The following is a 113,852-nucleotide window of genomic DNA, read 5'->3' on the forward strand; positions in this document are numbered from 1 at the left end:
GGCCAGGTTGGGGCGGTAGCCGAGGGTGCGGGCTGCGGCGCGTACGGCCTCGGCGGTGCGGGGCGAGACTCTGCCCTCCCATTTGCCGCCGAGGACGAGCGAGACGGTGGCCTGGGAGACCCCGGCCGCGTCCGCCACGTCGTGTCCTGTGGGGCGCGCGGAGCGGGCCGCCTGGTGGCGGCGCGGGGTTCCGCCGTCTTCGGTGTGCTGTGCCGGCACGGAAAACTCCTTCACCGCGGCTCGCTCGCATGGTACGTATGGCGAGCGCGTTATACGTAAAACTATGACCGAGGGGTGGGGTGGAATGGCGACGGGCTACGCCGAACTGCTGCGGGCCAGGCACGCGGTGCGCCTGCTGGCGGGAACACTGGTGGGCAGGCTGCCGAACGCCACGGGGCCGATCGCGATCGCGCTCTTCGTCCGCGCGGAGGGCGGCAGCATGACGCTCGCCGGTGCGCTCTCCGCGTTCTACGGGCTCGCCACGGCGTTCGGCCAGCCGATGCTGGGCCGCCTGGTGGACCTGTTCGGGCAGCCCAGGGTGATGCTGCCCGCCGCGGTGCTCTCCGCGCTCGGCGCCGGCACGCTCGCCCTCACGGGGGTCGGCCTGCTGCCGCTCGCCTGCGCCTGCGTACTGGTGTTCGGAGTGTGCACACCGCCGCTCGAGGGCGGTCTGCGGGCGCTGTGGCCCAGCGTGCTGCGCCGCCAGGAGCAGGTCCACACGGCCTACGCGCTCGACGCCGTCGCTCAGGAGGTGATGTTCGCGGCGGGACCACTGCTGGTGACGCTGCTGGTCGCGGGGTGGAGCGAGGCGGCCGCGCTGCTGGTGGTCAACGCGCTGGGAGTGCTGGGCGCCCTCTCGGTCGTGCTCTCGCCCCCGTCCCGCCGCTGGCGGTCGGCGCCCCGTACCCCGCACTGGCTGGGCGCGCTGCGCTCGCCCGGGCTGAAGGTGATGCTGGCGTCGTTCTTCTTCGTCGGCCTGGCGCTGGGCACGTTCGCGCTGGCCGCCGTCTCCTACGCGGACGACCACGGCGACACGCTCATCTCGACGTACCTGCTGGCGGCCCAGGGCGCCGGCGCGCTGGTGGGCGGCGTCGTCTACGGGGGGCGCGGCTGGCCGGGCAGCCACGAGGGCAGGCTGCTGGCGCTGGTGGGCCTGTTCGCGGCGGGAAATCTGCCGCTCGCCCTGGTGCCCGGTGTACCGCCGATGGTGGCGCTGGGCGCCCTGTCGGGATGCTTCCTGGCACCGTCGCTGGCGTGTGCGTTCGTGGTCGTGGACCGGCACGCGCCGTCCGGCACGGTGACCGAGGCCTTCTCGTGGCTGGTGACGACGTTCGGCGTGGGCGCCGCAGCGGGCACCGCCGTGGTGGGCACGGTCCTCGAGACGGCCGGTACGGGGGCCGGATTCGCGCTGGCGGGGGCCGGGGGACTGGCGGCGCTCGGCGTCATGCTGGCGGGGCGGAGGGTGCTGCGCCCGCCGGAGGGTGACGCCCGCGGTGCGGTGACCGGCTCCCCGGCCCGGCCGCCGGGCGGGGAAACCCCGCAGCCGGAGGCGGAAACCCGAGCCCCAGGTGCGCAAACAGATCGGAACGGTGAGCCGGAACCCGGTTTCAGATCGTCTCTGTAGGCGTAATGTTCAGTCATGGACCGCCGAATCTTCGGGCTGGAGAACGAGTACGGCGTCACATGTACGTTCCGGGGGCAGCGGCGGCTGTCCCCCGACGAGGTGGCGCGGTACCTCTTCCGCCGTGTGGTGTCATGGGGCCGCAGCAGCAACGTGTTTCTGCGGAACGGCGCGCGCCTCTATCTGGACGTGGGCTCGCACCCGGAGTACGCGACACCCGAGTGCGACAGCGTGACCGAGCTGGTCACCCACGACAAGTCGGGGGAACGCATCCTCGAAGGCCTGCTGGTCGACGCCGAACGCCGCCTGCACGAGGAGGGCATCGCGGGCGACGTCTACCTCTTCAAGAACAACACCGACTCGGCGGGCAACTCCTACGGCTGCCATGAGAACTATCTGGTGGCCAGGCACGGGGAGTTCTCCCGGCTCGCGGACGTCCTCATCCCGTTCCTGGTGACGCGGCAGCTGGTGTGCGGCGCGGGCAAGGTGCTGCAGACCCCGCGGGGCGCCGTCTACTGCGTCAGCCAGCGTGCCGAGCACATCTGGGAGGGCGTCAGCTCGGCGACGACGCGCTCGAGGCCCATCATCAACACCCGCGACGAGCCGCACGCCGACGCCGAGCGCTACCGCAGGCTGCACGTCATCGTGGGCGACTCGAACATGTCCGAGACGACGATGCTGCTCAAGGTCGGCGCCACTGACCTGGTGCTGCGCATGATCGAGGCGGGCACCGTGATGCGGGACCTGACGCTGGAGAACCCGATCCGGGCGATCCGCGAGGTCAGCCACGACATCACGGGCCAGCGGAAGGTCCGGCTGGCCAGCGGCCGTGAGGCCTCGGCGCTTGAGGTGCAGCAGGAGTACTTCGACAAGGCGCTGGACTTCTGCGACCGGCGCGGTATCCGCACGGGCCGGGTCGAGCAGGTGCTGGAGCTGTGGGGCCGGGCTCTGGAGGCGGTCCGCACCCAGGAGCTCGACAAGATCAACACCGAGATCGACTGGGTGATGAAGTACCAGCTCATCGAGCGGTACCGGAACAAGAACAACATCACGATGTCGCACCCGAGGATCGCGCAGATAGACCTCGCCTACCACGACATCCACCGCCGCAGAGGGCTGTACTACCTGCTGGAGCGCGGCGGCAAGGCGGCCAGGATCTGCAACGACGTGAAGATCTTCGAGGGCAAGTCGGTGCCGCCGCAGACGACGCGCGCCCGGCTGCGCGGCGACTTCATCCGGCGGGCCCAGGAGCAGCGTCGCGACTTCACGGTGGACTGGGTGCATCTGAAGCTGAACGACCAGGCGCAGCGCACGGTGCTGTGCAAGGACCCGTTCAGGTCGGTGGACGAGCGGGTCGAGAAGCTCATCGCGGGCATGTGACGTGAGCATGCGCGACGCGGGCACCCGCGTCGCGCATGCCACGGGAATGTGACGGACGTCTCCTCGCATGCGGTCCGTGGGCCGCACGGCCGGGCGCGGCCGCGTGCTCGCGAGCAGGTGGCGGGCGGATCGGGTCTCTTCCGGACGCCCTCCGGCGCTCCGGGTCAGCCTGGCATTGACAGGTGCCGGGAGTGTGCCGTGTCGTCGGCGGTGGCGGCCTCGTTGCCGGGTCGTAGGCTGAGGCACCGTACGCACACCCCTGAACCCGCGAGTGGAATACATGTTGCATTTTCCCGGGGGCTCGAACCCCCGTACCCCCCGAGCCTCCCGGGCCCTTTCGAGGAAGGGCACGCGCGGCATCGCCGCGCTCGTGGCCGTGCCGCTGCTGGCCGTCTCGGCGGCGGCCTGCTCGGACGACGGCGGGTCCGACTCCAAGCCCCCGGCCGTCAGCGGGTCGTGGGGCAAGAAGCCCAAGATCGACAAGGGGGCCGGAGACCCGCCGTCCGACCTGAAGACGAAGGTGCTCAAGAACGGCGACGGGCAGAAGGTCCACAAGGGCGACGCGGTCAGCGCGCACTACGTGGGCCAGCTGTGGAACGGCAAGGAGTTCGACAGCAGTTGGAAGCGTAAGGCCCCCGCCACCTTCCAGATCGGCACGGGGAAGGTCATCAAGGGCTGGGACGAGGCGCTGGTCGGCAAGAAGATCGGCAGCCGGGTCGAGATCGTCGCCCCGCCGAACAAGGGCTACGGCAAGAAGGGCCAGCCGCCCACGATTCCCGGCAACTCCACGCTGGTCTTCGTCGTGGACCTGGAGAAGATCGCGCCGAACAAGATCGACGGCAAGCCCGTGGCCAAGCCGCAGAACCCGCAGCTGCCCAAGGTCAGCACGAAGATCGACAAGGACAAGGCGCCGTCGGTCGAGATGCCCAAGGGCAAGGACGAGGCCCCGGACGAGCTGATCAGCGAGACCGTCGTCAAGGGCGACGGCAAGAAGTCCGTCGACGAGAAGAGCACCATCCTGACCCACTTCACGGCCAAGGCGTGGAAGGGCGGCAAGCAGCTCGACGACACCTGGGCACAGGGCGGCGCGCCCCAGGAGATCCCCGTCGCGCAGATCCCCGGCTGGGGCAAGGGCCTCAAGGGCGCCAAGGCGGGCAGCCGCGTGGTGGTCTCGGTGCCGCAGAGCGAGTTCCCCAAGGAGCAGCGCAAGCAGTTCAAGGACGGCGTCGTCTTCTCGGTCGACATCCTCGAGGTGAAGTGACCGCCTCGAGGTGAGGCGCTCGCCTCGGGGCGGGGCGGCTGCCTCGCCGTGAGGGGTGAACGCCCGCACCGGTCCGGCCGGTCTGCGCGCCGCGGCCGCGTCCGTGGCAGACTGGCGCGGTTGTCCCGCAGATTCGTTCGTAGGAGCAATTTCGTGAGCATCGACAAGCCCGAGGTCGACTTCCCCGAGGGCGCCCCGCCCGCCGACCTGGAGATCCAGGACCTGTGGGAGGGCGAAGGAGCCGAGGCCAAGGCTGGCGACAACGTCTCCGTGCACTACGTGGGCGTCTCCTTCTCCTCGGGTGAGGAGTTCGACGCCAGCTGGAACCGCGGCAAGCCGCTCCAGTTCCAGCTCGGCGCAGGCCAGGTCATCGACGGGTGGGACAAGGGCGTCCAGGGCATGAAGGTCGGCGGCCGCCGCCGGCTGACCATCCCCGCCCACCTCGCCTACGGTGACAGCGGCGCGGGCGGCGGGCGGATCAAGCCGGGCGAGACGCTGATCTTCGTCTGCGATCTCATCGCCGTCTGACAGCAGGGAAACAGCAGGAAGCGGCGGCCGGAAACGGGCGCCGTTACCACACGGGCCGGGAGTTCCGCACCTCGCGGGGCTCCCGGCTTTTGTCGACGGCCGCGCCAACGGTACGGTCGAGGGTCCAGAACAGCATCACAGAGGGCACGAGGGAACCCATGGCGATTGCCAAGGCCGAGCGGCTGATGAATCTGGCGCTGTGCCTGCTGGGGGCCCGCCGCCCGCTCACCAAACGGGAGCTGCGCGCCTCCATCGAGGCCTACGTCGAGGCCTTCGGCTCGGGAGGGGCCGGTGTGGTCCCGGGCGGGGAGGGCGCCACCGGCTCCACCGAGTCCTTCAGCCGCATGTTCGAACGGGACAAGGACGACCTGCGGGAGCTGGGCCTGGTCATCGACACCGTCGAGAACGTCGACGGGGAGACCGCCTACGTCGCCCGCCGCGACAGCAACCGCCTCCCGCCACTGGCTTTGGACGCCGCCGAGGCCACCGCGCTGGGGCTCGCCGCCCGGGTCTGGCAGCAGGCCCGCCTGGCGTCCGCGGCCAGCGGAGCCCTGCAGAAGCTGCACGCCGCGGGCGGTATGCCGCCCGGGGCCGTCCCCGAACAGGGCGGGGAGCGCCAGCTCGGCACGCTGGAACCGCACATCCCCGCGCGGGAGGCCGCGTTCGAGCCGCTCATGCTGGCCTGCCGCGACCGCCGCCCCGTCGTGTTCGACTACCGCAAGTCCAACGCCGCCCGCTCCGAACGGCGCCAGGTCGAACCCTGGACGCTGGAGTGCTGGCGCGGGCACTGGTATCTCGCGGGCTGGGACAGGGGCAGGCAGGACGAGCGGGTCTTCCGCCTCTCCCGGATCACCGGGACCGTCCGCTCGCGGACCGGTGCCTTCTTGGCTGCCGTACCCGATCAGGTGACGGTGCGGGAGACGGTGGAGCGCTGGGCGGGCGAGGGCGCAACCAGCACCGCCCGCATCAAACTCCGCGAGGGCGCGGGCTACCCGCTGCGCGCCCGGGCGCTCGCCACCCGGGAACTCGATGACGGGTGGGACGAGTTGGAGATTCCGTACGGGCACGGCCTGGACGCCTGGCTGGTCGAGTTCGGCCCCGATGTCGTCGTGCTGGAACCGGCCGAGCTGCGTGCCGACGTCATCGACCGGCTGCGCGCCGTCGCCAAGGGCTGAGGGGAGGAGAACCGCATGGCCGTGAACGCGATCGACCAGACCCGCAGGATGCTCTCGCTGGTCACCTACCTCAAGGACCGCCCGGGGGCCCGGGTCGAAGAGGTCGCGCGCGCGTTCGGCATCAGTGCCGACGAGCTGATCTCCGACCTGAACGTGCTGCCCATGTGCGGTACGAGCTTCCGTGGTGGGGACCTGCTGGAGATCGACACCGACGGCGAGCGCATCTGGTGGCGCAACGCCGACGCGCTGGGTGCCGACACGGCGCAGCCGCTGCGGCTGGCCGCTGACGAGGCCACCGCGCTGCTGGTCGCGGCCCGCGCCGTGGCCACCCTCCCGGGGCTGCGCGAGAGCGACCGGGACGCGCTCCAGCGTGCCACCGCCAAACTGGAGTCGGCCGCGGGGGAGACCGCGGGGGCCAGCGCCCGGCTGTCGGTCACCTTCGAGTCGGAGGGCGGCGTGTTCGCCGACGTCGACCGGGCCATCGCCGAGCGCCGCAGGCTGTGGATCAAGTACTACTCGCCGGCCAGGGACGAGCTGACCGAGCGCGAGGTCGACCCGATCCGCCTCTTCGCCGTCGGGCACACCTACGTCGAGGCCTGGTGCCGGCTCTCCGAGGCGCGGCGTACCTTCCGGCTCGACCGGGTCGCCGAGATCGAACTGCTGGACGAGCGGGCCGACCCGCCGCCGATAGAGCCCCGCGATCTGAGCGCCGGGCTCGTGCAGCCCGCGGCCACCGATCCGGAGGTCGTCGTCGAGGTGGGGCCCGGCGGGCGCTGGGTCGCCGAGTACTACCCGTACGACAGCGCCGAGGAACTGCCCGACGGCGGTCTGCGCATCACCCTGCGCACCCCGGACCCCGCCTCCCTGCGCCGCTTGGCCCTGAGACTGGGGCGCGACGGGCGCATCACGGCCCCGGCGGACCTGGCGGCCAGCGCCCGGGAGGCCGCCGGAAAGGCACTGGCCGCGTACGACGCGTAGGCCGTGGTGGCTCCGCCTCTGTCGGGCGTCGGCCGCGGAGGAGGGGGCCGCGGAGGAGGGGGCCGCCGAGAGGCGGAACCGGTGGTTCGGCAGGCCCGCGGTGACGGCCTAAGCTGGCGGGCATGCTCTGGCCGATGTTCTTCCTGGCGCTCGCGTTCTGCGGGATCGCCGTTCTCGGGGTCCTCGCCGTCCGTGTGGGACTGGAGGTGCGGCGCTTCTCGCGCGCCGTCGGTGACAGCTCGGAGCGGATCACACGGGCGGCGGAGAACCTGGAGCGCGCGGCGCAGCCGCTGGCGGCACGCGGTGGCCGCGTGCACGGCACGGGTGGCGCCGAGGACCCGGAGGCAAGGTAGCCGCAGGGGTACGGGAGGCGCCGCCGGTATCGCCGCCGTACAAGGCGGTCTCCAGGTGAGCGCGGAGGAGCGGTAGGCTGCCTGATGTCGCGTCGATGCGGCCTGGAGCGCGCAATCGGGTCGATGCACGGGGATTGCCCGGTGTTCACTCCGCAGGGTTACGATCGATTCGGCACGTCAGCACGATGCAGCCAGTCCGATTCATCCGGCAGGTACAGCAACCCGCCGCCCGGCGAGAAGGTAGTGGCACATGATCGCAGGTTTGAAGCCCATGGAGATCGTACTGATTCTCCTTGTCATCCTGCTGCTGTTCGGCGCCAAGAAGCTCCCGGACATGGCCCGTTCGCTCGGCAAGTCGGCCCGCATCCTCAAGAGCGAAGCCAAGCAGATGAAGAAGGAAGGCTCCTCCTCCGACAGCGACGCGGACAAGCGTGGCGACGCGAGCCAGTCGACGGCGAAGACCATCCAGGCGGCGCCGGGCGACGTGGCGACCTCGCGCCCCGTCTCCGAGCCGGCCGACCAGGCCAAGCAGGGCTGAGCGGCCGGCCAGGCGCGCCGACCCTCTTCCCGCCCGTCGCCCGGTGCCGGCCGAGCGGCGGCGGAGAACGCTGTATCCGACACTTCGAGACCGAGGATGAGGGTTGCTCAAGTCTGCCCGTAAGCAGGGTCAACAGCAGAAGGACCCCGAGGGGCGCATGCCGCTCGCGGACCACCTGCGGGAGTTGCGCAACCGTCTCATGAAGTCGGTGCTGGCCATCCTCGTCGTCACGATCGTGGCGATGGTCTACTACAAGCAGATCGCCGACTTCCTGATGAACCCCGTGCGGGAGTCGGTCGGCTGCAGCAAGGGTTTCGGAGAGGCCGCCAAGGAGGGCGAGACCTGCGCCGAAATCACCATCAACGGCCTGATCGCACCCTTCACGATCATGCTGAAGGTGGCGCTGACCGCGGGCGTCGTCATCGCCTCGCCGGTCTGGCTCCACCAGCTGTGGGGCTTTCTCGCGCCCGGGCTGCACAAGCACGAGAAGCGGTACGCGCGCTCCTTCGTCGGCGCCGGTGTGCCGCTGTTCGTGGCCGGGGCCTACCTCGCCTACCTGATCCTGCCGAAGGCCGCCGAGACGCTGCTGGACTTCAGCCCCGAGGGTGCGGGCAACCTCATCCCGCTCGACGACTTCCTCAACATCGTCACCCGTCTGGTGATCGTTTTCGGCCTGGCCTTCGAGCTGCCGCTGCTGCTCGTCCTGCTGAACTTCGGCGGCGTGCTGACCGGCAAGCGGCTCCTGGGCTGGTGGCGCGGCATGGTCATCGGGATCACCGTCTTCTCCGCCGTCGCCACCCCCACGGGTGACCCGCTGACGATGGTCGCGCTCGCCGCGCCGATCGTGGCGCTGTACTTCAGCGCGGTCGGCATCTGCCTGTTCAACGACCGCAGGCGCAAGCGCGACGACCCCTACGCCGGTCTCGACGACGACGAGGCCGCCCCGCTCGACCACGCCCCGGAGACCGTCGGCGCCTCCGACGGCCTGCCCGCGCCCCGCCCGGCCGCCGAACCCGACACCGGCGGGGACACGGGCAACGGCGAAGGACCCCGGCGCGGCGGTTACGACGACATCACCTGAGCGACTGCCGACTGCCGACCGCCTGTGACGGGTGCGGCACGGTTGCCCGCCCGCTGCGGCCCCGGGTGCCGGGGGAGGCCGCTCCCCTGACCGGTCGCGCGGCCCGGGCCGCTGCCACGTGCCATCAGCCGGTAAAGATCGTGAGTTGTGTCGGTGGTGGCCGGTAGGCTCGTACATACGATGACCGAGGATCTGTCCCCAGCAGAGCGGTACGCGGCGGCGCGCGAGCGAGCCGCGGAGCAGGCCACCGCTCTCGCCCCCTTCCGTGACATGTACGACTTCGATCTGGACCCCTTCCAGATAGAGGCGTGCCAAGCCCTCGAAGCAGGAAAGGGAGTGCTGGTCGCCGCGCCGACCGGTTCAGGCAAGACCATCGTGGGCGAGTTCGCCGTCCACCTGGCCCTCACCCAGGGCCGCAAGTGCTTCTACACGACGCCCATCAAGGCGCTGTCGAACCAGAAGTACAACGACCTGGCCAAGCGGTACGGCTCCGACAAGGTCGGCCTGCTGACCGGTGACAACAGTGTCAACTCCGAGGCGCCGGTCGTCGTGATGACGACCGAGGTGCTGCGGAACATGCTGTACGCGGGCTCCAAGTCGCTCCTGGGCCTCGGCCACGTCGTCATGGACGAGGTCCACTACCTCTCCGACCGCTTCCGCGGCGCCGTGTGGGAAGAGGTGATCATCCACCTCCCGGCGTCGGTGACCCTGGTGTCGCTGTCGGCGACCGTCTCCAACGCGGAGGAGTTCGGTGACTGGCTGGACACCGTGCGCGGCGACACCCAGGTGATCGTCTCCGAGGAGCGTCCCGTGCCGCTGTGGCAGCACGTGCTGGCCGGACGGCGGATGTACGACCTGTTCGAGGAGTCGCGGGACAAGCGCGAGGTCAACCCCGACCTGGTGCGCATGGCCCGGATGGAGAACAGCCGGCTGCCCCGCGACCGCCGCAGAGGACGGCCCCAGCGGGAGGCCGACCGGGAGCGGGAGCGCCGCCAGCGCGCCCGGATCTGGACGCCGAGCCGCCCCGAGGTCATCGACCGGCTGGACGCGGAGGGGCTGCTCCCGGCGATCACCTTCATCTTCAGCCGTGCGGGCTGTGAGGCCGCCGTCCAGCAGTGCCTGTACTCCGGGCTGCGGCTGAACGACAACGCGGCCCGGGCGAAGGTCCGCGAGCTCGTCGAGGAGCGCACCAAGGACATTCCCGACAAGGACCTGCACGTCCTGGGCTACTTCGAGTGGCTGGAGGGCCTGGAGAGGGGCATCGCCGCGCACCACGCGGGCATGCTGCCCACCTTCAAGGAGGTCGTCGAGGAGCTGTTCGTCCGCGGGCTGGTCAAGGCGGTCTTCGCGACCGAGACGCTGGCGCTGGGCATCAACATGCCGGCCCGCTCGGTGGTGCTGGAGAAGCTGGTCAAGTGGAACGGCGAGCAGCACGCCGACATCACCCCGGGCGAGTACACCCAGCTGACCGGGCGCGCGGGCCGGCGCGGCATCGACATCGAGGGCCACGCCGTGGTGCTGTGGCAGCGCAGCATGGACCCGGGCGCGCTCGCGGGCCTGGCGGGCGCGCGGACGTATCCGCTGCGGTCCTCCTTCAAGCCGTCGTACAACATGGCGGTCAACCTCGTCTCGCAGTTCGGCAGGCACCGCTCGCGTGAGCTGCTGGAGACGTCGTTCGCGCAGTTCCAGGCCGACCGCTCCGTCGTCGGCATCTCCCGGCAGGTGCAGAAGAACGAGGAGGGCCTGGCGGGCTACCGCGCCTCCATGACCTGCCACCTGGGGGACTTCGAGGAGTACGCGGGGCTGCGCAGGCAGCTCAAGGACCGTGAGACGGAGCTGGCCAAGCAGGGCGCCAACCAGCGCCGGGCGCAGGCCGCCGCCGCGCTGGAGCGGCTCAAGCCGGGTGACGTCATCCACGTGCCGACCGGCAAGTTCGCGGGGCTCGCCCTCGTGCTGGACCCGGGGGCGGGCGGCGGCCGCGGCTCGGGGCACCGCAGAGGGTACGACGGCGGTGCGGGCAGCGAGGGGCCGCGGCCGCTGGTGCTGACCGCGCAGCGGCAGGTCAAGCGGCTGGGGCCGATCGACTTCCCGGTCCCCGTCGAGCCGCTGGAGCGGATGCGCATCCCCAAGTCGTTCAACGCGCGCAGCCCCCAGTCGCGGCGCGATCTGGCCTCGGCGCTGCGCACGAAGGCGGGCCACCACGTGCCCGAGCGGCACCGCAAGCAGCGTTCGGCCGCCGCTGACGACCCCGAGATCGAGCGGCTGCGCAAGGCCATCCGCCAGCACCCCTGCCACGGCTGCGACGAGCGCGAGGACCACGCCCGATGGGCCGAGCGCTACCAGCGGCTGCGGCGCGACACCCGCCAGCTGGAGCGGCGCATCGAGGGGCGGACGAACACCATCGCGCGCACCTTCGACCGGGTCTACTCGCTGCTCTCCGACCTCGGTTACCTGACGGGCGACCACGTCACCGACGACGGGCGGGTGCTGGCCCGGCTCTACGGCGAGCTGGACCTGCTGGCCTCCGAGTGCCTGCGCGAGGGCGTGTGGGAGGGGCTTCCGCCCGCGGAGCTGGCCGCCTGCGTGTCCGCTCTGGTCTTCGAGGCGCGCAACGGGGACGACGCGCTGCCGCCCAAGATGCCCGGCGGCCGGGCTCGCGCCGCGCTGGGCGAGATGGTGCGTATCTGGGGGCGGCTGGACGCGCTGGAGGAGGACCACCGCCTCAGCGCCGCCGAGGGCGTCGGCCAGCGCGAACCGGATCTCGGCTTCGCCTGGGCCGCCTACCGCTGGGCGGAGGGCCAGGGGCTGGACGAGGTGCTGCGCGAGGCCGACATGCCCGCGGGTGACTTCGTGCGCTGGTGCAAGCAGGTCATCGATGTGCTGGGGCAACTGGCCGCCGCGGCGCCCGCGTCGGGCACGGTGGCCAGGAACGCCCGCAAGGCGATCGACGGCATGCTGCGGGGCGTGGTGGCCTACTCCAGCGTCGGCTGAGGCCCGCCCGCCCGCGCTCGCTCGGGCGGGCCGCGCCCCCGCAGGCCCGCGCCCCCGCAGGCCCGCGCCCCCGCAGGCCCGCGCCCCCGCAGGGGCGCGGGGAACGGCGCGCCAAGCCCCAACCCACCCGCGCACCGCAGACGACGAGCAGGGGCACCCCCTTACCGGCGGAAGCCGGGAAAGCCGACGGCAATGCCGGCTGACGCGTAGCTCGCCGCGGCCGGCAACCCACGGTCGCCAACCGGGCCGGGCCCGGCGTCGCTCCGGAATACCGGGGGTCCGGGTCCGGGCCCGCCCGCGGCCCGGAGCACCGCTCCGTCAAAGCGCACCCGCTCCGGCGGTCACGCGGCGGAGGGCCGGCCCTCCTGTTCGGCCTCGACCTGGGCGTTCCACTCGCGCTTGGAGGCCTGCCAGTTGTCCTCGTCCGCGCCGAGGCGCCAGTATCCGGAGATGGACAGCTGCTCCCTGGCGATGCCGCGCTCGAGGCGCAGGTGGCCGCGGAGTTCCTTGACGAACCCCGCCTCGCCGTGGACGAAGGCGAGCACGCGTCCCTCGGGGAAGTCCAGTTCCCGCACGGCGGCGACGAGGCGTGCGCCGACCGGCGCCGTGCCCCGGTGCAGCCAGACGACCTCGGCGCCGGGCGGCGCGGCCAGCGGCTGTTCCTCCTCCACCCCGGCGACCTCGATGAACGCCCGGACGGGTGCCCCCTCGGGCACTCGGGCCAGCGAGGCGGCGATGGCGGGCAGCGCGCTCTCGTCGCCGACGAGCAGGTGCCAGTCCGCTTCGGGGCTGGGGGAGTAGGCGCCGCCGGGGCCGAGGAAGTACACCTCGTCGCCGGCGGCCGCCGACCGTGCCCAGGGGCCTGCCAGGCCTTCGTCTCCGTGGACGACGAAGTCGATCGTCAGCTCGCCGGTGGCCGGGTCCCAGGCGCGCACGGTGTAGGTGCGCATGGCGGGCCACTGGTCGCGCGGCAGCTCGGCGCGGATGCGCTCGATGTCGAACGGCTGCGGGTAGGTGACTCCGGGGGCCGGGAAGAGCAGTTTGACGTAGTGGTCGGTGTGCTCACCCGCGGGGAAGCCCGTCAGGCCCTCGCCTGAGAGGACGACCCGCACCATGTGCGGGGTCAGCTGTTCGGTGCGGACCACGCGGGCGTGGTGGAGCTGTGGCTTCCGGCGGGCCGGGCGGGCTGGAGCGGCCTGGCGGTCTGGCACGGGGCCTCCATGGACGGATGCGGGCACGGGCAGAGGGCGCAACGGAGAGACCGTAACTTAGGTATGCCTAACTTAACAGACGCGTGTCCGCATGATCATCGAAGGCCCGGCCCGGCAGGTCAGCCCGCCAATGTGGTCAGCAGCCGTTGCAGCGATCCGCCGAGCCCCCACCGCTCGGCCAGCTCCGCCAGCCGGTCCTTCTCGCGTGCGGTCCGCGGCAGGGCGAGGTCGGCGTCGGGGAGCGCCACGTCCCGGGCGACGCGCACCACGGTGGGCGCGACGTCCAGGTAGGCGGCGGCCTCCGTGAGCTTGGTGCGCTGCGCCGGGGTGAGCCGGGAGACCGGGTCGGCGGCAGCGGCGCGGATGCCGTCGAGGTCGCCGTACTGGTCCAGCAGCTTCGACGCGGTCTTCTCGCCGATGCCGCGCACGCCGGGCAGGCCGTCGCTCGGGTCGCCGCGCAGCACCGCCAGATCCGCGTAGCCGGCGCCGTCGACCCCGTACTTCGCGGCCAGCGCGGCGCCGTCGTAGACGTCGAGGCTGCCGACGCCCTTGACGGGGTAGAGCACGCGGACGGCGCGCGCGTCGTCGACGAGCTGGAAGAGGTCGCGGTCGCCGGTGACGATGTCGACGGGGCCCGCGGCACGGGTCGCCAGGGTGCCGATCACGTCGTCGGCCTCGTACCCAGCGGCGCCGAGGCGGGCGATCCCCACGGCGTCCAGCACCTGCTCGATCACGGGGACCTGGGGCCCCAGGGTGTCGGGCGTCTCTTCCGCGTCGGGGCCGCCCTCGACCTCTTCGGCGACGCGGTGGGCCTTGTAGGAGGGGATCAGATCCACCCGCCACTGGGGGCGCCAGTCCGCGTCCATGCAGGCCACCAGCGCGTCGGGCCGGTGGTCGTGGACGAGCCTGGCGATGAAGTCGAGCAGTCCGCGCACGGCGTTGACGGGGGTGCCGTCGGGGGCGCGGACGCTGTCGGGGACGCCGAAGTAGGCGCGGAAGTAGAGCGAGGCGGTGTCCAGGAGCATCAGCCGGGGGCCGCCGGGCCTCTCGGGGGCCCCCGCTGTGCTTGCCGTGTTTGTTGCGCTTGTTGCTTTTGCCGTGTTCGATGTGTTTGCTGCGTTCGCCGGAGTGATGGTCACGGCCCGATGATGCCGCATGGCGCCGACAGTGCGTGCGTGGCGCGGATGGGCCTCCGCGGGGGACGTGGGGCGCGTGGGGCGTGAGCGGAGGCGGTGCGTCCATTTTTGCCGGTATGAACCGCGTCACTACCGGTTTGGAAGTTGAAGTTTCGAGCAGGAGCACCCTGGCAAGGCCTTCGTGTAGAGTGCATCTTTCCGGTATGCACCGTTTGCAGCGATTTACACCGCTCGAACCGAAGCGTGGGGGTGTGCCGGTACCTGTTGTCAAGACAAGAAGGTGAATGTGTCCAGGCTGAGAGCCGAACACCTGTACAAAGTGTTCGGGAGGAGAGCGGACCAGGCAGTAGCCAGGCTGGAAGCCGGCACCGACCGCGAGGAACTGCGTGCCCAGGGCACGACCGCCGCCGTGATCGACTCCTCCTTCGAGGTTGAGGAGGGGCAGATATTCGTGGTCATGGGGCTGTCCGGCTCCGGTAAGTCCACGCTGCTGCGGATGCTCAACGGCCTCCTCGAGCCCACCGCGGGACGGGTCCTGTTCGACGGCGAGGACCTGACAGCGCTCCCCGACCGCGAGCTGCGCGAGGTACGAGCCCACAAGATCAGCATGGTGTTCCAGCACTTCGCGCTCTTCCCCCACCGCAGCGTGCTGGAGAATGCCGCCTACGGCCTCGAAGTGCAGGGCGTCCCGCGCGAGGAGCGCGACAAGCGCGCCACCGAGGCACTGGAACTGGCCGGGCTCAAGGGCTGGGAAACGTCCTGGCCCGACGAACTGTCCGGCGGTATGCAGCAGCGGGTCGGCCTTGCCCGCGCGCTGGCCACCGACGCGGACCTGCTCTTGATGGACGAGTCGTTCAGCGCCCTGGACCCGCTGATCCGCCGTGACATGCAAGACCAGCTCCTCCAGCTGCAGAAGACGCTGAAGAAGACCATCGTCTTCATCACCCACGACCTCAACGAGGCCATGCGCCTGGGCGACCGCATCGCCGTCATGCGCGACGGGCGCATCGTCCAGATCGGCACCGCCGAGGACATCCTGGTCCGCCCGGCCACCGACTACGTCGCCTCCTTCATCCAGGACGTGGACCGTTCGCGGGTGCTGACCGCGGGTTCGATCATGGACGAGGCGAAGGCCGACGCGGCCGCCGCACAGGGCCGCGGGCTCGGCAAGGCGCCGACGGTCCCCGCGGAGACCCCGCTCGCCGAGCTGTTCACCCCGTTCTCCACCAGCGAGGACGCGATGATCGTCACCGACGAGGCGGGCACTCCCGTCGGCGTCGTCGACCGGGAGCGGCTGCTGGCCGCTCTCGCCGAGGAACCCCGCGTTGACGCGGCCGCCGCGGTGCCCGCCGCCGGCCCCGCGGTCCAGGAGACGAGCAAGGACGCCGGGGTGAGAGCACGTGCCTGAGTTCCACCCCGGAAACTGGGTCGAGGACGCCGTCGACTGGCTGCAGACGCACCTCGGCTGGCTCTTCGACTTCATCAACACGGTTCTGACCGGGCTGTACGACGGGATCAACGCCGTCCTGGGCGGCGGCGAGCCGCTGCTGCTGGCCGGCATCTTCGCCGTCATCGCGTTCTGGCTGCGCGGGCTGGCCGCCGGTGTCATCGCCTTCGTCGGCTTCGTGCTCATCGACACGTTCCAGTTGTGGGACGAGGCGATGCAGACGCTCTCGCTCGTCCTGGCCGCCGCCGTCATCACCATCGTGATCGCGGTGCCCACCGGCATCTGGGCGGCGCGCAAGAAGTCGGTCAGCGCCGCGGTGCGCCCGGTGCTCGACGTCATGCAGACGATGCCGGCCTTCGTCTACCTGATCCCCGGCGTGATGTTCTTCTCCGTCGGCACGACCCCGGGTCTGCTGGCGACGATCATCTTCTCCATGCCGCCCGGCGTCCGGATGACCGAACTGGGCATCCGGCAGGTCGACGGAGAGCTGGTGGAGGCCGCCGAGGCGTTCGGTACCACGCCCAAGCACACGCTCACGCGCGTGCAGTTCCCGCTGGCGCTGCCGACGATCATGGCCGGTGTCAACCAGGTCATCATGCTCGCGCTCTCCATGGTCGTCATCGCCGGTATGGCCGGTGCTCCCGGCCTCGGTGAGCGGGTCTACGCCGCCGTCACCCAGGTCCAGATCGGTCTGGGCGTCGAGTCGGGTGTCGCCGTCGTCATCCTCGCCATGTACCTGGACCGGATGACCGGCGCCCTCAACCTGCGGGTTTCGCCGCTCGGCCGCCGCGCCGCGGCGAAGGCGACCGCGATGATGGGCCGGATGCGCTTCGTGCGCTACAAGCCCGGTTCGGCCGTCGCGCTGTGCGGCGTCGTCGTCCTCGCACTGGTCGCCGGCGGCATGAACTTCGCCGACTCCGGCTCCGAGGAGCAGGCCTCCGGCAGCACGAACGTCGGCAAGGGCAAGCAGCTCAACATGGGCTACATCCCCTGGGACGAGGGCATCGCCACCTCCTACCTGTGGAAGGAGGTGCTGGAGCAGCGCGGCTTCAAGCCCAACCTCAAGCAGCTGGACGCGGGCCCGCTCTACACCTCCCTCGCCCAGGGCGAGACGGACTTCCAGACGGACGCCTGGCTGCCCACCACGCACCAGCAGTACTGGGACAAGTACGGCTCCAAGATGGAGAAGCTCGGCGACTGGTACGGCCCCACCTCGCTGGAGCTGTCCGTCCCCTCCTACGTCAAGGGCGTGAAGTCCCTGGCGGACCTCAAGGGACAGGGCAAGAAGTTCAACGGCAAGATCATCGGCATCGAGTCCAGCGCCGGTGAGATGAAGATCCTCAAGGAGAAGGTCCTCAAGGACTACGGCCTGGAGGGCGAATACAAGGTCGTCTCCTCCAGCACCTCCTCGATGCTCTCCGAGCTCAAGCGCTCCATCCAGAAGAAGGAGCCGGTCGTCGTCACGCTGTGGTCCCCGCACTGGGCCTACAACGCCTACGACCTGACCAAGCTGAAGGACCCCAAGGGTGCGTTCGGCAAGGGTGAGAAGCTCTACAACGTCGGCCGCAAGGGCTTCGCGAAGGACAACCCGATCGTCGCCAGCTGGCTGAAGAACTTCCACCTCACGGAGAAGCAGCTCACCTCCCTGGAGGACAAGATCCAGGGCGCGGGCAAGGGCCAGGAGCAGAAGGCCGTCAAGGACTGGCTGAAGGGCCACCCGGGCTTCGTCGACAAGATGGCGCCGACCCCCGGCGGCGAGAAGAAGCAGGGCAAGGGCGCAGGCAAGGCCGTCCAGATGGGCTACTTCCCCTGGGACGAGGCCATCGCGACGACCTACCTGTGGCAGAACATCCTCGAGGACCGCGGCTACAAGCCGAACGTCAAGCAGCTCGACCCGGGCCCGCTCTACACGGCGCTGGCGCAGGGTGAGATGGACTTCCAGACGGACGCGTGGCTGCCCACCACCCACGAGCAGTACTGGCGCAAGTACAAGGACAGACTGACCGACGTGGGCTCCTGGTACGGGCCGACCTCGCTGGAGCTGTCCGTGCCCGAGTACGTCAAGGGCGTCGACTCGCTGGAAGACCTCAAGGGCAAGAGCGACATGTTCGGCGGGAAGATCACCGGCATCGAGTCCAGCGCGGGCGAGATGAAGATCCTCAAGAAGGTGCTCAAGGACTACGGCCTGGACAAGGAGTACAAGGTCGTCTCCTCCAGCACCTCCTCGATGATCTCCGAGGTCGACCGTTCGGTGAAGCAGAAGAAGCCGGTCGTGGCGACCACCTGGTCCCCGCACTGGGTCTACAGCAAGTACCCGTTGAAGAAGCTCAAGGACCCCAAGGGCTCCTGGGGCAAGGGCGACCACATCCACGTCACCGCCAAGAAGGACTTCAAGAAGGACTTCCCCGAGCTGTACGGCTGGCTGAAGGACTTCCACATGTCCGAGGACGACCTCGGCTCCCTCGAGGCCTCGATCCAGAGCGGCGGCAAGGGCAAGGAGAAGGAGTCCGCGCGCAAGTGGCTGGACTCCCACCCGGGCATGGAGGACAAGCTGGCCCCGGTCAAGTGACCGGCGCCGCGGTCTGATCCCACCGCCTTCGGGACGGCCCCGCGCCGCGTGCGAGAGCACGCGGCGCGGGGCCGTCCGGCGTTTCGGGGGGCGCGGTAATGCGCATGACGGACCGCGAGGGGGCGCCTACCGTCGTACGCGTGCACGAACGCACCTCCCGGTGCGAGGACGACGGTTACTCCTTCGGCGGATTCCACAGGTTCGATTCCTGGCGCCTGGACGGCGCGCTTCGTGGCCTGGCTGCGGGACGACGCGCAGCTGCGCTCCGCCGCGCTGGTCGCCGCCGCGCACGCCGTCTGGGCGCGGCTGGCCGAGGGCCGGCACGGGGACGACCGGGCCATCGTGGCCGCCGCCTGCCGGCGCGCGGACGCGCCGGGCGAGTTCCTCGCCTACTGGACCGCCACGTTCGGCCGCGCCGTGCCCAAGCCCGTCAAGCGCGGACTGGCCGACGCGGTGCGGTGCCTCTACACCGAGAAGGCGCTGCTGAAGTACGACACCGACGCCCACGCCTTCCGCTTCGCCGACGTGCTCGAGTTGACGCACGCCGCGCCGGACCCCGACAAGCCCTGGCAGGGCGAACTGTTCCGCCACGCGCTCGACCGCCGGCACGGCCGCGGCGAGCACGTCCCCGAGGCGCTGCCGACCGTCAGGGCCCGCGCCGCCCTCATGGCGTTGCCCGAGGCCGAGCGCGCGTCCGTGGTAACCGGCGCGTGCGGTCCCGGGACCCTCGCCCGCGCCGGCATGACCCGGGAGGCCCTGGCCGGCTGGCTCCAGGGCCCGATGGACGCCGCCTCCTGGGAGGCCGTGCTGCCGTCGATGGGCCTCATGGCGCAACTTCGCAACCTGCGCAACCTCGACCGCGCGGGGATCAGCGACCGGGCGGCGGCGCAGGTGATCGACCGGCTCACCGACCCGGAGCAGATCGCCCGCTCGCGGCAGTTCCCTTACCGCTTCCTGTCCGCCTACCGTGCCGCGCCGTCGCTGCGCTGGGCGCGGGCGCTGGAGAAGGCGCTCGCCGCCTCCACCGCCAACGTCCCCGCGCTGCCGGGCCGTACGCTGCTGCTCGTCGGCACCTCGGCCTCGATGCGGGGCACCGTCTCGGCGCGCTCGAAGGTCACGCACGCGGACATCGGCGCGCTGATCGGGGCGACGCTCGCCCAGCGCGGTGAGCGGGTGGAGATGTTCGGGTTCGCGGGCGGCCACTCCCGGCACGAGCTGCCGGCGGGCGGCGCGGTCCTGAAGGCGATCGAGGCCTTCTGCGCGCGGCTGGGGGAGGTCGGCCACGGGACCGAGACGGTGGCAGCGCTGCGGGCCGCTACGAAGGCCACGACCGGGTCGTGCTCGTCTCGGACATGCAGGCGTTCCGACACCCGGGCGGGGAGGCGCGAGGCGGGCGTCTCGGTCTCCGAGGCGGTGCCCGCCTCCGTGCCGCTCTTCGGCGTCAACACCACCGGGTACGCGCCCTCGGCGCTGGACCCGTCGCGGCCCAACCGTTTCGAGATCGGCGGCTTCTCGGACAAGCTGTTCACGATGATGGAGCTGCTGGTGGACGGGGAGTCGGCGCGCCGGCCGTGGGAGGGGTAGCGACCGCCCGAGGGGTTCAGGCGCCGTGGAAGGCGGGCAGCACCTCGTCCGCGTAGACGCGGAAGAACTCCTCATGGCGGGAGCCGATCTGCTGGACGTACACCTCGTCGAACCCGGCGTCGACGTAGCTGCGCACCCGGGCCCTGTGCTGCTCGGTGTCGGGCCCGCACACCATCTGGTCGGCCACGGCGTCCCGCGAGACCAGCGACGCGGCGGCCGCGAAGTCCTTCTGGCGGGTCAGGGTGGAGGGCACCTGGCCCGGCAGCAGTTCGTTGGCCCACAGCCGGTGGGCCTGGTCCAGCCCGTCTCGTTCGGTCGGCGCCCAGCACACCTTCATGCCGCCCTGCACGGTCCGCTGTCCGCCGCCCGCGTCGCGGTAGCGGTCGACCAGGTCGCGGCTGGGGGAGGGGGTGCAGAAGGCGTCGCCGATGCGTGCGGCCAGCTCGACGGCCTTGGGGCCGAACGCGGAGACGGAGATCGGCACGGGCTGTTCGGGCACCGTGTAGAGGCGGGCGTCGTCGACGCGGTAGTAGGTGCCGTGGTGGGTGGTGCGCTTGCCGGTGTGCAGTCTGCGGATGATCCCGACGGCCTCCTCCAGGCGGGCCAGCCGTTCGCCCGGCGGCGGCCAGTGCTGGCCGAGGATGTGTTCGTTGAGCGCCTCGCCGGATCCGACGCCCAGGGTGAAGCGGCCCTCCAACTGCACGGCGGCGGTCGCCGCCGCGTGGGCGACGATGGCCGGGTGCATCCGGAAGGTGGGGCAGGTGACCGCGGTGCCCACCGGCAGCGAGGTGGCCTGGGAGAGCGCTCCGATGACGGACCAGACGAAGGGGCTCTGGCCCTGCGCGTCCATCCAGGGGTGGAAGTGATCGGAGATCCACAGCCGCTGGAAGCCGGCTTCCTCGGCCATCTGTGCCTGGCGGACCAGTTCGCGGGGTCCGAATTCCTCGCAGGAGAGAAAGTATCCGATGCTGACCATGCACCCATGAGTACCTTTTCCGCCCATAACGAAACAGAACGGTCAGGCCGTCACCTTCCCTGCGTATGAGCTGCCTTATGCCCTGCGTGCTCCCGTGCTCCCGTGCTCCCGTGCTCCCGTGCTCCCGCGCTCCCCGCCTAGAGTGGGGCCTCATGACGTGCCGGTCGGTCGTGTCGCTCGTTCCCTCCCTCACCGAGGCGGTGGCCGCCACCGCGCCCGGTCTCCTCGTCGGCGCGACGGACTGGTGCACGCACCCGTCCGGCCTCGACGTCACCCGGGTGCGGGGCACCAAGAACCCGGACGTGGCGGCCGTCGTCGGACTGGCCCCGGGCCTGGTGCTCGCGAACGAGGAGGAGAACCGCCCCGAGGACCTGCGCGCCCTGCGGGAGGCGGGGCTGCGCGTGATGGTGACCGAGGTGCGCTCGCTGGAACAGGGCTTCGCCGAGCTGCACCGGGTGCTGACCGAGGGCTGCGGCCTGTCGCGCCCTGAGTGGCTGGACACCGCCGAGCACGCGTGGGCGCGGGCCCGCGCCCGCCTGGACGTACGCGCCGTCGTCCCCGTCTGGCGGCGGCCGTGGATGGTGCTGGGCAGGGACACCTTCGCCGGTGCCCTGCTCGCGTACCTGGGCGTGCACAACGTCTACGCCGCACACGCCGAGCGCTACCCGCGGGTACCGCTCCCCGAGCTCGCCGAACCCGGCCGCGCCGACGTGGTCGTCCTGCCCGACGAGCCCTACAGGTTCACGGCCGACGACGGCCCCGAGGCCTTCCCCGCCACGCCCGCCGCGCTCGTCAGCGGCCGGCACCTCACCTGGTACGGGCCCTCGTTGGCCGAGGCACCGGACGTCCTCGGCGCCGCGCTGTCGGCCGCGCTTGTCTGAGCCGCCGTTCCGCGTGCTCGGCGAACCGGCCGCGCAGGGTCCGCGCGCCAGCGCCCCCGCCGGCCGCGCGCCAGCGCCCACGCGGGCCGCGCGTCAGCACTCCTGGCTGACCCGCTGCGCTCGTGCCGCCGTCACCAGGGCGGCCATCACCCGCAGATCCTCGCCGGCCTCGGGGTGCCACTGGAGGCCGAGCACGAAGCCGTCGGCGTCCGGCAGCTCGACGGCCTCGACGGTGTGGTCGCCGGTGGCGTGGGCACTGGGGACGAGCCCTTCGCCGAGCGTGTCCACCGCCTGGTGGTGGTAGGTCGGCACGGACACGGTCTCCTCCTCGTCCAGCACCTTGGCCAGCAGCGTGCCCGGGACCGGCCTGACCTGGTGTGCGCCGAAGACCCCCGGGGCGCCGCGGTGGGCTTCGGTGGTCGGCATGTGCTGGACGAGGGTGCCGCCCAGGGAGACGTTGAGCAGCTGCATGCCCCGGCAGACCGCGAGCAGCGGCACGTCGCGGGCCAACGCCTCGCGGGTGAGGGCCAGCTCCCAGGCGTCCCGTTCGGGGTAGGGCGGCCCCGTGCGCGGGTCCCGGTCGGCGCGGTAGCGGGCCGGGTCCACGTCGGGGCCGCCGGCGGTGACGAGCCCGTCGAGGCGGGAGAGCAGATCGGCCGCCGCGGCGGGGTCCTCGTCGGGCGGGAGCAGCAGCGCGCGGGCGCCCGCGCGCTGCGCCATGCGGTGGTACGCCGCCGGCAGGAGGGCCGCGGGCAGGTGCCAGTCGCCCCAGCGGGCCGAGGGCTCCAGGTAGGTGGTGATGCCGATGAGGGGCGGTGTCACGGTTGCTCCAGGTGCGGGTCGCGGAACACGGGGGAGGGTACGCGGCCGGGCGCTCTCAGTCCCGCAGTTCTTCCTCCGCCTTCGCCAGCGCGGCGAACTCCTCCTCCGGGGCGGCCGCCACCAGCCGGTGGCGGGAGTAGAAGGCGAAGTAGGCGAGGGCCACCGCGTAGACCAGCAGCGCGATGAGTGCGGCCTGTTTGTCGACCAGGAAGGTGGCGACCAGGGCGGCGAGCGCCAGGACGAAGGCGACCGAGGAGGTGAGGACGCCGCCGGGGGTGCGGTAGGGGCGCGCCAGGTGGGGTTCGCGCTTGCGCAGCACGAGGTGGGAGAGGGACATCAGGGCGTAGGAGATGGTGGCGCCGAAGACGGCGATGTTCAGCATGGTGGCCCCGTCACCGCTGCCCGCGGCCAGGGCGAAGCCGAGGGCGCCGGGGAGCAGCAGCCCGAGGTAGGGGGCCTTGCGGCGGCTGGTGAGGGAGAGGAAGCGGGGCAGGTAGCCGGCGCGGGAGAGGGCGAACAGCTGGCGGGATCCGGCGAAGATGAGGGAGAAGAAGGACGCCACCAGTCCTGCCAGGCCCGCGTAGTTGACGACGCGGGAGAGCGCGGTGGCCTCGCCGCCCGGCTCCAGGGCCTCGACCAGCGGATTGCCGACGTCCTGGAGGGCGGCGGAGCCGCGGGCTCCGGTGGCGGCGATGAAGGTGAGCAGGGCGAGCAGCAGCAGGACACCCATGGAGGCGGCCATCGCCTTGGGCAGGGTACGCGCCGGGTCGCGGGTCTCCTCTGCGGCCAGCGGCACGCCCTCGACCCCGAGGAAGAACCACATGCCGAACGGGAACGCCGCCCAGATGCCCAGCAGCCCGAAGGGCAGCCAGGAATTCGCGCCCGCCGCGCCGTGGTCCACGGGGATGTCGTCGAGGCCGCTCGTGTGGAAGTCGGTGAGGGCGCCGAAGACGAACACCAGCAGCGCGGCGACGGCGATCGCGGTGACGACGAGGGAGAAGCGCAGCGCCTCGCCGACGCCCCACAGGTGGACGCCGATGAACAGCACGAAGCAGGCCAGGTAGACGGGCCAGCCGGACTCCAGTCCGAACAGGCCGAGCGAGGCGACGTAGTCGCCGATGAAGCAGACGATGGCGGCCGGTGCGAGCACGTACTCGATGAGGATGGCGGTGCCGGTCAGGAAGCCGCCCCAGGGGCCGAGGGCGCGGCGGGCGAAGCCGTAACCGCCGCCCGCGGTCGGCAGGATGGCGGACAGCTCGGCCAGCGCGAAGACCATGCAGGTGTACATGAGGCCCATCAGGACGGCCGCGATGGCCAGCCCGCCGAAGCCGCCCTCGGCCAGGCCCGCGTTCCACCCCGAGTAGTCCCCCGAGACGACGTAGGCGACGCCGAGTCCGGTCAGCAGCAGCGGGCCCGCGCTGCCGCGCCGCAGGGTGCGGCGCTCCAGGTAGGCGGCGTCCGGGTCGGGGCGCGGCGGCACGTGCGGGTCGGGGTGCGAGGGTGCGGCGGGCGGGGTCGGGTCGCCGTCCCGCACGGGATCGGACCAGGACGCGGACTGTTCGGTCATGTGCCACACTCCCGCCGTCAGCCAATGGTGTGCTGGCACACCTTTGTGTGCGCGGGTCGTCGAGCGCAACCCTTGTGCGGGAACGGGCTGCGACCGCGGGCGGCGTTCCGGGGCGTACGGGACACGGCGCGCGCCCTGCCTCACGCCAGGAAGCCCCGCAGCAGGGACGCCGTTCCCGCGCAGTGCTCGCGTGCGATCGCCCGCGCCCCCTCGCCGTCCCCCTCCAACACGGCGGCCACCAGTCCGTCGTGCTGCTGCTGGGCGTGCTCCAGGTTCCGCACGAGCAGCGGGATGCGGCCCAGCAGGTCGTTGAGGGAGGCCCTGACGGCGGCGTACTGCGCCGTCAAGGACGGCGACCCCGCCAGCTCCACCAGCGTCAGGTGCAGCAGCGTGTCGTGCCTGCGGTAGTCGGTGAGCGCCGCCTCCCGGGTGGCGTCCAGTGCCTCGCGCAGCCGTGCGGCCCCGGCGGCGGACAGGCCGCGCGCGGCGCACAGTTCGGCCGCGCCCGCTTCCAGTACCTCGCGGAAGGCGAGCGTGTCCTCCAGGTCGGGGGCCTGTGCGCCGCGCACCCGCTCCCGCGCAGCCCCGCCGCCGGCGGGCGCCGGGCGGGGGAGGACGAAGGTGCCCCCGTACCGGCCGCGCCTGCTGGCCACGACGCCCTGTTCGGCCAGCACCCTCAGCACCTCGCGCAGGGTGACCCGGCTGATGCCCAGGCGCTCGGCCAGCTCCCGCTCGGCGGGCAGCCGTTCGCCCTCCGCGACCAGCCCGAGCCGGACGATCTGGAGTATCTGCTCCAGCGCTTCCTCGAACCCGTTTCCCGCGCGCACCGTGCGCAGCACCGTGGCCAGCCTGTCGTCCTGCGGCGTGGAAGGCATGGCAACCTCTTCCGTTCCAATGGTATCCGTGACTACCTTATGGCTTCCGCTGACCCGACAGGAGGCCCGCCCGTGGCAGACCGCCCACCACCCCTCGCCGTCGACGAGCTGAGGAAACGCGTCGACGCGGGCGAGATCGACACCGTCGTCCTGGCCTTCACCGACATGCAGGGCCGCCTGACGGGCAAGCGGTTCGCCGCCCCCCACTTCCTCCAGCACGTGCTCGACGGCGGCAGCGAGGGCTGCAACTATCTGCTCGCCGTCGACGTGGACCTCAACACCGTGGACGGCTACGCCATGGCCTCATGGGAGCGGGGCTACGGCGACTTCGCCATGCACGGTGACACCGCCACCCTCCGCCGCGTCCCCTGGAACCCCGGCACGGCGCTGCTGACCGCCGACCTGGCCTGGCACGACGGCTCGCCCGTCGCCGCCTCGCCCCGGCAGATCCTCAAGCGCCAGCTCGACCGGCTCGCCGAGCGCGGCTGGAGCGCGTACGCCGGCACCGAGCTGGAGTTCATGGTCTTCCGCGACACCTACGAGCAGGCCTGGGACAGCGGCTACCGCGGCCTGACCCCCGCCAACCAGTACAACGTCGACTACTCCGTCCTCGGCACCGGACGCGTCGAGCCCCTGCTGCGCAGGATCAGGAACGAGATGGCCGCGGCCGGCATGGTCGTCGAGTCGGCCAAGGGCGAGTGCAACCTGGGCCAGCACGAGATCGCCTTCCGCTACGCCGACGCGCTGACCACCTGCGACCAGCACGTCGTCTACAAGACGGGCGCCAAGGAGATCGCGGCGCAGGAGGGCCAGGCCCTCACCTTCATGGCCAAGTACGACGCACGCGAGGGCAACTCCTGCCACATCCACCTCTCGCTGCGCGACGAGACCAGCGCGGCCGTCCTCGCCGACGACGCGGGCGAGGCGGGCATGTCGCCCCTGATGCGGCACTTCCTCGCGGGGCAGCTGGCCGCCCTGCGGGAGTTCACCCTCCTGTACGCGCCCAACATCAACTCCTACAAGCGCTTCCAGCCCGGCTCCTTCGCCCCCACCGCCGTCGCCTGGGGTCCCGACAACCGCACCTGCGCCCTCCGCGTCGTCGGCCACGGGCACGGACACAGGCTGGAGAACCGGGTACCGGGCGGCGACGTCAACCCCTACCTCGCCGTCGCCGGAATGATCGCGGCCGGACTGCACGGCATCGACCACGCGCTGGAGCTCCCCGACGCCTGCACGGGCAACGCCTACGCGGGCGACGCGGCGCACGTCCCCGCCACCCTGCGCGAGGCCGCCCTGCTGTGGCAGGACAGCGACCTGGCCAGGGAAGCCTTCGGTGACGAGGTGGTCGACCACTACACCAACATGGCCCGCGTCGAACAGCGGGCCTACGACACGGCCGTGACGGACTGGGAGCGCTACCGCTCCTTCGAACGGATGTGAGGACCACCGCAGTGCAGCACGAAACCGCCCCAGGCCGCACCGGGCCCCCGGTCGAGCAGCTGGAGATCATCAACCCGGCGACCGAAGAGCTGATCACGACCGTCCCCGTCACCACCCCGCACCAGGTGGACGCCGCCGTCACCCGCGCGGCGGCGGCACAGCGCAGCTGGGCGGCGCTGCCGCCGGCCGACCGGGCCAGAGCGCTGCGCCGGTTCGCCTCCGCCGTCGACGGGCACATCGAGGAACTGGCCGTCCTGGAGACCCGCGAGGCCGGGCACCCGCTGGGCAACGCCTGCTGGGAGGCGGGCAACGTGCGCGACCTGCTCGACTACTCCGCAGGCGGCGTCGAGAGGCTGACCGGTGCGCAGATCCCCGTCGCCGGGGGCGTCAACCTGACCTTCGCCGAACCGCTGGGCGTGGTCGCCGTCATCGCCCCCTGGAACTTTCCCATGCCGATCGCCGCCTGGGGGACCGCGCCCGCGCTCGCCGCCGGGAACGCCGTCCTCCTCAAACCGGCCGAGACCACCCCGCTGACCGCGCTGCGGCTGGCCGAGCTGGCGCTGGAGGCCGGGCTACCCGAGGGGCTCTTCCAGGTGCTGCCGGGCGAAGGGCCCGTCACCGGTACCGCGCTGGTCGAACACCCGCGCGTCGCCAAGGTCGTCTTCACCGGCTCCACCGTCGTCGGCACCCGCATCATGGCCCAATGCGCCGCCACCGTGAAACGCGTGACCCTCGAACTCGGCGGCAAGAGTCCCAACATCGTCTTCGCCGACGCCGACCTGGAACGCGCCGCCGCCGGCGCGCCAGGATCCTTCCTCGACAACACCGGACAGGACTGCTGCGCCCGCAGCCGCATCCTCGTCCAGCGCAGCGTGTACGACCGCTTCCTGGAACTGCTGGAGCCGGCCGTGCTCGCCTTCCGCGCCGGCAACCCGGCCGACGCCGCCACCGACATGGGCCCGCTCGTCTCCGCCCGCCAGCGTGAGCGCGTCCGCTCCTACGTCCCCGAGGACGCGCCCGCGCTGATCCGCGGCACCGTGCCCGAGGGCCCCGGCTTCTGGTACCCGGCCACCGTCCTGGCGGGGGCGCCGGGGGATCGCGCCGCGGTCGAGGAGATCTTCGGCCCCGTCGCCGTCGTCCTCCCCTTCGACGACGAGGACGAGGCCGTACGGCTCGCCAACGACACCGACTACGGGCTCTCCGGCTCCCTGTGGACCCGCGACGGCGCACGCGCCCTGCGCGTCTCGCAGGCCGTCGCCGCCGGAAACCTGTCCGTCAACTCGCACGCCGGCGTCCGCTACTCCACCCCCTTCGGCGGCTACAAACAGTCCGGGCTCGGCCGTGAACTCGGCCCCGACGCGCTCGCCGCCTTCACCGAGACCAAGAACGTCTTCCTCAGCACCGAGCCGAGCACCCAGGAGAGCCCGTGACCGACCAGACCGCCGCATGCCGCCGCCTCGTAGGACGTACGGCCGTCGTCACCGGCGCCGGCAGCGGCATCGGACTCGCCACGGCGCGCCGCCTGGCATCCGAGGGCGCCCACGTGGTCTGCGCCGACGTGGACGCGGAACGGGGCAGGGCCGCGGCCGAGGAGACCGCCGGACTGTACGTGCAGGTGGACGTCACCGAGCCCGAGCAGGTCGAGGCGCTGTTCCGCACCGCGCACGAGACCTACGGATCGGTGGACGTCGCCGTCAACAACGCGGGCATCTCGCCACCCGACGACGACTCCATCCTGGAGACCGGTCTGGAGGCCTGGCAGCGCGTCCAGCACGTCAACCTGACCTCCGTCTACCTGTGCTGCAAGGCGGCCCTGCCCTACATGCGCGCCCAGCAGCGCGGCTCCATCATCAACACCGCCTCCTTCGTGGCGGTCATGGGCGCCGCCACCTCGCAGATCAGCTACACCGCCTCCAAGGGCGGAGTCCTGGCCATGTCCCGCGAACTGGGCGTCCAGTTCGCCCGCGAGGGCATCCGGGTGAACGCCCTGTGCCCGGGCCCGGTGAACACCCCGCTGCTCAAGGAGCTGTTCGCCAAGGATCCCGAGCGGGCACAGCGCCGCCTGGTCCACGTCCCGGTGGGGCGCTTCGCCGAGCCCGAGGAGATCGCCTCGGCGGTGGCGTTCCTCGCCAGCGACGACGCCTCGTTCGTGAACGCGGCCGAGTTCCTCGTGGACGGCGGGATCGCGGGCGCCTACGTCACCCCGCTGTAGTCCCGCCGGACACTGCCCGGGCGCCGCCGGGGCGCCCGCCCACCGTGCGGAGCGCCGTGGATGTAGCGTGCACACGGTCAACGTCGACAACCCAGGAGGGGCGCCACATGCGCAGCAGACCCGTGCTGACCGGCCTCACCATGGCTGCGGCTCTCGCAGCCACTCTCGCACCGGGAACCGCCCAGGCCCAGGGCCACCACGGCGGTTCCCGCCACTGCCCCCAGCTGTCCACCGAGTTGCCGTGGCACGGCGACAACCGCGCCAAGCTCCAGCGCACCATCGACGAGCGCGGCACCTGCTCACCGCACTGGCGGGGCGGCAAGCACCGGCCCGTGGCCGCGTTCGACTGGGACAACACGATCGTCAAGAACGACTCGACGGACGCCACCATCTCCTGGGCGCTGCGGCACGACAAGATCCTGCGGCCCGAGGACTGGGCGGCCACCAGCAAGTGGCTCACCCCGGCGGCCGACCGCGCGCTGACCGAGGCGTGCGGCACCGACGTCCCCGTCGGGCGCCCCCTCCCCACCTCGACGAACGACGCCTGCGCCGACGAGATCCTGCAGGTGCGCGGCGAGGCGGAGACGATGGGCGGCCAGGAGGCCTTCGCCGGGAAGTGGAACCACCGGCGCACCGTCCCCGAGTACGCCTGGGTGCCGCAGCTGTTCGCCGGCCACACGGTCGCCGAACTGCGCTCCTACGCCCGCGCGGCCCGTGACGAGGCGCTGGCCGCCCCCGTCGGCAGCGAGCGGAAGGTCGGCACGCACACGGTGCCCGGGTACAGCCGCTACTACGCGCAGCAGAAGGACCTCGTCCGCACTCTCCAGAAGGCCGGTTTCGACGTCTACATCGTCTCGGCGGGCTCCGAGCCGGTGACCGAGGAGTGGTCGAGCGGCGTCGGGATCGACCGGAAGCACACCCTCGCCATCCGCAGTGTCGTCAGGCACGGCCGCATCACCCCCTACACCGAGGGCTGCGGAGGTACCGGCGTCAGCAAGGGCGAGGAGATCCCCTACATCGAGGGCAAGCGCTGCGTCATCAACCAGGAGATCTTCGGCATCGAGGGGAAGAAGGCCTGGAAGAAGCAGGACTGGCGGCACCGGGTCGCCGTCGGCGGGGGCGACGCGGACACCGACGTGACGTTCGTCGGCGACGCCACGGGGACGCACCTCGTGCTCAACCGCAACAAGCCGGAGATCATGTGTCGCGGGTACGACGACGCGGACGGGCGCTGGGCGGTGAACCCGATGTTCATCGAGCCGCTGCCGCGCCAGGAGGACACCTACCCGTGCTCCAGCGAGGCCTTCACCAACCCGGACGGCTCCCTCGGCCCCGTGCGCAGGGGTGACGGTTCGGTCATCCCGGACCAGCAGGACACGGCGTACGGCGAGGACGCCTAGAAGTCCTCGTTCGGCCCGTGCCGGGCCCGCGGGCCCAACGAGCGTCGCGGGGGCGCCTCTTGCCGGGGCGCCCCTGTGCGTCGCACGGATGTGCCATAGGGTTCGAGTGTGAGCATGACGACCCCGCCCGGCTGGTACCCAGAACCCGGGCTAACGCCCCCGTATCCGCCGCGGGAGCGCTGGTGGGACGGCCACGGCTGGACCGCCCAGACCCGGCAGGCCACGGGCACGCCCCCCGCGCCGGGCGGCGGCCGGTCGGGGCGCGGGCCGCTCATCGGACTCGTCGCGGGCATCGCGGGCGCGGTGGTGCTCGCCGCCGCGCTCGCCCTGGGCAGCGTCCTCCTGCTGGGCGGTGACCCCGACAAGGGCGGCACGAGCGAGGCCGGACCCGGTGCCCCCTCCGAGGCGCCCGAGGGCGAAGGACCCGGTGAGGGGGACGAGTCGACCCCGCCGCGGGACGACGAGCCGCCCTCGAAGGTCCCGGAGGTCGCCCGCGACCCCCTTCTCGGCGTCGGTCTCACGGCGCCCGCGGGGTGGGAGCGGGCCAGCGACAGCCACGCGGCCGTCAGCAGCGAGAAGGCGTACGAGTGCCCCGCCTCCCACAAGGAGGAGTGCGTCAGGGGCGGCGGCGTCCTCCAGGCGACGAACGGCGCCTGGAGCGACCGGGAGACGCTCAAGAAGCTGACCGAAGCACAGGTGGCCGAGAACGCCGAGACGTCGTACCCGAAGAAGTCGTACGGCGGCATCACCGGGCACGAGGTCGTCGAGTCCGGTGCCGTCACCGTCGCGGGCGAGCAGGGCTACCGCGTCAGGTGGCGCGTGGCCAACAAACTCAAGCCGGACGCCTACGTCGAAGCCGTCGTCTTCCGCTCACCCGAGAGCTCCGAGCGGACCCTTGCGCTGTTGAGCAGCGTCGACATCGCCGAGGACGCGCCCGGTGTCTCCGTCCTGGACGAGCTGCGCAAGGGCGTCGTGGGCACCGGCGACGGCGAGGACGAGGGCCCGCGCGAATCCGTGTGAGCGGGGCCGTGCGGGCCGGACGCCAGGGGGCGAGGCTCCGCATGGCCGACAGCCCCGTTCACAGGAACGTCATGCCCTCGCCCCGGTACGTCGGCACCGACTCCACCACCCTCTCGCCCGCCACCAGGTGCAGCCTCTCGAACCGTTCGCACAGCTCGCCCGCCTTGGCGTGCCTGAACCACACCTTGTCCCCGATCAGCAGGTCGTCGGCGGGCTGCCCCAGCAGCGGAGTCTGCACCTCGCCGGGGCCCTCCTGCGCGTCGTAGCGCAGCCCGCCGGGCAGGTACGGCTGCGGCAGCCGGTCGCGCCCCGCCACGCCGGAGGCCGGATAGCCCCCGCCCAGCACGGTCACCACCCCCACGCCCGGCCTGCGCACCACGGGCATGGCGAACAGCGCCGCGGGACGGCCGGTGAACGACGTGTAGTTGTCGAACAGGCGCGGCACGTACAGGCCCGAGCCCGCGGCGATCTCCGTGACCGCCTCCTCGGCCGCCGTGTGCTGCACGCTGCCGGTGCCGCCCCCGTTGACGAACTCCACGTCAGGGGCCACCGCCCGCACGGCCGCCACCGCCGCCGCCCGGCGGGCGGCCAGCTCGCGCCGCGCCGCCGCCTGCATCAGCCGCACCGCGCGGGAGCGCAGCGCAGCCCCGGGAACGGCGTCGCCGACCCCCGCCACGTGCCCCTCGTAGGCCATCACCCCTACCAGCCGGAAGCCGGGCCGCCGCTGGACGAGACGCGCGACGGAGGCCAGGTCGGCGGGGGAGTGCAGCGGCGAGCGGCGGGCGCCGACGCGCACCCGCCCACCCAGCATCCGCAGGGACGTGTCGAGTTCGAGGCAGACCCGGATCTCCTCGCGGCCGCCCTCCCGTGCGGCGTCGATCAGCGCGAGCTGTGCGGGATCGTCGACCATCACGGTCACCGAAGCCGCCAGTTTCGGGTCACCCGCCAGCTCCGCGTACCCCGCCCTGTCTGCCGAGGGGTAGGCGAGCAGCACGTCCGTGATGCCCGAACGGGCCAGCCACAGCGACTCGGCGAGGGTGTAGCTCATCACCCCGCGGAAGCCGTCTTGTGCCAGCACCCGCTCCAGGAGCGCACGGCAGCGCACCGACTTGGTGGCGACGCGCACCGGTTTTCCCGCGGCCCGCCGGACCAGGTCGTCGGCGTTGGCGTCGAACGCCTCCAGGTCGACCAGGGCGAGCGGCGCGTCCAGGTGAGCGGTCGCACGGTCGTACCGTGCGCGGTCGGCGGCGAGATCGACAGTCGAATCGAACACCCTCGCAGCTTGCCAGAGCCGCGCGCCACGGCACAGCCCCGGCACCCGCCCATCCCGCGCCGCAACCGGCGCGTTCACCCACCTCGGCACGGTCCCCACCGCTGCCTCGGGCGGGTTGCCCACCTGCCAGGTCCGCACCGTAGAGTGACGCCGCACGCCGTGACGGGACGGCACACGGCAACAGTTCACTCTGGCTCCGGCGAACCGCCCTGCACCGCACGGCGTTCGTGCGGGCCGCATCGCGCGAAGGGGGGCGCACATGGGAGCCGACGCCGAGCGCGCCCCGGTCCCCGAGCGTCCCTCCACCCCGCCCAGGCCCGCCGCGCCGCCGCGCCCGTCCCGCGCGCCGGCCGACGTGTCCCACGCGACGCCCCCACCGTCCGTGCCGACGCGACCAGCCGCCCCACCCCGCCCCGCCGTCCCTCCGCGCCCGAGCGTCCCCCCGCGTCCCGCCTTCTCGCTGTTCAGCGCTCCCCGACCCACGGGTGGGCAGGACAGCACCTCCGCCGAGCCGAACAGCGCCACCGTCCGCAGCGGCGGCGACCCGGACGAGCCCGGAGAGGAAGCCGTCCTCTCGGGCGGTGTCCAGGAGGAGGCCGTCCTCTCGGGCGGTGTCCGGGAGGAGACGGGTGGCGAGCCGGAAGCGGAGCCGACCCCGGAAGACGAGTCCAGCGAACAGATGCCACATCCCCGGGAGAACACCGAGGAGACGGAGGCGGAGCGGTCCGGGCGCACGCCGGTGACCGCACCCGGCGACCGCTCGCCCGCTCTCCGCCCCCCGGTTCCCGCCTCACCGCCCCAGCCCGCTCCCCCCACCGGAGAACCCCTCACGGCCCCGCGTCTTCCCGCGCTTCCCCCGCAGCGCCCGCACACGGGCCGCCGCGACGCCGCCCGGCGGCCGCCCGGGAATCCGGAACCGAACGCCGTCCGTACCTCTCGACCGGGAGACACCAGGTCCGGGCCCGCCACCGCGAAGGCGGCCACCGCCCCGCCCCGCCCCGGCACCGAGGCCGCACGGACCCCGGCACCGCCCACCGGGCCGCCCCGTGCCACGCCGCCCGCCCCGCCGGCCGGCCCCACGCTGTTCGACGGCGCGTCCCGTGCCGTTCCGCCCGAAACCGTCCCGCAGGCGCCGGCCGCCTCACCGGTGCACGAGGACGCCTCGGGCGCCGGGGGCGGGCGGAGCGCGGGACGCTCCCCGCTGGCCGTGCGGACCGTCGTGGCGGCCGTCTGCCTCGTGCTCGGCGTCGGTCTGCTCGGCGGCTCGGGCGCCGGCCTGCTGCTGAGCGGGGACACCGAACAACGCCCCGCTCTCGCACAGGGATTCGATGGCGCGCGGGCCGCCTGGCACGAGATCCCCGTCGACGACCTGTTCCCGCGCACGCTCCAGGGGAAGGGCGCGGGGCCCGGCGGCGCGGACCGGCGCTGGACACGCGTCGCCGTCGCCCCGGACAGCACCTGCGCCCACGCGTTCGACCCGCTGCTGAGCGAGGCGCTCGCTCCGGTGGGCTGCGCCCGGCTGATCCGGGCCACCTACACCGACGAGACCACCAGCCGCGTCACCACGGTCGGGCTGATGTTCACCAAGGCGGACCCGGCCGCCATGCGCGACCTGCGCAAGCGGTTCGCCACCCAGAACCTGACCGAACGCACCGATCTGATGCCCCGCCCGTACGCGGCGCGCGGCACCGTCGCCGCGGACTTCGGCGACGCGCAGCGCGCCAGTTGGTCCCTCCACGTGCTGCAGGACGTGCCCGTGGTGGTCTACTCCGTCTCCGGCTTCGCCGACGGCCGGGTCGTCACCGACCCCCAGCCCGCCGGGGCCGCCACCCGCAAGGGTGAGACCTCCGCCGCCGCGCAGGCCGGGCTCGGGCACGACGCGCAGGGCATCGCCGACCGCGTCGAACAGCGGCTCCGCAAGGCGACGATCGAGGGCCACGAGGACAAGGACGAGTTCCCCGGCGGGCCATCGAACGACCGGGGGAAGAACGAGCCACGGAGCGACCGGGGCAACGACGGGTCCCGCGGCGACCAGGACAAGGAAGAAGCCCGATGAAGCGGCTGCTGCGTACCGTGCTTCCCGTGCTGAGCGCCCTCCTGGCTGTGGCCCCGGCCACCGTCGGCACCGCGCACGCGCGAGGGGAGGGGCTCCAGCGCCAGGAGTGGGCGCTCAGTGCGCTCAACGCCAAGGCCGCGTGGAAGACCACCAAGGGCCAGGGCGTCACCGTGGCCGTGCTCGATACCGGGGTCGACGCCGACCACCCCGACCTGCGCAAGAACGTGCTGGAGGGCAAGGACCTGGTCGGCATGGGCGCCAGCAGGGGCGACCGGGCCTGGGCGCGGCACGGCACGGCCATGGCCGGCATCATCGCGGGACACGGGCACGGCAAGGGCGGCCAGGACGGGATCCTGGGCATCGCGCCCGAGGCCCGCGTGCTGCCCGTGCGCGTCCTGTTGGAGGACCAGGACCCGCAGCGCGCCAAGGCCCGCGACGAGCGCGGCACGGCGCTGGCCAAGGGCATCCGCTGGGCCACCGACCACGGCGCCGACGTCATCAACCTCTCGCTGGGGGACGACAGCGACTCGGCGCACCCCGACGCGCACGAGGACGCCGCCGTCCGCTACGCGCTGCGCAAGGGCGTGGTCGTCGTCGCGTCGGCGGGCAACGGCGGCGAGGACGGTGACCACGTCTCCTACCCCGCCGCCTACCCTGGCGTCATCGCCGTGGCCGCCGTCGACCGCAAGGGGGCGCGGGCCTCCTTCTCCACCCGCCGCTGGTACGCCACCGTCGCGGCGCCGGGCAAGGACATCCTCATCGCCGACCCGGACCGGACCTACTACCAGGGGTGGGGCACCAGCGCCGCGGCGGCGTTCACCTCGGGTGCCGTCGCGCTGGTCCGCGCCGCGCACCCGGACCTGAGTCCCGTGCAGATCAAGGAGCTGATCGCGGACACCGCCCGCAACACGCCCGAGGGCGGCCGCAGCGACGCCGTCGGCACCGGCGTGGTGGACCCGGCGGCCGCCATCGAGATGGGCTCGCACGTCAAGCCGCAGAAGCAGCGGCCGCGCGTCGGCGCGTACGACAAGGAGTACTTCGGTGCGGCCCGCCCGGCGGACGGCGCGGGCCCCGGCTGGTTCGCGCTGGTCGCCGCCGTGATGGGCGCGCTGCTGATCGGCGTGGCCTTCGCGGTCCACCGAGGCGTCACCTTCCGCGTACCGCCCCGCCTGCGGCGCGGGCCTCCCCGCCCGCTGTGAGGCGTCCGCGCTCGCTGTGAGCTGCCCGAACCCGCTACGGCTCGCCACGAAGCCCCGCCGGGGCCCCGGCGGGCGGGCCGGGCCCACGCAGGGCGCCCGCCGGGCACCGGATACGCTCGGCGGGTGGCGCTCAAGAACATCCCCGACTCGGCCTTCTCCCGCGACGACGGCACCGCGGACGACGCGCTCGCCGAGGCCCTGGCCGCGTGGCGGGCCGATCCCCGCGCGCCCGACGCCGAGTCGCGCGTCCTTCAGGCGCTGAGCGGGGCGCGGCTGCTGGTGCCGGTCGTCGCCGTCCTGACGGAGGCGGAGACCGGTCAGGACGGACTGCGCCGCGACAAGACCAGCGAGATGGCCGTGCCCACCCTCAACGCGCCTGGCGGGCGCCGCGCGCTGCCCGCCTTCACCTCCACCGAGGCGCTGGCCCGCTGGCGTCCCGACGCGCGGCCCGTCGCCGTACCGCTCCACCAGGCGCTCCAGGCGGCGGCCCACGAGCAGGCCGACACCGTGGTGCTGGACCTGGCGGGCCCCGTGACCTACGAGCTGACCGGGCCCGCGCTCAACGCACTGGCGGCGGGCCGCACGCACACCCGTCCGCTGGACGACCCCGCGGTGGGCGAAGCGGTGCGCGCCGTGCTCGCGGCGGAGCCGCGGATCGCCGGTGCCCATCTGGCGCCCGGCGACTCCACGGGCGACGGCACGCTGGCCCTCTCGCTGACACCGGGCGCCGACGTGCAGGACGTGGCCCGCCACGTCGCGGAGGCGCTCGCCGCCGACGAGACGGTACGCGCCCGGCTGGTCCGGGGGCTCGACCTGGCGCTGCTGCCACCGGGCAGCGCACTGCCCGAAAACGCCTTCTACCGGGTCTGACCTGGGCGAGAAGGCGCGCGCCCTGGAGCGGGGGGCCCGCCCGAGGTGCGAGCCGCCCTGACGCGTCGGACACTCGGGAGGAAGCGCCGGGACGGACCGTCCCGGCCTGCTCCTACGACCCCCACGGGAGGTCGACATGCAGGTCAAGTCGCTCCAGGCGAGTCCGGAACAGCTCAAGGACCTGGAAGACAAGCCCCAGCCGGTCGCCGCGGAGTTCCTGGGCACCTTGCTCCTGGTGTTCTTCGGAGTGGGTGCGGCCGTGCTGGCCGCCGAGTACGTCGGTTCGCTCGGCATCGCGCTCACGTTCGGCTTCGTGATGCTGGCGCTCGCGTACGCGATCGGCCCGATCTCCGGCTCGCACCTGAACCCCGCGGTGACGCTGGGCATGTTCCTGGCGGGCCGCCTCGACCTGGAGCTGGCGGTCAAGTACTGGGTCGCGCAGCTGGTCGGCGGCATCGCGGGAGCCGCGCTGCTCTTCCTGGTCGCCAAGCAGGTCCCGGGTCTGCAGACGAGCGAGACGTTCGGCAGCAACGGCTTCGGCGACCGCTCCGCCGTGCACGTCAACATCGGGGGCGCGTTCGTCGCCGAGCTGGTGCTGACGTTCCTGTTCGTCTACACGGTGCTGGCGGTCACCCACAAGGTGGCGGTCGTCGGCTTCGACGGGCTGCCCATCGGCATCGCGCTGGCCGTCGTCCACCTGGTCGGCATCCCGCTGACCGGTACCTCGGTGAACCCGGCCAGGAGCCTGGGCCCCGCGATCTTCGCGGGCGGGGCCGCGCTGACCCAGCTGTGGCTGTTCATCGTCGCGCCGCTGGTGGGCGGGGCGATCGCGGCGTACGTGCACGTGCTCACGCACCCCCAGCCCAACCGCAGGCCGCGGCGCGAGATGCGGGTGAGCTGAGCCGAGTGGGGCGGCCGGGTGCGGACGGACCGCTGCGCCGCGGGAAGGACCGGGCGCCGGGCGGCCCAGCCGTGGGCTGGGTGGCTCAGCCGTGAACGGGTCCCGTGTACTTCTCTCCGGGGCCCTGGCCGGGCTCGTCTGGCACGGTCGAGGCCTCGCGGAACGCGAGCTGGAGCGACTTGAGACCGTCCCGCAGCGGCGCGGCGTGGTACGAGCCGATCTCGGTGGCGCTCGCCGTGACCAGCCCGGCCAGCGCGTGGATCAGCTTCCGCGCCTCGTCCAGGTCCTTGTGCTGCTCGCCGTCCTCGGCCAGTCCGAGGTTGACGGCGGCGGAGCTCATCAGGTGCACCGCCACCGTGGTGATGACCTCGACGGCCGGGACGTCCGCGATGTCGCGGGTCAGGCTGTCGAAGTCGGGACTGTTCTGGCCGGAGAGGTCGAAGGGCTGCCCGGCGGCTGCGGCGTCGCTCATGCGGCTCACCCTAAGCCCCGCCCGTCGACCGCCGTCGTACGGGCCGCTCGTACCGCCGGCGGGCCCCTCCGGCCGTCGTGGCAGAGGTGTCCGCGGGCGCCGGCGGGTGCGGGCAGGCGGGGCGGGCAGGCGGGGCGGCGACAGGTGGCGGGCGGTGCCGGGCGGTGCTCCGCCGGGCCTGCTGGTATGCTGGTTGGACGACCGGCTGGAGACCGCCCGCACGAAGGCGGACCCCAGCCCGCAAGTGGAGGCTCCGATCTCCCACCTGGTGGCCCTGCGGGCCGCGGGTCAAAGGTCAGGCTGCGCCCCGCGGAGTTCCGCGGCGGTGCTCCCGGTCTGTGAGGAGCCCCGCCTGTGACCCGTCCGGGGCGCTTTGCGCTTTCTGCGGCGGTGGTCACCACTCATTACAGACTCGTGCGCGGTCGTCCGCCAGACGGTCGCGCGGTGTACCCGAGGAGGCCCCATCAGCGCCGAGCCCCGCATCAACGACCGGATTCGCGTCCCCGAGGTGCGACTCGTCGGTCCCAGCGGCGAGCAGGTCGGCATCGTGCCGCTTGCCAAGGCCCTTGAACTCGCACAGGAATACGACCTCGACCTGGTCGAGGTGGCGGCGAACGCCCGCCCGCCGGTGTGCAAGCTCATGGACTACGGCAAGTTCAAGTACGAGTCGGCCATGAAGGCCCGTGAAGCGCGCAAGAACCAGGCGCACACGGTCATCAAGGAAATGAAGCTCCGGCCGAAGATCGATCCGCACGACTACGACACCAAGAAGGGTCACGTCGTCCGGTTCCTCAAGCAGGGTGACAAGGTCAAGATCACGATCATGTTCCGCGGTCGTGAGCAGTCCCGCCCCGAGCTGGGCTTCCGACTGCTCCAGCGGCTCGCTGACGACGTGGCCGACCTGGGCTTCGTGGAGTCCAACCCGAAGCAGGACGGCCGCAACATGATCATGGTTCTCGGTCCGCACAAGAAGAAGACCGAGGCCATGGCCGAGGCCCGCGAGGCCCAGGCGGCCCGCAAGGCGGAGCGCCAGCAGGGGTCTGCTCCAGCCGAGGCGCCCACCGAGGAGACCGCCGAGGCGTGAGCCCTCCCGGGGCACCGCCCCGGAACCGACACGGAACAACTGACGCTTCCGCCTGCCCGCACGGCGATCCGGAAGCGTCACTGACGAGGAGTGAAACGGCGACATGCCGAAGAACAAGACGCACAGTGGTGCCCGCAAGCGCTTCAAGGTCACCGGCTCCGGCAAGGTGATGCGCCAGCGCGCCGGCCGCCGCCACCTTCTCGAGCACAAGCCGTCCACGCTGACGCGTCGCCTTGCCGGTAAGACCGAAGCGGCCCCGGCGGACGCCAAGAAGATCAAGAAGCTTCTCGGCAAGTAAGAACCCCGCTCGACCGGGACCCCATCGATCCGGGTCGGAGCGGACGGCGTCGAGCGGTGAACGGCGACGTCGGGCAGACCGCCTTCCGGCCCCCCAACAAGGAGTAATCACGTGGCACGCGTCAAGCGGGCAGTAAACGCTCAGAAGAAGCGCCGGGCGATCCTGGAGCAGGCCAGCGGCTACCGCGGTCAGCGTTCCCGCCTGTACCGCAAGGCGAAGGAGCAGGTCACCCACTCCTACGTCTACAACTACAACGACCGCAAGAAGCGCAAGGGCGACTTCCGTCAGCTGTGGATCCAGCGGATCAACGCCGCTGCCCGCGCCAACGGCATCACCTACAACCGCTTCATCCAGGGTCTGAAGGCCGCCTCCATCGAGGTCGACCGCAAGATGCTGGCCGACCTCGCGGTCAACGACGCGGCTGCCTTCACCGCGCTGGTCGAGGTCGCGCAGAAGGCGCTGCCGAGCGATGTGAACGCCCCGAAGGCCGCCTGAACACCTGCGGCCGCGCCGGTGAGCGCGCTCGCCGGCTGAACCGCCCGGCCTTCCTCCCCCGGCCCTCGGGGCAGGGGGCTTCGGCCTCTCGCCGTCGTGGTTTCCGCCCCCCTGCTGCGCACGGGGGCGCGCTTCCACGGCGGCGAGAAGTGTGTGTGGCGGCCGGGTCATGCGGCCCTCTGAGTCGCACTCGTCGAAAGTGAGCGAACCCCCTGATGCCGCCCGAGTTGACCTCCCTGCGCTCGCCTCGTGTCACCGCCGCGCGCAGGCTCGGCAAGCGCAGCTTCCGTACCAAGGAGCGGCGGTTCCTGGCCGAGGGGCCGCAGGCCGTGCGGGAGGCACTGGAACACCTGGTCGAGGTGTATGTGACGCCCGAGGCCGCCGAGCGGCACGCGGACGTCCTGCGGGCGGCCCGCGCGGCTCGCCTGCCGGTGCTCACGGCCTCCGACGAGGTGATCGGCGAGATGGCCGACACCGTCACCCCGCAGGGCATCGTCGGGCTCTGCCACTTCCTCGACCGGCCCCTGGAGGAGATCGCGGCGGCCCGGCCGCGCCTTGTGGCCGTCCTCGCCCACGTGCGCGATCCGGGCAACGCGGGGACCGTCCTGCGCTGCGCCGACGCGGCGGGGGCCGACGCGGTGGTGCTGACCGACGCGTCCGTCGACGTCTACAACCCGAAGGCCGTGCGCTCGTCGGCCGGTTCGCTCTTCCACCTGCCGGTCGTCGTCGGCGTGCCCGTCGAGGAGGCGCTGCGTCAACTCGCCGGCGCGGGGGTGCGGGTGCTGGCCGCCGACGGCGCGGGGGAGCGGGATCTGGACGAGGAACTGGACGCGGGGTCGATGGCCGGGCCGACGGCCTGGGTCTTCGGCAACGAGGCCTGGGGGCTGCCGGAGGAGACCCGCGCGCTGGCCGACACCGTGGTGCGGGTGCCCCTGCACGGCCGTGCGGAGAGCCTCAACCTCGCCACGGCGGCGGCCGTCTGCCTCTACGCCTCGGCGCGCGCCCAGCGCACCCGGTGACCGCGCGCGGTGACAGCCCGCACGGTGAGGGTGCCGCGCGGTCACCCTGAGCTAGTAGGGTGTCGGCCCCGGGTGGCGGGACGAGGTGTCGGAAAGGGGCGGTACGGGATGGATGTGAACCCCGACGACCTGCCCGACGGGCTCGTGGTCGCCGACGCCGACGGCGCCGTCGTCTGCTTCAACGCGGCGGCGGCCCGCCTCACAGGCCGGGAGCCCGGCGAGGCGCTGGGCAGTCCGCTGCCCGCCGTGCTGCCGCTCGAGGACCTCGACGGACGCCGCTGGTGGCAGCTGACCGATCCCTACGGCGGCCTGGCGATCAGCAACGGGCACCCCGAGCGGAACCTGCTGCTGCCGGGCGGGCACGAGGTACTCGTCTCGGCGCGGTACGTCCGCGCGCGGGCGCGGGGCCCCGTCCGGCGCGTCGTCGTCACCCTGCGCGGCACCGAGGCGCGGCGCCGCACCGAGCGCAGCCACGCCGAGCTGATCGCCACCGTCGCCCACGAGCTGCGCTCGCCCCTCACCTCCGTCAAGGGTTTCACCGCCACCCTGCTGGCCAAGTGGGAGCGGTTCACCGACGACCAGAAGCGGCTGATGCTCCAGACCGTCGACGCGGACGCGGGCCGCGTCACCCGCCTGATCGCCGAGCTGCTGGACATCTCCCGCATCGACTCGGGGCGGCTGGAGGTGCGCCGCCAGCGGCTGGACATCGCCAGGGCCGTGCGGCGGCACGTGGGCGCCCACCTGGCCGCGGGCGAGCCGGACTCCCGCTTCGCGGTCGACATCGCGGCCGACCTGCCCGACCTGTGGGCGGACCCGGACAAGATCGACCAGGTGCTCGGCAACCTGCTGGAAAACGCGGTGCGGCACGGCGAGGGAACTGTCACCATCGAGGTACGATCCGCCTCGTCCCCGCGCGATCCGGGGACGCCGGGAACCCCAGGAGGGGCCGGCGAGCCCGGGGGGCCTGGTGAGCCTGGAGAGAAGGCCACGACCGTCACGGTCAGCGACGAGGGGCCCGGCATTCCGGAGGAGTCCATGAGCCGTGTGTTCACCCGCTTCTGGCGGGGCAGCAGGCGCGGCGGCACGGGGTTGGGCCTCTACATCGTCAAGGGCATCGTCGAGGCACACGGTGGCGTGATCACCGTCGAGCGGGCGCCCGTGGGCGGCGCCCGGTTCCGATTTACCCTGCCCGTGGGCGCCCCGGCCTTCCTGGCCTGACGGATCCGATCCGCGGATCCACGAGCACACGGCGCGCACGGGCCCACCCCGGAACCTGACCCGAGGCCGCAGCTCCGGCCTCCGCTTACCCGCCCTCGGGCACGCCCCCGTAGACTCGGGCCCCGGCACGCATGTCCGGGACGGGGCGCAGCCAGGGGGTACCTCCCAGCGACAGCTGGGAGACAAATCGGAAACCACGGGAAGAGATGTCGGCACCCAACAAGTCGTACGACCCTGTCGAGGTCGAGGCACTGAAACCGGAAGAGATCGACCGGGCCACCGAAGAGGCGCTCGCCGCCGTCGCGGCGGCCGGTGATCTGGAGGCACTGCGCGAGGTGAAGGTGGCCCATGCGGGCGACCGCTCCCCGCTGGCGCTGGCCAACCGCGAGATCGGCGCTCTGCCCCCGCACGCGAAGGCCGAGGCGGGCAAGCGTGTCGGGCAGGCGAGGGGCGCGGTCGGCAAGGCGCTCAAGGCCCGCCAGGAAGAGTTGGAGCGCGAGCGCGACGAGCGGGTGCTGGTCGAGGAGGCCGTGGATGTCACGCTGCCCTACGACCGCCGCCCGGCCGGCGCCCGCCACCCGCTGACGACCCTCTCGGAGCGCATCGAGGACGTCTTCGTCGCGATGGGCTACGAGGTGGCCGAGGGCCCCGAGGTCGAGGCCGAGTGGCTGAACTTCGACGCCCTCAACCTCGGGCCCGACCACCCGGCCCGCACCATGCAGGACACCTTCTTCGTGCGCGGCCAGGCCGGCTCGCCGCGCGAGGAGGACTCCGGCGTCGTGCTGCGCACCCACACCTCGCCGGTGCAGATCCGGTCGCTGCTGGCGCGCGAGCTGCCGGTCTACGTCATCTGCCCCGGCCGCGTGTACCGCACCGACGAGCTGGACGCCACGCACACCCCCGTCTTCGGCCAGGTCGAGCTGCTGGCCATCGACGAGGGCCTGACCATGGCCGACCTGCGGGGCACGCTCGACCACATGGTGCGGGCGCTGTTCGGCGAGGGTCTGGGTACGCGGCTGCGGCCCTCCTACTTCCCCTTCACCGAGCCGTCCGCCGAGATGGACATGGTGTGCTTCGTGTGCCGGGGCGCGTCCGTGGGAGACCCGGACAACCCGTGCCGCACCTGCTCCAGCGAGGGCTGGATCGAGCTGGGCGGCTGCGGCATGGTCAACCCGCGGGTGCTGACGGCCTGCGGCGTCGACCCGGAGCGCTACAGCGGGTTCGCCTTCGGGTTCGGCATCGAGCGGATGCTGATGTTCCGCCACAACGTCGAGGACATGCGAGACATGGTCGAGGGTGACGTGCGCTTCACCAGGCCGTTCGGGATGGAGATCTGATGCGGGCGCCGCTGTCGTGGCTCCGGGAGTACGTCGAGGTGCCGGCCTCCGAGTCCGGCCGGGACGTCGCGGCCAGGCTGATCGCGGCCGGTCTCGAGGTCGAGACGGTCGAGCAGACCGGAGCCGGCCTCACCGGTCCGCTGGTGGTGGGCCGGGTGCTGGCCATCGAGGAGCTGACCGGCTTCAAGAAACCGATCCGCTACTGCCAGGTGGACGTCGGCCGGGGCCCTGAGGACCCGCAGAACATCGTCTGCGGAGCCACCAACTTCGCCGTCGGCGACAACGTCGTCGTCGTGCTGCCGGGCGCCGTGCTGCCCGGCGGGTTCGAGATCAGCGCCCGCAAGACCTACGGCCACGTCTCCGAGGGCATGATCTGCTCCGAGCGCGAGCTGGGCATGGGCGAGGACCACGACGGGATCATGGTGCTGCCGCCCGAGGCCGAGGTGGGCGCCGACGCCATCGAGCTGCTGGAACTCGTCGACGAGGTCCTCGACATCGCCGTCACCCCCGACCGCGGCTACTGCCTGTCGATGCGCGGTCTGGCGCGCGAGACGGCCACCGCCTACGGGGTGCCGCTGCGCGACCCGGCCCTGCTGGACGTGGCCGCGCCCAACGCGCACGGGTACACCGTCGAGGTCGCAGACCCGCTGGGCTGCGACCGGTTCACCGCCCGCACGGTGTCCGGGCTGCGCCCCGGCGCGGTCTCGCCGATCTGGCTCAAGCGCAGGCTCCAGAAGGCCGGGATGCGCCCGGTCTCGCTGCCGGTCGACATCACCAACTACGTGATGCTGGAGCTGGGCCAGCCGCTGCACGCCTACGACCGCCACCGCGTCGAGGGGCCGATCGGGGTGCGCGGGGCCCGCAGCGGGGAGAAGCTGACCACCCTCGACGGCGTGGCACGCGTCCTGGACCCGGAGGACCTGGTCATCACCGACGACCGCGGCCCCATCGGCCTCGCGGGCGTCATGGGCGGCGCCCACACCGAGATCGCCGACGGCGACGGCGGTGCGGCGCAGCGCACCACGGACGTGGTGATCGAGGCGGCCCACTTCGACCAGGTACGGGTGGCCCGCACCGCGCGCCGCCACAAGCTCTCCTCCGAGGCGTCCCGCCGCTTCGAGCGGGGAGTCGATCCGGAGGCGGCGGCCGCCGCGGCGCAGCGCACCGTCGACCTGCTGGTGCTGCTGGCCGGCGGCACCGTGGAGCCCGGCGTCACCGAGGTCCGCACCCCCTCGGGCCCGCGCACCATCCGGATGGCCGCCGACCACCCCGACAGGGTCGCGGGCGTCGGCTACGGGCGCGAGACCGTCGTGCGCCGCCTCCAGCAGGTCGGCTGCGACGTCTACGGGGATGTCGGCCCGAGCGCGCTGGAAGGCGGCGAGCGGTCCACCGAGGGTCCCGAGGAGCTCACGGTCACCGTGCCGTCCTGGCGGCCCGATTTGACCGACCCCAACGACCTGGCCGAAGAGGTCATCCGCCTGGAGGGCTACGAGAACCTGCCCGCCACCCTGCCCAGGCCGCTGCCGGGCCGCGGGCTGACCGAGCGGCAGCGGCTGCACCGCCGCGTGGGCCGGGCCCTGGCGGGCGCGGGCTACGTCGAGGCGCCGTCGTACCCGTTCGTGGGCGAGGCCGTCTTCGACCAGCTCGGGCTGGAGCCGGGCGACGCGCGCCGCCGCACCGTCCAGCTGGTCAACCCGCTCTCCGATGAGGAGCCCGGGCTGCGCACCACGCTGCTGCCCGGGCTGCTGGGCGCCCTGCGCCGCAACGACGGGCGCGGCAGCCACGACCTGGCGCTGTTCGAGACCGGGCTGGTGTTCCTGCCGACCGGCGCCGAAACGGCCGCCGAGCGGCTGCCCGTCACCCAGCGGCCCACCGACGAGCAGGTGGCCTCCTTGGACAGTGCGCTGCCCGAGCAGCCCCGGCACGTGGCGGTCGTCCTGGCGGGCGCCCGCGAGCGGGCCGGCTGGTGGGGCGGGGGCCGCCCCGCCGACTGGGCCGACGCCATCGAGGCGGCCCGCACCGTGGCCGCAGAGGCGGGCGTCGAGCTGACGCTGGTCAGCGGCCGGTACGTGCCCTGGCACCCGGGCCGGTGCGCCGCGCTCCACGTCGAGATCGACGGCAGCCGCACCCTGGCGGGCCACGCCGGTGAGCTGCACCCGCGCGCGCTCAAGGCGCTCGGGCTGCCGCCGCGCACCTGTGTGATGGAGCTCGACCTCGACCTGGTGGAGCGCGCGGGCGCGGGCGCGATGCGCGCCCCGCACGTGTCCACGTTCCCGGTCGCCACCCAGGACGTGGCCCTGGTGGTGGACGCCTCGGTGCCGGCCGCCGAGGTGGAGAGCGCGCTGCGCGCCGGCGCGGGTGAGCTGCTGGAGTCGCTGCGGCTGTTCGACGTCTTCACCGGCGAACAGCTCGGTGCGGGCCGCAAGTCGCTCGCCTACGCGCTGCGCTTCCGTGCCTTCGACCGGACGCTGAAGGCGGAGGAGGCCTCAGGCGCGCGGGACGCGGCCGTGGCCGAGGCTGTCGAGCGCACCGGCGCGGTGCTGCGCGGCGCCTGAGAACGGGCAGCCCCCGGCGCGCGCCGGGGGCACGAAGGGGACATCCGCCACCGGCGGGTGTCCCCTTCGCCGTGCCGCCGCGCCGCCTCATCTTTTCGGGTGAGATGACCGGTCGAGTCCCTGGTGCGGGGTCAAGGCTGGTTACGGGTGACGAGGTGGCAGCAGCGAACTCATCATCCCGTCCGGCGGACGCTCCGCTCCGCAGCCTGATCCCTGCACGTATCGACCGGATGCCCTGGTCCGGCTTCCACACGAAGATGATCGCGGCGCTGGGCTGTGCGTGGATCCTCGACGGGCTGGAGATCACGGTCGCCAGCTCGGTCACCTCGATCCTCACCCAGGAGGACACCCTCGGGCTGTCCTCCAGCGAAGCGGGTCTGATCGCGACCGTCTACCTGGTCGGACAGGTGACGGGGGCGCTCTTCTTCGGGCGGATGGCCGACAGGTTCGGGCGCCGGAAGCTCTTCCTGCTCACGTTCGGCGTCTACCTGTTCGGCAGCGGCATGACCGCGCTGACCTACGGACAGGGCCCCAGCTGGGACGCCTACCTGTACCTGACCCGGTTCGTCGCCGGCACCGGCATCGGCGGGGAGTACGCCGCCATCAACTCGGCCATCCAGGAGATGATGCCCGCCCGCTTCCGCGGCCGGGTCGACCTGCTGGTCAACGGCACCTACTGGGCGGGCGCCATCGTCGGCACCCTCGCCGAGCTGATGATCCTCGCCTACTTCGACGACACCGTCGCCTGGCGCATCGGCTTCCTGCTCGGACCCGTGCTCGGCTTCTCCGTGCTGTTCGTACGCCGCCATCTGCCGGAGAGTCCACGCTGGCTGATCATGAACGGGAGGGAGGCCGAGGCGGAGGCGGCGATCGGCCGCATCGAGGAGGCGGTGCGCCGGCACGGCAAGAAGCTGCCGCCGGTCGACGAGAAGGACGCCATCGAGATCAGCGAGTCGGCGCACAGCACGTACGTGACGCTGCTGCGGGTGCTCTTCAGGGAGTACCCCAAGCGCGCCGTGCTGGCCTCGACCCTGATGATCACCCAGTCGTTCCTCTACAACGCGATCTTCTTCACCTACACGCTGGTGCTCACCACGTTCTACGGCGTCTCCGCCGCGAGCGCCCCGATGTACCTGCTGGCCTTCGCCGCCGGCAACCTGCTCGGGCCCATCGTGCTGGGCCCCCTCTTCGACATCGTCGGCCGCCGCTGGCTGATCGCCGGCACCTATCTCTTCTCCGGGTGCGCGCTGGCGGTGACCGCCTCCCTGTTCGCGGCGAACGTCCTGACGGCGACCACGCAGACCGTCGCCTGGTGTGTGATCTTCTTCTTCGCCTCGGCCGGCGCGTCCTCGGGCTACCTGACGGCGGGTGAGATCTTCCCGCTGGAGGTCCGCGGCAAGGCGATCGCGCTCTTCTTCGCCATCGGGCAGGCCGCGGGGGCGACGGGGCCCTACCTGTACGGCTGGCTGATCGGCGACGGCAGCAACCGCGGCAGGCTCTACGTCGGTTTTCTCGTCGGCGCGATCATCATGGTCATCGGCGGCCTGGCGGAGACCTTCCTCGGGGTGGACGCCGAACGCAAACCGCTGGAGTCGGTCGCCAAGCCCCTCTCCGTCGTGCGCACCTCGGTCGGCGCGGCGCGCAGGCGGACGGTGCGCAAACTGCGCAAACCGGGGGAGCGGCCGGGCGCGCCACCCGGCGCGGGCACCCCACCGGGCGTGGAGCAGCCACCGGGCGGGGCGCCGGGCGCGGGCGCGGAGGCGCCGCCGGGTGCGGGCACGGGGGTGCCGCCCGTGGCGGGCGTGCGTGAGGCGGCCGAGGCAGGTGCGGCGCTCGGCTCGGGACCGGTCGAGCCGGAGCCCGCCGCGCTTCCCGACGAGGCCTCGAAGGCGACGCCCGGGGCCACGCCGGACGGCACCGCTGCCGAGGCGAAGGACAACAACGACCCCGATCCCGGGGACGAGCCGACGGCCGACACGCCCGCGGTGTGAACCGGCCGCGGGGGCGCGCGCCGCTTGGCGCCCACCGTCCGGCGCCTACCGCCTGCCCTGGATGTCGGCGTTCCGCCGGGTCCTGGGCAGGCCTCTCGTCGGGGTGCTCAGGAGTAGGCGTAGAAGCCGGCGCCCGCCTTGCGGCCCAGGCGGCCCGCGTCGACCATCCGCTGGAGCAGCGGGGGAGCGGCGTACAGGGGCTCCTTGAACTCGGTGTACATCGAGTCGGCGACCGAGGCGACGGTGTCGAGACCGATGAGGTCGGCGAGCTTGAGGGGGCCCATGGGGTGGGCGCAGCCCAGCTCCATGCCGTTGTCGATGTCCTCGCGGCTGGCGATGCCGGACTCGAACATCCGGATGGCGGAGAGCAGGTACGGGATCAGCAGCGCGTTGACGACGAACCCTGACCGGTCCTGTGCCCGGATGGTGTGCTTGCCCAGCGTCCCGCCGACGACGGCCTCGGCGCGCTTGATGGTCTCCTCGCCGGTCGTCAGCGCCGGGATCAGCTCCACCAGCCGCTGTATCGGGGCCGGGTTGAAGAAGTGGATGCCGATGACCTGGTCGGGGCGCGAGGTGGCGACGGCGAGCTTCACCAGCGGGATCGAGGAGGTGTTCGACGCCAGGATCGCCTCCGGGCTGGTCACCACCTGGTCGAGCACCTGGAAGATCTCGGTCTTGACCTGCTCGTTTTCGATGACGGCCTCGATGACGAGGTCACGGTCGGCGAAGTCGCCCAGATCCGTGGTGAAGGTCAGCCGCTCCAGCGTCTCGTCGCACTCCTGACGGCTCATCTTCCCCCGGTCGGCCGCCTTGCCGAGCGAGTTGACCAGCCGGGTACGACCGATCTCCAGGGCCTCGCCGGTCGTCTCCGCGACCAGCACGTCGAGTCCGGACCGCGCGCACACCTCCGCGATACCCGCACCCATCTGGCCACAGCCCACCACTCCGACGCGCTCCACGCCGGCTACAGACTCCGTCACCTCGTGCCTTTCGCTGATCTTCACGGTCCGCAGCGGCCGTTCACCGGCCTCTCGGAGTACCGGGCGCAGCCGCTTCGCCGCCCGACGTTACCTGTGGGGGAACGCCGGATGGAGACCGGGGGCGAAAGGTCACCTATGCGTGCTCTGCGTGGTCGGGTGAGGCGTGGGGGGCCGGAAGGGGCCGGCGAGACCGCGTGTGGCGCGGCGCCCGGTGCGGGCACCGCGCCACACGCCGCGCCGATCCGCCTTAAGCGCCGTGCGTGGACCTCCCGCAGGCTCAGCGCTGCCCCTGCCCGTGCGGTTCCTGCACCACGGAGTCCGGGCCGGGGGAGACCACCGCCTCGTGACCGTCGTCGAAGCGCACGCGGTACGGGGGCTCACCCCTCGTGCCCATCACCTCGACGATCGTCGCCGTCCTGTCCTGCTGACCCACGACCCGTCCGTGCATCAGCAGTTCGTCGCCCGTGTTGGCTCGCATGGCATGTACCTCCACTCGCTCTTCGGAGTCCGCCTGCCGCGCGGTCTCACGCGCGGGTGCGCTGTACGACCACGATGCACACCAGTACGGCGAGCGCCGCCGCGGGAGCGGCGGGAGTCAGGCGCTCGCCGAGCAGCAGCACCGCCCATACCAGCGTAAGCAGCGGCTGCGCCAACTGCACCTGACTCGTCCTGGAGACGCCGACGAGCCCCATCGCCCGGTACCAGAACAGCAGCCCGAGGAACTGCGAGCCCAGCGCGCTCCACGCCAGGCCCACCGCCGCCTGCCCCGTCAGCGCCACCGGCTCGTACGCCGGCGCGAGGGCGCTGCCCGCGGCGGCCAGCGGCAGGCAGCCCACCAGCGCCCAGCCGATGACGTGCACAGCGGGGAGTTCCCGCGCCAGCTTGCCGCCCTCGGCGTACCCGGCGGCGCAGATCAGCAGCGCCCCGCACAGGAAGAGGTCGCCGACGCCGGGCGCGCCGCCGCTCTGGTACAGCGCGAAGGCGACCACCACCGCGGCGCCCGCCAGCGCGGCCCCCCAGAAGGCGGGCGAGGGCCGCGCTCCGGTGCGCAGCGAGGAGTAGACGGCCGTGGTCAGCGGCAGCAGCCCCACCACGACAGCGGCGTGCGAGGTCGTCGAGGTCCGCAACGCCAGCGTCGTCAGCAGGGGGAAGCCGATCACGACGCCCGACGCGGCGACCGCGAGCCCCGCCCAGTGCCGGCGGGCGGGCAGCGGCACCCGCCGCGCCCTCAGCGTCGCTGCGGCGACCAGCCCGGCTACCAGCATCCGCAGCGCGGTCGCCGTCCAGGGACCGAACCCGCGCAGCGACCAGTCGGTGGCGGGGAAGGTCAGCGAGAAGCAGACGACACCGGCGACGGCCAGCCACACCCCGGCGCGGCCCGCCTTCTGCGTGCGGCCGGCCGGTCCGCAGCGGTCGGCCGCCTCCGAGGGTGCGGCTGGGTCCGCGCCCGGCTCCGCGCCCGGCTCCGCGCCCGGCTCCGCGCCCGGCTCCGCGCCCGGCTCCGCGCCCGCGTTCGCGCCTGGGCCCGGCCCGCTCGCCCCCGCCGGGTGAGCGGCCCCCACCGTGCCGGTGTCCCCGGCCGGGGCCGCTATCCCCGGCTCGTCGATAGCGCTATCCTGTGCTCTCATGTCTGAGCGTAGCAGTGTCGCCGAGCTGGCCGAATGGTTGCGCGGGGAGCTGGACCGCTACTCGCCGGGCGAGAAGCTGCCGTCCAGCCGGGCTCTCGTGCAGCGGTTCCGCGCCAGTCCCGTGACCGTCTCGCGGGCGCTGGCCGTGCTGGCCGCCGAGGGCCTCGTCGTCACCAGGCCGGGTGCCGGGGTGTTCAGGGCCGAGGCCCGGCGCGCCGACGCGGCGTTCGGACAGCGGGGCGACACCTCGTGGCAGGAGGTCGCCCTGAGCGCCGACGCCTCCGCCGACCAGGCGCCCCGCAGCGTGGAGGCGGGCGGTGTGACCGCGACGCTCGACAGGCCGCCGCCCGGCGTGCTGGAGCTGAACGGCGGCTACCTGCCGCCCGGCCTCCAGCCCGAGAAGGCACTGGCCGCCGCGCTCGCCCGCGCGGCCCGGCGCCCGGGCGCCTGGGGCAGGCCGCCGGTCGAGGGTCTTGAGGAGCTGCGCGGCTGGTTCGCCCGGGAGATCGGCGGGATCGCCGGGACCGTGGCCCCCGGCGACGTCCTGATCACCGCGGGCGGGCAGTCGGCGATCACCACCGCGCTGCGCGCGCTGGCACCCCCGGGGGCCGCCGTGCTGGTCGAGTCGCCCACCTACCCCGGCATGCTGGCCGCTGCCCGCGCGTCGGGGCTGCGGCCCGTGCCGGTGCCCGTGGACTCCGAGGGCGTGCGCCCCGATCTGCTGGCGGCGGCGTTCAGGGCCAGCGGCGCCCGCGCCCTGGTCTGCCAGCCGCTGTTCCAGAACCCGACGGGCGCCGTGCTGAGCCCGCTGCGGCGCGGCGAGGTGCTGCGTACGGCGCGTGCGGCGGGTGCCTTCGTGGTGGAGGACGACTTCGCCAGGAACCTCGCGCACGAGGACGCGGACCCGCTGCCGCCCACGCTGTGCGCCGAGGACCCGGACGGCGTGGTCGTCCACATCCGGTCCCTGACCAAGGCGACCTCGCCCAGCCTGCGCGTGGGCGCGCTCGCCGCGCGCGGGCCCGTATGGGAGCGGTTGCGCGCCATCCAGATCGTCGACAGCTTCTTCGTCCCGCGGCCGCTCCAGGAGGCGGCGCTGGAACTGGTCGGAGCGCCGGCCTGGGCCCGTCATCTGCGCGCCGTGGGCACCGAGTTGCGGATACGCCGTGAGATCATGCTGGGCGCACTGGCCCGCGAGGTGCCCGCGCTCCACCTCGACCACGCCCCGCGCGGCGGCTACCACCTGTGGCTGCGGCTCCCGGACGGTACGGACGAGGCCACACTGGCCGCCGCCGCGCTGCGCGCCGGGGTGGCGGTCGCGCCCGGCGCCCCCTACTTCGCCGCGGAATCCCCCGCCCCGCACCTGCGGGTGACGTTCGCGCCCGCGGCGGCGGAGAGCGACATCGTCGAGGGCGTCCGGCGCCTGGGCGCGGCCTGCGACCAGGTGCTGCCGAGCAGGTAGCCCCCGCGGTGGCGACTCCTTCGTGCTCGTGCTCGCTTCTGTACGATCACGACGATCAGGTCGACCGGAGGTGTACCGCATGCCACCAGCCGAAAAGGCGCGCGTGAGCCGGGAGTTGCTGGCCCCTGACGCCCCGCAGCGCATCGGCCCCTACTGGCTGGCGTCGCTGCTCGGAGCCGGTGGGCAGGGAGTGGTCTACGAGGCCTACGACAGCGCCGGGGGGCGCTGTGTGGTGAAGGTTCTGCGGGCGGAGGGCGCGGCACAGGACTTCGCCAGGGACAGATTCCGCAAGGAGGTCGAGGCGGCGCAGCAGGTCGCGTCCTTCTGCACGGCCCGCGTGCTGGCGGCGGACCCTCAGGGCGATCCCCCGTACATCGTCAGCGAGTTCATCAACGGCCCTGATCTGCAGGCAGCGGTCCGCCGGGACGGCCCGCTGGGCGGTGACGAACTGGTCCGCCTGGCCACCGGGATCGCCACCGCGCTGGCCGCCATCCACGCCGCGTCCGTGGTGCACCGGGATCTGAAGCCGGCCAATGTGCTGCTCGGTCCCGACGGGCCCCGCGTCATCGACTTCGGGATCGCCCGTACGCAGGAGATGTCGCTCACCGAGACGGGCAAGGTCATGGGCACGCCCGGCTACATGGCGCCGGAGGTGCTGCGGGGCGGACGGGCGGACGAGAGGAGCGACGTCTTCGCCTGGGGCGCCGTCGTGCTGTTCGCGGCGAGCGGCCAGGCCCCCTTCCACGGTGAGCATCTCGGCGAGATCGTCGTGCGGGTCACCGAGTCGGAGCCCGACCTCACGCCCGTACCCGAACGGCTGCGGCCCCTGGTGGGCGCCGCGCTGTCCAAGGATCCCGCCTACCGGCCCGGTTCGACCGACCTGCTGCTGGGGCTGCTGGCCGGCGGTGCCCGTGAGGCCCCGGCAACGGATCTGCTGGCCCAGGGCGCCCGCGTGGCGGCGCTGCCGTATCCCTTCGGACACGCCCCCGCGCTCCTGCCGGACTGGGGCGAGATGGCCGAGCACGTGTTCAGGGGGCTGGAGCCGGCGGCCCAGGAGGCGGCGGAAGAGGTCCTGCTGCGGCTCGTGGTCCCTGGCGAGGCGCCCGACGGCTCGCAGGACGGGGTGCGCACCGCCTCCCAGCAGGAACTGCTGGCGGGCCGTCCCGCTCATGAGTCGGCCGCGCTCCAGCAGGCGCTGGACGCCTTCACCGCGCAGTCGGTGCTGATCCGCGAGCCCGACGGCTCCGTCCGCCCGGCCAGCGCGGCGCTGCACCGGGCATGGCCCCGGCTGGCTGCCTGGACCGCCGGACACCGCACCGTCCTGCGCGTACTGCGCAGGACGGGCGAGGCGGCGCGGGCGTGGGAGGAGGACGGACGGGACCTCGACCACCTCCAGCAGGGCAAGGTCCTGCGTGCGGCCCTGGACCAGGCCGCCACGGCGCACACCGCGCTGCGGCCGAACCGCCTGGAGCGTGAGTACTTGGCCGCGGCCCGCGCGCACGAGTCCCGCAGGCACCGTCAGCGCCGCCGGCTGCGCGGCGGGATAGCGGTCCTGCTCGTGATGGCCCTGGCGGCGAGTATCGCCGCCTGGCGGTTCCAGCGTGCGAACGACGAGCAGCAGGCGCGTGCCACCTCGCGGGATGTCGCGTCGGTGGCCGAGGGCATGCGGGGGAGCGACCCCGAGCTCGCCGCGCTGCTGGACATCGCGGCCTGGCGGGTGTCTCCTTCCGACGAGGCGCGTGCGGGGCTGTACCAGTCGGCCTGGCAGGGCGAGAAGGCCCTCTTCAAGGACCCCACGGAAGAGCCGTCGGGCTTCGAATCAGGTACGGCGCGGACGCTGTCGCGCAACGGCCGTGTCCTGGTGTCCCGGACGACGGGAACCCTGGACGACACCATGGGCCGCTTCGACGTCCGCACTGAGAAGCGGCTCCCTCTGCGCACGGGCGGCGTGCCGGTGGAGGAGTTCGCCGTGGTCGCGGCGGACGGCAGATACGCGGCGACGAGTGACGGCACGGTACGCGACCTGGAAACCGGTGAGCGGGTGGGGAAGCCCCTGGCGTCCGGCCAGAGCGTCGCGGGGCTTTCGACCGGCGGTGCCCGCATGCTCGTCGGTACCGGGGACAGCGCGCTCTCCGTCATCGACACCCGCACCGGCCGCACCCTGCGCACGGTGCCCGAGGAGAACGCCGCCCTCACCGAGAACGGGCGCCACCTGTTCTCCTGCCGCACAGACCAGCCCCCGGTCCTGTACGACCTGACCGACGGCAGCTCGACCAAGCTGCGCGACCGGGACGCCGACATGTGCGGCGGCGCGGCCTCCGTCTCCTCCAGCGCCGACGGCGGAAAGCTGGCAACCCTCGGCAACGGGGAGCTGTCCACGTGGAACACCCGGACGGGAAAGCTGCTGTCGACCACCACCCTGGAGTCCGACGACGCCTCCGGTGAGCCGCCGGCCGACGGAGCCCTCACCATGAGCGCGGACGGACGGACGGTGGCCACCATGGCCGACGGCAGCATCGTCGTGGCCCGCAGCACCGACCTGAACAACCCCCTGCCCACGCACAAGGCGCACACGCCGGGCGAGGCGGCAGCTGCCATGCCCACCGTAAGCTTGCTCGCCATCGACTCCCGGGCCCGCGAACTGCACTACGTGGACGGCGCCGCGGTGCACACGCTGGACCTCGGCGCGCTGGACCTCCCCCGCGAAAAGACCCGGAGCACCATCAGCCACTACGGCCCCGAAGCCGAGAGCCTCGTGACCGCACACACCGTCAAGGGCGCCTCACGCCTGCGGACCTGGGCGGTGCGCGGTGAGGCGGGTCACGAGAGACAGCCGGACGCTCCGGCGTCGACGCGAGCGCTCCACGACTTTCCCGTACGGGCACGCGCGCTTTTGGGAAAGTCCTACGGGGAGGGCCAACTGCCCTCCACGCTCAGCCCCGACGGCACGACGCTGGCCTACCCCTACGACGAAGTGCCCTCGGGGTCGTCGTTCAACGTCGTCCTGCAGGAGCTACGCGACGGGAAACCCGAACACCGCCTCGTCGACCTGGGCGGGCCGAAGCGGGGCTCGGCCGAGGCACTGGCCTTCAGCAGCGACGGCCGGACGCTCGCCGTGAGCCGCAGAGCGGGGGAGGGCCGCAGCGCGTGGTCCATCGACATCGTCGACGTCGCGGCCGGCAAGAAGACCCGCACCGTGAAGGGCACCGGTGGCCACTGGCTCGCCCTGGGCGGCACGGGCGACGACCTCGTCCTCGTGACGAGTTCGGGCGACCGTGTGGACCCGAGGACGGGGAAGACGCACCAAAGGGCGCTGGGAACCGCCGACCTGACCGACGTCGCCTTCAGCCCCGACGGACAGACGCTGGCCGTCAGCGAGCCGGACGGGATCGCGCTGTGGAATCACGAGGCGACCCAGCGGTCGGGGCGCCTGCCTGGCCCGGACGAGGTGTCCGACGGCCAGGCCACGCGGCTGCGGTTCTCCCCGGACGGCCGCTCGCTCGCCGGCGTCGTGGGGGACAAGCGCCTCCAGCTCTGGGATGTGCCCTCGAGGCGGAAGCTGGGCGGCCTCCTGCCCGGGGTCGAAGCCGAACTGCTCGACGTGGCGTTCGACGAGCGGGGCGCTCTGCACCTGGCCGGAGACCGGGTCCGCTCGCACACGATGAGCCTCGACCCAAACGAGCTGGCCGACTCGATCTGCCGGCGGGTCCACCGCCCGAAGAACCTGACGCGGGCCGAGTGGAAGCAGAACGTGCCCGGTGTGCCCTACCGCGAGGTCTGCGGCGGGGACGAGTGAGACCGGCTCGTCCAGGGACGACACCGGGGCGCGCCCGGCGGCGGGGCGGAGCCGCTCACCCGTTGACGAAGGACAGGCTGCCCTCGTCGTAGCGGGCACCGGCGACCTGGTCGCGGGGCGCGGCCGCCTCGATCGCCGCCAGCTCTTCCCCCGTGAGGGCGAGGGCGAGCGCCTCGACGTTCTCCTCCAGGTAGGTGCGCCGCCGGGTGCCGGGGATCGGCACCACGTCCTCGCCCCGGTGCTGCACCCACGCCAGCGCGAGCTGCCCCGCGGTGACCCCGCGCTGTGCGGCGAGCTCGGTCAGACGCTGCACGATCGCGAGGTTCCGGTCGAAGTTGCCGTCGGCGAACCGGGGCATGTTCCGCCGCGCGTCCGTCTCCTCCATGGCGTCGACGGAGGCGTACCGTCCGGTCAGGAAGCCGCGGCCCAGCGGCGAGAACGGCACGATGCCGATGCCGAGTTCGCGGCAGACCGGTGCGATCTCCTCCTCGATGTCGCGGGTCCACAGCGACCACTCGCTCTGCAGGGCGCTGATCGGGTGGACGGCGTGGGCGCGCCGCAGCGTGGCCGCGCTCGCTTCGGAGAGCCCGAGGTGGCGCACCTTGCCCTCGGCCACCAGTTCGGCCATGGCGCCGACGGTCTCCTCGATCGGCACCCGGGGGTCGACGCGGTGCTGGTAGTAGAGGTCGATGTGGTCGGTGCCCAGCCGTCGCAGTGAGGCCTCGCACGCCTGCCGGACCCAGGCGGCGTCGCCCCGGATGAGCGTGGCCTCGCCCAGCTTGTTGGCGAAGCCGAACTTGGTGGCCAGCACCACCTCGTCGCGGCGGCCTGCGACGGCCCGGCCGACGAGCTCCTCGTTGTGGCCCGCACCGTAGAAGTCGGAGGTGTCCCAGAGGGTGACACCGAGGTCCAGGGCGTGGTGGAGGGTGGCGATCGAGGTCTGGTCGTCGGACGAGCCGTAGCCGTGGCTCATGCCCATGCAGCCGAGCCCCTGCCCGGAGACGGTCAGTGCGCCCAGCCGGCGAGTGGCGAGGGTGGTCATGCGGGTGCCTCCGTGATGCTGTGGTGGTCTGTGATGCTGCGGGTGGTCCGTCGTACTGCGGTGGTCCGTTGCACTGCGGGCGCCCGTGGTACCGCGGTGCTGTGGTGTGCGGAGCGCCGCGTGCCTTCAGGTCGCCGACGCTAGGCCCTGGAGCGCACTCCAGGGCAAGCGCACACCTCGCCGGGGGCGGTCCCGCTCACACCTCGCCGTTCCGCTGCCAGACCAGGGCGGCCGAGACCGGATGGTTGCGGTACTTCTCCCACTGGGGTTTGCGCTCCAGCCAGCGCTCGTCCACGACCCCCTCGTGCATCTCCACGAGCCGCCACCCGGCCCCCAACCCCGCCGTCACATGGTCGCTGAGCAGGTGGATGTGGGTGCTGATCGCGATGTGTTCGCCCGAGGCGTCGGTGAAGTGGGTCGGCATGCCGGAGGCCATGATGAAGTGCGGGTGGAACGCGACGACGACGCACTTCCCCCCGGGCGCCGCGATCCTGCCGGCCTCGGCGTAGTAGGGGCCCAGCTCGGGCAGGTGTTCGTCGATGAGCGAGGAGATCACCAGGTCGTAGGCGCCGGACTCCAGACCGGTGGACCGTACGTCGCCCTCCACGAGCCGGTCGTGCACGCCCTTGGCGCGGGCGACCCGCAGCATCCCGGGCGTCAGATCCACCCCGTCCAGCGTGCCGGGGACACCCCGCTGCCGCAGCCAGGCGCCGGTCCGCCCCGTGCCGCAGCCGAGGTCGGCCACGCGGCGCAGGCGCTCCCAGTCGACGGCGGTCAGCTCCTCCAGCAGCGCGAGGTCCATCACGTCCTCGACGGTGTCCTCGTAGGTGCCGACCCACTGGCCGTATCCGGTGGCGACGTCCACAGTGCGGTAGCCGCGGGTGTCGAAGTCGGAGAAATCGAGCATGCCCGCGAGTATCGCCGGGAGCGGCGCGCACCGCACCGGGGTTTCCCGACCGCTCGCCGGCCGGTGCGGGTCAGTCGGCCGACGGCGGCTGCACCGCTCAGCAGCGCCCGTCCCGGGCGCCGGAGTCGTGTCTTCCGGGGGCGTTGATCACACCATTCATTGCATAAAACTGCTGTCGTGCGTATAGTCATGCCTTCGAGGAGGAGGTCCCATGACAGTGCGTGCGGCAGTGGCGGGTGCGAGCGGGTACGCGGGGGGTGAACTCCTGCGTGTGCTGGCCGGGCACCCCGAGGTCGAGGTGGGGGCGCTGACCGGCAACAGCAACGCGGGGCAGCGCTTCGGGGCGCTGCAGCCGCACCTGGTGCCGTTCGCCGACCGCGTGCTGGAGGAGACGAGCGCCGAGGTGCTGCGCGGCCACGACGTGGTCTTCCTCGCGCTCCCGCACGGGCAGTCCGCCGCCGTCGCCGAGCAGCTCGGCACCGCGGCGGACGGACCGCTCGTCATCGACTGCGGAGCCGATTTCCGGCTGGCCGACGCCGCCGACTGGGAGCGCTACTACGGCACCCCGCACGCCGGCACCTGGCCCTACGGGCTGCCCGAGCTGCCCGGCGCCCGTGCGGCGCTGCGGGGCAGCAAGCGCGTCGCCGTGCCCGGATGCTTCCCCACGGCCGTCTCCCTCGCGCTGGTACCCGCCTTCGCGGGCGCCCTCGCCGACTCCGAGGCCCCCGAGGCGGTGATCGTCGCGGCGACCGGCACCTCGGGAGCGGGCAAGGCCCTCAAGCCGCACCTGCTGGGCAGCGAGGTGATGGGCTCGATGAGCCCGTACGGCGTCGGCGGCGGCCACCGGCACACCCCCGAGATGATCCAGAACCTTTCGGCGGCCGCCGGGCGGCGCGTCAGCGTCTCCTTCACCCCGACCCTGGCCCCCATGGCGCGCGGCATCCTCGCCACCTGCAGCGCGAAGGCGGCGCCCGGTACGACGGCCGAGCAGCTGCGCGCCGTCTACGAGAAGGCCTACCAGGACGAGCCGTTCGTCACCGTGCTCCCCGAGGGGCAGTGGCCTGCCACCGCCTCGGTCGTCGCCTCCAACTCCGTGCACCTGCAGGTGGCGCACGATCCGGACGCGGCCCGTCTCCTGGTTGTCGCCGCCGTCGACAACCTCACCAAGGGCACCGCGGGCGGTGCCGTCCAGAGCATGAACCTCGCCCTCGGCCTGGACGAGGGGCTGGGGCTTTCCACGATCGGAGTCGCACCATGAGCGTGACAGCGGCCAAGGGCTTCACGGCGGCCGGGATCGCCGCCGGGATCAAGGAGAGCGGGGGCCTCGACCTCGCGCTCGTCGTCAACACCGGGCCGAGCCGTGCGGCGGCCGGGGTCTTCACCGCCAACCGCGTCAAGGCGGCCCCTGTGCTGTGGTCCGAGCAGGTACTGGGGGAGGGGCGGCTCTCGGCCGTGGTCCTCAACTCCGGTGGCGCCAACGCCTGCACGGGCGCGCCCGGTTTCCAGGACGCCCACGCCACCGCGGAGCAGGTCGCCGAGGAGCTGACGGCGGCCACCGGCACCGAGCACGGCGCGGGCGAGATCGCCGTCGCCTCCACCGGGCTGATCGGGCTGCGGCTGCCGATGGACAAGCTGCTGCCCGGCGTCTCCACGGCGGCCTCGGCGCTGTCCGAACACGGCGGTGAGAAGGCGGCGCTGGCCATCAAGACCACCGACACCGTGCACAAGACGGCCCGGGCCTCCAGCCCCGCGGGATGGACCGTCGGCGGCATGGCCAAGGGCGCGGGCATGCTCGCGCCGGGGCTGGCCACCATGCTGGTCGTCCTGACCACCGACGCCGACCTGTCCGCCGAGGAGCTGGACGCGGCGCTGCGCGGCGCGACCCGCACCACCTTCGACCGCATCGACTCCGACGGCGCCATGTCCACCAACGACACGGTGCTGCTGATGGCCTCGGCGGCGAGCGGGGTACGCGCCGAGCAGGCCGAGTTCGCCGAGGCGGTGCGCGCGGTCTGCGACGACCTGGGCCAGCAGCTCGTCCACGACGCGGAGGGCGCCACCAAGGACATCCGCATCGAGGTCGTGAACGCCGCGAACGAGGATGAGGCCGTCACGGTCGGCCGCACCATCGCCCGCAACAACCTCTTCAAGTGCGCCGTGCACGGCGAAGACCCCAACTGGGGCCGGGTGCTGGCGGCCATCGGCACCACGGACGCCGCCTTCGACCCCGACGCGCTGGATGTCGCCATCAACGGCGTCCAGGTCTGCCGCGCGGGCGCGGTCGGAGAGGACCGCGACAAGGTCGACATGCGCTTCCGCGAGGTCCGGGTGACCGCCGACCTGCACGCAGGATCCGCGTCGGCCGTCATCTGGACCAACGACCTGACGGCCGACTACGTCCACGAGAACAGCGCCTACTCGTCATGAGCACAAGCGAGGCGAGTACCCGCAAACACACCGCGCTGCCCAAGGTGCAGACCCTCATCGAGGCGCTGCCCTGGCTGACCCGGCACCACGGGCGGACCGTCGTCATCAAGTTCGGCGGCAACGCCATGGTGGACGAGGAGCTGAAGGCGGCCTTCGCGCAGGACGTCGTCTTCCTGCGCCACGCGGGCCTGCGCCCGGTGGTGGTGCACGGCGGCGGCCCGCAGATCAGCAAGCAGCTCGACGCGCTCGGCCTGGAGTCGACATTCCGTGCCGGGCTGCGGGTGACCACGCCCGAGACGATGGACGTGGTGCGGATGGTGCTGGCCGGGCAGGTGCAGCGCGAGCTGGTCAACCTGCTCAACCAGCACGGTCCGCTGGCCGTCGGCATGACCGGGGAGGACGCCCGCATCATGGCGGCCACCCGGCACTTCGCCGAGATCGACGGCGAGGCGGTCGACCTGGGCCGGGTGGGCAGCATCACCTCCGTCGACACCGGCGCGATCGAGGCGCTGCTGGACGACGGCCGCATCCCGGTGATCTCGTCCATCGCCCACAGCGCGGACGCCGGCGACGGCGGGGTCTTCAACGTCAACGCCGACACGGCGGCCGCCGCACTGGCCGCGGCGCTGGGCGCCGAGACACTGATGGTCCTCACCGACGTGGAGGGCCTGTACGCGGACTGGCCGCGCAGCGACGACGTGATCAGCGAACTGACCGCCTCCCAGCTGGAGAAGCTGCTGCCGGAGCTGGCCAGCGGGATGGTCCCCAAGATGGAGGGCTGCCTGTACGCGGTGCGCGGCGGCGTGCACACCGCACGGGTGCTGGACGGGCGGGTGCCGCACTCCATCCTGCTGGAGATCTTCACGGACGAGGGGATCGGCACCATGGTCGTGCCCGACGCCGTCCCGGAACCCAGGACGCAGGCACCTGACGACCTTCGGACACAGCCACGGAACGCGGAGGGCCCCGCATGACCATCGCCCACGACAACTCCGCCCTCACCGGCCGGTGGCAGGGCGCGCTGATGAACAACTACGGCACCCCGCGCATCCCGCTGACCCACGGCGAGGGGGCCCAGCTGTGGGACGCGGAGGGCAGGCAGTACACGGACTTCGTCGGCGGCATCGCGGTCAACGCGCTGGGTACGGGACACCCGGCCGTCGTCCGTGCCGTCTCCGACCAGATCGCCACCCTCGGCCACGTCTCCAACCTCTTCATCGCCGAGCCGCCCGTCGCGCTCGCCGAGAAGCTGCTGGAGGTGGCGGGCAGGTCGGGCAAGGTGTATTTCGCCAACTCCGGCGCGGAGGCCGTGGAGGCCGTCTTCAAGATCGGCAGGCGCACCGGGCGCAGCCACATGGTCGCGGCCCAGGGCGGTTTCCACGGGCGCACCATGGGGGCCCTCGCGCTGACCGGGCAGCCCGGCAAGCAGGACCCGTTCCGCCCGCTGCCCGGCGACGTCACCCACGTCCCCTACGGGGACGTCGAGGCGCTGCGCGAGGCCGTCACCGACCGGACGGCCTTCGTGATCCTGGAGCCCGTCCAGGGCGAGATGGGCGTCGTGCTGCCGCCGGCGGGCTACCTGGCCGCCGCCAGGGAGATCACCGCCGCCACCGGCACGCTGCTGGTCGTGGACGAGATCCAGACCGGTGTCGGCCGGACCGGCCACTGGTTCGCCTGCCAGGCGGAGGGTGTCGAGCCCGACCTGGTCACACTCGCCAAGGGGCTGGGCGGCGGGCTGCCGCTGGGGGCCACGCTCGCCTTCGGGGACGCGGCCGAGCTGCTGGAGCCCGGCCAGCACGGCTCCACCTTCGGCGGAAACCCGGTCGCCTGCGCGGCCGGACTCGCCGTCCTGGAGACGATCGCGGCCGACGGGCTCCTCGACCACGTCAAGCGCGTCGGCACCCGGTTGCGCGAGGGCATCCTCGGGCTGGACCACCCGAGCGTCGCTCAGGTCCGCGGCGCGGGGCTGCTGCTGGGTATCGTGCTCACCGAGCCGATCGCGCCGCGCGCGCAGCAGGCCGCTCAGGACGCGGGTTTCCTGGTGAACTCCGTCGCACCGGACGTCGTCAGGATCGCTCCGCCGCTGATCCTCTCCGAGGCGGAGGCCGACGCGTTCGTGCGGGCACTGCCCGCCGTCCTCGACGCGGCGGGCGGCGCCGGAGCCGGCCGGGAGCGATGAGACACGCGGCGACGCGGAACAGATGAAGAGGGGTACGCGCACGATGACCGAGGAGCACCAGGCGGGGCAGGCCGTCCCGCAGACGCGGATGGCCCGCCACCGCCGGATCGTCGACATCCTCAACCGGCAGGCGGTCCGCTCCCAGAGCCAGCTGGCCAAGCTGCTGGCCGACGACGGGCTCACGGTCACGCAGGCGACCCTCTCCCGGGACCTCGACGAGCTGGGCGCCGTCAAGATCCGCAACACCGGGGGCGAGCTGATCTACGCGGTCCCCGCCGAGGGCGGGGACCCCACCCCCCGGGCTCCGCTGGGCGAGTCGGCTACCGAGGCCCGGATGGCGCGGCTGGCGGGCGAGCTGTTGATCACCGCTGAGGCCTCCGCGAACCTCGTGGTGCTGCGTACCCCGCCGGGAGCCGCGCAGTTCCTGGCTTCCGCCATCGACCAGGCGGGGGTGCACGAGATCATCGGGACGATCGCGGGCGACGACACCCTGCTGCTGATCAGCCGCGATCCGGTCGGCGGCCAGGCCTTGGCCGACCACCTGCTGGCACTGGCGCAGAAGGAGCGCTGAGCGCGCGCCGCCACGCCTCGCCCGGAGCGGGCCGGGCGCCGACCCCGCGGAGCGGTCGGTCAGTCGGCCGGGCCTCGCGGGGCGGCCGGTCGGGCCGGGGCGGTCAGTCCCGTTCGCCCTCGCGCGCCGCCGCGGCCTCGGCGGCGCCCTGGCGGGCGGCCAGCAGTGCCCAGGCGGCGAGCGGCACCTGGAGGGGGAGGCGGCCGTAGGCGAGGGCCTTCAACGGCGCGGGCCGGTCGCGCCAGTCGTAGGCCATCTGCACGTTGGCCGGGAAGACGGCCGCGATGAGTCCGGCAGCGGCGAGCCCGCCGGCCCTGCGCGTGCGGGGGAAGGCGAGCGCCGCGGCCACGGCGAGTTCGGCGGCGCCGCTGGCGTAGGTGTAGGCGCGGGCCTTCCCCGGGAGGGAGCGCGGCACGATCGTGTCGAACGGTTTCGGCGCGAGGAAGTGCAGCGCCCCCATGCCGCCCATCACGCGGGCGAGGGAGCGGGCGGGATCGAATGGCATGGGCGAGCCTCCGTCGGTCTGCGGCCACTGGGCTGGTCGGCGCCCGGGGAGGCGCGCCGGGAGCCACCGTAGTTACCTACCGGTAAGGATGGGAAGAGGGGCCCGCTGTCCGGGGGTAACCCGAGGTAACGGCGTGAGACGGCCCCGCCCCGCCCGCCGCGGCCCCGCCTCACCCGGAGGCCCCGCGTCTCAGGCCTTCTTCCGCGACAGCCAGGCCGCCGCGAGCGCGCCCGAGACGTTGTGCCACACGGAGAAGACCGCGGCCGGCAGCGCGGCCAGCGGGCTGAAGTGCGCCGTGGCCAGCGAGGCGGCGAGCCCCGAGTTCTGCATGCCGACCTCGAACGCCATGGCGCGGCTCGAGGGTTCGCCGAGTCGGGCCAGCCGCCCGGCGCCGTACCCGAGGGCCAGCCCGAGCCCGTTGTGCAGCACGACCGCGAGCATCACCAGCGCCGCGGCGGACTTGATAGCGTCCGCGCTGCCCGCGACGACCACGGCCACGATGACGGCGATGGTCAGCGCGGAGAGCCACGGCAGCACGGGCAGTGCCCTGGTGACCAGCCGCGAGGCCACGAGCCGCACCACCAGCCCCGCCAGCACCGGCAGCAGCACCGTCTTGAGGATGTCGACCACCATCGACCCCGCGTCCACCGGCAGGTACGCGCCCGCCAGCAGCAGCGTCAGCGGCGGCGTCACCAGGGGTGCGACCACCGTCGAGACCGTGGCGACCGACACCGACAGCGCCACGTCGCCCCGCGCCAGGTACGTCACGACGTTGGAGGCGGTGCCGCTCGGCGCACAGCCGACGAGGATCACACCGGCCGCCAGCTGCGGGGGCAGGTTGAGCGCGTGTGCGACCAGCCAGCCCAGCCCCGGCATGAACACGTAGTGCGCGACCAGGCCGAGCGCGACCGCCCACGGCCGTTTCGCCACGCCCCGGAAGTCCTGCGGCGTCATCGTGACGCCCATGCAGAACATCACCACCCCGAGCAGGTACGGCACCGCCTCGCCGCCACCTGCGAAGGTGCCGGGCGCGAGGAGGCCGAGCACACCGGCCAGGAGGACCAGCACGGGGAAGACGGTCACCGCGCGGCGCGCGCCGCGCTGCTCGGCCGCGGCGGGGGAGGGGGCGGCAGGACCGGCGGGGTCCTCCGGGTCCGGGGAGGCGTTCTGCTGTTCGGTTCGCACCCGGAGAGAAAACGCCCGCCCCGCGCGGGTGCGCAAGGCCGTCTCGCGATGTGACCGCCGGCGAGCAGCGGTCCCGTCTCAGCGCGGGGCGGGGGTGGGCACGGTGAGGATGCCCAGTGTCGAGTGGGTGGGCAGCAGCCCCGTTTCCAGGACGGCCGCGAGAACGGGGCGGCTCAACTGGGCGAGCCGTGCGCACCCCGCGTCGCCGAGGGCCCGGTACGGCGCGGCCGCCGACTCGTCCGTCCGCCGCTCCACCTCGTGGCGCAGGGCCCTCCCGGCGTCGGTGGCGGCTCCGTCCGCGTCCACCAGCCCCCGCGCGGCGAGCCGCCTACCCGCGGCGGCCCACTCCTGTGCGCTCCAGCCGCGCGAGGCGAAGTTCTCCACGGGTGCGGCGCCGACCGCGGCGAAGGAGACCAGCGCCTCGCAGCCGTCCAGTCCGGCGGTCAGGAGCGCGGCGAGGTGGCCGTCGCCCCGGTGCTCGCGCAGGATGTTCGCCGCCTGCCACAGCACCAGGTGCGGCTCCTCGGGCCAGGGCAGCGCCGCGTTGGCGGCGGCGAGCGGGCGCCCGGCGAGGTCGGCGGCCTCGGCGGCCGTCCTGGCCAGCGCCGCCGCCTCGGTGAGGCCGTCCTCGGTGATCCGGTCGCCGAGGACGGCGCGCAGCGCCGCGTCCACGCCCCGGGTACGTGCCGCCAGCACCGCCTCGGGGGCGGCCGTCTTCCAGGCCGCGGGCACGTGGGCGCTGACCGTGCGCGGGCTGAAGCTGTAGAAGGTGGCGGTCACCGTCTCGGGTGCGGCGGGCCCGAGCGGCGCCGCCCGCAGGGCGAAGTAGGACGGCCAGCGCTCGGTGGTGTCGTAGCCGAGCGCGGTGGTCTCCGCGGCGACCTGGGGAGCGAAGTACACGGAGGCGTAGACGGGTTCGAGCTGGTGCCACGTCTGCCGCGCGAGACTCGGGAAGTCGGCCATGGCGGTAAGGTAACGGCCAATGTGAACAGCGTCAACATGCGGGTGCGCCGCTCGTGCGCGCACCCTGGCGTCATGGCAGCCAAGAAGAAACCGAAGATCCAGGTGCGGCGCGTCTACGAGGAGCCCCGGCCCGACAGCGACGGCGTCCGGGTGCTGGTCGACCGGGTGTGGCCGCGCGGGGAGTCCAAGGAGAAGGCGGCGCTGGACGACTGGAACAAGGACGTCGCGCCCAGTACCGAGCTGCGCAAGTGGTACCGGCACGATCCCGACCGCTACGACGACTTCGCGCGGCGCTACCGGGCCGAGCTGGCCACCGAGGAGGGCGGGCGTGCGCTCGGCGCGCTGCTGGAGACCGCGTCGGGCGCCGGGACCCTGACGCTGGTCACGGCGGTGAAGGATCCCTCGATCGGGCACACCCGGGTGCTGGAGGAGGAGCTGAAGGACCGCCTCTGAGTCGGAGCGGGGTCGCGCCGCAGGTCAGACGTGCGTTGACGAAACATACGAGGGAGTGCATACTTATACCAGTCAGCGCATGCACGTAAGGAGAAGCCAGTGACCGAGCGCGTCGTACTCGCCTACTCCGGCGGCCTTGACACCTCAGTCTGCATCGGCTGGATCGCCGAGGAGACCGGTGCCGAGGTCGTCGCCGTCGCCGTCGATGTCGGCCAGGGCGGCGAGGATCTGGACGTCATCCGCAAGCGCGCGCTGGCCTGTGGCGCCGTCGAGGCCGAGGTCGCGGATGCCAAGGACGAGTTCGCCGACGAGTACTGCCTCCCGGCGATCAAGTCCAACGCGCTCTACATGGACCGCTACCCGCTGGTCTCCGCGCTGTCCCGGCCCACCATCGTCAAGCACCTGGTGGCCGCAGCGAAGAAGCACGGCGCCGGCACCGTCGCCCACGGCTGCACCGGCAAGGGCAACGACCAGGTGCGGTTCGAGGCCGGCATCTCCTCCCTGGCCCCCGACCTCAAGTGCATCGCGCCCGTCCGCGACTACGCCATGACCAGGGACAAGGCCATCGCCTTCTGCGAGGAGAAGGGCCTCCCCATCGCGACGAGCAAGAAGTCGCCCTACTCCATCGACCAGAACGTCTTCGGGCGCGCCGTCGAGACCGGCTTCCTCGAGGACATCTGGAACGCCCCGATCGAGGACGTGTACGACTACACCTCCAACCCCGCCACCCCGCGCGAGGCCGACGAGGTCGTCATCACCTTCTCCGCGGGCGTCCCTGTCGCCATCGACGGCAAGCCCGTCACCGTGCTCCAGGCGATCCAGCAGCTCAACGAGCGCGCCGGAGCCCAGGGGATCGGCCGGATCGACATGGTCGAGGACCGCCTGGTGGGCATCAAGTCCCGCGAGGTCTACGAGGCTCCCGGCGCCCTCGCACTGATCACCGCGCACCAGGAGCTGGAGAACGTCACCGTCGAGCGCGAGCTGGCCCGCTACAAGCGGCAGGTCGAGCAGCGGTGGACCGAGCTGGTGTACGACGGCATGTGGTTCTCCCCGCTCAAGCGGGCGCTCGACGGCTTCATCACCGAGGCCAACCAGCACGTGTCGGGCGACGTCCGGATGACCCTGCACGGCGGGCGCGCCGTCGTCACGGGCCGGCGCTCCGACCAGTCGCTGTACGACTTCAACCTGGCGACCTACGACACGGGTGACACCTTCGACCAGTCGATGTCGAAGGGCTTCATCGAGATCTTCGGCCTCTCCTCCAAGATGGCGGCCAAGCGCGACCAGCAGGCGTAGCCGACGTTCCCGCCCCGGCCCCTCCCCTCCCCTCTCCTCCCCTCCGCCCTCGACCGCAGGGCACCTCGCGGGACGGGCGGGGGAGGGGCCGGGTGTACTCCCACCACCACAGGAGCAGGAGCACCCCAGCAGTGACCAGCAACAACGAAGATGTCCGCCTGTGGGGCGGCCGCTTCGCGGACGGCCCGGCCGAGGCTCTGGAAAAGCTGTCCGCTTCGGTCCACTTCGACTGGCGACTGGCGCCCTACGACATCGCGGGCTCCCGCGCCCACGCCCGCGTCCTGCACGCGGCGGGCCTGCTGACCGCCGACGAACTGCGCCAGATGATCGACGGCCTGGACGCCCTCGAACAGGACGTCGCCTCCGGCGCCTTCCAGGGCACCCTCGCCGACGAGGACGTGCACACGGCGTTGGAACGCGGCCTGCTGGAACGCCTCGGCAAGGACCTGGGCGGCAAGCTGCGCGCGGGCCGCTCCCGCAACGACCAGGTGGCCACGCTCTTTAGGATGTACCTGCGCGACCACGCCCGCGTCCTCGGCGGTCTGCTGGCCGATCTGCAGGGCGCTCTCGTCGGCCTCGCCGAGGCGCACCCCGACGTCGCGATGCCAGGGCGTACCCATCTCCAGCACGCGCAGCCCGTCCTGTTCGCGCACCACGTCCTCGCGCACGCGCAGGCCCTCGCACGGGACGCCGAGCGGCTGCGCCAGTGGGACGCGCGCACCGCCGTCTCGCCGTACGGCTCCGGGGCGCTGGCCGGCTCCTCCCTCGGTCTGGACCCGGAGGCGGTCGCCGCCGACCTCGGCTTCGAGGGCGGCAGCGCGGCGAACTCCATCGACGGGACGGCCTCCCGCGACTTCGTGGCGGAGTTCGCGTTCGTCACGGCGATGATCGGCGTGGACGTCTCGAAGATCGCCGAAGAGGTCATCATCTGGAACACGAAGGAGTTCTCCTTCGTCACGCTCCACGACGCGTTCTCGACCGGCTCGTCGATCATGCCGCAGAAGAAGAACCCCGACATCGCGGAGCTCGCCCGCGGCAAGTCCGGGCGGCTGATCGGCAACCTGACCGGACTGATGGCGACGCTCAAGGCACTGCCGCTGGCCTACAACCGCGACCTCCAGGAGGACAAGGAGCCGGTCTTCGACTCCCTCGACCAGCTGGAGCTGCTGCTACCCGCGTTCACCGGCATGATGGCCACCCTCACCGTGCACGGCGACCGGATGGCCGAGCTGGCGCCCGCCGGGTTCTCGCTGGCCACCGACGTCGCGGAGTGGCTCGTCAAGCGCGGTGTCCCCTTCCGGGTGGCGCACGAGGTCGCGGGCGCCTGCGTGAAGGAGTGCGAGAGCGCGGGCATCGAGCTGGACGAACTGACGGACGAGCAGTTCGCCGCGCTCTCTCCGCACCTGACGCCCGAGGTGCGTGAGGTGCTGAACGTGCCGGGCGCCCTGGCGGCCCGCGACGGCAAGGGCGGAACGGCGCCCTCGGCGGTGGCGGTCCAGCTCGCCGACTTCCGCACCGACCTGGACCGGCAGCGCGAGTGGGCGGACGCCAAGCGCTGACCCGCCGGCGCACACGGTGCGCCACGCCGGCATGCGACGCCCCGGTCACTGCCGGTACCCCGGTCACCCGCGCCACGGTGCGGGCGACCGGGGTGCGCCCGCGTCCGTCGTGGTGCGGCCCGCCGGAGCCGACTACCGTGGTGCGCCAGCCGACCTGCCAGGTCGGGACCGCCGCCCGGCACCGCGTCGGGTTTCACACCGGAGCCGACGCCGACGGTGCCCCGAGGGCACCCGGCCGGGGAGATGCCGATGTCCTTCACCCGCCTCGCCGCCGCGACCACGCCGACGGCCCACCTCGGCCTGGGCCTGGCCGCGGTCGGCCGGCCCGCCTACCTGACACTCGGCCGGGAGGCCCAGCTGCCCGCCGAGCGCAGCGTCGAGGCGCTGCGCGCCCGTACGCACGAACTCCTGGACGCGGCCTACGCGCAAGGGGTGCGCTATGTCGACGTCGCCCGCTCCTACGGGCGGGCCGAGGAGTTCCTGGCCGGGTGGCTGCGCGCGCACCCCGAGGCCGACGACGTGGTGGTCGGCAGCAAGTGGGGCTACACCTACGTGGGGGAGTGGCGCACGGACGCGGAGGTGCACGAGGTCAAGGACCACGCGCCGGAGGCGTTCGAGCGGCAGCTGGTCGAGAGCCGCGCGCAGCTGGGCGACAGGATCGACCTGTACCAGATCCACTCCGTCACCCCCGACAGCCCGGCGCTGACCGACACCGCCCTGCACGAGCGGCTGGCCCGGCTCGCGGCGGACGGCGTCACGATCGGGTTCAGCACGAGCGGCCCCGCGCAGGCGGACGCCATCCGTGCGGCCCTGGAGGTCACCGTCGCGGGCGAACCCCTCTTCCGTACCGTCCAGAGCACCTACAACCTGCTGGAGACCTCCGCGGCCGGTGCGTTGGCGCAGGCGCACGAGGCGGGGCTGACGGTCATCGTCAAGGAGGCGATGGCAGGCGGGCGCCTGGCGGGCGGTCAGGAACCGCGCGATCTGCACACGGTGGCGCGGCAGGCGGGCACGTCACCGGACGCGGTGGCGCTCGCCGCGGTGCTGCGGCAGCCGTGGGCCCAGGTCGTACTGTCCGGCGCCGCCGACATCGACTCCCTCCACTCCAACCTGCTGGCCGCCGCCACCGAGCTGGACGAGGCGCAACTGGCCTCGCTGGCCGAGCTGGTGGAGGACCCGGAGGTCTACTGGCGGCGGCGCGCGGAGCTGCCCTGGCAGTGAAGACCCAGGTCACCGGGGTTCCCACGGTTTTTTGCGTGCATGTCACACAGGTTTCGGGGCAGGTGCTCTCCCGCACGTTGAGAACTGGGAGAGACGAAAAATGAAAAAGGCACCGACAGTCGCCGTCGCAACCGCCCTCTCCGTGGCGGCGCTCGCCGGAGGGATCGGGTTCACCGCCGGAGCCTCGCAGGCGGAGGCGGACCGCAAGCCGAAGCCCGTCGTGCAGAACGACTTCGACCCGCTCGGCCCGGCCATGCACGCGACGAAGAACGCGGGCCGCACCGTCCACTACAGCGACACCGGGGAGAAGAACGCCACCCCCGTGCTGTTCATGGGCGGGACCGGCACCACGGCCCGAGCCTCGGGCATGACGGAGTTCCTGCGCACCACCCGGCAGAAGCTGAACCTGCGGCTGATATCGGTGGAGCGCAACGGCTTCGGCGACACCGAGTACGACGCGAAGCTCGGCTTCGACGACTACACCGCGGACGTGCGCGCCGTCCTCGACAAGCTGCACCTGCGCAAGGCGGCCGTCGTCGCCATCTCCGGCGGCGGCCCGTACGCGGCGCACTTCGCCGCCGACGCGCCCGAGCGCATCTCCTCCCTCCACCTGGCCGCGGCACTCCCGCCCTACGGCGCCACGGCGGAGTACTGCGGCAAGAGCGACGCGGAGCTGACGAAGTACTTCGGCGACCAGATCCGCGATCCCCGCGAGTGGTGGGGCTTCCCCGAGGACAGCCCCATGCACGACATCCCCGGCTTCACCGACCGGGCGGAGGAGGACGGCGGCCGCTCGTACTACCTGCGCGGCCAGAAGGGCGACCCGGCGGCCCAGGTGCACGAGCAGAAGCTCTACTGCGAGCGCCCCGGCCCCGACCTGTCGAAGCTGGAGGCGCCGGCGTACGTCTACACCGGCGCGAAGGACACCACCGTGCCGCCCGCGACGCAGGCCCGCTGGAACAAGGCACTGCCGTCCGAGCCGACCGTGCGCACCTACGACGACAGCGGCCACGACGTGCAGTACCGGCACTGGGACCAGATCCTGCTGGATGTGGCCGGCTACGCCGACCGGACGGCCGTGTGCACGGGACGCAAGACCCGGGTCCTGCCGCACGAGAAGGCCGAGCGCGCGCTACGGAAGGGCGCCACGCTGGGCAGCTGCGCCTGGCGCTGACGTAGGTGGCCGGCCCGGGGGCGCTCGTCCCCCTGCGACGAGCGCCCCCCGCTCGTGACGCGTGTCCCCTGACGCGGGTCGGTCCCCGGTGACGAGTGCCCCGCCGTGACCCACGGCGGGGCACTTTCGTTGTCTCGTATGCGACACTAATGTCTCATAAGAAGTATGCTTGTCTCATGAGCCTGGACCGGGAAGAGCTGCTGAGCACGGCGGCGGACGTACTGACGCGGCGGCCGACCTCCTCGATGGACGACATCGCCAAGGCGGCCCGCATCAGCCGCGCCACCCTGCACCGGCACTTCGCCGGGCGCGACGCGCTCATACGCGCCCTCGAACAACTCGGCCTCGCACGCCTCGACGCCGCGCTGGACGCCGCCCGCGTCGACGAGGGCGACGCCGCCGAAGCCGTACGGCGCGTCATCGCCGAGGCCGAACCCCACGCCGGGTTCCTCGGCTTCCTCGTCACCGAGAACCAGCTCTTCGAGCCGGGAGAACAGGACGCGGGCTGGACCAGGATCGACGCCCGCATCGGCGCCCTCTTCCAACGCGGACAGCACGAGGGCGCCTTCCGCATCGACCTGACCGCTGCCTGGCTGACCGAGGCGCTCTACGCGCTGGTCACCGCGGCGGCCTGGGCGGTACAGGACGGCCGGGTCGCGTCCCGCGACGCGGTACGGATGACCGCCGAGCTGCTGCTCGGCGGCGCACGACGGAGCAGTGAGAGATGAGCGCCAGTACCAAACGCCCCGGAGCGGCAGCCCGAGGCGCCAGGCCCGGGGGTGACGCCTCCCGGCTGCGCTGGGTCGCCCTCGCGGTGCTGGTGCTCGCCGTCCTCCTGGTCGGCATCGACGTCACCGTCCTCGGTCTCGCCGCGCCGTTCCTCAGCGAGGACCTGCGCCCCTCCAGCACCCAACTGCTGTGGATCGGCGACGTCTACTCCTTCGTCATCGCCGGACTCCTCGTCTCCATGGGCAGCCTCGGCGACCGCATCGGCCGCAAGAAGCTGCTGCTCACCGGATCCATCGCCTTCGGCGCCCTCTCGGTGCTGACCGCCTACGCGCACAGCGCCGAGGCCATGATCCTGTGGCGGGCGCTGATGGGCGTCGCGGGAGCCACCCTGATGCCCTCCACGCTCGCGCTGATCCGCAACATCTTCCCCGACCCGAGAGAGCGCAGCCTGGCCGTCGGCATCTGGGGCGCCATGACGGCCGCCGGCACGGCCGTGGGACCCGTCGTCGGCGGGTTCTTGCTGGAGCACTACTGGTGGGGCTCGGTCTTCCTGATCAACCTGCCGGTGATGGCCGTGCTCGTCCTCGTCGGCAGCAAACTGCTGCCCGAGTCGCGGAACCCGGCACCTGGACCGTGGGACCTGCCCAGCGTCGGCCTGTCGATGGTCGGCATCATCGCCCTCGTCTACGCCGTCAAGGAAGCCGCGGCGTACGGCTTCCGCTGGGACGTGGCGGTCACGGGCGTCGTCGGCCTCGCCGGCCTCCACGCCTTCGTGCGCCGCCAGCTGCGGCTGCCGGCGCCGCTGCTGGACATGCGGCTGTTCGCCCACCGCGGCTTCACCGGCGCCGTACTCGCCGACCTGCTGACCATCCTCGGCATGTCCGGACTGGTCTTCTTCCTCTCCCAGTTCCTCCAGATGGTGCAGGACCGCACGCCCTTCCAGGCCGGACTCGCCGAGCTGCCCGCCGCGGTCGGCTCCGTCGTCGCCGGTCTGTTCGCCGGCTGGATCGCCCGCCGCACCTCGGTGCGCGGCGCCGTCTCCGGCGGCCTGATGGCGGTGGGCCTGGCGCTGGGCGCCTGCCTGTGGCTCCAGGCCACCTCCAGCTATCTGCTGCTGGGCAGCGTGCTGCTGGTCGTCGGCGTCGGCGCGGGGCTGGCGTTCACGGTGACCGCCGACGTGATCCTCTCGGCCGTCCCCAAGGAACAGGCGGGCGCGGCCTCCGCGGTCTCCGAGACCGCCTACGAACTGGGCGCCGCGCTGGGCATCGCCCTGCTCGGCTCGGTCGTCACGGGCGTCTACCGCTCCTTCCCGACGCCTGCGGGGGTGCCGGAGGGGACGGCAGAGCACGCCCGCCAGTCACTGGGCGAGGCCGTTTCGACCGCGCACGGACTGCCGGGCGGCACCGAGCACGCGCTGCTGGACGCCGCCCGGGACACCTTCACCGAAGGGCTCCGGTACGGCGCCGGCTTCGGCGCCGTCATCCTCCTGGCCGCAGCGGTACTGGCCTGGCGCCTGCTCCGCGGACAGCACCTGGAGGAGGTACCAGCAGAGGAGAACTAGCGGGGGCGCCCGAAGGGGCGCGGGGAACGGCGCGCCGCACCACAACCCACCGGCAGCCCGCACGCCACGGCCAGTGGCACCCCCTTGTCGGAACAGAAGCAGACGAGCGGCGAACGGGCACGGCCGGCACCGCATGTGCCAGTGGCCGGCAAGCGAGGCGACCGGCGGAAACGGTCACCGACGAAGGAGCAGACGCTGCTCCTCGACCTATGATGCGATCCCGGCCCTCCACCTGCTCGGAGAAGACACATGACGGATGCGAGCATCGGGAAAGTGGTGGTGAACAGGGTGATGTCCCTGGACGGGTTCATCGCCGGTCCCGGCCACACGATGGACTGGATCTTCGAGCACATGACGTCGGCGACGTTCCCGGAAGTCATGGCGGCCACGGGTGCCATGCTCATCGGCCGGGGCACGTACGAGGTCGGAAAGCGCATGTCCGACGAGAACCCCGACTACGACGGCGGGGCGCAGTTCGTCCTCACCCACCGCCCGCCCGACGAGCCGGACCCCGACGTCACCTTCCTCACCTGCGACATCGAGGAGGCCGTGGCCATGGCACGCCGCGCCGCCGACGGCAGGAACCTGGAGATCCTCGGCGCCGACGTGGCCGCCCAGTGCCTGCGGCGCGGCCTCGTCGACGAGATCCTGGTGTACGTGTTGCCGGTGCTGCTCGGCGACGGCGTCCGCTTCGCACCGCCGGGCCTCGACCGGATCGACCTGGAGCCGCTCAGCAACATCCAGTCGGCCGGCGTCACCATGCTCCGCTTCCACGTGCGCGGGTAGCGCCCGGGTCTAGGCCGCCTTCGCCTTCGTCGCGTAGACGTCGACGTACTCCTGTCCCGACAGCTCCATGACCTCGCTCATCACCTCGTCGGTGACCGCGCGCAGCACGTACCGGTCGCGGTCCATGCCCTCGTAGCGGGAGAAGTCGAGGGGCGCGCCGAAGCGGATGCTGATGCGGCCGCCGCCGATCCTGGGCAGCCCCTTGCCGTCCGGCTGCACCTTGTCCGTGCCGATCATCGCGAACGGCACGACCGGCGCTCCCGTCATCAGAGCGAGCCGCGCGATGCCCGTACGCCCTCGGTAGAGGCGCCCGTCGGGGGAGCGGGTGCCCTCCGGGTAGATGGCGAAGGGGTTGCCCTCCTCCAGGATGCGGCGGCCGGTCATCAGCGCGGCGACGCCGCCGCGCCCGCCGTCCCGGTCGACGGGGATCATGCCGGCGCCCGTGAAGAACCACGCCATCAGGCGGCCCTTGAGGCTCTTGCCCGTGACGTACTCGTCCTTGCCGATGAAGAAGACCTGGCGGGTGGTGACCAGCGGCAGGATCATCGAGTCGATGAAGGTGAGGTGGTTGCCCGCCAGGATCACCGGACCCGAGTCCGGGATGCGGTCGGCCCCTTCGATCTTCGGCCGGAACAGCACGCGAAGAAGCGGGCCGAGCACTGCCTTGATCAGCCGGAAACGGGACAACGGACCCTCCGCCCAGTCGGTATGGCCGTGCGCTCGGCTCTGCGCACGGACGTATGGCTCTGCGCGCGGACGCGCAGATGAGGACGATACTCGCAGGTCCGGGTGGCGGGCACACCGGGTTGCTTGCACCTTTACGAGGAGTTGACACGGGTTGCCCCCGTATTGCACTGCCCCGCACCTCCTCAAGCCCTCCGTGTTTCCCGCGTGTTCGCACTTATGTCTCCCCGGTGCGCTCCAGCCGGTCCTACGATCAGCCCGACGTGTGGCAGGGCCGGACATCGGCGCCACGGAGACTTCTGGGAGAGCGCATGGGACAGGAGCAGCAGCCGGGCCGCAGAACCCTGCTCGGAGCGGCGGCCGCGCTGAGCGCGGCGGGCGCGGTCACCCTCGGGGCCGGCGGCGCGGCCGAGGCCGCGCCTTCGAGGGCGAACCGTTCCGCGGGGCGCGGGGGCGGACGCCACAAGCTGCCCACCCCCTGCGTCATCGCGCACCGCGGCACCAGCGGCTACCGCCCCGAGCACACCCTGGGCTCCTACCAGCTCGCTCTCGACATGGGCGCCGACATCATCGAGCAGGACCTGGTCCCCACCAAGGACGGGCACCTGGTGTGCCGGCACGAGAACGACATCACCGCCACCACCGACGTGGCAGACCACCCCGAGTTCGCCTCCCGCAAGGCCACCAAGACGGTGGACGGCAAGAAGCTCACCGGCTGGTTCACCGAGGACTTCACCCTCAAGGAGCTCAAGACGCTCCGGGCCAAGGAGCGCATCCCGGGCACGCGCCAGCACAACACCCTCTACGACGGCCACTGGGAGGTGCCCACCTTCGAGGAGGTGCTGGACTGGGCCGAGGAGCAGAGCCGGCGCGGCGGCCGCCGCGTATGGCTGCACATCGAGACCAAGCACCCCACCTACTTCCGCAAGCTGGGACTGGGCCTGGAGAAGCCGCTCGCCAGGCTGCTGCGCCGCTACGGGCGGCACAAGGCGCACTCGCCGAACTTCGTGCAGTCCTTCGAGCCGAGCAGTATCCGTACGCTGGGCGAGCTGGTGGACTGCCCCGGCGTCGTCCTGCTGTCGGGCCTCGACTCGCGGCCCTGGGACTTCGTGGAGGCGGACGATCCGCGCACGGTCGCCGACCTGGTCGAGCCCGAGGGATTGAAGTGGATCGCGGGCTTCGCCCAGGGCATCGGGCCCGCCCTGGAGCTGGTCATCCCCCGCAACGAGGACGGCACGCTCGGCGACCCCACGGACCTGGTGCGGGACGCGCACGCGCAGCGGCTCGTCCTGCACCCGTACACCGTGCGCAACGAGAACACCTTCCTGCCCACCGACTTCCGCAAGGGCGACGACCCGAACGCCTACGGTGACTCCTTCGGAGTCTTCAAGCGGTACTTCGCCACCGGCATCGACGGCCTCTTCTCCGACAACTGCGACACCGCGCTGCTGGCAGCCGCCGCCTTCCGCGACGACGGCTGAGCACGCCGGCCCGCGAAAGATCCACACCGACGAGTGACGCGCCGCCCGTCCCGCAACCGCGGGGCGGGCGGCGCGCGTGCAGCGGCGTATGACCCACCCCTCCCCGGAATCCGACCTGCTCCAGCCCCGGTTGCGCGCCCTGCTGGACGCCGAGTGCGCGGCCGAGGCGGCGGCGCTCCCCGGTGCCGAGGCCGCCGACCTGCGCCAGGGCGTGTGGCTGCGCTGGCTGCTCAGGACCCGCGGGAGCGGACCGCCCGCCGAGCCCGGCATCTGGTTGCGCGAAGCGGTGAGCGCCGAGGCCCGGGCCGTGCGCGACCGGCTGCGCCGCGAGCTGCCGCGGGACGCCGCGCCCCCGCCGCACCGGGTGCCGCCGCAGCGCCGGGTCACCGCCGCCGACGGGCGGGACGACCCGGCAAGCGAGGTGGAGGCGCCGCTGCTGAGCGCCGAGAGCCGCCGTGAGCTGAGCGGAGCGGTCGCCAGGCTGCCAGGACGGTGCCCCGCCCTGCTGCGGGCGCTGCTGTCGGGTGTGGAGCCCACATACGCCCAAATCGCCCGCGAGTTGGATATCTCACAGGGCGCCGTGGGGCCGCTGCGTTCCCGCTGTCTGCAATGCCTGCGCAGAATGCTCGCGGCACAGGTTCCACCACCCGGCCTCAGGGGAAGGGTGCGAGAGGACACCAGCGTCACCAGGGCAGACAGCACGGGCGCGGCACCCTCACATCCGCGTGCCCGTGCGCACACAACATGGGGAGGCATGCGCACATGGGCATGAGCGTGACCATCTCTGCGGCGGACGAGCGGGACGTCGAACAGATACTGAAACTGCAGTACCTCTGCTTCCAGACCGAGGCCGCGCTGTACGGCGACTACCGCATCGAACCGCTCGTCCAGACGCTGGACGACCTCCGCACCGAACTCGCGCAGGGATGCGTGATGGTGGCCCGCCTCGGTGACGAGGTCGTCGGCTCGGTCCGCGGCCGGGTCGACACCGAGGGCACGGCCCGGATCGGCCGGCTGTGCGTCCACCCCCGCCTCCAGGGCCACGGCCTGGGCGGACGGCTGCTGGCCGCGGTCGAGTCCCGGCTGACCGCGGAGTACGCCGCCAAGCGGTACCACCTGGTGACCGGCAGCCGCAGCGAGGGCAACCTGCGGCTGTACCGGCGCAGTGGTTACGCCCCCGTCGGCACCGAACGGGACCGTCAGGTGACGTTGGTCGCGTTGCAGAAGGATGCCGCGGAGTACGCGAAGAGCGCCTAGGTTTCCTGCGACCTGTGTTCCGACTGTTCCGACGAGGTGGGGTCCGACTGTTCCGACGAGGGGGTTGGCGCGGTCTGCTCGCGGTGGCCGCGGCGTAGCCACCACAGGCCCGTCAGCGGGAGGGCTACCGGGATGAACAGGTAGCCCATCCCGTAGTCGGACCAGACCGTGGCGTCGGGGAAGGCGGACGGTTCCACCAGCGTCCAGGTGCCGACGGCCAGCACGCCCAGCAGTTCGAGACCGCAGCAGGTGAGGGCGGCCTTGCGGGCGCCCTCGCCGCCGCGGACGAGGGAGAGCGTGATGAAGGCGTACACCACCGCGGCGACGGCCGAGAGGACGTAGGCGAGCGGCGCCTCGTCGAACCGCGTCGTCAGCTGGACGAGGGAGCGCGAGGCGGCGCCCACCGTGAAGATCCCGTACAGCGTGACCAGCAGCTTGCCGGGCCCGGTGTTGATGCGGCCCCCGCGTCCCGGCACGGCCGCGCTCTTCGTGGTCGTCGGTTCAGGCACCGGTGCCGCCTCCCCAGATGTCGTAGAGCCGCACCTGGAGCACCGCGAGGACCACGGCTCCGGCGACCACGGTCAGCGAACCCCACTTGGTGCGCTCGGTCAGCGAGACCAGCCCCACCACGGGTACGCACGCCAGGACGCCGACCAGGTACGAGACGAAGATCACCGCGCCGTCCGCCGGGTCCCGTCCCTGCGCGAGCTGGACGACCCCGACCACCAGCTGGACCAGGGCGAGCAGGGTCACCACGGCCATGCCGATGAAGTGCCAGTCCTTGGTCGGCTGGTCGCGGTAGGCCGCCCAGCCGCACCACGCGGCCAGCGCGAGCGCGGCCACGGCCAGCGTGACGGTGAGCGGGGTGAGCATGCTCAGGAGTCTAGAAGGGCGCCCGGGCCCGCCGACGCGCGCCCCCGAGGGCCCCCGTACGCTGCCCGGCATGAAGTTCGACGCCCCCGCGACCCTGCTGTTCGACAACGACGGCACCCTCCTCTCCTCCATGGAGTCCGTCCAGCGCTGCTGGACCGCGTGGGCGCGCGAGTTCGGGATCAGCGCGGAGGACTTCGCCGCCGTCGAGCTGCACGGGCGGCCCGCCGCCGACATCGTCGGCGACCTGCTGCCAGCTGAGCGCGTGCCCGAGGCGCTGGCCCGGATCGAGCGGCTGGAGGTCGAGGACGTGCTCAGTGGCGGGGTCGTGGCGCTGCCCGGCACCGTCGAGCTGCTGGCCTCGCTGCCCGCGGGGAGCTGGGCCGTGGTCACCTCGGCCACCCGCGAGCTGGCCGAGGCGCGGCTGAGGGTCGTCGGTATCGAGGCGCCGCTGGTCATCGCCGCCGACGACATCACGTACGGCAAGCCGCACCCGGAGCCGTACCTGCTGGCGGCCCGGAAGCTGGGCGCCGACCCGGCCCGCTGCGTGGTCTTCGAGGACGCCCCCGCGGGGCTGACGGCGGGCCGCGGCGCGGGCATGCGGACCGTGGGTTTGGCCACAACCCACGCGCGCGAGGAGCTGGTGGCCGACGTCGTGGTGGAGGACCTGGCCGCGGTGGCCGCGCAGGTCACGGACGCGGGTGTGACGGTCGTCGCAGGGGACTGACCGGGCGCGGGCACCGGCGGATGGTGTCCACGGTGGCGTCCGGCATGCGGACAGCGGTCTCCGCCGCGACCGTCCCATCTGGTTTACTGAGCACCATGAACACGACGAGCTGCCGCACTTCTGCGACCGAGGCGACCTGGGCGCCCGGTGCTCGTTGTCTGCGCACGCGGGCCTGTACGCCGCCCACCGCGCGGCGAATGTGTGCCCGCTGAGGGCCCCCGCCTGAGCTGACCGAGGCGACTCGCGCCCCGAAGCGAGTCACGAGCCCGCGCGCCCCGCCCGCAGGCGGAGAGCCACCACCCACCCGCACTGCGGTCCCTCCGCGCACGCACGCCGCACCAGCGCGGCGGCGGGACGGTTGCGCCCGCACGCGGACCGCGCGCTCCCGGACGGCACCCACCCAAGCGCTCACCCCACCGACACCCACGGATGTTTCTGTGATCACGACAACGGACCTCACGAAGGTCTATCGCACCCCTGGCCGCGAGGTCACCGCACTGGACGGCGTGGATCTCCACGTAGGCGAGGGCGAGGTCTTCGGCGTCGTAGGCCAGAGCGGCGCCGGGAAATCCTCGCTCATCCGCTGCGTCAACCTCCTGGAGCGCCCGACCTCGGGCACCGTCACCGTCGACGGGCAGGAGCTGACCGCGCTCGCCGGCAGCGGCAAGCGCGCGGGCAAGGAGCTCCGCAGGGCGCGGGCCCGCATCGGCATGGTCTTCCAGCACTTCAACCTGCTGTCGTCGCGCACCGTGCTCGGCAACGTCGAACTGCCGCTGGAGATCCTCGGCCACTCAGGACACGAGCGCACCCGCAAGGCCCACGAGCTGCTCGAACTGGTCGGCCTCGGCGAGCACGCCAAGGTGCATCCCGCGCAGCTGTCCGGTGGCCAGAAGCAGCGCGTCGGCATCGCCCGCGCGCTGGCAGGCGACCCCAAGGTGCTGCTGTCCGACGAGGCGACCTCCGCGCTCGATCCCGAGACCACCCGCTCCGTCCTGCAACTGCTGCGCGACCTCAAGGAGCAGCTGGGCCTGACCGTGCTGCTGATCACCCACGAGATGGAGGTCGTCAAGGCGGTCTGCGACTCGGCGGCCCTGATGAAGTCGGGACGGATCACCGAGTCGGGCACCGTCCCCGAGCTGCTGGCCACCCCGGGCTCCGAGCTGGCGCGCGAGCTCTTCCCCGTCGGCGGCACCCCCTCGGCCGACGACCGCACGGTCGTGGACGTCACCTTCCACGGGGAGACCACCACCGAGCCGGTGATCTCCAAGCTGTCGCGTACCTACAACGTGGACATCTCCATCCTCGGCGCCGCCATGGACACCGTCGCGGGTAAGCAGGTCGGGCGGATGCGCATCGAGCTGCCCGGCAGCTTCGACGACAACGTCGTGCCGATCGGCTTCCTGCGCGAGCAGGGGCTCACGGTGGACGTCGCGGACGTCGCGCCCGTCGCGGCGGAGCCCCAGGACAACGCCGGACTCGTCAAGGAGGGTGCCAAGTGAGCTGGTCGGAGATACAGCCGCTGCTGTTCCAGGGGTTCTGGGACACCCTCTACATGGTCGGCTGGTCCACGCTGATCGCACTGGTGGGCGGGCTGCCCATCGGTGTGCTCCTGGTCCTGACCGACAAGGGCGGGATGCTGCACAACGCGCTGGTCAACAAGGTCGTCGGCGCGATCGTGAACGTCGGCAGATCGCTGCCCTTCATCATCCTGCTGATCGCCCTCATCCCCTTCACCCGCTTCGTCGTCGGCCAGTCCGTCGGCTCGACGGCGGCCGTCGTGCCACTCGCCATCGGTGCGATCCCCTTCTTCGCACGGCTGGTGGAGACGGCGATCCGCGAGGTGGACCGCGGCCTGGTGGAGGCCGTGCAGGCGATGGGCGGCGGCACCCCCACCGTCGTCTTCAAGGCGCTGCTCCCGCAGGCTCTGCCGTCCCTGGTCGCCGGGTTGACGACGACCGTCATCGTGCTGATCGGCTACTCGGCGATGGCCGGCACCGTCGGCGGCGGCGGGCTGGGCTCGGTGGCCGTGCAGTACGGCTACCAGCGCTTCGAGACCAGCGTCATGATCGCCACGGTGGTCGCGCTGATCGTCATCGTCACGGTCGTCCAGATCATCGGTGACGCGGTGGTGCGGTTGCTGGCCGCGGGCCGGGAAGGCGCTGCCGCGGGCCGGGAAGGCTCCGCCGCGGGCCGGGGTGCCGCCGCCGACGGCGGCGCAGGCAAGCGGCTCGCCCGCCTCGGCCGCGGCCGAGGCGTGGCGCTCGCCGCCGCGGTCGTCCTGCCGCTCGCGCTGATCGGCTACGGCATCGGCCAGAGCGGAGGCGACAAGCAGACGCTCAGGATCGCCGCGTCCCCGACGCCGCACGCCGAGATCCTGGAGTACGTCGAGAAGAACCTCGCGGAGAAGGAGGGGATCGACCTCGACATCCGCAAGTTCAACGACTATGTCGTGCCGAACACGGCCACCGAGTCCGGCGAGGTCGACGCCAACTTCTTCCAGCACAAGCCGTACCTGGACGACTTCAACAACAAGAACGACACGCACATCGTGCCGGTCGTCAACGTCGAGCTGGAGCCGCTGGGCCTCTACTCCAAGAAGGTCGGCAGCCTGCGGGGCCTCGGCTCCGGCGACACCGTCGCCGTCCCCAACGACTCCACCAACGAGGGACGGGCCCTGCACCTGCTGGCCAAGCACGGCCTCATCGAGCTGAAGCCGGGCGCGGGCCAGGAAGCCACCCTGGGCGACATCGCGGACAAGAAGGGCCTCACGTTCAAGGAGCTGGAGGCCGCCGCGGTCCCACGCGCCCTCGACGACGTGGACGCCGCCGTCGTCAACGGCAACTACGCGGTCGACGCCGACCTCAACCCGGCCAAGGACGCGTTGGCGGCGGAGAAGGTCGAGGGCAACCCGTACGCGAACTTCCTCGCGGTCAAGGACGGCGAGCAGGACGACCCGCGGATCAGGAAGCTCGCCAAGCTGCTCAACTCCCCGCAGGTCGAGGAGTTCATCGAGAAGAAGTACAAGGGGGCCATCGAACCCGCATTCGGGCATGTGGGATCGTGAACCCCACGGCCTGATCCGGGGTAAGTCCCCGTGTCGACAAGTCTTCTCATCAGCGCCGGGCCCCTCCCGTCGAGAGGGGTCCGGCGCTGCACATCACGGTGCCGATGCTGCATGCTGTGCACCCCGACGTGTAGGAGCGGCGCATGACCTCGACCTTCCCGGACATCTCGATCAGCACGGACCGGCTCGTGCTGCGCCCGTTCGAGGAAGCGGACGTCCCCGCGCTCACCGCCATGATGGCCGACGACCAGATCACCGCCTGGATGACGTCGCCCTTCCCCTACACCGAGACCGAGGCCCGCGACTTCGTCACCCGCCGCGCCCCCGCGCTGCGCACCGGCGGAGAGGGCATCGTCTTCGCCGTCACCGAACTCCTCACCCAGCGGCTCGTCGGCTCCGTCGAGCTGCGCGGCACCGACTGGCGGGTGCGCTCAGCCGAAGCCGTCTACGCCACCGCCTCCTGGGCCCGCGGCGAGGGCTACGCCTCCGAGTCGCTGCTGGCGCTCGCCCAGTGGCTCTTCCAGGACCAGAAGTTCGAGCGCGTCGAAATGCGCACCGCCGCCGACAACACCGCGGCGCAGCAGGTCGCCCAGAAACTCGGCTGCATCAGCGAAGGTGTGCTGCGCAACGCCTGGATAGCGCGCACCCGCACCGAGAACTGGGGCATTCCGCCGCACGAGGGGCAGCGGGACCGCCCGGTGCCCCACGATCTGCCGGAGACCCAGGGAGGGTGGGAGGACCCCGCGACGGACCGCCCCGACCCCCAGCAGGGAGGCTGGGCGGAGCTCCGCACCGACCTGATCGTCTGGAGCCTGCTGCCCGAGGACCTCGACGGCACCTTCGAGCAGCTGGAGCAGCACGCCTGGTGAAGGGCCGCCTCGCAGGCTCGTCGGCCGGCGCGGGAGCGCCCCCGCAGCGGCCGCGCCCGGCGACGGGCCGGGCCCCGCGGACGCGCGAAACCGCGCCTTCCGCGTGAGGGGGTACCCTCAGTGGGCCCCGACCTGCGATGAGCACGAACCAGCCAGGAGACCCCCAGCATGGCCGACCGCGTCACGGTGATCGGGTGGGACGGCTCGCCGCTGACCGACGCCGCCCGCTCGGCCCTCGCCGCGGCCACCCTCGTCGCCGGTGCCGCGCACCACCTGGCACTGCCCGAGGTTCCGCCGCACGCCGAACGCATCCGCCTGGGCAGCGCCACCCTCGCCGCCCGGCGCATCGCCCGCCACCGCGGCTCCGCCGTCGTCCTCGCCGACGGCGACCCCGGCTTCTTCGGCGTCGTACGGACCCTGCGCGCCCCCGAGCACGGCCTGGAGGTCGAGGTCGTGCCCGCCGTCTCCGCCATCGCCGCCGCGTTCGCGCGCGCCGGGATGCCCTGGGACGACGCACAACTCGTCGTCGCCAACAGCCGCACCCTGCGCCGCGCGGTCAACGTCTGCCGCGCCCACAAGAAGGTCGCCGTCCTCACCTCGCCGGGCGCCGGACCCGCCGAACTCGCCCTCCTGCTCGAAGGCGTCCACCGCACCTTCGTCATCTGCGAGGCGCTGGGCACCGAGCGCGAACAGATGACCGTGCTCACCTCGGACAAGGTCGCCGACCACACCTGGCGCGACCCGAACGTCGTCATCGTCGTCGGCGGCACCGGCGCGGGGGCCGAGACCGGCGCGCCCCAGGGCACCGCCTGGCTCGCCGGGCACGAGGTCGGTTACCCGCCGGACGTACGCGGCTGGGCGCTGCCGGTCGCCGAGTACGCCGGCGCGAGCAGCGGCACCCCGCCCAGGGCAGGGGAGTCGGTGCAGTTGCGCGCCGCCCAACTCGCCCGCCTCGGGCCGCGCGTCGGCGACCTGGTGTGGGACATTGGCGCGGGCAGCGGCGCCTTCGCGGTCGAGGCGGCACGCTTCGGGGCCGCCGTCATCGCCGTCGACAGCGACGCGGACGCCTGCGCCCACGGCTACGCCGCCGCGCGGCGCTTCGGCGTCCAACTGGAGACCGTGCACGGCCTGGCTCCGCACATCCTCCAGGACCTGCCCGAGCCCGACGTGGTGCGGGTCGGCGGCGGGGGAGCGGTCACCGTCACCGCGGTCGCCGACCGCCGCCCCACGCGCATCGTCACTCACGCCGCCACCAGAGACGAGGCGGAGGAGTTGGGAAGGGCGCTCACCGAACGCGGCTACGCCGTCGAGTGCGCCCTGCTCCAGTCCGTCGAACTGGAGACGGCGCACTGGGCGGAAACCGAACGGGCCGTTGTCTTTCTGCTGTCCGGTGTCCGTATCTGAAACCCCTGTGACGCGTGCCGGACGAACCCCGACGAAGTGCGGTTTCTCTCCCACCCGTGGCCGGAGCGGCGCTCGGCGACGGGTAGGCTGATGGACTGTTGTGCCACCGTTCGGGGTTGACGCTTCGTCCGTCCTTGTCCGAATGGTGTAGGCGAAAGGCACGTGCCGCACAGAGTGCGTGCTCGTTCTTCATCTACGGGGCGCGGCGGCCCGTCCGCCGGGTTGGAAGGAGCACCAGCGATGCGCGAGGGGAACGCATGACAGACACCGGTCAGATCCCGGGTGAGGGGCTGCCGGAGAACGCAGGCGGGCAGCAACCGGGCAGCCGGCCGGACGTCCCGGCGCCCGGCGCCTACCCCCTCACCGACCCGGCCGCCGCCGGGACACGGGACGGCGCCCATGCTCCCCACGGCCCCCACGCCACCCACGACGAAGAGGACCTTCTGCTGATGCCCTCCGCCCAGGGCGCATGGAGCGAGCAGCCGGCGCCGGCCGGCCCCGGAGCCCCGCAGGACAACGGCCACACCCCGCACTACGCCCAGGGCCAGGCACAGCCGATGCCCCAGCCGCAGGCGGAGCAGCCCGGCCCGATGCCCCAACCCGACGCCTACGGGCAGACGTACGACCCGCACGGCCAGGCCGGCTCCTACACGGCGCAGCAGCCGTTCACCGAAGGCCAGTTGCCCCAACAGGACGGGTACCCGCAGAACGGGTACCCGCAGGACCTCGCGTACGGCTCGAGCGACGCCTACGCGGCGAACGGGTACGACGCCTACGCACAGCCTGGACACGTTCCGCCGGAAGCCGCCTACGAGGTGGCGTACGCCCAGCCGGACCAGGGCGCGGCCCCGCAGGCCGCCGACCCGCACGCTGCCCCGGTTTCCCACGACCCGCAGACGCAGGGACAGCCGCAGCCGCAGCCGCAGCCGCAGCCGCAGCCGCAGTCCGACGGGGCGGAGGGGCAACAGCCCTCCGGGGAGGGCTTCCCGGTGCCGCACTCGGAGAGTGCCGCCGCACCGCAGCCTGCTCAGCCCGAGGAGGGTGCCGCACCGCAGCCGGAGGCCGAAGCGGCAGTCGTACCCGGGCCGCACGAGACCGACGGCCGCGACGCGGACGCCCTCGACGTGAGCGCCGTACGCCCGTCCCAGCAGCACGCCGCCCAGGCGTCCACCCACAGCACCCCGCCCCACGGGACGCGCCGCCCCCTGCACCTCGGGCCGCCGGTGCCCGAGCAGTCCGGCACCGTACGCCCGCTGTCCGAGCGCCCCGCCGCGCAGGCCTCCGCCGCGCAGGCCGCTCCTGTGCAAGGCGCCCCGTCAGGCCGTACGGGCGGCGCCGCCGGCACGGATCCGCAGGCCGTGGAGGGCCGGCCGACGTCCGAGCAGCCCACCGAGCCCCAGGCCCCCGCGCAGCCCGGGCCCACGGGCCCGGCGGGTGCGCCGGTGGACGAGGAGCCGCTGCCGGGTCCGCAACTCGGCCAACTGCCGCCCGACCCCGAACAGCCGGAGCAGGCCGAGCAACCGGAACAGGTCGAGCAGCCCGAGCAGTCCGAGCAACTGGGGCCCGAGGCGTCGCACGGTGAAGCCTCTCAGGAGGTGGCCGAGACGGCCGCACCCGCGCCCGCGCCCGCAGAGGCCGACGGGGCGTCGGCTCCCGCGCCGCAGCAGGCGCAGGAACCGGCGACGGACGAGGCACCGGCCGAAGCGGTGACGGCCGCCGGAGCCCGTCCCCTTGAGGAGGTACCGGTTTCGGCCGACACCTCACCCACGGCGGACGCTCCGGCTGCCGCGGACGCCCCCGCCCCAGCGGACGACTCCGTCTCCGCCGAGGCTCCGGCGCCCGCTGAGGTTCCGGCGCCTGCTGAGACCCCGACGTCCGTCGAGGAGCCCGTGTCCGCCGGAACTTCACCGTCCGCTGAGGTCCCGCTCCCGGCCGAGGCCCCGCTCCCTGCCGAGGCGCCGGCCCCCGCTGAGGCACCGGCCCCTGCCGAGGCGCCGGCCCCCGCTGAGGCACCGGCCCCTGCCGAGGCCTCGGCCCCCGCTGAAGCACCGGCCTCCGCCGAGGTCGCGGAATCGACCGAAGTCCCGGTGTCGACCGAAGCCCCGCCGCCCGCCGAGGCGTCCGTGCCCGCCGAGGTTCCGGTTTCCGGGGAGACGGCCGCAGCCGGCGAGCCGGTCGCGGCTGACGAGACGGGTGCGCACGGGGAGACCGCGGCGCGCGAGGCCGAGGTGGTCGCCGAGGTCGTCGAGGCGGAGGCACCGGTCGAGCCCGCTTCCGCTCCCGAGCCCGGCGATCCGACCGTGCCCGGGCCACGTCAGGAGACCCAGCCGGGCGGACTGGCGACTGTGCCCGCGCAGGGGGGCGAGCCAGGGACGACGCAGCAGGGCGACGCCGCGCAGGCCTCGTCCGGGACACCGCCGATAAACCAGGACGCGAGCCAGGAGACCGGCGCTCAGCCCCCGCAGGCCTCCGCCGGTATCCCCGAGCAGACCACGGCACCCGCGTCCGCCGACACCGGTACGAAGGCGCCGGTTTCCGAGCCCTCGGACTCCGTGACGCCGCGACCGGAGGCACAGCCGCAGCCGCGGGAGAGCGCCACTGCCGACGCCCCCGACGCTGCGGCCGAGCCCGGGAGCGGCGAAACGTCCATGCGCGGCGAGATCTCGGAGACGGGCGCGGCCGCTGGGGCGTCGGGAGCCGACGAAGAGACCGTGCCCGCGCCCGCGGCGGCCTCCGAGAAGGACGCCGACTCGACGGCGGCCGAGGGAACGACATCTGCCGAGCCCGCCGAGGCGACGGCACCCGCCGAGCCCGCCGGAGAGGCGCCGCACTCCGCCGCTGAGGCGGAGCCCGCACCGCAGGAGGTGCCGGGCCCGGACGCCGACGTCCTCGCGGTATCGGCCGCGGCCCCCACCGGGGAGGTCGCGCCGTCCGCCGCCGCCGGGGCGGACCCCACGCATCAGGAAGCCGACGCGGCCACGCCGGGGCCCGAGTCGTCCGGCGGTGCCGTGCTCCCGGAAGGATCCCCGGAGGGCCCCGTGGTTTCGGAGGGAGAGGCCGCTCCCGGCTTTGCCGAGGCGGAACGGGAGGCCGTGCACCGGCTGATGCGGGAGCGGCGGGACATCCGCAACGGGTTCCGGTCCGACCCGATCCCGCACGAGGTGCTGCTGCGCGTGCTGGAGGCGGCACACACCGCGCCCAGCGTCGGCCACTCGCAGCCCTGGGACTTCGTGGTCATCCGGTCGGAGGAGACCCGCAGGAGGATGCACGAGCTGGCCGAGGCGCAGCGTGACGCCTACGCCAAGTCGCTGCCCAAGGGCCGGGCGAAGAAGTTCAGGGAAATGAAGATCGAGGCGATCCTCGACACCCCGGTCAACATCGTGGTGACCGCGGACCCCACGCGCGGTGGCCGGCACACGCTCGGCCGTCAGACGCAGCCGCAGATGGCGCCGTACTCCTCCGCGCTGGCCGTCGAGAACCTGTGGCTGGCGGCGCGGGCCGAGGGGCTGGGCGTGGGCTGGGTCAGCTTCTTCGACCAGCCGGAGCTGGTGCGCGCCCTCGAACTGCCGGAGCATCTGGAGGTCGTGGCGTACCTGTGCGTCGGGTACGTCGACGAGTTCCCCGACGAGCCGGAGCTGATGCAGGCCGGCTGGTCGAAGCGGCGTCCGCTCTCCTGGGTCGTGCACGACGAGTCGTACGGACGGCGTGCGCTGCCCGGCGCCGAGCCGACCGGCATGCTCGCCGAGACGCTCGGCACCATCCGCCCCCTGGACGCCAAGGCGCTCGGCGAGGCGTGGGAGCGGCAGAAGCAGATGACGAAACCGTCCGGCGCGCTCGGCATGCTGGAGATCATCTCCGCGCAGCTGTGCGGCCTCTCCCGCAAGTGCCCCCCGCCGATTCCCGAGCCCGCCGCCGTCGCGGTGTTCGCCGGGGACCACGGGGTGCACGCGCAGGGCGTCACGCCGTGGCCGCAGGAGGTCACCGCGCAGATGGTGAGCAACTTCCTGTCCCAGGGCGCGGTCTGCAACGCGTTCGCCAACCAGGTGGGCGCCGAGGTCTGCGTCGTGGACGTCGGCGTGGCCGCCGAACTGCCCGCGCGGCCGGGTCTGCTGCCCCGCAAGATCCGTGCCGGTACGGCCGACATGACGGCAGGGCCCGCGCTGACCCGCGAAGAGGTCGAGCGGGCGCTGGAGGTCGGCATCGAGACGGCGCGCGACCTGGTGGCGGCGGGCAACCGTGCGCTGCTCACCGGCGAGATGGGCATCGCCAACACCACGGCGTCCGCCGCCTTGATCGCGGCCTGCACCGGAGCGGACCCCGCCGAGATCACCGGGCGTGGAACGGGCATCAACGATGAGACGCACGCGCGCAAGGTCGAGGTCGTCCGCAGGGCGTTGGAGCGGCACCAGCCGGATCCGGCTGATCCGATCGGGATGCTCTCCGCGTTCGGCGGGCTGGAGCACGCGGCGATGGTCGGCCTCATTCTGGGCGGTGCCTCGCTGCGGACGCCCGTCATCCTCGACGGCGTCAGCGCCGGTGCCGCAGCGCTGGTGGCCCGCGCGGTGGCGCCCGAGGCGCTGGCCGCCTGTATCGCGGGGCACCGCAGCGCCGAGCCCGGCCACGTCGCGGCCCTCACCAAGCTGGGGCTGCGCCCGCTGGTCGATCTCGACCTGCGGCTCGGTGAGGGGACGGGCGCGCTGCTCGCGCTGCCGATGGTGCAGAGCGCGGCCCGTGCCATGCACGAGGTGGCCACGTTCGACGGGGCGGGCGTCACCGAGAAGGGCTGAACTCCACCGTCCGGGCGGGGCGTCCCTCTTCCGAGGAGCCCCGCCCGCCCCGGTGCCGCCCGGTTGACCGTCCCGGCCGGGACGGTCAACCGGGCGGCCCGTCCGTGACCTGCGGAACAGCCGCACCGGCCGGCTCCGCATAGGCTGTTCCCCTGCCCCTCCGTCCCGGCCGCTCCACCGCCGCAGCGGCTCGTCGTCGGCTCGGCCCCGCGAGTCGGCCCGACCCCGAGAAGGATGCCGTCCCCGATGCCTGTGAACCCCGGCGACGTCGCCACCCCCGCCTACCCCGTAGGACTCCGCCTGGCCGGGCGCCGGGTCGTTCTCGTCGGCGGCGGTGGCGTCGCCCAGCGCCGGCTGCCCGCGCTGCTGGCGGCCGGCGCGCACGTCACGGTCGTCTCCCCGCATGTGACGCCCTCCGTGGAGGCGATGGTCACCGGCGGGGAGATCTCCTGGGAGCGCCGCGGCTACCGGGACGGTGATCTGGCCGAGGCCTGGTACGCGCTGGCCGCCACCGACGATCCGGCCGTCAACGCCGCCATCACGGCGGAAGCCGAAGCGCGGCGCGTCTGGTGCGTACGGGCCGACGACGCGGACGAGGGGAGCGCCTGGACGCCGGCGACCGGCCGCAGCGACGGCCTGACCGTCGCCGTCCTCACCAGCGGGGTGCACGGCGCGGCGGGCCGCGACCCGCGCAGGTCGGCGGCGATACGTGACGCCATCGTCGCCCGCCTGGGCGACGGCACCCTCGTCACCGGGCAGCGCGGTCCCCGCGCCGGGGGCGTGGCCCTGGTCGGCGGGGGCCCGGGCGATCCGGACCTGATCACGGTGCGGGGCCGCCGGCTGCTGGCTCAGGCGGACGTCGTCGTCGCCGACCGGCTCGGCCCCCGCGACCTGCTCGACGAGCTGCCGCCGCACGTCGAGATCATCGACGCCGCGAAGATTCCCTACGGCCGGGCCATGGCGCAGGAGGCCATCAACGCCGTCCTGGTCGAACACGCCAAGGCGGGCAGGGCCGTCGTACGGCTCAAGGGCGGGGACCCCTTCGTCTTCGGGCGCGGCATGGAGGAGGCCCAGCAGTTGGCCGCCGAGGGCGTCGAGGTGACCGTCGTGCCCGGCATCTCCAGCTCCGTCAGTGTGCCGGGCGCGGTCGGCATCCCCGTCACCCACCGGGGCGTCGCCCACGAGTTCACCGTGGTGAGCGGCCACGTCGCACCCGACGATCCCCGCTCGCTGGTGGACTGGCCCGCACTCGCCAGGTTGCGCGGCACGCTCGTTCTCCTGATGGCGGTCGAGAACCTCGGCGCGATCGCCGCCGCTCTCCGCGCCCACGGCCGGTCCGACGACACCCCGGTGGCCATGATCCAGGAGGGCACCATGGCCACGGAGCGCCGCGTGGACGCCACCTTGGCCACGGCCGCCGAGCGGGCGGCGGCCGAGGCCGTACGCCCTCCTGCGGTCGTCGTCATCGGCGACGTCGTGGCCATGAACCCGTGAACTCGTGAGCCCGTGAACCCGCGCCCATACGGCCGTCGCGGAGCGTCAGTCGTGCGGGTGTCTGCCGTGCGGACGCCCGGTCAGGCCCCCTCGGCGGCGAAGTCGCGGAAGTGCCGCCAGACCTGCTCGGGCACCTCCTCCGGTGCGAAGTGGCCCGAGCCGGCCAGCAGGGCGGTCGTCAGGTTCGTGACCCCGGCGCGGCGGAAACCCCGCGCGTAGGCGGTGAGGTCGCCGCCCTCGCCGTCTCCCCGCAGGTACAGCATCGGGGTCTCGACGCTCCCGGCCTCGGCGGAGGCGGCGTTGTCGCGGGCGTCGGCGGGGAAGGTCCGGTAGAGGTCGAACCCGGCGGCAAGTGCCGTCTCGCTCCGGTAGGCGGCGGCGTGTGCGGCCCGGGCCTGCGGCGTGAGGCGGGCGGGGTCGGCCGCGAGGATGTCGTAGAAGTAGTCGAAGTACGCGGCCTGCCGCCCCCGGACCAGGGTTTCGGGCAACCCGGGCACGGCGTGCAGGCCGAAGTGCCAGATGTACGGGTTGCGCAGCACCTCGTCCCACGGGTCGACGCCGGGGACCACGGTGTTCATGACGACGGCCCGGCCGAGGTCGCCGTACTGCCGCAGGTACGCGTACGCCACCATTCCGCCCGCGTCGTGGCCGACGAGCGTGAGGTCGTCGAGCCGGAGGTGGTGCACGAGCGCGTGCACGGCCTGGGCGAGCCGGCGCTTCGGCGCGCCCGCGGGCTTCGGCGCGCCCGCGGGCTTCGGCGTGCCCGTGGCGAGGGGAGCCGAGTCGCCGATGCCGGGGAGGTCGACGGCGATGGCCCGCGCTCCCTCGGCCGCCGCGGCGCTCATGACGTCCTGCCAGCTGCGCCAGGACTCGGGCCAGCCGTGCAGGAACAGGAACGGCCTGCCGCTCGGCGGGCCCGCCGTCACGACGTGGAGCGACAGTGCGGGATCGGCTGCGGGCGTCACCTGCTGATGACTCAGCTCAGTAGACATGTGACATGTCTACTAAAAGACATGAGGCATGTCCAACTGTTACGGTGCCACCATGTCGAGCGCACAGGAGCCGAGCCCGCGGGAGCGACCCGCCTACGAGCGGGGGACAGGCTTCCTCCTGGCCCGACTCGGTTCCCTGGTGGCGCGCTCGTGGGGCGTCTTCCTCGGCGAACACGGGCTCACCCAGAGCCAGTACACGCTCCTGGTGGCGCTCGATGAGCAGGGGCCGGTGGGCCAGCGGCAGCTCGCCCGGCTCGTGGCCGTGGACGCCAGGAACGTCGTGGCGGTGCTGGACGCGCTGGCCGCCCGTGACCTCATCGAGCGGCGCGCGCACGAGGGCGACCGCCGCCGCCGTGTCGTGCTCCTCACCGCAGCCGGACGCGCCCTCGTGGCCGCCGTCGCGGGCGCGGCCGACGCCGAGGAGGACCGGCTCCTGCGTGCGCTGAGCGCCCGGGACCGCACCCGCCTCAACCACCTGCTCCGCCAGGTCTACGCGTCGGACGCGGCCGAAGAGCGCCGCCCCTGACCCCGTCGTCCCCTTCCCCGGCCCCTGACCCGGGGCGGGCCACCGCCGCCGCCCCCCCCGTACGCGGCGGTAACGACACATTGGCACTTCGAGCGCGACAAGGCAGTATCGGCCCGTGGCTACCGCATCCTCCCCCGGAACACCCCAGCAACCGTCGACGGACAAGCTCGTCACCGTCGAGCGCCCCGACGACCCCCGTCTCGCCGACTACACGGGACTGACCGACGTCGAGCTGCGCCGCAGGCGCGAGCCGGCCGAGGGGCTGTTCATCGCGGAGGGGGAGAAGGTCATCCGCCGCGCCCTGCACGCCGGGTACGAGATGCGTTCGATGCTGCTCTCCGCCAAGTGGCTCGACACCATGGGCGACGTCATCGACGAGGTGCCGGCGCCCGTCTACGCCGTCAGCCCCGAACTGGCCGAGCGCGTCACCGGCTACCACGTGCACCGTGGCGCCCTCGCCTCCATGCAGCGCAAGCCACTGCCCACGCCGGAGGGGCTGCTGGCCGCAGCCCGCCGGGTCGTCATCATGGAGTCGGTGAACGACCACACCAACATCGGCGCCATCTTCCGCAGCGCCGCGGCCCTCGGCATGGACGCCGTGCTGCTCTCACCGGACTGCGCCGATCCGCTCTACCGCCGTTCGGTCAAGGTGTCGATGGGCGCCGTCTTCGCCGTTCCCTACGCGCGCCTGACCGGCTGGCCGCGCGGTCTGGAGACGGTGCGGGACGCCGGGTTCCCACTGCTCGCGCTCACCCCCGACGAGAAGGCCGTCCCGCTCGACACCGTGGCCACGGGCGGCGACCGGCGAACGGCGCTCATGCTGGGCGCCGAGGGCAGCGGACTGACCTCGCGCGCCCTGCGCGCCGCCGACGACTGGGTCCGCATCCCGATGGCCCACGGCGTCGATTCCCTCAACGTGGGCGCGGCCGCCGCCGTCGCCTTCTACGCGATAGCGAGGTAGCGCGGAGCGGGTGGAGCGGGCGGGACGCCCTCACCGTTCCGCGGTGGGCGACGGCGACGCCGCTGACACCCGTTCGGTGACGTGGCCCAGGCCGCGGGTGGGGCCCTCGCAGCCCTGGGCCGCGGCGATGCCCAGGGCGACCAGCAGGGTGACCACGACGAAGACGATGAGCCGCTGGCGCAGCAGCCGCCGCTTGCGGGCCGCCGGGCTGAGCCCCGCCCGTGGACGGCCGCCGCCCTCCTGGCGGGGCCCGCGCGCGGCGCTCTGCCGTGCGCCCGTGGCACGGCCGCTTCCGGACCGCTCCGTGCCGCCCCGTTCCGCGCCGCGGGGCGGCGGGGGGCCCGCGGGGCGGCGCACCACCCGTTCGTGTCCCTGGCGTCCCCCGCTCCCCGTCGGATAACCGGCGTCCCGCGCGGGACGCGACATCCGCGAGCGGGCGGACCCCGCCCCCGTCGCACGGGCGGTGCGCGGAGTGGCGGCCCGCGGTGCGCCCGTCCCCCCGTCACGTCCACGGGCCGAGCCGTCCCGCTGGGTCCGCTGCTGCGCGTGGTCGCGGGCCCGCCGCTCGGCCGACAGCGGCTCCCGCCGTCCGCCGGGCACCGGGCGCGCACCGGCACCTGGCCGCCCCGCGCCCGCGGCCCCGCCCCCGCCCAGCCCGGCCGCCTCACCGCCGTCGGAGAGCCCGCGCGCCTCGCGCGCCGCGATCTCCTTGAGCCGCAGCGAGAGCTGCAACGTGCTCGGCCTGTCCTCAGGCGACTTGACGAGGCAGGCGTGGACGAGGGGAGCCAGCGCCGCGTGCACCTCGTCGAGCTGCGGCTCCTCGTGCACCACCCGGTAGAGCATGATGTCCGAACTGCCCTGCCCGAACGGGGAGTCCGCCGTCGCCGCGTACGCCAGCGTCGCGCCCAGCGCGAACACGTCCGTCGCGGGGGTCACCGCCGCGCCCCGCACCTGCTCGGGCGCCAGGAACCCCGGAGACCCGACGGCGGTACCGACGTGGGTGAGGGTGCTGGCCCCCGTCGCCCAGGCGATGCCGAAGTCGATGATGCGCGGGCCCTTGGGGGAGAGCAGGATGTTCGACGGCTTCAGGTCCCGGTGCACGACCCCCGCCTCGTGCACGGCGACCAGCCCCTCGGCGAGCGCGGCCCCGATCGAGGCGACCTGCGAGGCGGGCAGCGGCCCGCCCTCGGTCACCTTGTCGTGCAGCGAGGGCCCCGGCACGTACTGGGTGGCGAACCAGGGGCGGTCGGCCTCCAGATCGGCGGCCACCAGCCGGGCCGTGCACCCGCCGCGGATGCGCCGTGCGGCCGACACCTCCCGCGCGAAACGGGAGCGGAACTCCTGGTCCTCGGCGAGATCCGGCCGGATCACCTTCAGCGCCACCCGCTGGCCACGCCGGTCCGAACCGAGGTAGACCACGCCCATGCCGCCGGCCCCCAGGCGGCGGTGGAGCCTGAACGAGCCGACGACTCGCGGGTCCTCTCGCCGGAGCCGCATCATCGCCATGTCCGTTCCCTACCTCCGGTGTCCGGCGGGGCGGGCCCCGCCTCCGGTGCCGGGTGGGAGGCCCACCGGCTGACCGGTCCGTCTGACGACGACAGCTTACGGACTGCCGCCGCGTGGCGACGATAGGCCGCGCACGCGGCGCCAGACGGAATGTCAGGGCACAGCGGACGGTGGTCAGTCAGCACAACGCGCCGTGACCGCGCGCCCGCGCGCCCTGCCGCGCCGCCCCCAAGCCACCGGCCGGGCACGGGGATTGACGGGGCGAAAGCCGGCACGGGGGAAGGCGCCCGGGGCGTCCCGGCCGGGCCCGCGACCCCGCAGGCCCCGTCGTGCCCGCGGCCCGCGGTAGGGCGGGACGGGCCCGTGGCAGGCACCGCGGAGTGAGCGAACTCACCCGTGGAGGCGCGCCCGTGCGATACCCCCTGGGGGAAGACCCCGGGAAACCGGCCTGTGCCTCCACCCTGGGGAGTACGCGGCGCGGCTCGACGTCATCCTGCGGGAGGCCCCGGAGTCGGTACGCGCGCATGACGCCGCAGGTCACGCCGGTGCCTAATGTGGTGGTCAAGCGGCGGACGCAGCACTCTTCCCCTCGGCCCTGGCGGGCCGGGGGAGGCCCCGAGCCCGAGGTCAGACGTCCGCCGCCCCACACGACGACAGGAGCGGATCATGGCGCACACCGCCGGGCGCACGGCGCCCGCAGGGAAGGGGAAGCCGACGGCACTGGCCGGTCCGGGTACCCGTCCCGGCGGGCGGCGCCATCCGCTGGTGGCAGCAGCCATGGTGCTGCCGCTCGCCCTCCTCCTCGGGCTGGTCTCCGGCTGGGGTCGGACGGTCCTGGAACAGGCGTCGTCCGTTGCCGGAATGCTGGGGTCCTGAGCGGCCCCGGGCCCGGTGGAGCGGACCGGGTCGGGGACTTCCGGTGGTTACAGCCCCGTGGGGACGGGGGTGCGGCGGACGGCAAGAGGCCCGGGCGGCTGGGGAGCTGCCCGGGCCTCCGCGCTGTGACGGTGCCCTCCGCGCTGTGACGGTGCGCGGCGCTTGAGCGGGTTCTCGGCGCCGCGGCGCGGGAACGGATGCTGGCTGACGAGGTGCGAGAGGTGCGCCGCACCGTGGCGGGGCGGCGGACCGTAGGCTGTGGCGTTCCGCGTAGCCGAGGGGGTTTCCGCGCCGATGTCCGACCAGCAGGCCGCCGACCCCGCGCTGCCCAGGGCGCTCGCGCGGCTGGTGGGCGCCACTGACGGTGAGGTGCTGGCCGAGCGGGCCGACGGAACGGTCGTACGCGTCGGGGACCGCGTCGCCAAGGCGCACGATCCGGACGCGGAGGCCGGGGCGCTCGCCGTCCGGCTCGGGGTCGCGGCAGCCGAGCCGTACGCGGGCGTGCTGCTCGCCCCGCTGCGACGCGGCGGTCCCGTCGAGCTGCCCGGCGGCAGGAGTGCCAGCGTCTGGCCGTACGGGAGCCCCGTGGACCCGGACGATCCCGGGGCGGCCCCCTGGGAGGCGGCGGGCAGCCTGCTGGCCCGGCTGCACGCGGTGCCCCTCCCGGCGCCCGGCCGACTTCCCGGACCCCTGCCGCCGATGCGGGGCCCGGCGAAGGCGGCACGGGCCGTCGCCCGCATGCGGAGCGCCCCGGGGGGCACCCTCGCGGCGGCGGCCCGCACCGTGGAGAGGGCGTGGGCATCGCTGCCCGCCTGGTGCCGCGGCGAGGAGCCGCCGCCCCGCGCCACCACGGTGTGCCACGGCGACTTCCACCTGGGGCAGCTGGTCCGCCACCCGGCCGGCACGGGGGACTGGCACCTCATCGACGTCGACGACCTCGGCCTCGGCGATCCGGCCTGGGATCTGGCCCGGCCCGCCTGCTGGTACGCCACCGGGCTTCTGGCGTCCGGGGAGTGGGAGCGTTTCCTCGGCGCCTACGTGCGCACCGTCCGGGCCGCCGGTTTCCGGGGAGGGCTCGCGCAGGCGGACCCGTGGCCGAGGCTGGACGCGCCGGCACGCGCGTTGACGGTGCAGAGCGCCGCGCTCGGCGTCGCCAAGGCGGGTGCCGCAGGCCGGGTTCCCGACGAGGCGGAGGAGGCCTGCGTGGCCGCCTGCGCACGGATGGCGGCCGGTGCCGGCCAGGCCGAACTCCCCGCACACCAGGGGCCGTAGGGTGGTGCTCGCCCGGCGGACACCGGTCGGCGTCCGAGGCCGGCTCTCGGCCACCGGGCACGGGAAGAGAGGGAGCAGGCGAATGATGTGTCCGAAGTGCGGTGCGCCCATGCACACGTACAACCGCAACGGTGTGCAGATAGAACAGTGCGCCAACTGCCGGGGAATCTTCCTCGACTACGGTGAGCTGGAGGCCCTCACCAGGATGGAGGCGCAGTGGACGCAGTCCGCACCTCCTCCGCCGCCGCCCGCGGGGCAGGCGTACCCGTCGGGTCCGGCCTGGGGCGCCCCGCACCACGGCTCGCACGGGCACTACGGCCACCACGGCCGTCACGGGGGCTTCGGGCGGATGCTGTTCTCCTCCTGACCCCGCTCTTGCCCGCTCTTGCCGGGCGAGAGCACGAAGAGGGCCCCGGCCGACCGGCCGGGGCCCTCTTCAGAAGCTGGTGGACGATACTGGGATTGAACCAGTGACCTCTTCCGTGTCAGGGAAGCGCTCTCCCGCTGAGCTAATCGTCCGTGCGCGGTACTGGGATTGAACCAGTGACCTCTTCCGTGTCAGGGAAGCGCTCTCCCGCTGAGCTAACCGCGCGTGGGGCCGACAAGAGCCCCGAGGTCCTCGCGGACCCGGTGGACGATACTGGGATTGAACCAGTGACCTCTTCCGTGTCAGGGAAGCGCTCTCCCGCTGAGCTAATCGTCCTTGGAGGTGGAGACGGGATTTGAACCCGTGTAGACGGCTTTGCAGGCCGTTGCCTCGCCTCTCGGCCACTCCACCGAGTGCGGGGGTCCCGGGAGGATCCCCCACATCGAGCGGACGACGAGATTCGAACTCGCGACCCTCACCTTGGCAAGGTGATGCTCTACCAACTGAGCCACGTCCGCAGGCGCCCGCACGCGATCGTGACCTGGCGGGTGCCTCGCCTCCGGAGCACTTGCGTGCCGCGGCGACGTGTTGAACTTTAGCGGATTCCCGGGCCAGCTCAAATTCCGTTTCCGCAGCGTGGCCGCCAGGCTGCCCCCATAGACTCGGCGCCGTGTCCGATCTGACCCCGCTCGCCCGCTTGGGCGGGCACCTCGCCACCGACCTGCGCGACGTCACCAGCGACCCCGAGGCCCTCGACTCGACGGGCTGGTGGGCCGTGGTCGCCGACTACGAGGGAGGGCTGCGCTGCGCCCGTTTCGGAGACGTACGCGCCGCGCCCCTGCCCGGGCCGGTGCCGGGGCGCTGGCGCGGACCGGCCCCACAGGACTGGGTGAGTTCCCTCGACCACGCCGCGTACACGGAAGGGGTACGGCGGATCCGCGCGGCGATCGCCACCGGCGATGTCTACCAGGTCAATCTCTGCCGCGTCCTGTCCGCGCCGCTGCCCGACCCGTCCCCGCGCGCCTGCGACATCGACCAGCTCACCGCCCGGCTCGCCCAGGGCACCCCCGCGGCCCACGCCGGAACCGTTCGCCTCCCCGCCCACGGCATCGAGATCGCCACCGCCTCGCCTGAGCTGTACCTGGCCAGGGACGGCAGCGCGGTCGAGTCGGGGCCCATCAAGGGAACGGGGCGCTCCGCGGCCGACCTGGGAGACAAGGAGCGGGCGGAGAACGTGATGATCACCGACCTGGTCCGCAACGACCTCGGCCGGGTCTGCGTCCCCGGCTCCATCACCGTCCCCGAGCTGTGCTCGGCCGAGCCGTACCGCGGGCTGGTCCACCTCGTCTCCACCGTCCGCGGCGAACTGCCCAAGGACGCGAAACGGCCGTGGGCACGGCTGCTGGAAGACACCTTCCCGCCAGGTTCCATCACCGGCGCGCCCAAATCGAGCGCGCTGCGGCTGATCGACGCGCTGGAGGCGGCGCCGCGCGGCCCCTACACCGGCGGCATCGGGTGGGTCGACGCGGACCGCGGCGTCGGCGAGCTGGCCGTCGGCATACGGACGTTCTGGATCGAGCGCGAGCACCCGCACGCCCTGCTGCGCTTCGGCGCGGGCGCCGGGATCATCTGGGACTCCGATCCCGAGGCGGAGTGGCGGGAGACCGAGCTGAAGGCTTCCCGGCTGCTCGCGGTAGCGTCGGGGGAGTACGAGGAAGACAAGACCGCGCCACGGCCGGGGAGCGTGCGCAAGAGCACCTGACCAGGCACACGCGGTGACGAAGCGGTCCCTTCGGGCTCCCTGAGGTGAACAGCAGTGAAGATCTGGCTCGACGGCGGCCTGCGGGACGCCCACAGCGCGAACGTCTCCGTGCTCGACCACGGACTGACGGTCGGCGACGGCGTCTTCGAGACCGTCAAGACCGCCGAGGGCACCCCCTTCGCCCTCACCCGGCACCTGCACCGGCTGGCGTCCTCCGCGCGCGGTCTCGGCCTGCCCGAGCCCGACCTGGACGAGGTGCGCCGCGCCTGCGAGGCGGTCGTCACGGCGAACCCGGTGCCCTACGGCCGGCTGCGGATCACCTACACGGGTGGCCTCTCCCCGCTCGGCTCGGACCGCGGCGACGCGGGCCCGACGCTCGTGGTCGCACTCGGTGAGGCCACCCGCAGGCCGGACGCCACCTCCGTCGTCACCGTCCCGTGGACCCGCAACGAGCGCGGCGCGATCACCGGGCTGAAGACCACCTCCTACGCCGAGAACGTCGTGGCCCTGGCCCGGGCCAGGCAACAGGCCGCCACCGAGGCCCTGTTCCCCAATACGCACGGACGGCTGTGCGAGGGCACGGGCTCCAACGTCTTCCTCGTCCTCGACGGCGAACTGCACACCCCGCCGCTGACGTCGGGCTGCCTGGCGGGTATCACCCGCGCCCTCGTCCTCGAATGGACCGGCGCGCGGGAGACGGAGCTGCCGATGGAGGCGCTCGAGAGGGCGGAGGAGATCTTCGTGACGTCCAGCCTGCGCGACGTGCAGGCGGTCGCCCGGCTGGACGGACGCACCCTCGCGGGGGCGCCGGGGCCGGTGACCAGCAAGGCGATGCGGGTCTTCGAGGAGCGCTCCGCGGCCGACATCGACCCGTGAATTCGGTGGCGGTGCCCCGCGCCGGCGGGTAGAACCGGGGCGTGACGACAACCCTGCGCCCCACCGGGCCCGAAGGCCGCGACGCCGAGGGCAGACGCTCCCGCGCGTACGAGATCCGCGTCAACACCCGCCCGGTGGGGGCCCTCACGCTCCTCGGACCCCGCGACTCCGGGCCCCCGTTCGGCGCGATCGAGCACCTCCACGTCGACGAGGGGGACCGGCGGCGGGGCAGGGCCACCGTCGCGGCCCTGGCAGCGGAGGAGATCCTGCGCGGCTGGGACTGCACCCACGTGGAGGCCCACAGCGCGGCGGTGGCCGGGGAACGGGCCCCGGGCGACCACCTGTTGTCCGCTCTCGGCTACGCGGAGCGCAGCCGACACATGATCAAGGAGCTGCGCGAGCGCCCCGCACTGCCGCCCGGCAGCGAGGCCAGACCGCTGCGGGACGAGGAGTTCGCGGCGTGGTGTGAGACGTCCGACGCGGCGTACGTCGGCGGCATGGTCGACCGCGGCCTCACCCGGGCGCAGGCGGCGGCCGGGGCCGAGGCGTCCCGGCGCGCGAGGCTGCCGGAAGGCGCCGCGACGCAGGGGGTCGCGCTCCGCGTCCTGACCTGCGAGGGCACCAACGTCGGCGCGCTGTGGCTGGCCTTCACCGCCCTGCCCCGCCGCGACGTGGACGCCTGGGTCTTCGACGTCAACGTCGACCCCGCACGGCGCGGAGCGGGGCACGGGCGCTCACTGATGACGGTGGCGGAACACGAGTGCCTCGCGCGCAGCGCCCCGCGCCTCGGACTGAACGTCTTCACGGACAACACGCCCGCCGTGCGGCTCTACACCTCGCTCGGCTACCGCACGGCCGAGCGGTTCTACGTCAAGGAGCTGCTGTAGCGGCGCAGTTCAGTCCGCCAGGAGCCGGTCGGCGATCTCCTCGACGCGCTCCCGCAGGCCCTCCTGGCTCGTGCCGCCGTCCAGCCGTTCCCCGCCGATGACGTAGGTCGGAGTGCCGGTCACACCGATCGCCTTTCCCTCGGCCTGGTCGGCGTCCACCGCCAGCAGATGCCGGCCGTCGATCAGCGCCGACTCCACCTCGCCGGTGTCCAGGCCGAGTTCCGACGCCACCTCCACGAGCAACTCCTCGCCCCGCTCACCCAACTCGGCGGTGCGTGCCAGCACCGCCTCGGCGTAGGCGGCACCGCTGCCCTGCTCGTAGGCCTCCTCGAACGCCTGCGCGGCGGCGTAGGCGTGCTTGTGCTTCTCCAGGGGGAAGTGCCGCAGCCGGATCTCCAGCCTGTCGCCGTACCGCTCGCGCAGCGCCCGCAGGTCGCTGACGGACCGATGGCAGTCGGGGCACTGCAGCTCGCACCACACGTCGAGGGTGACCGGGGGGTGGGTGTTGTCCATGGGGTCAGTCTCTCAGCCCCAGGGAGGGCCCCGACCCCGAGATCTCCCTGAACCCGGCCCGCGCCGTGGCCGCGGCGGCCCGCCCGGTGACACGATGGGGGCATGCTCACCACGACCGTCTGCGCCGCGCTCTCCGCCGCGGGCCTGGCCATCGCCTTCCTCACCGCCTGGCGCCGCCGCTTCGCCGCCGCGACGCGCATCGCCGCCGTCGCGCTGGTGCCGGTCGGGCTCGCGATGTCCGGGCTGGTCGGGCTCGGCGGCAAGATCGGCAGGGCCGTCGGCGGCTGGGCGGCCGACCTGGTGCTCAAGCCCACGGTCTGGGCGGGTTTCGCCGTGCTGGCCTGCGCCGTCGTCCTGTGGGTCATCGGCCGCGTGGCGTCCGGAAGGTCCGCGGGCAAGCCCGGCAAGCAGCCCCGGGCCAAGGAGGAGAAGCCCCGCTCGGCCGGGTCCACCTCCGGCACCCCGGCGCTGACCACCCCGCCGTCGGGCCGGCAGAAGACGCAGGCCTCCGATGGTGAGGACTTCTCCGATATCGAGGAGATCCTCAAGAAGCACGGCATCTGAGGCGCTCGCGCCCCGGAGGCTTTAGCACGCCGGCAGTGGCCATACCGGACTTTTCGCTGGCTTCCACGCGAAATGGGGGCACGTGTTCGTGGCCGTCCCGGGGGGCTGAGACATGATCACGGCGAGATGGACACGACGCCGGACTCCTCGGTCGAGCTCGACGAGCTGCCGCCCCCCGAACCCAGGGGATGCCTGTACGCACTCTCCCAACCACCGCTGATGCTGTTCCTCACCGTGATCGCCGTGCTGATCGGTGCCGCCGCGGCGCACGATCTGCTGTTTCTGTGAACGCCGTTTCCGTGCGCGCCGCTTCTGTGCACGCCACCCGATCGGCCGACGGCGAGCGCGCCTCTCGCGGGCTCAGCCCTGAGGAGCTTCGGCCGACTCGCGCTGCCGGGCGCGGTACGCGGCGACGTGCAGGCGGTTGCCGCAGGTGCGGCTGTCGCAGTAGCGCCGGGACCGGTTGCGGGACAGGTCCACGAAGGCGCGCCGGCAGTCGGGCGCCTCACAGCGCCGCAGCCTGTCGCGCTCGCCGGAGACCAGGAAGAACGCCAGCGCCATGCCGCCGTCGGCGGCGAGATGCTGGGCGAGGGAGGCGCCGGGTGCGAAGTAGTGGACGTGCCAGTCGTAGTCGTCGTGGTCGGTCAGCTGCGGCGTCGTGCCTGCCTCCGAGACCAGCGCGTTGATCAGCCGGGCCGCCGTGCGCGCCTCCGGGGCGGCGAACACCTGCGCGAAACGCCCGCGGACGGCTCTGACGTCGCTCACATCGTCCCCGGCGAGCGCGTCGACCCCGCTGACACCGTGCCGCTCGACGAAGGCGCGCAGATCGGCCACGGACACCAGCGTGTCGGGCGTCTCGCCGTCCGCCATGGTGTTCAGCAGCCCGACCACCTGGTCGAGTGCGCACCGGGTGTCGTGGTTGATCTGCACGGGCCGCTCCGCTCCTGCCGTGTCCGGGGAGATCCCTCCGGCTGCCGCTCAGAGAGCGTAGTCGCTCCCGTCCGTGTCGAACGCTCAGCGGCCCGTGCCGGTTCCCGCCCGGCCCAGCGCACCGGTTCCGGCGCGGGGCCCTCCATGCCGGTCCCCGGGCGGCCCCGGACCTGCGCGCACGCCCGGCCGGGGTCCGTGGGGTCCGCCGCCGCGGCGTGGCGGAACGCAGCGACGCCGCCGCCACGTACGAGTACGCGGCGGCGGCGTCGCAGTGTGCCGTTACACGAAGTGGTGCCGTGGCACACGGCTGCCGGGCCCGCGAACCGTCGCCCCGAGTCGGACGGTCGCGGGAACCGGCGGTCTCAGCTCTCGGCGAGGATGTGCGAGAGCTCTGTGTCGAGGTCGAAGTGACGGTGCTCGGTACCGGGCGGCACGGCCGCGTCGGTTCGCTTGAGGAAGGATTCCAGTGCCCGCGCCGGGGCCTCGAGCAGGGCCTCGCCCTCCGGGGAGCTGAGGGCGATGCATGCCACGGCCTGCCCGTGGCTGCGGGACGGCCAGACTCGGACGTCCCCGGTGCCTGTCGGCCTGTGGAGGCCTTCGGCCAGGAGATCGCGGGCGAAAACCCACTCCACGGTCTCCTCGGCACCGGTATGGAAGGTGGCGTGCACGGCGTAGGGGTCCGCCGTGTCGTACCGCAGGCCCGCCGGGACAGGCAGCGAGGACTCGCTCGAAACAACGAGGCGCAGGTGCAGCTCGCAGCTCACCGTTGTGTTCATAAGCGCCAGGGCCTTTCGCTCAGTGTGCGCTCGGGGATTCGCACGTCGGCGCAATCGACATGCCACCTACGCGCCGGTTGTAAACCCCTCTGACTGATTTGCCCGGAATCGAATCCTTCATACGGCTCTTGTAGGTTTGAGAAGTGCGGCCGATCGAGTGAACGGCCACACTCGGAAGGGGTCGGGTACCTTGTCCACCATGAGTGCGGAGAGTGACGAAAAGCCACTTGGCACCCGCGAGGAAGAAGCGGCGGACAAACCGCTCGGTTCACGCGCGCCCGACTTCATCAAGGCCTCCAGGCCGCTCCACATGAGCTGGCGCGCCGGGATATTCCTGGTCGGTCTGGCCATCGTGGTCGCGGGAGTCATCATGTTGCCCCTCCCCGGGCCGGGATGGCTGGTGATCTTCGCCGGTATGGCGGTGTGGGGGACCGAGTTCGTCTGGGCGCAGCACGTCCTGCGGTGGACGAAACGTAAGTACCACGAGGGCACCCGCTGGCTGAAGGAACGCCGCGCCGCCCGCAAGGAGCGCAAGCGTGTGAGGAGTGAGGCAGGGCAGGCCTCCTGAGCCGTCACCCACCGGCCGCCGGCTGGTCGGGAGCACCCTCTGACATGCGGTAATGTTGAGCCCGCAGGCGGGCGATTAGCTCAGTGGGAGAGCGCTTCGTTCACACCGAAGAGGTCACTGGTTCGAACCCAGTATCGCCCACCCTCGTGCACCGGGGCCCGGAAGCCGTATGCTTCCGGGCCCCGGTCGCGTCGTGGGAGGGGCGCGGATGGGCCGCGCCGCGCCGCTGAACCACTACCGCTTCCGCAGCACCTGGCGGCTGGCGGCGTCCCCCGCGCGCGTCTACGCCGTCCTGGAGCGCGCCGAGAGCTACCCGCAGTGGTGGCCGCAGGTCCGCTCGCTGGTCAGGACCGGCGAGGACAGCGGCACGGCCCGCATCCGTTCCGTGCTCCCCTATGTGCTCACCGTGACTCTCCGTACCGCCCGCCGGGATCCCGCGTCCGGGATCCTCGAGATCGCCATGGGCGGCGACCTGGACGGCTGGGCCCGCTGGACCATACGGGCGGACGGCGGCGGCGCTCTCGCGCTCTACGAGCAGGAGGTGGACGTGCGCGACCGGCTGCTGCGGCCCCTCGCCCTCCCCGCGAAGCCCCTGCTGGCCCTCAACCACACGGTGATGATGCGGGCCGGCGAGCGCCGTCTGCGGGCCCTGCTGGATAGGGGTTTGGATGAAGAGTGAGCCGCACTGTATGGTTCTGCACGTGCCGCCGCGCAACCGGCGCGGCACCCGGGGCGATTAGCTCAGTGGGAGAGCGCTTCGTTCACACCGAAGAGGTCACTGGTTCGAACCCAGTATCGCCCACCCCGAGTTGCTGTTCCACGAAGGCCGGACCGTCACAGGACGGACCGGCCTTCTTCGCGTGCGGCCCTCACTGCCCGCCCTTCGCCCGTTCAGGACCGCCTGCGTCCCCCGGCCCGTTCCGGCCGCGCCGGCTCCCCGCACTCCGGCTGTTTGCGGCGCCACCGCCCGGTCAGGAGAAGAGCAGAGGGACCGGTACACGGAGAGCGTGATGCGAGTCGCCGCCGACGACGAAGTCCACTGCGGACGCGAACTGCCCGCGAGCAACGCGGCAGCCACCTGGCGAGCCCGGCAGAAGCTGGGTACCGCCGCCCGCGCCATGCTCCGCGCTGCCGCCCTCGCCGCCCACCACCGCACCGGCTACCACGGCGCCAGGGGCGAGCGCCGAGCCGACGCACTGATCGCACGCGCGCGCTTCGACGAGGGCCCCGACGTGCAGGCCGCGGGGCGCCGGCTGACGGCCCTGCTGGCGCCACCGGCCCGCGGCGGGCCCCGTGAGGCCGTCGTGCTGGGCCGTGCGCTGCGCGCCGCCACGGACGCCGCGCGCGGCTACCGTGCCACCGGAGGCCTCGAACACTTCGACGCCGCGGTCGCCCACGGCTGCTGCGCCGAACTGACCGAGTCGCTGTGCCAGTTGCTGCGCGGCACGGAAGGGGTGTGCATCCGGCTCGGCTGGTCGCGCGCGGCCGGGACGCCGCACGGCTGGGAGGCCTGCCCCGAACCGTTCCGCTTCGCCCCGCACGACCTGGCCGCCCTCGAAGAGGCGGGCAAGCACTACGTCCGCACCGAACCCTCCGTACCCGTACGTGTGACCGGCACCGTCGTGCGTCTGCGGCGCGCGGGTCCCGGCGGTCCTGGCTCGGTGCGCATGGACGTCCTCGCCGGGGCCGAGGTCACCCAGGTGCGTGCCCGGCTCGATGAGGACGACTACCGCCTCGCCGTCCACGCCCACCTGGCCGGGCTGCCGCTGCGGATCAGCGGGCTGCTGGAGAGCAGGGGCGGCTTCCGGCGCGTCAGCGGCGTCCGGGACGTCGCACCCGTACCCGTCCCCGAGCCCGCCCGCGAGCGGCTGCTCAAGCGGCTGCGGGGCGACCTCGACGCCTTCGAGCGGGGCCTGGGCGACTGAGCGGGACCCCGCTCGCGAGCCGGGACGGAGCCCGGGTGACCGTTTCGCGGTCGGGCCCGGTGGCTCGGTACGATTCGAGCGCGCGGCCCCTACTCCGCGCGCTCGGCGCGGCAGCGGCCGCGTACCCCAGGTGAGAGTCAGGAGAGACCGGTGTCAGATGCCCGTGTGACCATCCAACGCGATTCCGAGCGGGAAGAGCGCGTGGTGACGACGGGCACGACGGCCGCCGCGCTCTTCGAGGGCGAGCGCTCCGTCGTGGCCGTCCGCGTCGGCGGCGCGCTCAAGGACCTCGCCTACCAGCCGGGCGACGGCGAGGAGGTCGAGCCCGTCGAGATCACCAGTGAGGACGGGCTGAACATCCTGCGCCACTCCACGGCACACGTGCTGGCGCAGGCGGTCCAGGAGCTCTTCCCCGAGGCCAAGCTCGGCATCGGCCCGCCCGTCAAGGACGGCTTCTACTACGACTTCGACGTCGCCGAGCCCTTCACGCCCGACGATCTCAAGCGCATCGAGAAGAAGATGCAGCAGATCCAGAAGCAGGGGCAGCGCTTCTCCCGCCGCGTCACCACCGACGAGGACGCCCGCGAGGAGCTGGCCGACGAGCCGTACAAGCTGGAGCTGATCGGCCTCAAGGGCAACGCGGCAAGCGCCGCCGACGGCGCCTCGGCCGAGGTCGGCTCCGGCGAGCTGACCCTCTACGACAACCTCGACGCCAAGAGCGGCGAGCTGTGCTGGAAGGACCTGTGCCGGGGCCCGCACCTGCCCTCCACCCGGCTGATCCCCGCCTTCAAGCTGATGCGGTCCGCCGCCGCCTACTGGCGGGGCTCCGAGAAGAACCCGCAGCTCCAGCGGATCTACGGCACCGCGTGGCCCACCAAGGACGAGCTCAAGCAGTACCTGGAGTTCCTCGCCGAGGCCGAGAAGCGCGACCACCGCAAGCTCGGCACCGAGCTGGACCTCTTCTCCATCCCCGAGGAGCTCGGCTCGGGCCTGGCCGTCTTCCACCCCAAGGGCGGCGTCGTGCGCAAGGTGATGGAGGACTACTCGCGCAAGCGGCACGAGGAGTCCGGCTACGAGTTCGTCAACACGCCGCACATCACCAAGGAGCGGCTGTTCGAGATCTCCGGGCACCTGCCGCACTACGAGGACGGCATGTTCCCGCCGCTGGAGTTCGACGAGCAGAACTACCGCCTCAAGGCGATGAACTGCCCGATGCACAACCTGATCTTCAGGGCGCGCGGCCGCTCCTACCGTGAGCTGCCGCTGCGCCTCTTCGAGTTCGGCACCGTCTACCGGTACGAGAAGTCCGGTGTCGTGCACGGGCTCACCCGCGCCCGCGGCTTCACCCAGGACGACTCGCACATCTACTGCACCAAGGAGCAGATGCCGGACGAGCTGGACAACCTGCTCACCTTCGTCCTCAACCTGCTCCGCGACTACGGGCTCTCCGACTTCTACCTGGAGCTGTCCACCCGCGACCCCGAGTCGGACAAGTTCCTGGGCACCGACGAGGAGTGGGAGGAGGCCACCGAGGCGCTGCGCCAGGCGGCCGGCAAGCAGGGCCTCGACCTGGTCATGGACCCGGGCGGCGCTGCGTTCTACGGCCCGAAGATCTCCGTACAGGCGCGCGACGCCATCGGCCGCACCTGGCAGATGTCGACGATCCAGGTCGACTTCCAGCAGCCCCAGCGCTTCGGCCTGGAGTACACCGCCGCAGACGGCTCCCGTCGGCAGCCGGTGATGATCCACCGCGCGCTCTTCGGCTCCATCGAGCGCTTCTTCGCCGTCCTGCTGGAGCACTACGCGGGCGCCTTCCCGGCCTGGCTCGCGCCCGTCCAGGCCGTCGGCATCCCGATCGGCGACGACCATGTGCCGTATTTGGCCCAGTTCGCGGCCGCCGCGAAGGCCGAGGGGCTGCGGATGGAGGTCGACTCCTCCTCGGACCGGATGCAGAAGAAGATCCGCAACGCGCAGAAGAGCAAGGTCCCCTTCATGGTGATCGCCGGTGACGAGGACGTCGCAGCGGGCGCGGTCTCCTTCCGCTACCGCGACGGGTCGCAGAAGAACGGGATCCCGCAGGACGAAGCCCTGCGCGAGATCGCCGACGCGGTCGAACGCCGCGTCCAGGTGTGACACCGGCCGCCGGGTCGTGACGGGGAAGGGGGCGGGCCTGCCGGGCCGCCCCCTCCTCGTGTCAGGCGCTGTCAGGCGCATAAGCTGGCGGGCATGACGAGTGAGCCGGAGCAGCAGATCGGAGTGGGGACGCCGGACGCGTTCCAGCGCCTGTGGACCCCCCACCGGATGGCCTACATCCAGGGCGAGAACAAGCCGAGCGGTCCCGGAGCCGAGGACGGCTGCCCCTTCTGCTCCATCCCGGAGAAATCCGACGAGGACGGGCTGATCCTCGCCCGCGGTGAGCACGTGTACGCGGTGCTCAACCTCTACCCGTACAACGGCGGCCACCTCATGGTGGTGCCCTTCCGGCACCTCGCGGACTACACCGAACTCGACGAGGCGGAGACGGTCGAGCTGGGGGAGCTGACCAAGCGCGCGATGACCGTGCTGCGCCGCGTCTCGGGCGCACACGGCTTCAACATCGGCATGAACCAGGGCTCCGTCGCCGGCGCCGGTATCGCCGCGCACCTGCACCAGCACGTGGTGCCCCGCTGGGGCGGGGACACCAACTTCATGCCGGTGGTCGGCCACACCCGCGTCCTGCCGCAGCTCCTCGCCGACACCAGGGCGATGCTGGCCGAGGCCTGGTGACCGCCGCTGCGCGTCGCTCCCGCGGCGCGTAGCCGTCGCCCACGTGCGGGGACGACGGCTGGCACCCGCGGCGGTCGGCCGCGCGCCGCAGGCGGCCCCTACGCGTCGTACACGTCCGCCTTGGACGGCTTGGCGTCCTGTACCGCCGCGCTGAGGTTGAGCGAGCGGCTGCCGAACTTCTCCACGTCGCAGCCGTTCTCCTCCAGCACCCGGATGGCCGCCGCGTGGACGACCCGCAGGACGGGCGTCGCGGCGCGCATCGCGTCGTCGGCCATGAAGCGGTGCCGCCACGGCTTCTTCGCCCACGCGTGCCGCAGCCCGAACGGCTCGGGCAGGCTGAGCTTGCCGCCGAGGAAGTCCAGGACGGGCGGGAACCAGGTGAAGGGCGCGCGTGCCGACAGGCGTACGACCTCCTTGGACTCCACCAGCGGCAGGTTGACGGTGCGGGTCTCCCAGAACTTGACGCTCTTGGAGACCTCTTTCGTCTTGGCCTTCGGGCCGCTGGTGAACAGCCCGTCCACCGGGCCCAGCGCGTGCCCGGTGACCTCGATGCGCAGCGTGTGGTGCAGGACGGTGACGGTGATCAGCAGCGTGATGACCAACTGGCCGTCCCAGAGCACGAACTGCACGCCCAGGTAGTGCCGGTTTCCGGCGCCGAACTGCTGCTCGTTGCAGATGCGCTGGATCTCGAAGTCCTTGACGCGGTAGCCCTCGATCTCCTGGCCCTCGGGGCGCTTGACCGCCTTGGCACCCTCGGCGATGGGGGAGACGACCCAGTGCCGTATCGAGGGCGCGGGGAAGCCGCCGGTGTGCAGCGGGCCGCGCTCCAGCATGCGCAGCTGGTCGTGGATGGCGCGGATGACGTCCCAGCTGCGGAACGGGTTGATGTCCTCGCCGTCCTTGGCGGGGATCAGCTCCTCCGCCAGCTGCCAGCTGCCCCAGCGGGTGCCCATGCCCAGTATCCCCTTGGGGCCCGCGTAGTAGATGAGGTTGCTGGCCTGCTCGGCCGCCACCTTGGCCAGTCCCAGACGGATGCGTTCGGCGCCGGCGTCGCCCGGGTCCTGGGGAACGGCCTCGGGGATCTTGGCGCCGACCCCGGTGCCGCCCAGCAGGCTCTCCCAGCGGCTTCGCAGGTCCTTGGCGTAGCGCTCGCAGATCTGCTTGGCCCACAGGCCGCCGAGCAGCGGGGCCACCAGCATGGCCCGTAGGTAGATGCCCAGGAAGCCGTTGAAGGGCAGCAGGACGGCGAAGAGCACCACCAGCGCGCCGACGGCGACGAGCACCACCATGCCGATGGCTCCCGCCCGCCTGTCTTTGGAACCGGCGATCAGGCGGCGCATCTGGAAGGCCAGCAGCCACAGCAGCACGCCGGGCAGGAACAGCAGCCCGAAGACGGCCATCACCAGCGTCAGCCGGGCGTCGCGCTGCTTGCGCACGCGCGTGGCTGCCAGGCAGTGCTCGACCACGGTCTGGGGTTCGATCCCGAAGGACTGGATGAGGGGCGCCCGTGCCCCGCCGAGCAGCCGGGTCTGGACGGCGCGCGCGTAGGCCTCGCCGAGGTTGGGCTCGAAGAGGGAGAGCTTCGGTTTCTTGAACCCTGCGTCGGGGTTGGCCGCGACCAGCTTCTCCACCTCGTCGTCGCGGTAGGCGGCCGAGGCCAGCGCCTGCGACGCCGCCGTCTGACCGCCCTGGCCAGGGCCTGCGAGCGGGATCTGGGCGCCTGGGCTGAAGTCGGATGCCGCGTCGGTCTGGCTGCTGAGGTCGTCGAAACCGGCCACTTGGCCCCCACTCCGCTCGGATCTGGCTCACGGCACCGCGGGCCCGGCCTCGGCCCGGTGAAATGCCGCCGACCACGACGGCTTCCCAACTGCCGTGGTCGGCACACATCTTGCCTCAGCCGAGCCGTTTCGGGCGAGCGCCCTTCTCCGTGACCGTTCTTTTCCGTGACCGCCTTTGCGGATCTTTTCCGTGACCGCCTTTGCGGGCGACCGCCTGCCCGGGCGACCGCCCTGGTCCGCGACGCCCCTCAGGGCCGTCCCTCACTGCCCGCCGCCCGCGGCCGCTGCCTCCTGCAGGAGGCGGGCGGCCTGTTGCTGCGGCATCGGCTCGTGCCGCGCGTAGGAGCGCGAGAAGCGGCCCGTGCCGTGCGACATGGAGCGCAGGTCGATCGCGTACCGGCTGATCTCGCTCTCGGGCACGCAGGCGCGCACAGACGTGCTGCCCGTGGCGGCCTGCTCGGTGCCCAGCACCCGGCCCCGGCGGGAGGACAGATCGCTCATCACGGCGCCCACATAGGAGTCGGGCACGGTGACCTCCACCTCGGCCACCGGTTCCAGCAGGTGGATGCTCGCCCGTAAGGCGCACTCGCGCAGGGCCAGCGCGCCGGCCGTCTGGAACGCCGCGTCGGAGGAGTCGACGGAGTGCGCCTTGCCGTCGAAGAGAGTGACCCGCACGTCCACCAGCGGGTAGCCCCCGGTGACCCCCCTGGCGGCCTGGGCGCGGACGCCCTTCTCCACCGAAGGGATGAACTGGCGCGGTACCGCCCCGCCCACCACCTTGTCGACGAACTCGATGCCGGAGCCGTTCTCCAGCGGTTCGACGGTCAGCTCGCAGATCGCGTACTGCCCGTGCCCGCCGGACTGTTTGACGTGCCGTCCGCGCCCGGTGACGGATGAGGCGAACGTCTCCCGCAGCGGCACCTCGTGCGCCACGGTGTCCACCCGCACTCCGAAGCGGGAGCGCAGCCGCTCGACGGCGACGTCCCGGTGCGCCTCGCCCATGCACCACAGGACGAGCTGGTGGGTGTCGGGGTTGTGTTCCAGCCGCATCGTGGGGTCCTCGGCGACCAGCCGGGCCAGACCGTGGGAGAGCTTGTCCTCGTCGGCCTTGCTGTGCGCCTCGATGGCGACCGGCAGCAGGGGGTCGGGCATCGCCCAGGGCGCCATCAGGAGCGGCGCGTCCGGGGAGGAGAGCGTGTCGCCGGTCTCGGCGTGGCCCAGCTTGGCCACGCTGGCGAGATCCCCCGCGATGGCCGCGTCCAGGGGCCGCAGCTGCTTGCCGAACGGCGCGGACAGCGCCCCGACGCGCTCGTCCGCCTCGTGGAGGGCGGGGTCCTGGTCGTCGCGGTCGGCCACCCCGTGCCCGGTCACGTGCACGGTCGCGTCGGGCCGCAGAGTGCCGGAGAAGACGCGCACGAGCGAGACGCGGCCCACGTACGGGTCGGAGGAGGTCTTGACGACCTCGGCGGCCAGCGGCCCGTCCGGATCGCAGGACAGCGCGGGGCGCGGGGCGCCCTCGGGGGTGGTGACCGCGGGGATGCCGTGCTCGTCCGGGGTGGGGAACCCGCCGGTGATCAGCTCCAGCAGCTCGACGCTGCCCAGGCACTGGCCAGATCCGCCGTCGGCGGGCGCGGCGGGCAGCACCGGGTGGAAGACGCCACGCGCCACGGCCTTCTCCAGGTCCGCGACGAGCGTTTTGACGTCGCACTCCTCGCCGCCGAGATAGCGGTCCATGAGCGTCTCGTCCTCGCTCTGCGCGATGATGCCCTCGATCAGCCGGTTCCTGGCCCGAGTCAGCCGCGGCAGCAGGCCCTCGCCGGGATCGCGTTCGGTGCGCTGTCCGCCGCTGTAGTCGAACAGCCGCTGCGTGAGGAGTCCGGCCAGCCCGGTGAGGGGGGCGCTGCCGTCGGCCTGCCGGTCGCCCAGGACCGGCAGGTAGAGGGGGATGACGGCGTCCGGGTCGTCGCCGCCGAGCACGTCCTGGCAGACGGTGACCATCTCGTCGAAGTCGGCGCGCGCCGCGTCGAGGTGGGTGACGACCAGGGCGCGCGGCATACCGACGGCCGCGCACTCCTCCCACGCCAGCCGGGCCGACCCCTGCACACCGTCGGCGGCCGACACGACGAAGAGGGCGGCATCCGCCGCCCTCAGGCCGGCCCGCAGTTCTCCGACGAAGTCGGCGTATCCGGGGGTGTCGAGGAGGTTGATCCTGATGCCGTTCCAGGTGAGCGGCGCCAGCGCGAGCTGTACGGAGCGCTGCTGCCTGTGCTCGATCTCGTCGTGGTCGCACAGGGAGGTGCCGTCCGTCACCCGTCCCGCGCGGGTGAGCGCTCCCGAGGTGAGTGCCAGGGACTCGACCAGAGTCGTCTTGCCGGCTCCGCTGTGGCCGACCAGCACCACGTTGCGTAGTGCGGCGGGGTGGTCGGCCGCCGCTGCCCTGCCGGCGGCTCCGGGGTGTGCGTTCGCTTTGTCGGCCATGTGTCCCGCCTTCCGTCGTCACTGCTGGAGCACGCTGGAGGGGCCGAGGGGTCGCGAAGACCACCGGTTCTTCTCGAGCTTTCCACCGCTGCGCAGAGGCGTCCATACGTGGAACACGGCACTACCCGACCGTGTGCGCCGGGCGCTGTCCGGGCGTGGCTACGATGGGCCACCCGGTGGCCACACCGTCATCCGGCTCACCCCCGACGTACCAGGGACGGTCATGCTGAACAAGTACGCGCGTGCCTTCTTCACGCGTGTCCTCACCCCGTTCGCCACGCTGCTGCTGCGCCTGGGAGTGAGCCCCGACGTGGTCACCCTGATCGGCACGGCCGGGGTGACGGCGGGCGCCCTGGTCTTCTACCCGATGGGGGAGTTCTTCTGGGGCACGGTCGTCATCACGCTGTTCGTCTTCTCGGACATGCTCGACGGCAACATGGCGCGTCAGCTGGGCCGCTCCAGCCGCTGGGGCGCCTTCTTGGACTCCACGCTCGACCGGGTCGCGGACGCGGCCGTCTTCGGCGGGATCGCCCTGTGGTACGCGGGCCGCGGCGACGACCTGACGCTGTGCGCGGTGACGCTGTTCTGCCTGGCGAGTGGGCAGGTCGTCTCCTACACCAAGGCGCGGGGCGAGAGCATCGGGCTGCCGGTGGACGT

The 113,852-nt window shown here is 72.8% G+C and carries 98 protein-coding genes, 7 tRNA genes and 2 pseudogenes (2 of these 107 only partly in view); 75 read left to right on the forward strand and 32 right to left on the reverse strand.

The genetic code is table 11. The features are described from left to right. Window positions 1-219, reverse strand: the 5' portion of a protein-coding gene (locus DTL70_RS04580) for a LacI family DNA-binding transcriptional regulator (protein ID WP_114020518.1). 840 nt of this gene lie to the left of the window's left edge; only the first 219 of its 1,059 coding nucleotides appear in the window; the start codon lies at window positions 217-219; its stop codon lies beyond the left edge, outside the window. An 85-nt stretch (window positions 220-304) separates the two neighbouring features. Here DTL70_RS04580 and DTL70_RS04585 point away from each other — a divergent pair, with 85 nt between their 5' ends. The 10 genes from DTL70_RS04585 to DTL70_RS04630 all read left to right on the forward strand — a co-directional run bounded on the left by DTL70_RS04585 (window position 305) and on the right by DTL70_RS04630 (window position 11,906). Next, window positions 305-1,624, forward strand: a complete 1,320-nt coding sequence (locus DTL70_RS04585; RefSeq protein ID WP_114020519.1) for an MFS transporter — start codon at window positions 305-307, stop codon at window positions 1,622-1,624. 15 nt (window positions 1,625-1,639) lie between these two features. Then, complete coding sequence (gene pafA, locus DTL70_RS04590; protein ID WP_114020520.1) at window positions 1,640-3,001, forward strand: Pup--protein ligase; 1,362 nt, start codon at window positions 1,640-1,642, stop codon at window positions 2,999-3,001. Between the two features lie 370 nt (window positions 3,002-3,371). Beyond that, window positions 3,372-4,262, forward strand: a complete 891-nt coding sequence (locus DTL70_RS04595) for an FKBP-type peptidyl-prolyl cis-trans isomerase (RefSeq protein WP_245978999.1) — start codon at window positions 3,372-3,374, stop codon at window positions 4,260-4,262. 153 nt (window positions 4,263-4,415) lie between these two features. Continuing rightward, window positions 4,416-4,790: an FKBP-type peptidyl-prolyl cis-trans isomerase gene (locus tag DTL70_RS04600; protein WP_114020522.1), complete on the forward strand. Its 375-nt coding sequence runs from the start codon at window positions 4,416-4,418 to the stop codon at window positions 4,788-4,790. 158 nt (window positions 4,791-4,948) lie between these two features. Continuing rightward, window positions 4,949-5,965, forward strand: a complete 1,017-nt coding sequence (locus DTL70_RS04605; protein ID WP_114020523.1) for a helix-turn-helix transcriptional regulator — start codon at window positions 4,949-4,951, stop codon at window positions 5,963-5,965. Between the two features lie 15 nt (window positions 5,966-5,980). Then, entirely contained in the window at window positions 5,981-6,943 is a 963-nt protein-coding gene (locus DTL70_RS04610) for a helix-turn-helix transcriptional regulator (RefSeq protein ID WP_114020524.1), read from the forward strand. 122 nt (window positions 6,944-7,065) lie between these two features. Beyond that, window positions 7,066-7,296: a hypothetical protein gene (locus DTL70_RS04615; RefSeq protein ID WP_114020525.1), complete on the forward strand. Its 231-nt coding sequence runs from the start codon at window positions 7,066-7,068 to the stop codon at window positions 7,294-7,296. Window positions 7,297-7,546: 250 nt separating this feature from the next. After that, a complete protein-coding gene (gene tatA / locus DTL70_RS04620) occupies window positions 7,547-7,834 on the forward strand; it encodes a Sec-independent protein translocase subunit TatA (protein WP_114020526.1) in 288 nt (95 codons plus the stop codon). A 103-nt stretch (window positions 7,835-7,937) separates the two neighbouring features. Beyond that, complete coding sequence (tatC, locus tag DTL70_RS04625; protein WP_114020527.1) at window positions 7,938-8,915, forward strand: twin-arginine translocase subunit TatC; 978 nt, start codon at window positions 7,938-7,940, stop codon at window positions 8,913-8,915. 180 nt (window positions 8,916-9,095) lie between these two features. Next, window positions 9,096-11,906: a DEAD/DEAH box helicase gene (locus tag DTL70_RS04630; RefSeq protein WP_114020528.1), complete on the forward strand. Its 2,811-nt coding sequence runs from the start codon at window positions 9,096-9,098 to the stop codon at window positions 11,904-11,906. A gap of 341 nt (window positions 11,907-12,247) precedes the next feature. Here the strand turns inward: DTL70_RS04630 and DTL70_RS04635 are convergent, their stop codons facing one another. Further along, window positions 12,248-13,117: a siderophore-interacting protein gene (locus tag DTL70_RS04635; protein WP_114020529.1), complete on the reverse strand. Its 870-nt coding sequence runs from the start codon at window positions 13,115-13,117 to the stop codon at window positions 12,248-12,250. 119 nt (window positions 13,118-13,236) lie between these two features. Continuing rightward, a complete protein-coding gene (locus DTL70_RS04640; protein WP_114020530.1) occupies window positions 13,237-14,142 on the reverse strand; it encodes a 5'-3' exonuclease in 906 nt (301 codons plus the stop codon). A 397-nt stretch (window positions 14,143-14,539) separates the two neighbouring features. Here DTL70_RS04640 and DTL70_RS04645 point away from each other — a divergent pair, with 397 nt between their 5' ends. From DTL70_RS04645 to DTL70_RS04655, 3 genes are all read left to right on the forward strand, one after another. Continuing rightward, window positions 14,540-15,661, forward strand: a complete 1,122-nt coding sequence (locus DTL70_RS04645; RefSeq protein ID WP_114020531.1) for a quaternary amine ABC transporter ATP-binding protein — start codon at window positions 14,540-14,542, stop codon at window positions 15,659-15,661. After that, window positions 15,654-18,269 (forward strand): ABC transporter permease/substrate binding protein, encoded by a 2,616-nt coding sequence (locus DTL70_RS04650; RefSeq protein WP_114020532.1) that lies wholly within the window; start codon window positions 15,654-15,656, stop codon window positions 18,267-18,269. Before DTL70_RS04645 ends, DTL70_RS04650 begins: the two co-directional genes overlap by 8 nt. A gap of 231 nt (window positions 18,270-18,500) precedes the next feature. Next, complete coding sequence (locus DTL70_RS04655; protein WP_220183589.1) at window positions 18,501-19,853, forward strand: TROVE domain-containing protein; 1,353 nt, start codon at window positions 18,501-18,503, stop codon at window positions 19,851-19,853. 16 nt (window positions 19,854-19,869) lie between these two features. On the opposite strand, the gene DTL70_RS04660 is transcribed toward DTL70_RS04655, so the two are convergent. After that, window positions 19,870-20,829, reverse strand: a complete 960-nt coding sequence (locus tag DTL70_RS04660) for a TIGR03557 family F420-dependent LLM class oxidoreductase (RefSeq protein WP_114020533.1) — start codon at window positions 20,827-20,829, stop codon at window positions 19,870-19,872. 152 nt (window positions 20,830-20,981) lie between these two features. On the opposite strand from DTL70_RS04660, the gene DTL70_RS04665 reads away from it, so the two are divergent. Beyond that, a complete protein-coding gene (locus DTL70_RS04665) occupies window positions 20,982-21,710 on the forward strand; it encodes a helical backbone metal receptor (RefSeq protein WP_114020534.1) in 729 nt (242 codons plus the stop codon). 93 nt (window positions 21,711-21,803) lie between these two features. On the opposite strand, the gene DTL70_RS04670 is transcribed toward DTL70_RS04665, so the two are convergent. The 3 genes from DTL70_RS04670 to DTL70_RS04680 form a co-directional block, all read right to left on the reverse strand. Beyond that, a complete protein-coding gene (locus tag DTL70_RS04670) occupies window positions 21,804-22,532 on the reverse strand; it encodes a gamma-glutamyl-gamma-aminobutyrate hydrolase family protein (RefSeq protein ID WP_114020535.1) in 729 nt (242 codons plus the stop codon). 55 nt (window positions 22,533-22,587) lie between these two features. Then, entirely contained in the window at window positions 22,588-24,099 is a 1,512-nt protein-coding gene (eat, locus tag DTL70_RS04675) for an ethanolamine permease (protein WP_245979001.1), read from the reverse strand. Window positions 24,100-24,239: 140 nt separating this feature from the next. Next, window positions 24,240-24,974 carry a FadR/GntR family transcriptional regulator gene (locus DTL70_RS04680; RefSeq protein WP_114020536.1) on the reverse strand — a complete coding sequence of 245 codons (735 nt, stop codon included), beginning with the start codon at window positions 24,972-24,974 and terminating at the stop codon, window positions 24,240-24,242. Between the two features lie 72 nt (window positions 24,975-25,046). On the opposite strand from DTL70_RS04680, the gene DTL70_RS04685 reads away from it, so the two are divergent. The 5 genes from DTL70_RS04685 (at window position 25,047) to DTL70_RS04705 (ending at window position 31,046) form a co-directional block, all read left to right on the forward strand. Beyond that, window positions 25,047-26,414, forward strand: a complete 1,368-nt coding sequence (locus tag DTL70_RS04685) for a glutamine synthetase family protein (protein WP_114020537.1) — start codon at window positions 25,047-25,049, stop codon at window positions 26,412-26,414. 11 nt (window positions 26,415-26,425) lie between these two features. Beyond that, a complete protein-coding gene (locus DTL70_RS04690; protein ID WP_114020538.1) occupies window positions 26,426-27,844 on the forward strand; it encodes an aldehyde dehydrogenase family protein in 1,419 nt (472 codons plus the stop codon). Beyond that, on the forward strand, window positions 27,841-28,626 hold the full coding sequence (locus tag DTL70_RS04695) for a 3-oxoacyl-ACP reductase (protein ID WP_114020539.1): 786 nt from the start codon (window positions 27,841-27,843) through the stop codon (window positions 28,624-28,626). Before DTL70_RS04690 ends, DTL70_RS04695 begins: the two co-directional genes overlap by 4 nt. Before the next feature lie 107 nt (window positions 28,627-28,733). Then, on the forward strand, window positions 28,734-30,026 hold the full coding sequence (locus DTL70_RS04700) for an HAD family hydrolase (RefSeq protein ID WP_181860779.1): 1,293 nt from the start codon (window positions 28,734-28,736) through the stop codon (window positions 30,024-30,026). A 114-nt stretch (window positions 30,027-30,140) separates the two neighbouring features. Continuing rightward, window positions 30,141-31,046 carry a DUF2510 domain-containing protein gene (locus DTL70_RS04705; RefSeq protein ID WP_114020540.1) on the forward strand — a complete coding sequence of 302 codons (906 nt, stop codon included), beginning with the start codon at window positions 30,141-30,143 and terminating at the stop codon, window positions 31,044-31,046. A gap of 58 nt (window positions 31,047-31,104) precedes the next feature. Here the strand turns inward: DTL70_RS04705 and DTL70_RS04710 are convergent, their stop codons facing one another. Further along, window positions 31,105-32,319: an amino acid deaminase/aldolase gene (locus DTL70_RS04710; protein WP_114020541.1), complete on the reverse strand. Its 1,215-nt coding sequence runs from the start codon at window positions 32,317-32,319 to the stop codon at window positions 31,105-31,107. Between the two features lie 259 nt (window positions 32,320-32,578). Between DTL70_RS04710 and DTL70_RS34100 the strand changes: the two genes are divergently transcribed. The 4 genes from DTL70_RS34100 to DTL70_RS04730 all read left to right on the forward strand — a co-directional run bounded on the left by DTL70_RS34100 (window position 32,579) and on the right by DTL70_RS04730 (window position 37,345). Next, the gene (locus DTL70_RS34100) at window positions 32,579-34,375 is read left to right on the forward strand and encodes a hypothetical protein (RefSeq protein WP_281278650.1); all 1,797 of its coding nucleotides are present in this window, start codon (window positions 32,579-32,581) and stop codon (window positions 34,373-34,375) included. Continuing rightward, window positions 34,372-35,574, forward strand: a complete 1,203-nt coding sequence (gene mycP, locus DTL70_RS04720; RefSeq protein WP_114020542.1) for a type VII secretion-associated serine protease mycosin — start codon at window positions 34,372-34,374, stop codon at window positions 35,572-35,574. The genes DTL70_RS34100 and mycP overlap by 4 nt, the downstream gene beginning before the upstream one ends. 123 nt (window positions 35,575-35,697) lie before the next feature. Continuing rightward, window positions 35,698-36,444 carry an SseB family protein gene (locus tag DTL70_RS04725; protein WP_114020543.1) on the forward strand — a complete coding sequence of 249 codons (747 nt, stop codon included), beginning with the start codon at window positions 35,698-35,700 and terminating at the stop codon, window positions 36,442-36,444. A gap of 136 nt (window positions 36,445-36,580) precedes the next feature. Continuing rightward, the gene (locus DTL70_RS04730) at window positions 36,581-37,345 is read left to right on the forward strand and encodes an MIP family channel protein (protein ID WP_114020544.1); all 765 of its coding nucleotides are present in this window, start codon (window positions 36,581-36,583) and stop codon (window positions 37,343-37,345) included. A gap of 85 nt (window positions 37,346-37,430) precedes the next feature. On the opposite strand, the gene DTL70_RS04735 is transcribed toward DTL70_RS04730, so the two are convergent. Beyond that, complete coding sequence (locus DTL70_RS04735; protein WP_114020545.1) at window positions 37,431-37,817, reverse strand: DUF1844 domain-containing protein; 387 nt, start codon at window positions 37,815-37,817, stop codon at window positions 37,431-37,433. Window positions 37,818-38,220: 403 nt separating this feature from the next. Between DTL70_RS04735 and infC the strand changes: the two genes are divergently transcribed. The 8 genes from infC to DTL70_RS04780 all read left to right on the forward strand — a co-directional run bounded on the left by infC (window position 38,221) and on the right by DTL70_RS04780 (window position 47,814). Further along, complete coding sequence (gene infC / locus DTL70_RS04745) at window positions 38,221-38,901, forward strand: translation initiation factor IF-3 (protein ID WP_114020692.1); 681 nt, start codon at window positions 38,221-38,223, stop codon at window positions 38,899-38,901. 103 nt (window positions 38,902-39,004) lie between these two features. Beyond that, entirely contained in the window at window positions 39,005-39,199 is a 195-nt protein-coding gene (gene rpmI / locus DTL70_RS04750) for a 50S ribosomal protein L35 (protein ID WP_019360090.1), read from the forward strand. A gap of 111 nt (window positions 39,200-39,310) precedes the next feature. Continuing rightward, window positions 39,311-39,694 (forward strand): 50S ribosomal protein L20, encoded by a 384-nt coding sequence (rplT, locus tag DTL70_RS04755; RefSeq protein WP_114020547.1) that lies wholly within the window; start codon window positions 39,311-39,313, stop codon window positions 39,692-39,694. Between the two features lie 215 nt (window positions 39,695-39,909). Further along, window positions 39,910-40,713 (forward strand): TrmH family RNA methyltransferase, encoded by an 804-nt coding sequence (locus DTL70_RS04760; RefSeq protein ID WP_181860780.1) that lies wholly within the window; start codon window positions 39,910-39,912, stop codon window positions 40,711-40,713. Between the two features lie 108 nt (window positions 40,714-40,821). Then, window positions 40,822-41,931: a sensor histidine kinase gene (locus DTL70_RS04765; RefSeq protein WP_114020549.1), complete on the forward strand. Its 1,110-nt coding sequence runs from the start codon at window positions 40,822-40,824 to the stop codon at window positions 41,929-41,931. A gap of 206 nt (window positions 41,932-42,137) precedes the next feature. Beyond that, window positions 42,138-43,268 (forward strand): phenylalanine--tRNA ligase subunit alpha, encoded by a 1,131-nt coding sequence (pheS, locus tag DTL70_RS04770; RefSeq protein ID WP_114020550.1) that lies wholly within the window; start codon window positions 42,138-42,140, stop codon window positions 43,266-43,268. After that, entirely contained in the window at window positions 43,268-45,823 is a 2,556-nt protein-coding gene (pheT, locus tag DTL70_RS04775; protein ID WP_114020551.1) for a phenylalanine--tRNA ligase subunit beta, read from the forward strand. Before pheS ends, pheT begins: the two co-directional genes overlap by 1 nt. 230 nt (window positions 45,824-46,053) lie before the next feature. Further along, window positions 46,054-47,814: an MFS transporter gene (locus DTL70_RS04780; protein WP_114020552.1), complete on the forward strand. Its 1,761-nt coding sequence runs from the start codon at window positions 46,054-46,056 to the stop codon at window positions 47,812-47,814. A 107-nt stretch (window positions 47,815-47,921) separates the two neighbouring features. Here the strand turns inward: DTL70_RS04780 and DTL70_RS04785 are convergent, their stop codons facing one another. The 3 genes from DTL70_RS04785 to DTL70_RS04795 form a co-directional block, all read right to left on the reverse strand. Continuing rightward, on the reverse strand, window positions 47,922-48,794 hold the full coding sequence (locus DTL70_RS04785) for a 3-hydroxybutyryl-CoA dehydrogenase (protein WP_181860781.1): 873 nt from the start codon (window positions 48,792-48,794) through the stop codon (window positions 47,922-47,924). A 277-nt stretch (window positions 48,795-49,071) separates the two neighbouring features. Continuing rightward, complete coding sequence (locus DTL70_RS04790; protein ID WP_114020554.1) at window positions 49,072-49,272, reverse strand: DUF1918 domain-containing protein; 201 nt, start codon at window positions 49,270-49,272, stop codon at window positions 49,072-49,074. 46 nt (window positions 49,273-49,318) lie between these two features. Next, window positions 49,319-50,422 carry a DMT family transporter gene (locus tag DTL70_RS04795; protein ID WP_114020555.1) on the reverse strand — a complete coding sequence of 368 codons (1,104 nt, stop codon included), beginning with the start codon at window positions 50,420-50,422 and terminating at the stop codon, window positions 49,319-49,321. Here DTL70_RS04795 and DTL70_RS04800 point away from each other — a divergent pair. Together DTL70_RS04800 and DTL70_RS04805 are read left to right on the forward strand one after the other, a co-directional pair. Continuing rightward, window positions 50,421-51,881: an aminotransferase-like domain-containing protein gene (locus DTL70_RS04800; protein WP_114020556.1), complete on the forward strand. Its 1,461-nt coding sequence runs from the start codon at window positions 50,421-50,423 to the stop codon at window positions 51,879-51,881. The genes DTL70_RS04795 and DTL70_RS04800 overlap by 2 nt on opposite strands. A gap of 79 nt (window positions 51,882-51,960) precedes the next feature. Then, window positions 51,961-55,677 (forward strand): serine/threonine-protein kinase, encoded by a 3,717-nt coding sequence (locus tag DTL70_RS04805; RefSeq protein WP_114020557.1) that lies wholly within the window; start codon window positions 51,961-51,963, stop codon window positions 55,675-55,677. A gap of 55 nt (window positions 55,678-55,732) precedes the next feature. On the opposite strand, the gene DTL70_RS04810 is transcribed toward DTL70_RS04805, so the two are convergent. Beyond that, window positions 55,733-56,719, reverse strand: a complete 987-nt coding sequence (locus tag DTL70_RS04810; RefSeq protein ID WP_114020558.1) for an aldo/keto reductase — start codon at window positions 56,717-56,719, stop codon at window positions 55,733-55,735. A gap of 196 nt (window positions 56,720-56,915) precedes the next feature. Beyond that, window positions 56,916-57,626, reverse strand: a complete 711-nt coding sequence (locus DTL70_RS04815; protein WP_114020693.1) for a class I SAM-dependent DNA methyltransferase — start codon at window positions 57,624-57,626, stop codon at window positions 56,916-56,918. Window positions 57,627-57,837: 211 nt separating this feature from the next. Between DTL70_RS04815 and argC the strand changes: the two genes are divergently transcribed. Genes argC through DTL70_RS04840 form a run of 5 tightly spaced genes read left to right on the forward strand, consistent with a single transcriptional unit; the run spans window position 57,838 to window position 62,803 of the window. Further along, entirely contained in the window at window positions 57,838-58,884 is a 1,047-nt protein-coding gene (gene argC / locus DTL70_RS04820; RefSeq protein ID WP_114020559.1) for an N-acetyl-gamma-glutamyl-phosphate reductase, read from the forward strand. Continuing rightward, window positions 58,881-60,053: a bifunctional glutamate N-acetyltransferase/amino-acid acetyltransferase ArgJ gene (argJ, locus tag DTL70_RS04825; RefSeq protein WP_114020560.1), complete on the forward strand. Its 1,173-nt coding sequence runs from the start codon at window positions 58,881-58,883 to the stop codon at window positions 60,051-60,053. Before argC ends, argJ begins: the two co-directional genes overlap by 4 nt. Further along, on the forward strand, window positions 60,050-61,027 hold the full coding sequence (gene argB / locus DTL70_RS04830) for an acetylglutamate kinase (protein ID WP_114020561.1): 978 nt from the start codon (window positions 60,050-60,052) through the stop codon (window positions 61,025-61,027). Before argJ ends, argB begins: the two co-directional genes overlap by 4 nt. After that, on the forward strand, window positions 61,024-62,232 hold the full coding sequence (locus DTL70_RS04835; protein WP_114020562.1) for an acetylornithine transaminase: 1,209 nt from the start codon (window positions 61,024-61,026) through the stop codon (window positions 62,230-62,232). The genes argB and DTL70_RS04835 overlap by 4 nt, the downstream gene beginning before the upstream one ends. A 43-nt stretch (window positions 62,233-62,275) precedes the next feature. Beyond that, complete coding sequence (locus DTL70_RS04840) at window positions 62,276-62,803, forward strand: arginine repressor (protein WP_114020694.1); 528 nt, start codon at window positions 62,276-62,278, stop codon at window positions 62,801-62,803. Window positions 62,804-62,906: 103 nt separating this feature from the next. Here the strand turns inward: DTL70_RS04840 and DTL70_RS04845 are convergent, their stop codons facing one another. The 3 genes from DTL70_RS04845 to DTL70_RS04855 all read right to left on the reverse strand — a co-directional run bounded on the left by DTL70_RS04845 (window position 62,907) and on the right by DTL70_RS04855 (window position 65,456). Beyond that, the gene (locus DTL70_RS04845) at window positions 62,907-63,308 is read right to left on the reverse strand and encodes a DoxX family protein (protein ID WP_114020563.1); all 402 of its coding nucleotides are present in this window, start codon (window positions 63,306-63,308) and stop codon (window positions 62,907-62,909) included. Window positions 63,309-63,497: 189 nt separating this feature from the next. After that, window positions 63,498-64,493, reverse strand: a complete 996-nt coding sequence (locus DTL70_RS04850) for a bile acid:sodium symporter family protein (RefSeq protein WP_114020564.1) — start codon at window positions 64,491-64,493, stop codon at window positions 63,498-63,500. Window positions 64,494-64,571: 78 nt separating this feature from the next. Continuing rightward, entirely contained in the window at window positions 64,572-65,456 is an 885-nt protein-coding gene (locus tag DTL70_RS04855; protein WP_114020565.1) for an SCO6745 family protein, read from the reverse strand. 72 nt (window positions 65,457-65,528) lie between these two features. Between DTL70_RS04855 and DTL70_RS04860 the strand changes: the two genes are divergently transcribed. From DTL70_RS04860 to DTL70_RS04895, 8 genes are all read left to right on the forward strand, one after another. Next, window positions 65,529-65,909, forward strand: coding sequence for a DUF488 domain-containing protein (locus DTL70_RS04860; RefSeq protein ID WP_114020695.1), 381 nt, complete (start codon window positions 65,529-65,531; stop codon window positions 65,907-65,909). Between the two features lie 99 nt (window positions 65,910-66,008). Continuing rightward, entirely contained in the window at window positions 66,009-67,205 is a 1,197-nt protein-coding gene (locus DTL70_RS04865) for an argininosuccinate synthase (protein ID WP_114020566.1), read from the forward strand. Between the two features lie 131 nt (window positions 67,206-67,336). Beyond that, the gene (gene argH, locus DTL70_RS04870) at window positions 67,337-68,764 is read left to right on the forward strand and encodes an argininosuccinate lyase (protein ID WP_114020567.1); all 1,428 of its coding nucleotides are present in this window, start codon (window positions 67,337-67,339) and stop codon (window positions 68,762-68,764) included. A 249-nt stretch (window positions 68,765-69,013) separates the two neighbouring features. Continuing rightward, on the forward strand, window positions 69,014-69,985 hold the full coding sequence (locus DTL70_RS04875; RefSeq protein ID WP_114020568.1) for an aldo/keto reductase: 972 nt from the start codon (window positions 69,014-69,016) through the stop codon (window positions 69,983-69,985). A 100-nt stretch (window positions 69,986-70,085) separates the two neighbouring features. After that, window positions 70,086-71,159, forward strand: coding sequence for an alpha/beta fold hydrolase (locus DTL70_RS04880; protein ID WP_114020569.1), 1,074 nt, complete (start codon window positions 70,086-70,088; stop codon window positions 71,157-71,159). 176 nt (window positions 71,160-71,335) lie between these two features. Beyond that, window positions 71,336-71,887: a TetR/AcrR family transcriptional regulator gene (locus DTL70_RS04885; RefSeq protein ID WP_114020570.1), complete on the forward strand. Its 552-nt coding sequence runs from the start codon at window positions 71,336-71,338 to the stop codon at window positions 71,885-71,887. Further along, window positions 71,884-73,449 carry an MFS transporter gene (locus tag DTL70_RS04890; RefSeq protein WP_114020571.1) on the forward strand — a complete coding sequence of 522 codons (1,566 nt, stop codon included), beginning with the start codon at window positions 71,884-71,886 and terminating at the stop codon, window positions 73,447-73,449. Before DTL70_RS04885 ends, DTL70_RS04890 begins: the two co-directional genes overlap by 4 nt. Before the next feature lie 249 nt (window positions 73,450-73,698). Beyond that, window positions 73,699-74,235 carry a dihydrofolate reductase family protein gene (locus tag DTL70_RS04895; RefSeq protein ID WP_114020572.1) on the forward strand — a complete coding sequence of 179 codons (537 nt, stop codon included), beginning with the start codon at window positions 73,699-73,701 and terminating at the stop codon, window positions 74,233-74,235. A gap of 9 nt (window positions 74,236-74,244) precedes the next feature. Here DTL70_RS04895 and DTL70_RS04900 read toward each other — a convergent pair whose 3' ends face one another. Next, complete coding sequence (locus tag DTL70_RS04900) at window positions 74,245-74,922, reverse strand: lysophospholipid acyltransferase family protein (protein ID WP_114020573.1); 678 nt, start codon at window positions 74,920-74,922, stop codon at window positions 74,245-74,247. 308 nt (window positions 74,923-75,230) lie between these two features. Between DTL70_RS04900 and DTL70_RS04905 the strand changes: the two genes are divergently transcribed. From DTL70_RS04905 to DTL70_RS04915, 3 genes are all read left to right on the forward strand, one after another. Next, window positions 75,231-76,400, forward strand: coding sequence for a glycerophosphodiester phosphodiesterase (locus DTL70_RS04905; RefSeq protein ID WP_114020574.1), 1,170 nt, complete (start codon window positions 75,231-75,233; stop codon window positions 76,398-76,400). Between the two features lie 88 nt (window positions 76,401-76,488). Further along, complete coding sequence (locus tag DTL70_RS04910) at window positions 76,489-77,172, forward strand: RNA polymerase sigma factor (protein ID WP_342776456.1); 684 nt, start codon at window positions 76,489-76,491, stop codon at window positions 77,170-77,172. Next, window positions 77,163-77,657 carry a GNAT family N-acetyltransferase gene (locus DTL70_RS04915; RefSeq protein WP_114020575.1) on the forward strand — a complete coding sequence of 165 codons (495 nt, stop codon included), beginning with the start codon at window positions 77,163-77,165 and terminating at the stop codon, window positions 77,655-77,657. The genes DTL70_RS04910 and DTL70_RS04915 overlap by 10 nt, the downstream gene beginning before the upstream one ends. Here DTL70_RS04915 and DTL70_RS04920 read toward each other — a convergent pair. Beyond that, complete coding sequence (locus tag DTL70_RS04920) at window positions 77,654-78,166, reverse strand: hypothetical protein (protein WP_425470315.1); 513 nt, start codon at window positions 78,164-78,166, stop codon at window positions 77,654-77,656. The genes DTL70_RS04915 and DTL70_RS04920 overlap by 4 nt on opposite strands. Continuing rightward, complete coding sequence (locus tag DTL70_RS04925) at window positions 78,159-78,530, reverse strand: hypothetical protein (RefSeq protein WP_114020576.1); 372 nt, start codon at window positions 78,528-78,530, stop codon at window positions 78,159-78,161. The genes DTL70_RS04920 and DTL70_RS04925 overlap by 8 nt, the downstream gene beginning before the upstream one ends. Before the next feature lie 70 nt (window positions 78,531-78,600). Here DTL70_RS04925 and DTL70_RS04930 point away from each other — a divergent pair, with 70 nt between their 5' ends. The 8 genes and pseudogenes from DTL70_RS04930 to cobA all read left to right on the forward strand — a co-directional run bounded on the left by DTL70_RS04930 (window position 78,601) and on the right by cobA (window position 90,872). Continuing rightward, a complete protein-coding gene (locus DTL70_RS04930; protein ID WP_114020577.1) occupies window positions 78,601-79,254 on the forward strand; it encodes an HAD-IA family hydrolase in 654 nt (217 codons plus the stop codon). A gap of 437 nt (window positions 79,255-79,691) precedes the next feature. Then, the gene (locus DTL70_RS04935) at window positions 79,692-80,753 is read left to right on the forward strand and encodes a methionine ABC transporter ATP-binding protein (protein ID WP_114020578.1); all 1,062 of its coding nucleotides are present in this window, start codon (window positions 79,692-79,694) and stop codon (window positions 80,751-80,753) included. Continuing rightward, a pseudogene (locus DTL70_RS34105) lies at window positions 80,750-81,421 on the forward strand (methionine ABC transporter permease); the annotation flags it as partial. The gene DTL70_RS04935 and the pseudogene DTL70_RS34105, both read left to right, overlap by 4 nt. 180 nt (window positions 81,422-81,601) lie before the next feature. After that, window positions 81,602-82,318 (forward strand): annotated as a pseudogene (locus DTL70_RS34110) (MetQ/NlpA family ABC transporter substrate-binding protein); the annotation flags it as partial. Window positions 82,319-82,461: 143 nt separating this feature from the next. Then, a complete protein-coding gene (locus DTL70_RS04945; RefSeq protein ID WP_114020580.1) occupies window positions 82,462-83,187 on the forward strand; it encodes a GNAT family N-acetyltransferase in 726 nt (241 codons plus the stop codon). Window positions 83,188-83,355: 168 nt separating this feature from the next. Next, window positions 83,356-84,591 (forward strand): precorrin-6y C5,15-methyltransferase (decarboxylating) subunit CbiE, encoded by a 1,236-nt coding sequence (cbiE, locus tag DTL70_RS04950; protein WP_114020581.1) that lies wholly within the window; start codon window positions 83,356-83,358, stop codon window positions 84,589-84,591. A gap of 257 nt (window positions 84,592-84,848) precedes the next feature. After that, the gene (gene cobT, locus DTL70_RS04955) at window positions 84,849-89,378 is read left to right on the forward strand and encodes a nicotinate-nucleotide--dimethylbenzimidazole phosphoribosyltransferase (protein WP_114020582.1); all 4,530 of its coding nucleotides are present in this window, start codon (window positions 84,849-84,851) and stop codon (window positions 89,376-89,378) included. Between the two features lie 246 nt (window positions 89,379-89,624). Next, on the forward strand, window positions 89,625-90,872 hold the full coding sequence (cobA, locus tag DTL70_RS04960) for a uroporphyrinogen-III C-methyltransferase (RefSeq protein ID WP_114020583.1): 1,248 nt from the start codon (window positions 89,625-89,627) through the stop codon (window positions 90,870-90,872). 80 nt (window positions 90,873-90,952) lie between these two features. Here cobA and DTL70_RS04965 read toward each other — a convergent pair whose 3' ends face one another. After that, complete coding sequence (locus tag DTL70_RS04965; protein WP_114020584.1) at window positions 90,953-91,864, reverse strand: alpha/beta fold hydrolase; 912 nt, start codon at window positions 91,862-91,864, stop codon at window positions 90,953-90,955. 52 nt (window positions 91,865-91,916) lie between these two features. On the opposite strand from DTL70_RS04965, the gene DTL70_RS04970 reads away from it, so the two are divergent. After that, window positions 91,917-92,390 (forward strand): MarR family winged helix-turn-helix transcriptional regulator, encoded by a 474-nt coding sequence (locus DTL70_RS04970; RefSeq protein WP_181860782.1) that lies wholly within the window; start codon window positions 91,917-91,919, stop codon window positions 92,388-92,390. 115 nt (window positions 92,391-92,505) lie between these two features. Further along, window positions 92,506-93,351 carry a TrmH family RNA methyltransferase gene (locus DTL70_RS04975; RefSeq protein ID WP_114020586.1) on the forward strand — a complete coding sequence of 282 codons (846 nt, stop codon included), beginning with the start codon at window positions 92,506-92,508 and terminating at the stop codon, window positions 93,349-93,351. Window positions 93,352-93,381: 30 nt separating this feature from the next. Here the strand turns inward: DTL70_RS04975 and DTL70_RS04980 are convergent, their stop codons facing one another. Next, entirely contained in the window at window positions 93,382-94,857 is a 1,476-nt protein-coding gene (locus DTL70_RS04980) for a serine/threonine-protein kinase (protein ID WP_114020587.1), read from the reverse strand. A gap of 666 nt (window positions 94,858-95,523) precedes the next feature. Here DTL70_RS04980 and DTL70_RS04985 point away from each other — a divergent pair. From DTL70_RS04985 to DTL70_RS04995, 3 genes are all read left to right on the forward strand, one after another. Continuing rightward, complete coding sequence (locus DTL70_RS04985; protein ID WP_114020588.1) at window positions 95,524-95,733, forward strand: hypothetical protein; 210 nt, start codon at window positions 95,524-95,526, stop codon at window positions 95,731-95,733. 294 nt (window positions 95,734-96,027) lie between these two features. After that, window positions 96,028-97,005, forward strand: coding sequence for a phosphotransferase family protein (locus DTL70_RS04990; protein WP_114020589.1), 978 nt, complete (start codon window positions 96,028-96,030; stop codon window positions 97,003-97,005). A gap of 82 nt (window positions 97,006-97,087) precedes the next feature. Beyond that, window positions 97,088-97,372 carry a TFIIB-type zinc ribbon-containing protein gene (locus DTL70_RS04995; protein ID WP_114020590.1) on the forward strand — a complete coding sequence of 95 codons (285 nt, stop codon included), beginning with the start codon at window positions 97,088-97,090 and terminating at the stop codon, window positions 97,370-97,372. A 77-nt stretch (window positions 97,373-97,449) separates the two neighbouring features. On the opposite strand, the gene DTL70_RS05000 is transcribed toward DTL70_RS04995, so the two are convergent. The 5 genes from DTL70_RS05000 to DTL70_RS05020 all read right to left on the reverse strand — a co-directional run bounded on the left by DTL70_RS05000 (window position 97,450) and on the right by DTL70_RS05020 (window position 97,890). Continuing rightward, window positions 97,450-97,524 (reverse strand) — tRNA-Val (locus DTL70_RS05000). Between the two features lies 1 nt (window position 97,525). Then, window positions 97,526-97,597: transfer RNA gene (locus DTL70_RS05005), tRNA-Val, on the reverse strand. Window positions 97,598-97,636: 39 nt separating this feature from the next. Continuing rightward, window positions 97,637-97,708, reverse strand: a tRNA-Val gene (locus DTL70_RS05010). Window position 97,709: 1 nt separating this feature from the next. After that, window positions 97,710-97,783, reverse strand: a tRNA-Cys gene (locus tag DTL70_RS05015). 34 nt (window positions 97,784-97,817) lie between these two features. Beyond that, a tRNA-Gly gene (locus DTL70_RS05020) sits at window positions 97,818-97,890 on the reverse strand. A gap of 152 nt (window positions 97,891-98,042) precedes the next feature. Between DTL70_RS05020 and DTL70_RS05025 the strand changes: the two genes are divergently transcribed. Genes DTL70_RS05025 through DTL70_RS05035 form a run of 3 tightly spaced genes read left to right on the forward strand, consistent with a single transcriptional unit; the run spans window position 98,043 to window position 100,897 of the window. After that, window positions 98,043-99,134, forward strand: coding sequence for a chorismate-binding protein (locus DTL70_RS05025; RefSeq protein WP_114020591.1), 1,092 nt, complete (start codon window positions 98,043-98,045; stop codon window positions 99,132-99,134). Window positions 99,135-99,188: 54 nt separating this feature from the next. After that, window positions 99,189-100,010, forward strand: coding sequence for an aminotransferase class IV (locus DTL70_RS05030; RefSeq protein WP_114020592.1), 822 nt, complete (start codon window positions 99,189-99,191; stop codon window positions 100,008-100,010). Between the two features lie 41 nt (window positions 100,011-100,051). Continuing rightward, on the forward strand, window positions 100,052-100,897 hold the full coding sequence (locus tag DTL70_RS05035; protein ID WP_114020593.1) for a GNAT family N-acetyltransferase: 846 nt from the start codon (window positions 100,052-100,054) through the stop codon (window positions 100,895-100,897). Window positions 100,898-100,906: 9 nt separating this feature from the next. Here DTL70_RS05035 and DTL70_RS05040 read toward each other — a convergent pair whose 3' ends face one another. After that, window positions 100,907-101,410: a DsbA family protein gene (locus DTL70_RS05040; RefSeq protein WP_114020594.1), complete on the reverse strand. Its 504-nt coding sequence runs from the start codon at window positions 101,408-101,410 to the stop codon at window positions 100,907-100,909. 102 nt (window positions 101,411-101,512) lie between these two features. Here DTL70_RS05040 and DTL70_RS05045 point away from each other — a divergent pair, with 102 nt between their 5' ends. Continuing rightward, entirely contained in the window at window positions 101,513-101,974 is a 462-nt protein-coding gene (locus DTL70_RS05045; protein WP_114020595.1) for a hypothetical protein, read from the forward strand. 126 nt (window positions 101,975-102,100) lie between these two features. Continuing rightward, window positions 102,101-102,262: a hypothetical protein gene (locus tag DTL70_RS33420; RefSeq protein ID WP_181860783.1), complete on the forward strand. Its 162-nt coding sequence runs from the start codon at window positions 102,101-102,103 to the stop codon at window positions 102,260-102,262. 72 nt (window positions 102,263-102,334) lie between these two features. On the opposite strand, the gene DTL70_RS05050 is transcribed toward DTL70_RS33420, so the two are convergent. Continuing rightward, window positions 102,335-102,904 carry a CGNR zinc finger domain-containing protein gene (locus DTL70_RS05050; protein ID WP_114020596.1) on the reverse strand — a complete coding sequence of 190 codons (570 nt, stop codon included), beginning with the start codon at window positions 102,902-102,904 and terminating at the stop codon, window positions 102,335-102,337. Window positions 102,905-103,266: 362 nt separating this feature from the next. Beyond that, window positions 103,267-103,680, reverse strand: a complete 414-nt coding sequence (locus DTL70_RS05060) for an SsgA family sporulation/cell division regulator (RefSeq protein WP_016467747.1) — start codon at window positions 103,678-103,680, stop codon at window positions 103,267-103,269. Between the two features lie 199 nt (window positions 103,681-103,879). Between DTL70_RS05060 and DTL70_RS05065 the strand changes: the two genes are divergently transcribed. The 7 genes from DTL70_RS05065 (at window position 103,880) to DTL70_RS05095 (ending at window position 108,939) form a co-directional block, all read left to right on the forward strand. Beyond that, complete coding sequence (locus DTL70_RS05065; RefSeq protein ID WP_114020598.1) at window positions 103,880-104,248, forward strand: TIGR02611 family protein; 369 nt, start codon at window positions 103,880-103,882, stop codon at window positions 104,246-104,248. Window positions 104,249-104,317: 69 nt separating this feature from the next. Beyond that, a tRNA-Val gene (locus DTL70_RS05070) sits at window positions 104,318-104,389 on the forward strand. A 67-nt stretch (window positions 104,390-104,456) separates the two neighbouring features. After that, window positions 104,457-104,927, forward strand: coding sequence for an SRPBCC family protein (locus DTL70_RS05075; protein ID WP_114020599.1), 471 nt, complete (start codon window positions 104,457-104,459; stop codon window positions 104,925-104,927). Window positions 104,928-104,978: 51 nt separating this feature from the next. Next, window positions 104,979-105,050 (forward strand) — tRNA-Val (locus tag DTL70_RS05080). Window positions 105,051-105,258: 208 nt separating this feature from the next. After that, entirely contained in the window at window positions 105,259-106,173 is a 915-nt protein-coding gene (locus tag DTL70_RS05085; protein ID WP_114020600.1) for a hypothetical protein, read from the forward strand. A gap of 150 nt (window positions 106,174-106,323) precedes the next feature. Continuing rightward, window positions 106,324-108,306, forward strand: a complete 1,983-nt coding sequence (gene thrS, locus DTL70_RS05090; RefSeq protein ID WP_114020601.1) for a threonine--tRNA ligase — start codon at window positions 106,324-106,326, stop codon at window positions 108,304-108,306. A gap of 93 nt (window positions 108,307-108,399) precedes the next feature. Further along, window positions 108,400-108,939 (forward strand): HIT family protein, encoded by a 540-nt coding sequence (locus DTL70_RS05095; protein WP_114020602.1) that lies wholly within the window; start codon window positions 108,400-108,402, stop codon window positions 108,937-108,939. Between the two features lie 98 nt (window positions 108,940-109,037). Here the strand turns inward: DTL70_RS05095 and DTL70_RS05100 are convergent, their stop codons facing one another. Beyond that, complete coding sequence (locus tag DTL70_RS05100; RefSeq protein ID WP_114020603.1) at window positions 109,038-110,717, reverse strand: hypothetical protein; 1,680 nt, start codon at window positions 110,715-110,717, stop codon at window positions 109,038-109,040. Between the two features lie 261 nt (window positions 110,718-110,978). After that, window positions 110,979-113,195, reverse strand: coding sequence for an elongation factor G-like protein EF-G2 (locus DTL70_RS05105; protein WP_114020604.1), 2,217 nt, complete (start codon window positions 113,193-113,195; stop codon window positions 110,979-110,981). 223 nt (window positions 113,196-113,418) lie between these two features. Here DTL70_RS05105 and pgsA point away from each other — a divergent pair, with 223 nt between their 5' ends. Then, window positions 113,419-113,852, forward strand: partial view of a phosphatidylinositol phosphate synthase gene (gene pgsA, locus DTL70_RS05110; RefSeq protein ID WP_114020605.1) — the 5' portion only. It continues 358 nt past the right edge of the window; only the first 434 of its 792 coding nucleotides appear in the window; its start codon is at window positions 113,419-113,421; its stop codon lies beyond the right edge, outside the window.

It is taken from the genome of Streptomyces diacarni (assembly GCF_003323715.1).
GTDB classification, from domain to species: domain Bacteria; phylum Actinomycetota; class Actinomycetes; order Streptomycetales; family Streptomycetaceae; genus Streptomyces; species Streptomyces diacarni.

Excerpts from the sequence above, each read along its gene's own strand:
- DTL70_RS04585 (WP_114020519.1), top strand. The coding sequence starts at position 305 with ATGGCGACGGGCTACGCCGAACTGCTGCGGGCCAGGCACGCGGTGCGC.
- pafA (WP_114020520.1), top strand. The coding sequence starts at position 1,640 with ATGGACCGCCGAATCTTCGGGCTGGAGAACGAGTACGGCGTCACATGT.
- DTL70_RS04605 (WP_114020523.1), top strand. The coding sequence starts at position 4,949 with ATGGCGATTGCCAAGGCCGAGCGGCTGATGAATCTGGCGCTGTGCCTG.
- DTL70_RS04610 (WP_114020524.1), top strand. The coding sequence starts at position 5,981 with ATGGCCGTGAACGCGATCGACCAGACCCGCAGGATGCTCTCGCTGGTC.
- DTL70_RS04615 (WP_114020525.1), top strand. The coding sequence starts at position 7,066 with ATGCTCTGGCCGATGTTCTTCCTGGCGCTCGCGTTCTGCGGGATCGCC.
- tatA (WP_114020526.1), top strand. The coding sequence starts at position 7,547 with ATGATCGCAGGTTTGAAGCCCATGGAGATCGTACTGATTCTCCTTGTC.
- DTL70_RS04630 (WP_114020528.1), top strand. The coding sequence starts at position 9,096 with ATGACCGAGGATCTGTCCCCAGCAGAGCGGTACGCGGCGGCGCGCGAG.
- DTL70_RS04640 (WP_114020530.1), bottom strand. The coding sequence starts at position 14,142 with ATGCTCCTGGACACCGCCTCGCTCTACTTCCGCGCCTACTTCGGCGTC.
- DTL70_RS04660 (WP_114020533.1), bottom strand. The coding sequence starts at position 20,829 with ATGGTCAGCATCGGATACTTTCTCTCCTGCGAGGAATTCGGACCCCGC.
- DTL70_RS04665 (WP_114020534.1), top strand. The coding sequence starts at position 20,982 with ATGACGTGCCGGTCGGTCGTGTCGCTCGTTCCCTCCCTCACCGAGGCG.
- eat (WP_245979001.1), bottom strand. The coding sequence starts at position 24,099 with ATGACCGAACAGTCCGCGTCCTGGTCCGATCCCGTGCGGGACGGCGAC.
- DTL70_RS04680 (WP_114020536.1), bottom strand. The coding sequence starts at position 24,974 with ATGCCTTCCACGCCGCAGGACGACAGGCTGGCCACGGTGCTGCGCACG.
- DTL70_RS04700 (WP_181860779.1), top strand. The coding sequence starts at position 28,734 with ATGCGCAGCAGACCCGTGCTGACCGGCCTCACCATGGCTGCGGCTCTC.
- DTL70_RS04705 (WP_114020540.1), top strand. The coding sequence starts at position 30,141 with ATGACGACCCCGCCCGGCTGGTACCCAGAACCCGGGCTAACGCCCCCG.
- DTL70_RS34100 (WP_281278650.1), top strand. The coding sequence starts at position 32,579 with ATGGGAGCCGACGCCGAGCGCGCCCCGGTCCCCGAGCGTCCCTCCACC.
- mycP (WP_114020542.1), top strand. The coding sequence starts at position 34,372 with ATGAAGCGGCTGCTGCGTACCGTGCTTCCCGTGCTGAGCGCCCTCCTG.
- DTL70_RS04730 (WP_114020544.1), top strand. The coding sequence starts at position 36,581 with ATGCAGGTCAAGTCGCTCCAGGCGAGTCCGGAACAGCTCAAGGACCTG.
- DTL70_RS04735 (WP_114020545.1), bottom strand. The coding sequence starts at position 37,817 with ATGAGCGACGCCGCAGCCGCCGGGCAGCCCTTCGACCTCTCCGGCCAG.
- rpmI (WP_019360090.1), top strand. The coding sequence starts at position 39,005 with ATGCCGAAGAACAAGACGCACAGTGGTGCCCGCAAGCGCTTCAAGGTC.
- DTL70_RS04760 (WP_181860780.1), top strand. The coding sequence starts at position 39,910 with ATGCCGCCCGAGTTGACCTCCCTGCGCTCGCCTCGTGTCACCGCCGCG.
- DTL70_RS04765 (WP_114020549.1), top strand. The coding sequence starts at position 40,822 with ATGGATGTGAACCCCGACGACCTGCCCGACGGGCTCGTGGTCGCCGAC.
- pheS (WP_114020550.1), top strand. The coding sequence starts at position 42,138 with ATGTCGGCACCCAACAAGTCGTACGACCCTGTCGAGGTCGAGGCACTG.
- pheT (WP_114020551.1), top strand. The coding sequence starts at position 43,268 with ATGCGGGCGCCGCTGTCGTGGCTCCGGGAGTACGTCGAGGTGCCGGCC.
- DTL70_RS04780 (WP_114020552.1), top strand. The coding sequence starts at position 46,054 with ATGCCCTGGTCCGGCTTCCACACGAAGATGATCGCGGCGCTGGGCTGT.
- DTL70_RS04790 (WP_114020554.1), bottom strand. The coding sequence starts at position 49,272 with ATGCGAGCCAACACGGGCGACGAACTGCTGATGCACGGACGGGTCGTG.
- DTL70_RS04800 (WP_114020556.1), top strand. The coding sequence starts at position 50,421 with ATGTCTGAGCGTAGCAGTGTCGCCGAGCTGGCCGAATGGTTGCGCGGG.
- DTL70_RS04795 (WP_114020555.1), bottom strand. The coding sequence starts at position 50,422 with ATGAGAGCACAGGATAGCGCTATCGACGAGCCGGGGATAGCGGCCCCG.
- DTL70_RS04805 (WP_114020557.1), top strand. The coding sequence starts at position 51,961 with ATGCCACCAGCCGAAAAGGCGCGCGTGAGCCGGGAGTTGCTGGCCCCT.
- DTL70_RS04810 (WP_114020558.1), bottom strand. The coding sequence starts at position 56,719 with ATGACCACCCTCGCCACTCGCCGGCTGGGCGCACTGACCGTCTCCGGG.
- DTL70_RS04815 (WP_114020693.1), bottom strand. The coding sequence starts at position 57,626 with ATGCTCGATTTCTCCGACTTCGACACCCGCGGCTACCGCACTGTGGAC.
- argC (WP_114020559.1), top strand. The coding sequence starts at position 57,838 with ATGACAGTGCGTGCGGCAGTGGCGGGTGCGAGCGGGTACGCGGGGGGT.
- argJ (WP_114020560.1), top strand. The coding sequence starts at position 58,881 with ATGAGCGTGACAGCGGCCAAGGGCTTCACGGCGGCCGGGATCGCCGCC.
- argB (WP_114020561.1), top strand. The coding sequence starts at position 60,050 with ATGAGCACAAGCGAGGCGAGTACCCGCAAACACACCGCGCTGCCCAAG.
- DTL70_RS04835 (WP_114020562.1), top strand. The coding sequence starts at position 61,024 with ATGACCATCGCCCACGACAACTCCGCCCTCACCGGCCGGTGGCAGGGC.
- DTL70_RS04840 (WP_114020694.1), top strand. The coding sequence starts at position 62,276 with ATGACCGAGGAGCACCAGGCGGGGCAGGCCGTCCCGCAGACGCGGATG.
- DTL70_RS04845 (WP_114020563.1), bottom strand. The coding sequence starts at position 63,308 with ATGCCATTCGATCCCGCCCGCTCCCTCGCCCGCGTGATGGGCGGCATG.
- DTL70_RS04855 (WP_114020565.1), bottom strand. The coding sequence starts at position 65,456 with ATGGCCGACTTCCCGAGTCTCGCGCGGCAGACGTGGCACCAGCTCGAA.
- DTL70_RS04860 (WP_114020695.1), top strand. The coding sequence starts at position 65,529 with ATGGCAGCCAAGAAGAAACCGAAGATCCAGGTGCGGCGCGTCTACGAG.
- DTL70_RS04875 (WP_114020568.1), top strand. The coding sequence starts at position 69,014 with ATGTCCTTCACCCGCCTCGCCGCCGCGACCACGCCGACGGCCCACCTC.
- DTL70_RS04880 (WP_114020569.1), top strand. The coding sequence starts at position 70,086 with ATGAAAAAGGCACCGACAGTCGCCGTCGCAACCGCCCTCTCCGTGGCG.
- DTL70_RS04885 (WP_114020570.1), top strand. The coding sequence starts at position 71,336 with ATGAGCCTGGACCGGGAAGAGCTGCTGAGCACGGCGGCGGACGTACTG.
- DTL70_RS04890 (WP_114020571.1), top strand. The coding sequence starts at position 71,884 with ATGAGCGCCAGTACCAAACGCCCCGGAGCGGCAGCCCGAGGCGCCAGG.
- DTL70_RS04895 (WP_114020572.1), top strand. The coding sequence starts at position 73,699 with ATGACGGATGCGAGCATCGGGAAAGTGGTGGTGAACAGGGTGATGTCC.
- DTL70_RS04905 (WP_114020574.1), top strand. The coding sequence starts at position 75,231 with ATGGGACAGGAGCAGCAGCCGGGCCGCAGAACCCTGCTCGGAGCGGCG.
- DTL70_RS04910 (WP_342776456.1), top strand. The coding sequence starts at position 76,489 with ATGACCCACCCCTCCCCGGAATCCGACCTGCTCCAGCCCCGGTTGCGC.
- DTL70_RS04915 (WP_114020575.1), top strand. The coding sequence starts at position 77,163 with ATGGGCATGAGCGTGACCATCTCTGCGGCGGACGAGCGGGACGTCGAA.
- DTL70_RS04925 (WP_114020576.1), bottom strand. The coding sequence starts at position 78,530 with ATGCTCACCCCGCTCACCGTCACGCTGGCCGTGGCCGCGCTCGCGCTG.
- DTL70_RS04930 (WP_114020577.1), top strand. The coding sequence starts at position 78,601 with ATGAAGTTCGACGCCCCCGCGACCCTGCTGTTCGACAACGACGGCACC.
- DTL70_RS04945 (WP_114020580.1), top strand. The coding sequence starts at position 82,462 with ATGACCTCGACCTTCCCGGACATCTCGATCAGCACGGACCGGCTCGTG.
- cbiE (WP_114020581.1), top strand. The coding sequence starts at position 83,356 with ATGGCCGACCGCGTCACGGTGATCGGGTGGGACGGCTCGCCGCTGACC.
- cobT (WP_114020582.1), top strand. The coding sequence starts at position 84,849 with ATGACAGACACCGGTCAGATCCCGGGTGAGGGGCTGCCGGAGAACGCA.
- cobA (WP_114020583.1), top strand. The coding sequence starts at position 89,625 with ATGCCTGTGAACCCCGGCGACGTCGCCACCCCCGCCTACCCCGTAGGA.
- DTL70_RS04965 (WP_114020584.1), bottom strand. The coding sequence starts at position 91,864 with ATGTCTACTGAGCTGAGTCATCAGCAGGTGACGCCCGCAGCCGATCCC.
- DTL70_RS04970 (WP_181860782.1), top strand. The coding sequence starts at position 91,917 with ATGTCGAGCGCACAGGAGCCGAGCCCGCGGGAGCGACCCGCCTACGAG.
- DTL70_RS04980 (WP_114020587.1), bottom strand. The coding sequence starts at position 94,857 with ATGGCGATGATGCGGCTCCGGCGAGAGGACCCGCGAGTCGTCGGCTCG.
- DTL70_RS04985 (WP_114020588.1), top strand. The coding sequence starts at position 95,524 with ATGGCGCACACCGCCGGGCGCACGGCGCCCGCAGGGAAGGGGAAGCCG.
- DTL70_RS04990 (WP_114020589.1), top strand. The coding sequence starts at position 96,028 with ATGTCCGACCAGCAGGCCGCCGACCCCGCGCTGCCCAGGGCGCTCGCG.
- DTL70_RS04995 (WP_114020590.1), top strand. The coding sequence starts at position 97,088 with ATGATGTGTCCGAAGTGCGGTGCGCCCATGCACACGTACAACCGCAAC.
- DTL70_RS05040 (WP_114020594.1), bottom strand. The coding sequence starts at position 101,410 with ATGGACAACACCCACCCCCCGGTCACCCTCGACGTGTGGTGCGAGCTG.
- DTL70_RS05045 (WP_114020595.1), top strand. The coding sequence starts at position 101,513 with ATGCTCACCACGACCGTCTGCGCCGCGCTCTCCGCCGCGGGCCTGGCC.
- DTL70_RS33420 (WP_181860783.1), top strand. The coding sequence starts at position 102,101 with ATGGACACGACGCCGGACTCCTCGGTCGAGCTCGACGAGCTGCCGCCC.
- DTL70_RS05060 (WP_016467747.1), bottom strand. The coding sequence starts at position 103,680 with ATGAACACAACGGTGAGCTGCGAGCTGCACCTGCGCCTCGTTGTTTCG.
- DTL70_RS05065 (WP_114020598.1), top strand. The coding sequence starts at position 103,880 with ATGAGTGCGGAGAGTGACGAAAAGCCACTTGGCACCCGCGAGGAAGAA.
- DTL70_RS05075 (WP_114020599.1), top strand. The coding sequence starts at position 104,457 with ATGGGCCGCGCCGCGCCGCTGAACCACTACCGCTTCCGCAGCACCTGG.
- DTL70_RS05085 (WP_114020600.1), top strand. The coding sequence starts at position 105,259 with ATGCGAGTCGCCGCCGACGACGAAGTCCACTGCGGACGCGAACTGCCC.
- DTL70_RS05095 (WP_114020602.1), top strand. The coding sequence starts at position 108,400 with ATGACGAGTGAGCCGGAGCAGCAGATCGGAGTGGGGACGCCGGACGCG.
- DTL70_RS05105 (WP_114020604.1), bottom strand. The coding sequence starts at position 113,195 with ATGGCCGACAAAGCGAACGCACACCCCGGAGCCGCCGGCAGGGCAGCG.